This is a genomic window from Pedobacter immunditicola (assembly GCF_037482985.1).
Lineage (GTDB): Bacteria > Bacteroidota > Bacteroidia > Sphingobacteriales > Sphingobacteriaceae > Pedobacter > Pedobacter immunditicola.
Window position 1 is genome coordinate 57,672 of sequence record NZ_JBBHKC010000004.1, and the last position, 115,343, is coordinate 173,014.

Here is a 115,343-nt window from a genome sequence, read left to right on the forward strand (position 1 = left end):
TGCTGGCAAACTTTTTTCGTTATCTCTCCGGTCGCTATATGGAAGATTTAAGGGTACACACCTTACTAAATTTGAGAAGAAAGGTGTTTAGCAACATTATGGATCTGCATGTTGGCTATTTCAGCAATGAGCGTAAAGGAGATATCATCTCAAAAGTAGCATCCGATGTGCAGGTGGTACAATTTACGGTTACAAATACCCTGCAGGTCATCTTTAAAGAACCTGTTCAATTGATATTCTACATCGGTGTTTTGCTTTCCATCTCCATAGAACTCACCTTATTTTCCTTACTGGTGATCCCCGTATCAGGATTTGTCATCAGTAAAATTGTTAAGCGTTTAAGACATCAAGCCACAACGGCCCATGAATCTTTTGCCAAAATGATTGGTTTCCTTGATGAGTCTTTAGGTGGTATTAAAATTATTAAAGCCTTTAATGCTTCTGAACGCATCAAGAATAAATTTGATGAAGAGAATATTTTCTATTCCAATCTGACCAGAAAAATGGTAAGGAGGCAACAATTAGCCTCGCCGGTATCTCAAACACTGGGTGTTTTAGTAGTGGTATGCATTGTATTATATGGTGGCTCCTTGATTTTAACTAATCAAAGCTCACTAACACCAGCTAAGTTCCTCGTTTATATTGCAATATTTTCGCAGGTCATGCAACCCATTAAAGCGATAACAGATTCTTTTAGCGGCATACATTCCGGTATCGCGGCGGGCATCCGTGTACTGGAGTTAATTGATACCAAACCTGAGCTAAAAGAAATACCTTCACCGGTAAATTTAACTAAGTTTGAAAACAGTATTATTTTTGAAAATGTAAGTTTTAGCTACGGCGAGAAACCTATACTGAAAAACATTAGTTTAACCGTCAAAAAGGGTCAGACTGTGGCTTTGGTGGGCCCCTCCGGTGGTGGTAAAAGCACCTTAATGGATTTAATTCCCCGTTTTTATGATCCGGAACAAGGAAGGATCCTAATTGACGGCCACGACTTAAAAGATGTTTCTTTCGAAAGCCTCAGGTCTAAAATGGGTACAGTAAACCAGCAATCTATCCTGTTTAATGATTCCATTGCCAATAATATTGCATTTGCGAAACCTGATGCGACCATGGATGAAATTATAACAGCAGCGAAAATTGCCAACGCACATGACTTTATCGAAAATACCATGAATGGTTATGAAACCAATATTGGCGACGGCGGCAATAAATTATCCGGAGGTCAGAAACAAAGAATCTGTATTGCAAGGGCTGTTTTAGCTAACCCTCCAATTATGTTATTGGATGAGGCGACCTCAGCGCTGGATACTGAATCAGAAAAATTAGTGCAGGATGCACTTTACCGCTTAATGGAAAACAGGACCTCAATCGTCATTGCTCACCGATTAAGTACGATTCAAAATGCTGATCTTATTGTGGTGATCGATAAGGGTGAAATAACTGAAATTGGAACGCACCATGAGCTGATCCATTACAGAGGTTTATACAATAAACTTATCGAACTGCAGACTTTTAATGATTAAGCCTAAATGACATGTCTAAAATTAAACCAATTGCCCTTTATTTACCTCAATATCATACCATTCCGGAAAATGACGAGTGGTGGGAAAAAGGTTTTACAGAATGGACAAATGTAAAAAAGGCAAAATCGTATTTTTCAGGTCATTACCAGCCGCATGTTCCTTTTAATAAAAACTATTACGACTTAAGCGATAACAAAGTTTTAGAAGAGCAGGCTGAGCTGGCCAAAAAATACGGTATTGAAGGTTTTTGCTTCTATCATTACTGGTTTAGTGGTCATTTGTTGCTGGAAAAACCTATCCATAGGATGCTAGATACCGGTAAACCCAATATGCCCTTTTGTTTATGCTGGGCCAATGAAAACTGGACACGCACCTGGGATGGACAAGATAAGGCGGTATTGATCCAACAACATTATTCGGCCGAAGATGACAAGAAGCATATCGACTATTTAATGCCTTTTTTTAAGGATGAACGGTATATCAAGATAGATAACAAGCCTGTATTTTTAATGTACAGGACCGAGTTACATCCTGATATCAATAGCGCCGTTAACCTATGGCGATCTGAAGCTAAAAAGGCAGGTTTTGATGACCTATACCTGATCCGCGTAGAGAACCATTTGAAGGAAGTCAATCCCGCAGTTCATGGATTTGATGCGGGTATGGAATTCGCACCAGATTCAGGATATAAGGGCAGAAAAGTTCAGAAAAATAACTACCCTAAATACCTGGTCAATAAACTATTACACCGAACCGGGATTAAAAGATCCGTTCACCATGAGAACTTCATCTATTCTTATGCATCCATGGTCAATAGTTTAATTCATAAACCTTCAAGGCCATATAAATATTTCAGGTGTGTTTTTCCCTCCTGGGACAATTCAGCACGAAGAAAAATTCAGGCAACCATTTACCTTGGCTCTAATCCATCGTTATTCCAGCATTGGGTAAAGAAAATGGCGGAGTGGACAAGGGAAAAATTCCCGGAAAACGAGCAATTACTTTTTATAAATGCCTGGAACGAATGGGGCGAGGGCTGTCACCTTGAGCCTGATGAGGAATGGGGAACACAATACCTGGATGCATTAAAAGAAGGATTGAAAGAATAAAGACCAGTTTGTAGTTTTAATTATTTAAGAATGAGCACTAAGAAATTCACAAGATGGATTGACATTAACAGCCATGAAACTTGCTTAAAAATAACCCAGAAATATCATATTCGAAAAGAAGCAGGAGCATCTGTAAACCTACTCAAGGGTTCTTTTATAGTACTTTTTCTCAAGAGACTATTTTTTGTGTTCGTCAGCCTTTTCCGTTTCAACAAAAACCCTTATCCAAAATACTGGAAGTCTAAGAACCTGAAAGCGTTTGTTAAAAGGATCCTCGGTTTTTACAAACTAGAAATAGAAAATCTATTGCCATTGCAGTCAGCGTTTCCCCCTTTAAGCTTTAAACCCCAGACAGCCCCTTTGGTGAGCATCATCATAGCTGTACATAACAACTGGGCTTACACTTATAACTGCTTACAATCCATCCTGAAAAATACGGCGCAAACTGACTATGAAATCATCTTAATTAACGACGGCTCAACAGATCAGACCGCAGCGAACATTAAAAATATAAGTAACATTACTTACCTGCAAAACAGTCAGAATCTTGGCTTCTTGAAGTCTTGTAACAAGGCTGCAAAGACCGCGAGAGGAAAATATATTTGTTTTTTGAATAATGACACCCAGGTTAGGCCATTTTGGCTGACTAACATGATTGCTGTCTTTCATCATGATCCCGATACAGGTTTGGTGGGCAGCAAATTAGTGTATCCTTATGGGCTTTTACAAGAAGCAGGGGGACTTGTTGATTCCAACGGAATACCTTCTAATTATGGCAGATTTGAAGATCCTGAAATCTGTAAATTCAATTATTTGAGGGAGACAGATTACTGCTCAGGTGCATGTATTACCTTACTAAAGGAGGATTTCGAAATTTTAAATGGCTTTGATGAGCAGTTTGCACCTGCCTATTATGAAGACACAGATCTATGCTTTACCATTCGCTATCAGTTGCAGAAAAAAGTTTATTACCAGCCACTTTCCCAAGTTGTACATTTTGAAGGTATAAGTTCTGGTAAAGTTATCAAAAAAGGCAGCGTAAAGGAATACCAGCTTTTTAATGCAGATAAATTTAAAAACAAATGGTCTTCTGTATTTGCCTCATTTCCTTCTGGCGAAGAAAAAGCTTCACTTGCTGATAAATTTAATCAAAAAGACACCATACTCTTCATTGATTCTTACTTGCCTGAATATGATAAGACTTCAGGATCGAGGCGCATATTTGAACTCATTAAAATATACAGGAACCTGAACTTTAATATTATGTTTCTTCCTGTTGATGGTGAGCGCAGGGAACCCTATTATACAGAACTCAGCAACATGGGTATTCGTATCATATACACTATATATGATCATTTACAGCCCTTTGAAGAACTCCAGGAATTATTAGGTAAAATTAAAATTGCGTGGATATCAAGGCCTGAGCACAATAGGATCTATGCACCTTATATAAGAAACAATCCAGGTATCACCTGGATCTATGACACCGTTGATCTTCATTTTGTGCGCATGGAAAGAGGACTTAAAATCAACAATTCAGCAACGGCAGATGCCCTTAAAGAAATTGAAAAAATCAAAAAAGAGGAAATTTACTTTGCAAGAGAGGCCGACCTAACTATCTCTATCACTGAGACAGAGCGTGAAATATTAAAACAGGAGGGGGCTAAAAAAATCGAAGTGATCACAAATGTACATGTGCCTTATACCGGCAGTAACAAAACCTTTAAGGAAAAAACAGGTATATGCTTCATTGGCGGATATGGTCATGCCCCAAATGTTGATGCCGTATTATGGCTTGCAAACGAAATAATGCCACTTGTTTGGAAAAAAGACCCTGGCATTAAATTAACTTTATTGGGCAGTGATCCTACCAAAGCCGTATGGGACCTTCAGTCGCCCAATGTAATAGTAACCGGTTACCTGGAAGATGTTTCTGAGCACTTTATATCATCACGCATCTGTGTTGCACCATTGAGATATGGCGCAGGCATGAAAGGTAAAATTGGTCAGAGCTTAGAATTTTCCTTACCAGTAATTACAACAGCTGTTGGAGCCGAAGGTATGGATCTGGTTAATGGTTATAATGCACTTATAGCCAATACAACTGAAGATTTCGCAAATGATATTTTGAATCTTTATCAAAATGAAAGCCTTTGGAATTTAATATCCTCTAATTCATTCCAAACTATTGAAAAATATTCACCCGCATATATACAGAACAAAATAAAGGATATATTTAAGCTGAATAACGTATCCATATAAAAATTTTAGAAGCAGACTCGTTCTTTCCATTATGATCAAAGCACACCGTTTAAATGAATATTTAGTTCTTTTCTATAGAGTATTATTAGGGTACTTATTTTATTTTATCAGTAGAGTTTTGTTTTATCTATTCAATAAACCTCTTTTTGAAATAGATAGCGCCTATGAACTGTTAAAATTATGTTACCATGGATTGGCATTTGACACTACAGCATTGTTATATATCAATGGGCTGTTCATCTTATGCAGTATCCTTCCTTTGACCATCAATACCCACTTTAAGTATCAAAAGTTCTTAATGTGGGTTTACTTCATTTCGAATTTCATAGCCTATTCCACTAATTTCATCGATATCATTTATTATCGTTTTAGCCAGACCAGATCCACACGGGCTACATTAGATGTTTTGGTAAACGAAGACAACAAATCTTCTTTGTTTACCCATTTCATTGGCACTTACTGGTATATTACCCTCTTATTCGTTAGTTGTTGCCTGCTTTGGGTCTGGCTTTATAAAAAAGTCGAAGTCAAACCCGCTAACCCGACAAAAAACCTGCTGTCCTATTTCCCTTTTTCAATTGTAGGGATTTTAGTGATCAGCATCTTAATCGTTGGCGGTGTGAGGGGCGGTTACAGCCACAGTACAAGGCCAATTAACCTTGTTGATGCCTACAGGCATGTAAGTGTTCCCAACCAGGGAGATGTGGTTTTAAACACTCCTTTTTCCATTTTCAGAACATTAAAAGCGGCTACGTTCAAAGTACCAAACTGGAGTACCGAAGCTTACATCAACCAACATATCAAGCCGATCAAACAATATAACCGTACAGTTGATCAACAGCCAAATGTGGTCATCATCATTTTAGAAAGTGTTGCAAGAGAATATTGGGGGAGTATGAACAAGGGCACTTCCATTCCAGACTTTAAATCTTACACCCCCTTTCTGGATTCGCTCTCTGAAAACAGCCTTATTTTCACCAATGCTTATGCTAATGGCAGACAATCAATCCATGCCCTGTCGTCTATATTAGCCGGTATTCCGTCCTTTCAAACAGCCTTCACTTCCTCACCCTATGCCAAACAAAAGATACAATCTCTGGTATCCATATCCGACAGCTTAGGCTACCAGACCTCCTTTTTCCATGGTGCAGCAAATGGTTCCATGGGATTTTTAGGCTTCACCAATATCTTAGGTGTGGAGAATTATTATGGAAGAACAGAATATAACAATGATGATGATTATGACGGGATATGGGGAATATGGGATGAACCCTTTTTTCAATTTATGAATAAAACCCTGGTGAAGCAACGAAAACCCTTTTTGGCTTCTCTATTATCGATTTCTTCGCATGACCCCTTTAAAATTCCTGAAAAGTACCAGCAACAGTTTAAAGGAGGGCCAGTACCTATAGATAAATGTGTAGAATATACCGACTATGCGCTGAAGAAGTTTTTTGAACAAGCTAAGCAAGAGGAATGGTATAAAAACACCATTTTTGTAATTACAGCAGATCATACCAACCAGAGTAACTACGAAGAATACAGCAAACCAATTAACCGTTTTGCAGTACCCATTTTATTTTACAGCCCTAATAAGGCCTATAACCTACAAGGCGTACGAACCGATTTAGCTTCGCAAACAGATATTTATCCATCCATTGTAGATCTTATAGGATATAACAAGCCCTTCAGGTCATGGGGCAGGAGCTTAATTACCAATGACCCCACTGAAACGCCCAGGGTCATCAATTCACCGGGTAACATCTACCAGCTGATGCAGGGCAATTACACCTATATTTTTGATGGAGAAAAATTTACGGGGGTTTTCGATATTGCAGACAAGGGCCTTGAGAAAAACCTGATCAGCAGAAATGATCCGGAGATACCGAAAGGAATGGCAGATTGCAAAGCCTATATACAGGACTATATGTTCCGTATCATTCATAGAAAATTAAATCCTTAATGAATATAATTCAAAGAAGACAGGAGAATGAACTGCCGTGCTTAAGGAAATAAATTACCAATTAATTTTTCAAAATTAACTACTTGTTTTGGTAAAGAGAATGCCAATGCCGCATTTTTCAATTCCTGAAGGTCTTGTCCGGGATGGTCATGTAGCCATTTCATTTCGAGAATGAGATCTTCTATATTCCGGCTATAAATGACCCGTCCCATCCCTTTCTTGACAAAAGTTGAGGCTATACCCGTGTTAAAAGCAACGATTGGTATACCCAGATAAGCCGCTTCAAGCATGACCAAAGAAAAAGACTCCTCCCTTGAAAGCAACAGAAAACCATTACCAATAGCCATATAATTATAATAATCAGCTGCCTGGGGGCCCAAAAAGAATAACTTACCCTTGTATTTCCGCTCCACAACCTCCTTAACATAATATAGCAAACCATCATCCGGAACATAACCCAACCACAAAATCTTCACCTGCTCATCCTTGAAACCTTCAAGAATAGGCAATATATAATCTAGCCCTTTCATATAGGTAGCACCACCAGAAATCACCCACACAAAATCTGATGCAGTAATCCCAAGTTGTTGCTTTAATGCATTGATACGGTCTTTATCAACATTTATAGTTGCATAATCAATGAAGCTGGGTTGCAGTTGAACATTTGGATGTCCCATATGCGTAAGATGGCGACAAACTTCCTCAGAACAACCTATGCACACCGAGGAATAGTTGATAATGGTATCCATTTCTGCTGATTTGATCAAAGAAAAAGCGTTTAATGATTCATGGAAATAGGTCACCACTTTTACGTTTAATAAAGCAGCAATACGATGAGCTTCGGGTATGACCAGTGTATTTACAAACCAAAATTCAGGTTTAAAGCTTTCATTGATATGCTTTAACTGGTGGGTTAATGGATTCGCCTTCACCAACTTTAATAAGGCCCTGCCGATCTTTTTACCCAACTTTCCACTTACTTTATAGGGCAGACTTTTTTGTACATGTTCCGGTAGCTGATCGTATAAATCGCCCTTTTTAATACAAAATACATAAATGGCATATTGTTCTGGATCTAAGTTATTAAGCAGATACCATAAAACCATTTCAGATCCCGTACGATTAAGATTTTGTGTAATAAATAAGATTCGTTTCATTCGCTTGTTAACTTAACCTGAAGAATTTTTTAATTTTCAGGATCTTACTGAAGGCACTTAGTTGCTTGCGGGCAGCTTCCAATTCCTGATACTCCATTAAAAAATTACTGAAATACGTTGTCAACACCAGATTCCGCTCCACCATAATTGCAGGCAAGTTTTTCGGATCAGAACTTATCCCATCTGCCTTGTATTCAGCTAATAATACGTCAATATGGTTGTAACTGCAATTGTATTTATAAGCGGCCAGAAAGGTAAACTTCCAATCTGAAACTATACGCAATCGTTCATCATAATACCCTACGGTGTTGAACAATGTTCTTTTGATGAAAGTGCTGGGATGTGGTAAGCTGGAGTGGTAAAATAAACCAAAAGAAATAGATTCAGGGGGTGTCCAAATGTAACTACGATCCCCGTCTGCAAAGTGCATGTTGGCAGAAACAAGGTCTGCATTTAACCCGGCAGCAACACTTTCCGAAATTACCGATTTGGTGACCAGCACATCACCACTATTTAAGAATAACAGATAATCACCCACTGCAGCCCTTATCCCTTTATTCATGGCCTCATAAATTCCTTTGTCACGTTCAGACACCGAAAAACTTATTTCTCGCTGATATTGCGCTAAAATAGATTTACTGTCATCTGTTGAATCACCATCAATGACAAGATATTGTATATCCGTATAGGTTTGCTTAAGTACCGATTTTATGGTTTGGTGCAGGCCATCGGCATTATTATAGTTAATGGTAATGATGGATATTTTCAATTCCATATGATTTAGGGTAGCTAATATCCATAAAAAAAGGCCTTAATAAAAATTAAGGCCTTATCTATATGGTGTAAGTTGGTTTACAACTTCCTTTTCACTTCTACTTGTTCGTAAGCTTCTACGATATCACCAACCTCAATGTTATTAAAGTTCTGGATATTTAAACCACACTCATAACCGGAGCTCACTTCTTTCACATCATCTTTATAACGTTTCAATGAAGCCAGTTCACCGGTGTAAACAACTACACCATCTCTAACGATACGGATCTTGCTGTTACGGGTGATTTTACCATCCAATACCATACATCCTGCAATGGTACCCACTTTAGTGATTTTAAAGACATCCCTGATTTCAACGTTCGCAGTAATTTTCTCCTGGAACTCAGGCGCCAACATACCTTCCATCGCAGCCTTGATCTCATTGATCGCGTCATAGATGATAGAATAAAGGCGGATATCGATTTGTTCCGCTTCCGCAAGTTTACGTGCTCCAATTGAAGGACGAACCTGGAAACCAATGATAATCGCATCAGATGCCGTAGCTAACAAGACATCAGACTCAGAGATCTGGCCAACAGCCTTGGCAATGATATTAATCTGGATCTCTTCCGTTGAAAGTTTCAATAACGAGTCAGATAGTGCCTCGATAGATCCATCCACATCACCTTTGATGATCAGGTTAAGCTCTTTAAAGTTACCGATAGCCAAACGACGACCGATCTCATCTAAAGTAATATGTTTTTGTGTACGCAAACCTTGCTCACGCATCAGTTGCAGACGTTTATTAGCAATATCTCTAGCCTCAGATTCACTTTCTAATGCATTGAACCTGTCGCCCGCCGTAGGTGCACCCTGCATACCCAATACCTGAACCGGTACAGAAGGACCAGCCTCCGTAACTTTTTGCCCACGTTCGTTAAACAAGGCCTTCACACGTCCGCTGAAACTACCTGCAAGAATCGGATCACCGATCTTCAAAGTACCAGCCTGAACTAAAACAGTAGTAACAATACCACGTCCTTTGTCTAAGGTTGCCTCAATCACACTACCAGTAGCGCGTTTGTTAGGGTTAGCCGTAAGGTCTAAGAATTCAGCTTCCAGTAAAACTTTCTCTAAGAGTAAGTCAACATTTAAACCGCTCTTCCCTGATATTTCCTGCGACTGGAATTTACCACCCCAATCTTCAACCAGGATATTCATTGCAGATAACTGTTCACGGATCTTTTCAGAATTCGCTCCCGGTTTATCAATTTTGGTAAATGCAAATACTAAAGGAACACCAGCAGCCTGCGCATGGTTGATTGCCTCTTTTGTTTGAGGCATCACCGCATCATCAGAAGCAATTACAATAATGGCAATATCTGCTACCTTAGCACCACGTGCACGCATGGCCGTAAAGGCCTCGTGACCTGGTGTATCCAGGAATGTAACTTTTTTGCCTGTCGGGGTAGTTACCATGTAAGCACCAATGTGCTGTGTAATACCACCAGCTTCACCGGCAACTACGTTTGCTTTACGGATATAATCCAGCAATGAAGTCTTACCGTGATCCACGTGACCCATAATGGTCACTACAGGCGCTCTAGGTAGTAAATTCTCTGGTGAATCAACTTCTTCAATTAAGATGACGCTTTCATCATCAGGTTTAACGAATTGAATTTCGTAACCGAACTCATCCGCAACAATAGTCAGGGTTTCCGCATCCAAACGTTGGTTGATGGATACGAACATACCTAAACTCATACAGGTACCAATAATTTTTGTAACAGGTACATCCATCATGGTAGCCAGCTCATTTGCTGTAACAAACTCTGTAACCCTTAGCACTTTAGATTGTGCTTCCTGCTCCATCGCTAATTCATCTGCAGTTAAGGCAACATCATCACGCTTTTGGCGACGAAGTTTTGCTCTTTGTGCAAATTTACCAGATTTACCAGCACCACTTAAACGTGCAAGTGTCGCTTTGATCTGATCTTGTATTTCTTTTTCCGTAGGTTCCTCTTTAGAGCCTCCAGGTGCCCCTGGTTTGCTGTTTCTAAAGTTAGGCCTGTTGGCAGTATTATTAGTGTTATTTCTAAAATCCGGTCTGTTGGTAAATGTTGGCGCAGCCGGTTTTGGCGGATGCTGACCAGCAGGTGTTGTGCTTTGTCCTGCAGCAGGTGCAGCTGTACCCGGTGTATGACCCTGACCTGGATGATGACCTGGCGTTTTTTTACGCTTACGTTTACGTTTCGCACTTTCGCTGTCGTTAGACGAAGCTACCGGTGACGATTTGCGGTCAGGCGTTGTAGGCAATATGATTTTACCGATAATATTCGGTCCTGTCAATTTGACTGATCTCGCTTTGATCACTTCCACTTCATCAGGTTTGGTAACCTTAGGTTGCGGCGTTTCTTTAGGCGGCTCAGGTTTAACAACCGGCGCTGCCTTGGCAACAGGTTTTTCCACTGCAGGTTTCTCTACAGGTTTTTCTGGAGCTTTTACAATCGGTGCAGGTGCTGCCACTTCAGGTTTCGCTTCTGGTTCTGCGACTACAGGCTTTTCTTCTTTCACTGGTTCTTTTGGTATTTCTTTCACTACCTCAGGAGCAGGAGCAGGAGTTGGCGCAGGAGTTTCCGCTTTAACTTCAGCTGCCGGCGCTGGTGCTGCAGGAGTTTCCTCCTTTTTAACCGGACGCGTTTTACTGTTCAAATTATCGAGATCAATTTTCCCAATAACTTTAACACCTGGAAGTGAGCTTTCTTCTGCCTTTTCTGGCGCTTTTTCTACCGGTTTCTCCGCTTGTACTGGAGGCTGTTCTTTTGCAACAACAAGCTCTTCCTTCGGTTTATCAACAGGAGGTGTATGTGATTGAAGGTTTTTTATTAAAACGCCCTCATTCTCAAATTCTACATTTTTCTTAGGAGCTTCTGCAGCTTTCTCTATTACATCAGGCTCATCACGACGTATTTTACCAATGACAATTTGATTAGCCTCTTCTTTTACGATTTTATCTCCCTGAAATTCTTTCAATAATGCATCGTACATATCTTTTGAAAGCTTGGTGGTGGGTTTATTTTCGACAGAAAAGCCTTTCTTTTCCAGGAACTCAACGGCCGTAGCTATTCCTACGTTAAGTTCCTTAACTGCCTTAAATAAAATTATTGGTTTGTCGTCTGACATTGATATTCCTCTTTTTTCTTAATTCTTGTACAAAAGTAATGTTTATTCTTGTTTTATTTCATGTGTATGGAATTTGTTTAAATTTTCTCACATGGTTTACACTTAGTTCTCACTATTTATGCTAAGTTATTCAAATTCTGACTTTAAAATATTAACAACTTCTTTGATCGTTTCTTCTTCTAAGTCAGTACGTTTTACTAATTCATCTACAGAAAGTGACAATACACTTTTTGCAGTGTCGCATCCGATGGCTTTCAGTTCATCGATAATCCAGCTATCGATTTCATCTGAGAATTCTTCGATATCTACATCTTCATCTTCTTCACCTGCTTCACGGTACACGTCTATTTCATAGCCGGTCAATTTACCTGCCAATTTTATGTTATGACCACCACGGCCAATAGCCAGTGACACCTGATCTGGCTTCAGGTAAACCGATGCATGTTTAGTAACATCATCCAGTTTAATAGAACTGATCTTGGCCGGACTTAAAGCCCTGGTGATATATAAGGATACATTGTTTGTAAAGTTGATTACATCAATGTTCTCATTTTTTAATTCTCTTACAATTCCGTGGATACGTGAACCTTTCATTCCCACACATGCACCAACAGGATCGATTCTGTCATCATATGACTCGACTGCCACTTTAGCACGCTCACCTGGTTCACGAACAATTTTCTTAATGGTAATTAAACCATCAAAAATCTCGGGAACTTCGATTTCGAATAAACGTTGCAAAAACTCAGGGGCAATTCTGGAAATAATAATCTTAGGTGAACTGTTCATCATATCAACCTTAGAAATTACCGCACGAACGGTATCTCCTTTTTTGAAATAATCTGCAGGGATCTGTTCCGTTTTCGGCATGATCAGTTCATTGCCTTCATCATCCAGCACAAGGGTTTCTTTTTTCCATACCTGGTAAACCTCACCTGTAACAATTTCACCAACCCTGTCTTTATATTTTTTAAATATTTCGTCTTTTTCAAGCTCAAGCACCTTGGAAACCAAAGTTTGACGAGCCGCTAGAATAGCCCTGCGGCCAAAACTCTCTAAAGTGATCTGTTCAATGTAGTCGTCACCAACTTCCATATCAGGATCAAGCTGTTTAACCTCCGAAATTTCAATTTCCAGTTCATCGTCTTCCGAAAAGCCGTCTTCCATCACCTTCCTCGTTCTCCAGATCTCTAAATCTCCGTTGTCGGGGTTAACAATCACGTCGCAATTCTCATCCGTTCCGTATTTTTTTCGCAACATGCTACGAAACACCTCTTCCAGCACACTAATCACTGTCGGGCGGTCGATGTTCTTGAATTCTTTGAATTCCTGAAACGAATCGATTAAATTAATATTGCTCATTTTTATTTAAATGAAATTAAAACCTTTACTTCTGTTATATTCTCAAACGCTATATGGGTTTCTACCATATAGGCCTTCTTACCTTTTTCTTTGACACTTTCTTCAATCGTGAGGCCCGTATCTGTTACGGCGAGCAGCTTGCCCTCTTTTTTATCGCCTCCCGAAAGCTTAACGCTTATCTCTCTGCCAATGTTTTTAACATATTGCCTTTTCAGCTTCAGGGCCTCACCTACGCCGGGCGAGGAAACCTCTAAATTATAGGCCTGCGCAATGGTGTTTTCTTCTTCAAGATGAAAACCCACATGCCTGCTGATCGCTGCACAGTCTTGTATGCTAATGCCTTCATCGCCATCCACATGAATAATAAGCTTATTGTTCGGAAGCATCCTTACCTCCACTAAAAACAATTCCGGCCTGTCCGAAATCTTTTCTTCAACGAGTTCTCTTACCCTGTTTTCTACCTGCATAACTAATTTGCTAAAACAGAAAAGAGGGGACACCTGTCCCCTCCAATTCTCTATATCAGTGCAAATATAAGAATATTTATTAAAAATAAAAATTGAAACCTTATTGCCTGAATATGTTGCAACTAGCGCTGCCCTATAGTGAGTCCACCATGAGTCCACAGTGAGTCCACGGTCAGTCCACGTATTACCGAACAAAACGTGGACTGACCGTGGTGGCACTGTGCATCCAGTGCGCTCACATCATCAGCCGTCACCTACTTCACTTTAACGCTGCAGTGTTTTTTGCTGTGGCTTTAATTGGTAGCTCACCTTGCCTTTAAGAATTTCTTTTGCTCCTCCGAAAGTTACATTGAGCGGCGTGCTCACAAGGTAAGATTTACCCCTTTGAAAGGGCTTTTCAGGCACAAACAAGATTTTGTCTTCCTGAATATTGACCTTACCGGGCACCTCCTTCCCCTCCATGCTTACACTCACCCAGTTCATCTTTGTTGAATCACTAAAATCATTATTTGTTAGCTGTAACAAACCAACAGGGTTGATGTCCGACAGGACGATAGCATTGCTATCAGCAGAGAATTCGATATGAACTGGTTTATTCTTTGAAGAAGAACAGCCCAGGCAGGAACAAAAAAAGAAAATAACGCCTACTTTAGACAAAAATTTATTCATCTAACTAAATTACGCATTATGGCATTTATTTTGGAAATTTTATTGATGGGGGTGGCGATGTTGATCGGGGCCTACCTTTTACCCGGGGTACATCTGGATGGCTTTGGAAGCGCATTAATTGCGGCTGTGCTCATCGCCCTAGCGAATGCAACCATAGGTTTTATACTAAGGATTTTAACCTTACCGCTTAATTTTCTAACCCTTGGATTAGTTTCCTTCATCATTACCGTGTTAATGATCTTGCTGGTAGACCACTTTATGAGCGGTTTTAATACCACCGGATTCTTTTCAGCAGCACTTCTTGCCATTGTAGTGGCTATCATTCAAATGATTTTTGGCGGCATTGCCAGTTCCAGGGATTAAGCGAAAAGAGGCCCGAAATTAATCAAATAATTAATACCAGGTTGTATCATTTTATGATACAACCTCTATTTTAAAATATCTCTTGAGATAACCATTTTCTGGATTTCAGAGGTACCTTCATAGATTTGGGTAATTTTCGCATCACGCATTAACCTTTCTACATGGTACTCTTTTACAAAACCATAACCACCATGAATCTGTACCGCTTCTATCGTAACATCCATGGCAACTTTGGAGGCGTATAACTTTGCCATAGACCCGGCTAAAGTATAAGATTGACCCTGGTCTTTTAACCAGGCCGCTTTATAGACTAAAAGTCTTGCTGCTTCAATTTGCGTGGCCATGTCTGCAAGCTTAAAGGCTATAGACTGGTGCTCATGAATAGGTTTACCGAAAGTTTTTCGCTCTTTTGAATAGGCCAGTGCCAATTCATAGGCCCCTGCTGCAATACCTAATGCCTGGGCAGCAATACCTATACGCCCGCCTTCCAGGGTTTTCATGGCAAATTTAAAACCAAAGCCATCTTCACCAATTCTGTTTTCTTTAGGGACTTTTACATCATTAAACATCAGGGAATGGGTGTCTGAACCACGGATACCTAATTTATTCTCTTTGGGCCCAACAGTAAAGCCTTCCATACCTTTTTCCAGGATGAAAGCATTAATTCCTTTATGTTTTAATTCTCTGTGTGTTTGGGCAATCACCAGGTAGGTAGAGGCTGTGCCCCCGTTTGTGATCCAGTTTTTGGTGCCGTTCAGCAAATAGTAATCGCCCATGTCAATAGCGGTAGTTTGCTGTGAGGTGGCGTCAGAACCTGCTTCGGGCTCCGACAGGCAAAATGCACCGATTTGTTGTCCGCCAGCCAGGGGTTTCAGGTATTTTTCTTTTTGGGCTTCTGTTCCGAAAGCTTCCAATCCGTAACAGACAAGGGAGTTGTTTACAGAAACAACCACAGAAGCGGATGCATCAATTTTTGACAGCTCTTCCATCACCAGAACATAAGACAGGGCATCTAAGCCACTTCCATTATATTTTTCAGCGACCATCATGCCTAAAAAACCAAGTTCCCCAAGCTTCTTTACTTGTTCTGATGGAAATTTTTGATGCTCATCCCTTTCAATAACACCAGGCTTTAATTCATTTTGTGCAAAATCCTTTGCAGCCTGTTGTATCATTAATTGTTCTTCACTTAGTTGAAATAGCATATCATTATTTTTAATAGAACCCAATATGCCAAATTTAGTTATTCCAAACCAGAATACTATGGTTGCATAATAATTTCTCTAAAAGCTATTTCTGCAAAAAACTATTTAAGCAGGTGGTTATTGTCATCCGGGAAAACAAGTATGGGATGGTATTTTTTTGCTTCTTCTATAGGGAGGGATCCGTAAGACATGATAATCAGGATGTCGCCTACCTGAACTTTTCTGGCAGTTGCCCCGTTTAAACACACCATGCCACTTCCACGCTCGCCTTTAATTACATAAGTCTCGAATCGTTCACCGTTATTATTGTTCACAATCTGTACTTTTTCGTTTGCAATAATCTGGGCAGCATCCATCAGATCTTCGTCTATGGTAATGCTGCCAACATAGTTCAATTCAGCCTGCGTTACTTTAACACGGTGTATTTTAGATTTTAAAATCTCGATGATCATTCTGCAAAGTTAATTAATTTTTATTCCTGCAAGAGCACATTGTCAATTAAACGGGTTTGGCCAACTTTTGCCGCCACCAATGCAACCAGGTGATCGGAGGATTTATCAGCTACCGGCAAAAGTGTCTCCCGGTTAGCGATGGTAAAATAATCAAGCTCCACGCCGGGCACTCCCTGTAACATTGACTTCGCCTTTTCCAGCAGCTGTTCGATGCTTTCTTCTTTAAAATGTGTTTTCACGTATTGAAGCGCCTGGTTAATGACCAATGCATTTTGTCGGTCCTGTTGCGATAAATGTATGTTTCTCGAACTCATGGCCAGGCCATCGGGTTCGCGGATAATCGGACAGCTTACAATTTGGACTGGCATTTTAAAATGCTCCACCATTAACCTGATCATCAGTACCTGCTGAAAATCTTTCTGGCCAAAAAAAGCGATATCAGGATTTACAGCATCGAACAGTTTCTTAACTATCTGTGTAACTCCCTGGTAATGCCCCTTTCTGAATTCTCCTTCCAGTAAAAATTCAACCTCCCCTAAATCTATATGCCAATTTTCAGGTGCAGGGTACATTTCTTTAACTGAGGGCATGAAAACCACATCACAACCTGCCTCTTCCAGCATTTTGATATCATGCGCTAAAGGCCGGGGGTATTTCTCCAGGTCTTTGGGGTCAGTAAATTGGGTAGGGTTTACAAAAATACTGCAAACAACGAGGTCTGCCTGTTGTTTTGCTTCTGTAATCAGCGAAACGTGTCCTTTGTGCAAGGCTCCCATGGTGGGTACTATTGCAATTTTTTGATGAGCCTGTTTGATGGGCGCCAACCGCATTTTTAATGCCGCTATTGTATTTATTATTTTCAAGCCTTAGATAAAAGTTTTCAGCGCCAAAGTTGGTTATTTATCTATTCTTAACAAAACATCTTGGATAAGAACTTGATAAATATTATTATTTTGATTACCTTTGCCCCTTGATTATCTTTTCTTTAACATAATATTATTCACGAATATGGAGATGGCAAAAACGAAGCTACTGATTGTTACACACGAGATGTCGCCTTTCCTCGAACTCACAAAAATTTCAGAAATTACCCGCCAATTACCGCAGGCAATGCAGGAAAAAGGATTTGAAATCCGTATTCTGATGCCGAGGTTTGGTAACATTAATGAAAGACGGAACAGATTACATGAAGTAATCCGTTTATCAGGAATGAACATTGTCATTGATGACAACGACAATCCTTTAATCATTAAGGTGGCATCCATACCCGCGGCGCGGATGCAGGTTTACTTTTTGGACAACGAGGATTATTTTCAACGTAAATATGTTTTCCATGATAAAGAAAACAAATTCTATGCTGACAACGACGAGCGGATGATATTTTTCTGCAAAGGTGCGTTGGAAACTGTAAAAAAATTAGGCTGGGCACCTGACATCGTGCATTGTCACGGGTGGATGACTGCTTTGGTTCCTGCTTACATAAAAACATCGTATAAAAACGATCCTACGTTTAAAAATTCAAAAGTGGTTTATTCAATTTATGAGAACTGCTTCACTGAAACTTTAAATGCTGACTTCCATAAAAAAGCAATAATGAATGCCATGACAGCTGAGGATACGAAAGTATTTGAAAATGCAGATGCAAACACCATGCACATCGGCGCTGTTTCTTATTCGGATGCCGTTGTTTATGCAACCGAGGCTATTGATGACAATGTGTTAAAATTTGTTAAAGATTCTAATAAACCAACTTTAGCTTATAATTTAACCGAAAATTTCGACAACTTCTATAACTTATATGAAGAGATATCGAATGAAGAAATGATTTCACTAGCATAATAAACGGTATACTACTTTGAATATGAAATTCACAAAACTAGACTTATTGACACTGTTAATAAGTCTTTTTATTTTTGCCTCCTGTAATGATAACAATACAATAGGCCTTGACGTAGCCCCGGATGATGCCATTCAGGGAGCACTTGTTGATACGGTGACTGTTACCACCAAAACTGTTGCCGATGAGGTGACCAGGACTTATTTCGGTATAACCAGTGAAGCCAACCCAAACCCTATAAGGGTGCCATTTGGCTACCTTACAGATCCTTTGTTTGGAACAGCTGAGGCCGGTTTAGCGTTAAGTGTTAACCTGCCAACAAATGCCTATAGTTTTGGAAACAATGCCGCGATAGATTCTGCGGTGCTGGTACTTCCTTATGAAGCTAATTTTTATGGTGACACCACTACTTCAGTTTATAGTGTTGATGTGCAGCAGCTTACTAAAGACCTTTCTGTTGAGGGTTCCTTTTTAAGCAACAAGGAATATGAGGCTGCACCTGTAATTGCGGGAAACTTTACCGGAAAAATTAAACCGAAGACAACGGTTAGGATTTCCGAAATTGTTCCGGGTAAAGCAGATACAATGAAAGTTGTTCCGCCTTCTTTAAGGATCAAACTGAACAATAGTTTTGTAACGAGCAATGTCATGAATATAGGCGCTTCCGCTTTATTGAATAACGCTACTTTTAATTCCGCCTTTAAAGGGTTAAAAGTAAGCGTGAACAAGGCTAATTCAAATGGAACCGGTGGTATCATGTTCTTTAACTTTGCTGCCAGTGCAGGCGCCAGATTAGATATTTATTACAAAAAACAAAATGCAACCACAACCACCGCTACTGACACCCTTGCGGTTACTTTTCCGATCTCTCAGAGCGTTAATCCTGTTGCTGCAACCATTAAACACAATTATGCCGGCACTCCGGTGGCTGAGCAGCTTGCTGATGTCAGCAGCAAACAATATGAGGTTACTTACTTACAGGGATTAGCCGGACTAAGAAACAAAGTGAGCTTTCCTCATTTGAAGGAACTTACTAAAAACCTTGGTGCAAAAATCGTGATTAATAAAGCTGAACTGGTCGTTGATATCAGTGCGGGTAATGATGTTGCCCCATTTAATCCAGCACAACGGTTAGCCTTATATCAATATGATATCGCTGGAAAAAGAGCCCTGATCCCCGATCAGAATTCTACTGACTATAGGTTTACAGGTAATTTTGGAACCGGATATAATATCGGAACCAAGAAATATTCCTTTATCGTTACTGGTTTAATCCAGGATTTGATTGATGGTAAAAGTGTGGAGAATGGCCTTTATTTAGCACCTGCTCCCCCTTTGATAGCTGAATATGGTATTAATCCACCTATAACTACCGCAGACCGTTCCGTGATCGGTTCTTTTATCAATAACAACCATAAAGTGAGATTGAATATTTACTACACGAAGATTAACTAGTGTTATTCAAGTCATAAAAAAAACCGGATCGATTGTCGATCCGGTTTTTTTTGTGACTTTGCGCTTTAAAACGGTATGTTTCCAGCATCGCTATCATTGCTGGTAAACTCATCCTCCTCCTGTTTGGCAGCCACATGATTGTTGGTGACCGGAGAGATCTCAAAATCACTCTTCCTGCCTAAAATGGTAAAGTTTTCAGCTACAATTTCGGTAACGTATTTTTTTACTTTTTCACGGTCTTCAAATGATCGGGTGCGCAACTTCCCTTCTATATACACCAGCTTCCCTTTTTGCAGGTATTTAGAGGCTACTTCAGCTAAACCCCTCCACAACACTATATTATGCCACTCTGTTTGTTCAACACGTTTACCATCCTTATTAAAGGTTTCTGAGGTGGCTAAAGGAAAGCTTGCAACGGTTACTCCACCGTCTAAATGACGAACTTCAGGATCCTTGCCTAAATGTCCCACGAGAATTACTTTATTGATACCTGACATGAAATAAAAAATTATAAGTTTAAATAGGCCTTTATAAAATTGGCGATGACTTTAGGTTGCGGCAAGTCGTTTAAATTGTGCTTATCGACCCAAATAACCGCTGCATCTTGCTTAAAGTTAAGGATATAATTAGCTAAAACAAAGAATTGAACGTATATAATCTGGTGAGTTAGTACGTGTTTTTTGGTGACTAAATGCGCAATTTTCACGTCACTTCCATACGTATTTTTAACCTCGAGTATAAATTCAGGATCAGGAAGCTCCACCGGTTCTTGAGTTTCAATTAATGGAAAATCGTACAAGTGTTGCCAAATATCTCCCGCCTGTCTTTTTTTAACCAACACCTGCTCCGGCTGTTGCAATACGAGGTAGTTAAAATAACGGGTCTTCACCACCGTCTTCTTCAGCTTAACAGGCAGCACATCGACCAGTTGCTGCCGCCTCGCCTCACAATTAAGCTGCAGCGGACAAACACTGCAATCCGGAGATTTGGGCTTACACTGCAAGGCGCCGAACTCCATAATTGCCTGGTTATAGATCATTGGGTTTTGCCCTACAATTAATTCGTTTGCCAAAGATTCAAATTGCTTTTTACCCTCGGTACTATTGATGGCAGTAGCGATGCCAAAGTACCTGGCGATGACACGAAAAACATTACCATCAACAACTGCCCTTAACTCGCCTGCAGCGAAGGAAGAAATGGCAGCCGCTGTATAAGTTCCTATTCCTTTTAACTGAATAAGCTGGTCATATTGTACCGGAAAAACACCTGCATGCAAGTCCATCACCTGCCGGGCAGTATGGTGCATGTTTCGGCCACGGGAATAATACCCCAGTCCTTGCCAGAGTTTCAACACCTGCGTTTCGCTAGCTGCAGCAAAATCAGCAACCGTAGGGAATTCGGCCAGGAAACGATTGAAATAGGGTAAACCTTGTTCTACACGGGTTTGCTGCATAATGATTTCAGAAAGCCAGATCACGTAGGCATCCTGAGTATGGCGCCAGGGAAGGTCTCTTTTATAGTGCTGATACCAGCTAACAATTTCTTGCTGAAAATTCATAACTGCAAAAATACGGTGTGAAAACGTACTTTTACTAAATCTTGCAATTCCCTGATCATCATGCAATCAAATAAATCATCTTTTATTTTCCTATCTCATTAAAAAGCAATACTTTTGCACTCCCAAATCACTTATAATATTAACACACAAATAAATTAATAATAGACAATATGACTAAGGCAGATATTATTTCAGAGATATCAACAAAGACAGGAATTGAAAAAGTGGATGTGCAGGAGACCGTTGAGGCATTTTTCAAAGTGATCAAGAATAGCATGATCGGAGGAGAGAATGTATATGTAAGAGGTTTTGGAAGTTTCGTCGTTAAAAAAAGAGCACAAAAAACTGCAAGGAACATTTCTAAAAACACGGCAATTATTATTCCTGAACATTACGTTCCAAGCTTTAAACCGGCAAAAGTATTTGTTGATAAAGTAAAAAATAACACTAAAAAACTTAGCGTAGAGGCTTAAATTATGAATAAAAATATCCAGACTAAGCAAGTAATTATTATTGGGGCAGTTTTGCTGCTGATCGCATTTTTGTTTACAAGGGATATTAAAGGTTTGGTTAAACCGAAAGAAGATACTACAAGTGCTCCAGCTGCCGGAGAACCAGCTCCTAATCAGGTACAGGAGATTAACTTAAAGGAAGTATCTACTATAGGAAAAAACTTAATGAATGCCAACCTGGCTACTGAAATCGAGAACCTGGAGAACGATTACAAAACGGCCCCCGAGAATGATAAAATTAAAGTAGCACAGGAGCTTGCACAGAAATGGGATGACCTTGAGCAGCCTATACCAAGTGCATTATATTTAGAAATAATTGCCAATACGAAGCCAGAATTAAAAAGCTGGTTAAATGCTGGCGAAAGGTTTATGAAAGCCTTTGATTTGACAAGGGATAGTATCATGCAACCTGCTTTACTTCAAAAGGCAAACTTGTCTTATAAGAAAGCATTTGAACTGGATTCAACGAATACCGATGCCAAAACCGGTCTTGGAATAACCATCGTAAATGGAATGGGAGCACCAATGGAAGGTATCGCAATGTTGATGGAAGTAGTTAAAAAAGACCCGAAGAACCTTAAAGCAAATATGAGCTTAGGCACATTTGCAATAAAGTCAGGTCAGTTTGATAAAGCTATTACCAGATTTAATGATATTATTGCACAAAAGCCATCACCAGATGCTTATTTCTATCTGGGAACAGCTTATGAAAACCTAGGTAGAAAAGAAGAAGCTGTTGCAGCCTATTTAAACAGTAAAAAACTTGCGGCAAATCCTACGTTGTCTAAATTCATTGATAAACGTGTGGCTGAGCTCAGTAAATAATTATTAACAGATTTTTTAAAAATATTAATTTCACAATTATGCCAAGTGGTAAAAAAAGAAAGAGACATAAAATGGCTACGCACAAGCGTAAAAAACACTTAAGAAAGAACAGACACAAGAATAAGAAGAAATAACCTCTTATTTTGAATTGTAAACGGTAAAATATACGCTGGAAAACCGGTGTATATTTTACTGTTTACTATGTTTCGTATCAGTCTATGTGTTAACGGGGCATAATATACATATGCCGTAAATTTACAGCTTTTGGTAAAAGAATTAATTATCGATTCAACTCCCTCGGGAGTAACCATAGCTTTAATTGAAGACAAACATCTTGTAGAACTTCATAAAGAACACATCAACAACAACTATGCTGTTGGCGACATTTATTTAGGCCGCATAAAGAAAATTATGCCGGGCTTAAATGCTGCGTTTGTTGATGTGGGTTATGAGAAAGATGCGTTCCTGCATTATTTCGATTTGGGACCGCAAGTGCAATCTTTATTAAAGCTTACAAAAATTAAGCGTAATGGCACCGTTAATGGAACGTTATTGGATAACTTTAAACTGGAGCCTGATATTAATAAGGCCGGTAAAATTTCTGAAGTCGTCGCCAAAAACATTGTCATTCCTGTTCAAATAGCAAAAGAGCCTATTTCAACAAAAGGGCCGCGCTTAAGTTCAGACCTCTCTATAGCAGGCCGCTATATTGTATTGGTCCCTTTCTCTAACGTTATCTCTATATCAAAAAAAATAAAAAGTAATACTGAACGTAATCGTTTAAAAAAGATCATTGAAAGTATTAAACCTAAAAATTTTGGTGTAATTATCAGAACGGTTTCTGAAGGAAAAGGTGTAGCAGAACTACAAAAAGATCTCCTGGATTCTGTAACAAAATGGGAAAACTTCATGAAGAAGTTGCCTGAAGCAGAACCCTCCAAACGTGTATGGGGAGAAATGGATCGTACGTCAACGTTGATCCGTGATATCCTGAGCACAGACTTTACCAATGTTTATGTAAACGATCAAAGTTTATTTGAAGACATTCGTTCTTATGTTCATGAAATTTCTCCGGACATGGAGAAAATAGTGAAGTATTATAAACACAAAGAGCCCATATTTGAGCATTTTGGCTTGGATAAACAGATTAAAAATGGCTTTGGTAAAACAGTAAATCTTGCTGGCGGTGCTTATCTTGTTGTTGAACATACTGAAGCTTTACATGTAATTGATGTAAACAGTGGAAACAGAACAGCAAGCAAGGAAAACCAGGAAGAGAATGCGCTTCAGGTAAATAAAGAGGCAGCAAAAGAAATTGCACGACAGCTTAGGCTTCGTGATATGGGCGGTATTGTGGTGATCGATTTTATTGATATGCACAAACCAGTTAACCGTAAAATGTTATTTGACTATTTACGTGAACTGATGACGCTTGACCGCGCCAAACATACCATTTTGCCTCCAAGTAAATTTGGTCTGGTTCAGATCACCCGTCAGCGGGTAAGGCCTGAAATGAATATTGTTACCAGTGAGAAATGTCCTACTTGTGATGGTACAGGAGAGATTAAAGCCAGCATTGTCCTGATGGATGATATTGAAAATAACCTGACCTACATTTTGCAGGAACAGAATGAAAAGAACGTTACGCTGTGCGTACATCCTTATATTGAAGCTTTCATTAAGAAGGGAATTGTATCCCTGCAATGGAAATGGTTCTTCAAATTCGGACAACGTATAAAAATAAGGGCTGTACCTTCGTACAACCTGACAGAGTTCCATTTCTTGTCTGCTAAAGACGAAGAAATTAAATTGTAACTCCTGTTTAAAGCTTAATGATAAGCCTGGTTTCTTTAACGAAGCCAGGCTTATTCATTTTACAGGCTTTATGTGGTATAAGCTTACGATAGCTTAATGACCGCTTTCTAAACAATCTATTTTTTAAATTGCGCGGATGCTTCAATTTAGCGTTAAATTAGTAGTTCTAAAAACATCATACATTGGCTAAAACTAAATCAGCTTATTTTTGTCAGAGCTGTGGATATGAATCCGCAAAATGGCTAGGCAAATGTCCTTCCTGTAATTCCTGGAATACTTTCGTAGAAGAGATCATTGAAAAGGCGGCATCAAAAATACCTGCATGGAAATCCAGCAATAATGGCTCCCGCGTTCATAAACCCAGCAGAGTTGAGCACATTATATCATCCACTGAAAAAAGAATTTTAACAGGTGACCAGGAGCTCGACCGGGTGTTGGGTGGAGGATTAGTGACGGGTTCGGTTACATTAATTGGTGGTGAACCTGGTATTGGAAAATCTACCTTAATGCTGCAGTTGGCTTTAAATATCAACAATAAACGGATTTTGTATATCTCTGGCGAGGAAAGTGAGCAGCAGATTAAAATGCGTGCAGAACGGATCACCAGCGCCCCCACTGCCGATTGTTATATCCTGACGGAAACAAATACACAAAATATTTTCAAGCAAATAGAGGAACTGGAACCCGAGATTGTCATCGTAGACTCTATTCAAACGCTGCATTCAGCACACATCGAATCTACGCCGGGAAGTGTTTCCCAGGTGAGGGAATGTACGGCGGAACTGCTGAGGTTTGCAAAGGAAACGGATACACCGGTATTCTTAATTGGACACATCACCAAGGATGGTGCTATTGCCGGGCCCAAGATCCTGGAACATATGGTAGACACGGTTTTACAATTTGAAGGCGACAGGCACCATATTTACAGGATTTTGCGCTCTATTAAAAACAGATTTGGGGCTGCTGCTGAATTGGGTATCTATGCCATGAACAGCAGCGGATTAAGGGAAGTAACCAACCCGTCAGAGATTTTATTGTCGCAACGGGATGAAGAGCTAAGTGGAATTGCCATCTCAGCTACTTTAGAAGGCGCCAGACCGATGTTAATAGAAACGCAGGCGCTAGTGAGTGTTGCTGCTTATGGAACGCCGCAACGGTCAGCTACGGGCTTCGACACCAAACGCATGAATATGCTTTTGGCGGTGCTGGAAAAAAGATGTGGTTTCAGACTAAGCGCCAGGGACGTGTTTTTAAATCTTGCGGGTGGCATCCGTGTAGAAGATCCTGCTATTGACCTTGCTATTATGGTGGCTATCATTTCCTCGCATGAGGATATTTCAATCCCTTCTAAATATTGTTTTGCAGGGGAAGTGGGTTTATCAGGTGAAATCAGGGCGGTGAACCGCATTGATCAACGCATATCAGAAGCAGATAAATTAGGGTTCGAAAAGATATACATTTCTACCTATAACATGAAAGGCCTCGTTAAGGAAAAATACGGCATAGAGGTCATCGGCGTGAGTAAAATCGAGGACGTGTTCAGCGCTTTGTTTGGCTAATTTTTTTGCTGCATTTCTTTGTAATTTGAAATGCAGCACTTATATTCGTACTGTAATAATTTTAATTACAGTATGAATAATTCAAGATTTGCCATATCATTACATATTCTTACCCTGCTGGAGAAGAGCATAGATGAATATACATCGTCAGAATATCTTGCCGGGAGTATCAACATCAATCCAGTCCTGGTTAGAAAAGAACTGATCAACCTCCGGAACCATGGCTTTTTAAATAGTAAGGAAGGCAAAAATGGCGGCAGTTACCTTGCAAAATCAGCCGATAACATCACACTGGGTGAAATTTACAACGCAGTAAAGCAAAGTAATTTATTAGGTATTTCAAAAAATGACCCTAACCCCCTTTGCCCTGTCGGCAAGCAAATCAACAAACATTTAAATACTGTATATGAATCAACCGAACAAGCGCTGATTAAAGAATTATCCCGTGAAACACTGGCTGATTTCAGCAGGAAATTCAATTGATTTCTTATTAATCAATACTGTAACAATTTTAATTACAATTAAAGATAAGCTCAATGAAACCATCATAAGCTTATGATAGCTTCATCACCATTAAAAAACAAATAAAAAAAAGATGAAAACAACACTAATTGGAGCCAGTGGCTTTGTAGGATCACAAGTTTTAGAAGAATTGCTGAATCGCGGACATGAAGTGACCGCTATTGTACGCCATCCTGAAAATGTAACGATTAAAAATGAGCGCTTAACTGTTAAAGCGGTTGATGTATTAGATACCACTGCGTTAAGTGAGGCGGTTAAAGATACAGATGCGGTGATCAGTGCATATAATGCAGGCTGGACTAACCCTAATCTTTATGATGACTTCCTGGCTGGTTCTCAAGCCATTCAAAAAGCAGTAAAGGAAGCTGGGGTAAAGCGCCTGATCGTGATCGGCGGAGCTGGTAGTTTAGAGATTGAGGGGAAACAATTGGTAGACGGACCTGAGTTTCCTGCAGATTATAAACCCGGAGCCACAGCAGCAAGGGATTACCTGAATATCATTAAACAGGAAAAAGATTTGCAATGGAGCTTTATTAGTCCCGCGATAGAAATGCATCCAGGTATCACGACTGGCCGTACCGGCAAATACCGTTTAGGCACAGACAGCCCGGTGTTTAATGAAGAAGGCCAGAGTATTTTATCAGCTCAGGATCTGGCTGTTGTCATAGTTGATGAGCTGGAAAACAATAAACATCCTCAACAACGCTTTACTGCTGCGTATTAATTTCGTTTTAATAAATCCCGGGACGCAACGCGGGATGACAACGGTACGAACATTTCAGCATGGATATCAAATAAAAAAGTCCCTTTCGGGACTTTTTTATTGCTTTCTATTTCGATAAATACATTGATTTGTCTTTATATAACTTTCTGAAATAAGGATCTTCCAGGTCTTTGATGAAGCGGATAGATTCTCCGGTTGATTTCATCTCAGGGCCTAATTCTTTGGTTATTTCAGGGAATTTCTCATAAGAGAAAACCGGTTCTTTAATGGCATAACCATTTAACTTGCGTTCAATCGTGAAATCTTTCAGTTTATTAACACCAAGCATGATTTTTGCAGCGATGTTGATATACGGAACATCGTAAGCTTTAGCGATGAAAGGCACGGTACGGGAAGCTCTTGGATTCGCTTCAATCACATATACCTTTTCATCTTTCACAGCAAACTGGATATTCAGCAGACCAATTACATTCAATGCCCTTGCAATCTTTTTGGAATACTTTTCCATATCATCCATCACTTTTTGAGATAGACTGAATGGAGGTAATACGGCAAATGAATCTCCGGAATGTATTCCTGCAGGCTCAATATGTTCCATTAAACCAATGATATGAACATCTTCGCCATCACAGATCGAGTCAGACTCCGTTTCTTCAGCCCTGTCAAGGAAATGGTCAATCAGCACCCTGTTACCAGGCAGATCGCCTAATAATTTCACTACTGCCTTCTCAAGATCCTCATCGTTGATCACAATGCTCATCCCTTGTCCGCCTAAAACATAACTCGGACGAACCAATACCGGGTAGCCTACCTTATTGGCCACAACAATAGCCTCTTCCGCATTTTCGGCCACACCATAATTAGGGTACGGAATGTCAAGTTCTTTCAGTAAGTCAGAGAAACGTCCACGATCTTCGGCAATATCCATATTATTGAAAGAAGTACCAATAATTTTGACGCCCATTTCATGAAGCTTTTCAGCCATTTTCAAGGCCGTTTGTCCGCCAAGCTGAACAATTACCCCTACCGGGTTTTCCAGCTCTATGATTTCACGCACATGTTCCCAGAAAACAGGCTCAAAGTATAGCTTATCAGCCATATTGAAATCTGTGGAAACTGTTTCCGGATTACAATTGATCATGATCGCTTCAAAGCCGGTTTCTTTGGCTGCAAGTAAACCATGCACACAAGAGTAATCAAACTCTATACCCTGACCGATACGGTTTGGACCTGAGCCCAACACGATCACTTTTTTCTTATCGGAAGGAATTGATTCATTCTCCTCTTCAAAAGTAGAGTAATAATATGGTGTTTGTGCAGCAAACTCTGCAGCACAAGTATCCACCATTTTATAAACGCGGTTAATCCCTAAGGCTTTTCTGCGTTCGTAAACCTCATCTTCTGTTACATTACCCAACATATAAGAAATCTGAATATCAGAATAACCTTTTTGTTTTAGGGTCATGAAGAAGTCCTTCGGTACATTATTTAAAGAATATCTTTTTAATTCTGTTTCCAGGTGCACCAGCTCCTGAATTTGTGACAAGAACCATTTGTCAATACGAGTTACCTTACGGATTGATTCCAAAGGAACACCCATGCTCATGGCATCTTTAATCAGGAACAACCTGTTCCAGCTGGCATGCTCCAGGCCATACATGATTTCATCAATACTGCGGCTGTGTTTTCCATCGGCGCCTAATCCGGCTCTGCCAATTTCTAAACTCTGACAAGCTTTTTGCAGCGCTTCAATAAAGGTACGACCAATGGCCATCACCTCACCTACAGATTTCATTTGAAGACCGAGTTCCATATTGGCACCTTTGAATTTATCAAAGTTCCAGCGTGGAATCTTTACAATCACATAGTCTAAAGTAGGCTCGAAGTAAGCTGAAGTAGTTTTGGTAATCTGGTTTTCTATCTCATCAAGGTTATAACCTATCGCTAGTTTAGAAGCGATTTTTGCAATTGGATAACCTGTAGCCTTACTGGCTAGTGCAGAAGAGCGGGAAACTCTAGGATTGATTTCAATTGCAATGATTTCGTCGTTTGCAGGATTCACAGAAAACTGAACATTACAACCACCGGCAAAGTTACCGATCGCACGCATCATTTTAATCGCCTGGTTACGCATATCCTGGTAACAACGATCAGAAAGCGTCATTGCAGGAGCTACTGTAATCGAATCTCCGGTATGGATACCCATAGGATCGAAGTTTTCGATAGAACAAATAATGATGACATTATCATTGCTGTCTCTCAACAATTCAAGTTCATATTCTTTCCATCCCAGCACAGCTTGCTCTACCAACACCTCATGGGTTGGAGAAGCTTCCAATCCGCGTTTGAGGGCCTGATCGAATTCTTCTTTTCTGTGAACAAAGCCACCACCAGAACCACCTAAGGTGTATGAAGGGCGAATTACCAATGGATAACCGATTTCTTGTGCAGCTTCCTTACCTTCAAGGAAAGAGTTGGCAATTCTCGAATTGGCAACGCCAATACCGATATCAACCATTAATTGTCTGAAGGCTTCTCTGTTTTCTGTTTTCTCAATAGCGGCAACATCTACCCCTATAACCCGTACATTGTGTTTTTCCCAAACACCACGTTCTTCGGCTTCTTTACAAAGATTCAGCGCTGTTTGTCCGCCCATTGTAGGCAACACAGCATCAATCCTTCTTTCAATTAAAATTTCCTCAATGGAATCTACTGTTAACGGACGAAGGTAAACATGGTCTGCGATCACCTTATCTGTCATAATTGTTGCAGGATTGGAGTTAATGATAGAAACTTCAATTCCTTCTTCTTTTAAGGATAGGGCTGCCTGGGATCCTGAATAATCAAATTCACAGGCTTGACCGATAATAATAGGTCCGGATCCGATGATCAATACGGAGCGTATGGAAGTGTCTTTTGGCATATGGCTTTAAAAGTTTTGCTCGCGAGATTTTCTATACGAAGAGAAATATCCCGACTACTTGTCGGGGTGCAAAGCTACGCTTTTAGAGCTTATAAATTATAGGTTTTTATAAAAAACGTTTAAAATGATAAGGTTACTGTTGTAACAGTTTAATCTGCCCTATATCTGTGGTTGCACTATCGATCACAGCAACATCGTTCAGGGTATAATCCAGGTAGGGAGGAATAGCTTTAACCATTAGGGTATAAGTCTTTGGCGGAAGGTTTTTTAGCAGGAAAGCACCATTGGCATGCGTTACTTTAATGGTATCTGGACCGGCAATGACCATAATTTCCTGAATTCCTTCCAGTGGTAAAATGGTTCCCTGCATGGCGCCGGTGTATTGGGTTTTAAAGGCCAGCATAACCACCGACATAAAAATTAGCGCAACTATTTGAAAATGCTTCATGGTGTATGATGTTTAATTGATAATGATATCCCGGGCAATACAATGCTGTATTAAAGATACGCAAACTAAAAAACAATGTAAATGAATTCTTCACAGAAGTTGACAGTAGTTGATCACTTGGAACAGAATTTGTTCATTAGCAAAACATGAAACCATCAATAGCTTACAGCTCACGAGTAGCAAAGAAGAAGCGATTGATAGCTGCATCAACATTTAAAAACAATTATATACAATGAAAAAACTTATTATAGCCCTATTAACGATCACTATAGGAGTCAGTGGATGTGCAACGGTGCAATCCATTATCAAATCGAGCTTCCCATATACAGCAACCCTGGTCATCCCAGCATCTTCAAAAGCGAATGCCACCATTTCGGCTACGAGCGCTGCAAGTAGCTTCGATGAAGTCTTTGGCAATCAAAGTGGAAGTGATTATATTAAAGAAGTTAGAATCGCTTCTGCAAAGATAACCGCGGCCAATCCGAACACGCAAAGCATGGGAATGTTTAAATCTGTAAAAGTATACATCTCCAACGGAAACAGCGGAGAGGTCATGGTAGCGTCACGAAATGATATCGCAGAGAATATCGGTTCCTCCCTTGTACTAGATATTGATAATTCACGTTTCTTAGATAAATACATCAAAGGAAACAGTCTGCGCATTAGGGCAGAATATGTTTTAAGAAATGGTTTAACCACTGATGTAAGCGTTAAGGCGGCTTTAACTTTCAGTTCATCACCTAACGCTAGTATTTAATCAAAGCATTCTCCTTCGGGAGGATATTCTTCATAAATAGTTTGTTTGGTTTATTATCCGGTAAGAAAAATTTCTCTTACCGGATTTTTTTTTGAAAAATCGTTCCCGATCACTTAATTTGCCAAATGGAATTGTTATTCACACAAACCGGCATGCTCGAGTGGTGTGGCGTGTTTACCGGAATTTTGTGTGTATGGTTGGCCGCAAAAAACAACATCTTTAACTGGCCGATCGCCATTGTAAGTGTCCTGATTTACATCTTCATCTTTTATGAAAGTAAGTTGTATGCAGATATGGGCTTGCAGTTTTATTTCCTCATCATGAGTATTTATGGCTGGTATTTCTGGCATCAACACCAAAACAATAAAGAAGCAGGCAGGCCTGTTAGCGTGATCACTAAAAAAGAAATCATTTTATCAATTGCCGGAATCATTGTATTCACTTTAGTACTGGGCTTTCTTCTTTTTAAAAATACCGATGCTTCTTTCCCCTTTATAGACAGCTTTTGTACGGCCTGCAGCTTAATTGCACAAATTTTTCTTGCAAGGAAGGTATTGGAGAACTGGCTGATCTGGATTTTTGTGGACATCATTTACATAGGTATCTACATTTCTAAAGGGTTATATGCCACTGCTTTTATGTATGCGCTGTATATTTACATCGCAACTGTTGGCTATCTGGCCTGGAGAAAATTATATCGTGAACAAGAGAATTAAGAAAATCGCCATTGTAGGGCCTGAAAGTACCGGAAAATCAACCATGACCCAAGAACTGGCGCGACATTACCAAACCCATTGGGTGGCAGAATATGCGCGTTATTATTGTGCTGCGTTAACAGGTCCATGTACTTTGCAGGATGAAAAGAATATGTTCTTCGGCCAGCTGGCATTAGAAGATGCTGTTTTGGCAATGGCTGAGAAGGATTTTATATTTTGTGACACCACCTTTTTAACGGTAAAGATCTGGAGCGATGAGATGCTCGGTGAAACTCCACAGGTTGTGCTGGACGCCTTGCCTCAACATCAGTATGATTTGTACCTGCTGATGGACATAGACTTGCCTTGGCAAGATGACCCTTTACGGGATTTTCCCGACAAGCGGGAATATTTCATGGAGGTATGGCACAGGGAATTAATGGCTTTGCAGGCCAATTATGTGGTGGTCGGCGGTACCGAAGATCGTTTCGAAAATGCCGTACAAGCCGTTGATGCTTTTTTAGGAAAAAAGCCTTAAAGGAGCGTATTTTTGCAATTGTTAATAAATTTGATACATTTGCAACATCAAAAGGGGTGCCTTGTTTTGTAAAAGAAACACAAAAACAGGCTGAGATCATACCCATTACATCTGACCAATAAAAGTCAGGATGTATGAACCTGATCCGGATAATGCCGGCGTAGGGATTGGAGTTATGGAGTTTAACTAAACTGTAAGTGCCCCTGCTTACAGCGTGTTTAACTAAAAAAACAATTTAAATTGAAAAAATTACTGATCACAGCATTCGCTGTGTTACTGTTTCCGTTGTTAACGAAAGCACAATTTATCATTTCAGGAACGGTTTCTGAAAAAGATCATCGTCTGACCGGAGCAACCGTACGCATAAAAAATGCGGGAACGGGGACAAAAACCAACCGTGATGGTTATTATCAATTAAAAAATCTAAAAGCTGGTACTTATACATTAGAAGTAAGTTATATGGGTTACCATACCCAGGAAAAAAACATCAGCATCAATGCCGACCTCAGGTTGGATTTTAACCTGCTTGCTGCTGCTTACATGGCCGAGGAGGTAATTGTGCGCGGTACACGTGCCAATGAGAAATCTGCCACCACTTACAAGAACCTGAGCAAGGAGGATATTGATGCCAATAACTTTGGCCAGGACCTCCCTTTCCTATTGAATAACACGCCCGGTGTGGTCGTGTCTTCGGATGCAGGAACAGGCATTGGTTATACCGGAATCAGAATTCGTGGTAGTGATGGCAGTCGTACAAACGTAACCGTGAACGGTATTCCTTATAACGACAGTGAAAGCCAGGGCAGCTTCTGGGTGAATATGCCTGATTTTGCCTCTTCCGTAGAAAACATCCAGATTCAGCGTGGCGTAGGCACCTCTACTAACGGTGCCGGTGCTTTTGGTGCCAGTATCAATATACAAACGAGCGCAATTAATGCAGATCCTTATGCAGAAGTAAATAACACATTCGGTTCCTACAATACATTAAAAAACACCGTAAAGGTGGGTACCGGATTGATTGATAATAAATTCAGCTTTGACGGAAGGCTTTCCCGAATCAAATCAGATGGCTTTATTGACCGCGCAGCCTCAGATTTGAAGTCTTATTTTTTATCAGGCGCCTACCAGGGCAAAAAAGACTTGCTGCGGGTAAATGTCTTTGCAGGTACTGAAACTACCTACCAGGCCTGGAATGGTATTCCTGAAGCAAGGTTAAACGGGGATGTTGCGGGCATGGAGGCTTACATTGCCAGAAATGGGCTGAATGATGCTGATGCAGAACTTTTGCGAAATTCGAACAGCAGAACCTATAACTCCTTTACTTATAAAGACCAGACCGATAATTACTGGCAAAACCATTACCAGTTATTATATGCCCGCCAGTTTAATGAGCAATTCTCTTTTAACGGAGCACTTCATTATACCGATGGCAGGGGTTATTATGAGGAGTACAAACCTGGCCAAAGCCTTGGTAATTATGGATTGGAAAATGTGGGTACAGGTGCTGACGCGATAGAAAGCACAGACTTAATTCGCAGGCGGTGGTTAGATAATGACTTTTATGGCGTTACTTATAATTTCAATTACCAGCCGACGTCCACGCTTACTTTTACTTTAGGCGGTGCTTATAATGAATATAAAGGGAAGCACTTCGGTGAAATTATCTGGGCACAATATGCCTCAAATGGGGCTTATGGCGATCATTATTATGATAACCAGGGCGATAAATCAGATTTTAATGTTTTCGGAAAGGTTTTCTATAGTCCATCTGAACAGTTAAGTCTTTTCGCGGATCTCCAATACCGTAACATTAACTATGCAGTGAATGGGACAGAGAATGAGCTGAATAACGTGAATCTGCAAGACAAGATGAATTTCTTTAACCCTAAAGTGGGTGCTACTTATTTCGTGAACGAGAAAAGTAATGTGTATTTATCATGGAGTGTGGCCAATAAAGAACCGAGCAGGAATGATTACGTGGACGCTAATCCAGGGCTTTTTCCAAAGTCTGAGCGTTTATACAATACTGAACTTGGTTATCGCTTAAAAAGCGGCAAGTTGAACGCTGGGGTTAATGCCTATGGGATGTTTTATAAAGACCAGCTGGTGGTTACAGGCAAAATCAATGATGTGGGTTCAGCCATACGCCAAAACGTATCCAGCAGCTACAGAGCCGGGATTGAACTAGATGCATCTTACATTTTAAGCAGGAAGTTTGTACTGAACGCCAATGCGGCATTCAGCAAAAATAAGATTCGCAATTTCGTAGACTATCTTTATGAATATGATGACAACTGGAATATTGTCAATACGGTAACCACCGATTATGAGTCTCCGGATATTTCCTTCTCTCCTGCTGCCGTATTATTTGGAGAATTGGCTTACAAACCTTGGGAAGGCTTTGCCATCGCTTTGCAGAACAAATATGTGAGCAAACAATATTTAGACAATACTCAAAATGAAACCAGGATGTTAAAGGCTTATTTTGTAAGCAATTTACGTGCGGGCTATGATTTCAGCGCTTTCGGGATCAAGAAAGTAAACCTGGGTTTAATGGTGAACAATTTATTTGACAAAAAATACGAAAGCAATGGCTATACTTACGGTTCGATTTACCAGGGTGTAACGACAAGGGAAAACTTTTACTTCCCTCAGGCAGGTACTAACTTTTTACTCTCTTTGAATTTGAAATTTTAAATTAGAGGGCTAAGGTGATCGCTTCATTGAGAACTTCAGCGCCATTAAATAATAAAACTAGACACTGATGAAAAAATACATAGAAAAATTACATTTTATTACCCATGACTTACCACAAAAAAGTCATGTTGAACAAGCGCAATTGGCTTGTGAGGCGGGGGCAAAATGGATACAATACCGGTGTCTGACTAAAACAGAAGCTGAATTGCTGGTTGACATCAATCAAATTGCAACAATTTGTGACGATTGGGGGGCTACCCTGATTGTCACAGATCATGTGCATTTAAAAGGAAAGGCTGATATCCAGGGCTTTCACATGGAAGATATGGATGCTGATTTTCTGGCTTTACGCAACCAGCTTGGCGAGGAAACAACCATTGGTGGATCGTCAAATACGGTTGAAGGGCTGATCCGCCTGTGGCAGGAGGGTGTGGACTATGCAGGTTTCGGGCCATTTGGCCAGACCAGCACTAAACCGAACACCTTTCCCTTAATAGGTATGGAAGCATATGCAGCGGCTATGGCCGCTTTAAAAGAAGTAAATGCAGACCTTCCTGTACTTGCCGTCGGTGGTGTAACTTTAAATGACGTGGATGCCCTGATGGAAACTGGAATTTTTGGTATTGCTGTCTCTGCCGCCATCAACCAGGCAGATGATTTGCGGGATGCTTATGAAGCATTCTACATAAGAATACGTTAAGTTTTTCTTGAACTTTAGCATTAATTTCGAGATTATCGTAAAAAAGTCAATACCCTCATCGTTTTTCTAAAGAAGTCAAAATACCATACAAAAAACACCTTAAGTAATATTTAAGGTGTTTTTGAATTCTAAAACATGCTGACGGCACAACTATACCCTAAACGTTAACACGCTCACCAACCTGTTGACGCCACATCGCGTAGTAAAGGCCCTTTTCTTCCAGCAGGTCATCATGTTTACCCTGCTCGATGATTTGACCTTTCTCTAAAACATAGATCCGGTCGGCATGACGGATGGTCGACAAACGGTGCGCAATTAAAATAGTGATATGACTGGTTTGTTCTGAAATTTCTCGAATGGTGCCGGTAATTTCCTCTTCGGTTAAAGAATCCAGGGAAGAAGTTGCCTCATCAAATACGAGGATATCCGGTTTACGCAACAAGGCCCTGGCAATTGATAAGCGTTGTTTCTCGCCACCAGAAACCTTTACACCACCTTCGCCAATCACCGTATCAAGCCCTTTATCTGCGCGTGCCATTAAATTTTGACAAGCCGCTTGCTTCAACACATGTAAACATTCTTCATCACTGGCGCCAGGCCTTACAAACTGCAGGTTCTCACGGATGGAGCCTGAAAACAACTGTGTGTCCTGCGTTACGAAACCAATTTTTTCACGAAGCTGATCTAAGTCAATCTCTTTGCTGGAGATATCATTATACACTACACTGCCTTGCATCGGCTGGTAAAGACCAACCAGCAATTTAACCAGCGTGGTTTTTCCGGACCCCGAAGGGCCTACAAAAGCAATGGTCTCCCCTTTGCGGGAATGGAAATTGATGTCATTTAGCGCATTGGTTTTCCCCGTTAAATGACGGAAACTCACTCCTTCAAAAGAAAGACGTGATATTTTTTCCAGCTTAACAGGATTAACTGGTTTCTTGTCGATCGGCATGCTCAATATCCGCTTGAAATTACCCAATGATACCTCTGCTTCCCGCCATGATAAAATAACATTGCCGAGCTCCTGCAAGGGACCGAACAAAAAGAACGAGTAAAATAGAAAAGAGAAATACTCACCCGGGGATATGGTATCATCGAAAATCAGGATGAGCAGCACGACTACCATCGCACTGCGCACAAAGTTAACGGTAGTACCCTGCAAAAAGCTCATGCTTCTAACGTATTTTACCTTCTTCAGTTCGAGTGCTAAAATCTGGTAGGTCGTTTTATTGAGCCTATCAATCTCCTGGTTAACCAGTCCGAGGCTTTTTACAAGTTCAATATTCCGCAAAGATTCAGTTGTGGAACCCGCCAAGGCGGTCGTTTCACCGATGATGATCCTTTGAATGGTTTTGATTTTACGGCTCAACAACCAGCTGATAATGCTGATGATGGGTATGGCTGAGAAGTAGATAAGTGTTACCTGGTAACTTACTGACAGGGAATAAATGATTACAAAAACCATCCCGATTAAGCTTACAAAGACCACGCTGATAAAAGAAGTAATGAACTTTTCGCAATCCAGACGGACTTTCTGTAAAATACCGAGTGTTTCGCCACTTCGCTGGTCTTCGAATACCTGGTAAGGAAGTTCCAGGGAATGTTTTAAACCATCTGCATACATGCGCGCACCAACTTTCTGGACAATGATACTGGTAAAATAATCCTGAAAGTTCTTAGCGATCCGGGATACCATGGCAGCACCAACCCCTAGTCCTACAAGGCCCAGAACTCCCCAGATGTATTCGTCACGGGTATAATCATCTTTCCTTTCAATAAACCGGTCTACGATCTTCCCTACAATGTAGGGATCAAGTAAGGAAAAGCCTATGTTAACGGCAGCAAGTACGAGTGCCAGCACAACCACCCACTGGTGCCTTTTTAGGTATGTAAACAGTAAATTCATGAAATGCAAAAATAAAGAAAGGGAATATAGCTTTTGCCATATCCCCTTTTTATTATATCCAGATTATAAACGGAAATATTAAACCGTCATAATGTCTTTTTCTTTGGCTTCGATATGTTTGTCGACCTTTACAATGTAAGTATCGGTTATTTTCTGAACCTCGGCTTCACCGGTTTTAATTTCATCATCAGAAACAGCATCGCCTTTTAATCTTTTGATCTTTTCGTTAGCATCTTTTCTGATGTTACGGATAGCTATTTTACCTCTTTCAGCTTCCTCTCTGGCCTTTTTAACCAGATCTTTTCTGCGTTCCTCGGTTAAAGGAGGTACAACAAGACGAATGATCACACCGTCGTTCTGAGGGTTAATACCAATATTGGCTTCCATGATGGCACGCTCAATTGGAGTCAATAGTTGTTTCTCCCAGGGTTGAATCAGCAATGTACGGGCGTCAGGGGTATTGATACTGGCTACCTGGCTCAAAGGCGTTGGGTTTCCATAGTAATCTACCATGATGCCATCCAACATACCTGCAGAAGCCTTACCAGCACGAAGCTTAGTCAACTCAGACTCGCAATGAAGAATAGCCTTATCCATAGTTGCCTGTGCTTCTTGTAATTGTTTCTTTATGAGGTCATTCATAATCAGTGTTGTTTGTGCAATTTAATAATTATTATAAAATTAGACGGTTACAAGGGTTCCGATTTCTTCACCCTCTGCAATTTTCATGAAATTACCGGGTTTATTCATATCAAAAACAATAATCGGTAGTTCATTTTCCTCGCAAAGTGTAAAAGCCGTCATATCCATAACGTTTAGGCCTTTCGCATAAACCTCTTTGAAGGAGATTTCAGAATAGCGCGTGGCCAAAGGATCTTTTTCAGGATCAGCGGTATAAATGCCATCCACACGAGTACCTTTTAATACGGCGTCGGCTTTGATTTCTATAGCCCTTAATGCAGCTGCAGAATCAGTTGTGAAGTAAGGATTACCTGTACCAGCACCAAAAATAACAATACGGCCTTTTTCAAGGTGTCTGACAGCTCTTCTGCGAATAAAGGGTTCACAGATTTGCTCCATTTTGATGGCGGTAAGTAAGCGGGTTTTTAAGCCTACTTTTTCAAGTGCGTCTTGTAGGGCCATACTATTGATAACGGTTGCCAGCATTCCCATATAATCAGCCTGTGCACGGTCCATCCCAGACTTTTCTGCGCTCAAACCTCTGAATATGTTGCCTCCGCCAATTACGATTGCAATTTCAAGCCCGCGGGCGTGAACTGCTTTAATATCCTCTGCATACTGCCTAACACGCTCATTGTCAATACCGTATTGCTTATCGCCCATCAGCGATTCGCCGCTTAACTTTAAAAGGATCCTTTTATACTTCATGACTCCAAAAATAGCTATTTGTTTTAATTATTAGTGATCAAATGTTCAACTCCGGCAACAAATGCCTGCTGTAAAATTAAGTCATCGTTTAAAAGCAACAGATCAGCGCTTTTACCCACGCTTACAGATCCGTAGATTGTTGATTTATCAATGGCCTTTGCCGGATGTAGGGATGCCATATTTAAGGCTGAAGATAGTGGTATACCACAATGCTCAACACAGTTTCTCACCGCATCCAGCAAGGTGATATTGGAACCCGAAAGGGTACCTTCTTCGGTTATAAATTTATCACCACTCAACTGGTGCTGGTACGGGCCAACCTGGCACTCGGTAACGGCATCTGTAATCAGGAACAATCGCTCCTTCATCAGCTGATAGCTCATCCTTACCACTTCAAAATTTACATGCTGGCCATCGGCAATGATGCTGGCCATGGCTGTGGGATGATTAAGGACCGCTACGGGTAAATTTGGTGACCTGTGGTGTATTGAAGGCATCGCATTGAACAAATGGGTGGTTGTACTAAACCCCTTGTTGTAGGCGTCCATAGCCTGTTCAAAAGTTGCATCACTATGACCCAGCGACAAGACCACCCCTTGGTCAAGTAAGTATTGGATGACATCATCATCCTGTAGCTCCGCAGCCATGGTCATGATTTTTACAGTGCCATCCGCATATTCGATTAACTTCTTCACTTCATCAAGACTGGCTTTGCAGATCAGTGATTCAATATGAGCCCCCCTTCTTTTGGGATTTAAATAAGGTCCTTCTAAATGTAAACCCATAAAAGCTTTAGCTTCATTTCTGTAAGCTTTAGCCGCGTCAATGGCCTTGTAAAACACCTCCAGGGTATTTGTAGCTAAACAGGCCATAAAGCCAGTGGTGCCCTTGCTGATTAAATCAGCATCCATTTGCCGCAGGGTTTCAACCGTTGGAAAAGCAGAAAACAAATTACCGCCGCTGCCATAAATCTGCAATTCCAAAAAACCCGACGTTAAATACTGGCCTTTTGCATCAATTACATGGTAGCCGGCTGGTATTTCATCGGTTGTTAAAGCCTTGATCTTTCCTTCAGCAATTAATACGTGGTGATTGCTGATTAACTGGTGGTCCTGAAAATATTTACAATTCTTGATCGCTATCATAAAAAAAGGCATAAAAAAAGTCCCCAAAGGGACTTTTAATTAATATTATCTATTTTCAACCAGATTAAGCACCTAATTGAACACGTTTAAATGAAGTAACAGTTAAACCGTTAGCAGTATCATTTAAGAATTTACGAACATCTTTGGATGAATCTTTAACAAATTCCTGGTTCAACAAAGTATTGTCTTTGTAGAACTTGTTCAATTTACCAGCAGCGATTTTCTCAATCATAGCTTCTGGTTTACCTTCAGCACGGATTTGCTCTTTAGCGATTTCAGTTTCACGCTCAATGGTAGTTGAATCAACACCATCTTTATCCAAAGCAACAGGGTTCATTGCTGCAATTTGCATAGCAACATCTTTACCTGCTTCATCAACACCTTCAACAGCCTGGTTTAAAGCAACCAATACACCTAAACGGTAGTTACCGTGGATATAAGGAACAACTTTTTCACCTGTAACTGTTTCATATTTAGAAATGCCAATTTTCTCACCAATTTTACCAGTGTTCTCAACAATGATATCAGCAACGTTTGAACCATCAATTTCCAAAGCCAACAACTCTTCTAAAGTAGCAGGATTTTTCTCAATCGCTAAATCAGCAAATTTATTACCAAGAGCAACGAAATCAGTATTCTTTGCAACAAAATCAGTTTCACAGTTCAATTCAATTACAACACCACGTTTTCCGTCTGCTGTAGCTTTAGCGATTACAACACCTTCGTTAGAATCACGATCCTGACGACTAGCGGCAACTTTAGCACCTTTTTTACGTAAGTAATCAACGGCTGCATCAAAATCGCCGTTTGCTTCTGTTAAAGCCTTTTTGCAATCCATCATACCGGCACCGGTTTGTTGGCGTAATTTGTTTACATCTGCAGCAGTAATTTGTACTGACATTTTTGTTTCGTTTTTAAGTTTTTAATCAAAAAATGAAGGGTTGCATATTGATAGTTGTCAGAAAATTCCACAACACACAATACACAACCCCTCATATATTATTTACGCTTCGCTAGTACCTTCTTCAGTATCAGCATTCACTTTTCTTTTTCTTTCTCCTGGTTCTTTAACTTCTGGAGCATCAGCAGCAGCTTTAGCAGCTACAGCTTCTTTTTCAGCTTCATCGTCTTTCTCACGTTTGCGCTCATCTAAACCTTCTTCAATTGCTTTGATAATAATATCAGTAATTAAAGAGATAGATTTAGTTGCATCATCATTCGCTGGAATAGGGAAGTCAATGTTAGAAGGATCAGAGTTGGTATCAACCATTGCAAAAGTTGGAATGTTTAATTTCAACGCTTCGCTAACAGCGATATGCTCTTTTTTAACGTCAATTAAAAAGATAGCAGCTGGTAAACGGTTTAAATCCGCGATACCACCTAATAAGCTTTCTAATTTAATACGCTCACGTTGGATCATTAAACGCTCTTTCTTAGAAAGAATCGAATAAGTACCATCTTTAGTCATCTTGTCGATGTTAGACATCTTTTTGATGGACTTGCGTACAGTCTGGAAGTTAGTTAACATACCACCTAACCAACGCTCGGTTACGAAAGGCATGTTTACTTTTTTCGCTTGTTCAGAAACAATTTCTTTAGCTTGTTTTTTAGTTGCTACGAATAAGATCTTACGACCAGATTTAACGATTTGTTTAATCGCAGAAGCAGCTTCTTCAGTTTTAGTTAAAGTCTTGTTTAAATCTATAATGTGGATACCATTGCGCTCCATGAAAATGTAGGGCGCCATCTTAGGGTTCCATTTACGGGTGAGGTGACCAAAATGTACACCTGCATCCAATAAGTCTTGATATGTTGTTCTTGCCATTGTGTTGTCTCCTTAAGATTAACGTTTACTGAATTGGAATTTTTTACGAGCTTTCTTACGTCCTGGTTTCTTACGTTCAACCATACGCATATCACGGGTCATTAACCCTTTAGCACGTAATGCTGGTTTTTTCTCAGCATCTAATTCAACAATAGCTTTAGCGATAGCCAAACGAATTGCTTCTGCCTGGCCTTTAATACCTCCGCCTGCTACGTTAACATTGATATCATATTGACCAACCAGCTCAGATACTTCTAATGACTGGTTAACAATGTATTGCAATGGTAATGTAGGGAAATATACTTTGTGGTCTTTACCGTTAACGGTAATGGCGCCGTTGCCATCTTTTAAATAGATACGTGCAACAGCAGTCTTTCTTCTTCCTGAAGTGTTAGTAACTGACATTTCTTTCTTCCTTTAATTAAAGTGTAATGGTTGTTGGTGATTGTGCCTGGTGAGGATGCTCAGAACCTGCATAAACAAAAAGATTGGTGTACAATTTAGCACCCAATTTTGTTTTAGGTAACATACCACGAACGGCTTTCTCGATAACACGCGTAGGGTGTTTCGCCATTAACTCTTTAGGAGAGATGAAACGTTGACCACCTGGATATCCAGTGTAAGAAACATATTGTTTTTCACTGAATTTTTTTCCGGTCAATTTAACCTTGTCTGCATTAATAACAATGACGTTATCACCGCAGTCTACGTGTGGGGTGTAATCAGGCTTGTTTTTTCCACGGATGATCATTGCGATCTTCGATGACAAGCGCCCCAAAATCTCGCCTTGAGCATCAACAACAACCCACTGTTTGTTAACAGTTTTAGCATTGGCTGAGACAGTTTTGTAACTTAACGTATTCACTTGCTTGTATTTAATTTGTTAATAATTATTTATTACCCCTCAAATTTAGGGACTGCAAAGATAGATAGAAATCTTTTAATAATCAAACGCTTAGGAGAAAAGATATTTAAAATATCGTAAAATAGAGGCGTCTTGTTCGGCAAAACACAAAGATAAGAAAACTAAAAGCGACTTAACTTGTTATAATCATATTGATAATCACAAAAATTAAGAAGATGACAAAAGAAACTAAAATTATTGCTGGAATATTGGCAGGAGCTGCCTTAGGAGCTGCTGTAGCCTTAATATTATCAACAGACAAAGGAGACGACATTAAAGGAAGTGTAGCTGACTGGCTTGCAGACATCGTTGATGCTTCCAAAGATAAAATTGCTGGTGTAACCAGCTCTGTTAAAGATACGGTTTCTGAAACAGTTTCCAGAGTAGGCGCTAAAGTAAACGCGTAGACTATAAATGAAGATAGCCTTTCACGGAGCAGCAAGGGTCGTAACGGGAACAAAACACCTGATTACATTAAACAACGACACTCAAATATTACTGGACTGCGGAATGTTCCAGGGCATGGCTGAAGTAACTGATGAATTAAACGGTTACTTCGGCTTTAAGCCAGCTGCTGTAAATCACGTGATATTATCACATGCTCACATTGACCATTGCGGCCTATTGCCACGTCTGGTTGCCGAAGGTTTTGAAGGCCATATTTATGCCACCCCGGGAACAATGGACCTGGCAAGAATCCTGCTGATGGACTCTGCAAAAATTCAGGAGCAGGATGCCGAATACACGAACCGCCATCTTCGTGAAGGCGAAAAAGCCGTTCAGCCGCTATACAGAGAAGAAGATGTCATCCACACCATCAGTCGGTTTAAGATTGTGGAGTACAATGAGCCTTTTGAAATTGAACCCAGGATAAGCCTGCTGCTCACAGATGCCGGACATATTCTTGGCAGTGCGGCTGTTCATTTGACCCTCCTGGACGAGGGAAAAGAAACCATCATCACCTTTAGCGGAGATGTGGGCCGTTATGAAGATCCCTTGTTAAAAAACCCTCAAACTTTCCCACAGGCAGATTATATCCTGCTGGAATCTACCTACGGCGATTCCCTGCACAAAAACCTTGATCCTATTGAAGACCTCCTGCTGGAAATCATCAACCATACCTGTCTGATTAAAAAAGGAAAAGTCATTATCCCTGCCTTCAGTGTTGGCCGTACACAGGAGTTGCTTTATGCATTAAATGGATTGGCATTAGAAAACAGGTTGCCAGATATTCCTTTTTACGTCGACAGTCCGCTATCGCTCCAGGCTACTCAAGTTTTACAAAATCACACGGAAGTTTTAAACACTGAAGTGCAAAAGGTACTTCGGGTAGACCATGACGTCTTTAGCTTTCAAGGCTTAAAATTTATTGAAAGCATTGAAGAATCCAAAGCTTTAAATAATGATCCAAGGCCCTGTGTCATTATCTCTGCCTCTGGCATGGCTGAAGGCGGTAGGGTAAAACACCATATCCGGAACAATATCAGCAACCAGAAGAACACCATCTTAATGGTTGGCTATTGTGAACCCAACTCATTGGGTGGAAGATTAATCGCAGGCGATAAAGTTGTGGAGCTATTCAGAGAAGAATATGATGTTATTGCTGAAGTAAAGTCCATAAAATCCATGAGTGCACACGGTGATTATGAAGATTTGCTGCATTTTCTTGCCTGCCAGGATCCAGGGGCAGTACAGCGTGTTTTCCTGGTGCATGGCGAATATGAAGTCCAGCAGCGCTTTGCACAACGCCTTGTAGACACGGGATTCAAGCGTGTGGCCATCCCGGAGCAACACCAGGAATACGAATTATGATATGTTATACTTTAATCAATTTTCAGGCTTTTCAACTTCCCAATTCATCACTAATGTAGTCATCGGATTAGCAGCTATTGCATTGGGTTTAGTGATAAAATATATGCTGAAAAGGCTGTTTCTCCTTTTTTGCAAGTATTGGGCTACATTTGTCATCAGTTCAGTGATCAGGCGACTGAGCAGGCCCGTGGGTTTTTTCATCCCCCTGCTGCTCTTCAATATTTCGCTGGGCTTTATGGAAATGGATGCCCCCTATAGAAAGCAAATCATCAGGGTACTGGAAATTGCACTAACGATTAATTTCTGTGTGCTGCTCATTCAATTGATTAAAGTATTTGAGGACTACTTTTTCTACAAGTACGATTCCACCAAGGAAGACAATCTAAAGGAACGGAAGCTGAGGACGCAGTTCCAGTTTATCAGGAAATTTACGGTTGCTTTAATTATTGTGATCAGCGCTGCCATCATTTTATTAAGTTTTGAAAGCATGCGTAAAATCGGTACAGGACTGCTCACCGGGGTTGGTATCGGTGGCATCATCATCGGTTTTGCAGCACAAAAATCCTTGGGAAACCTGCTCGCTGGTTTTCAAATCGCCTTTACCCAACCCATCCGCATCGACGATGTTGTCATTGTAGAAGGTGAATGGGGCAGGGTAGAAGAAATCACCCTAACCTATGTAGTGGTCAATATCTGGGACCAGCGCAGGCTCATCCTTCCCATCACTTATTTCATTGAAAAGCCTTTCCAAAACTGGACCAGGGTATCTGCCCAACTCTTGGGTACGGTATTTCTATATTTCGATTATAACATCCCTATTCCTCCGTTAAGAGAAGAATTAACAAAGGTTTTAACTGCGCACAAATTATGGGATAAAAGGGTGAATGTGGTGCAGGTAACAGACAATAAACAATCGACCATTGAAGTTCGGTTTTTAATGAGTGCCCGCAATTCATCAGATGCTTTTGACCTCCGTTGTGATGTCCGCGAACATATGATTGCCTTTGTACGTGACCATTACCCTGATAGTTTACCAAAAACCAGGTTGGAATACAAAGAAAATTCATAAGATCGTTAACTTTGCCCCATGGATATTTTGGGCGCAGCCTTGCAGGATTATTATTTAAACGGTACAGCTGAGACCCTATGGGTACATAATTCTTATGGCGAAGAAGAAGTAATGCCGGTAGATCTTTTCTTTAGAAACGAGAAAGAAATGCCGGAACTGGAGTTGAAAGCACTAGAACTTTGCAAAGGCCATGTCCTTGATGTAGGCGCCGGTGCCGGCAGCCACGCCCTGGTTTTGCAGGAAAGAAAGTTTAAAGTAACGGCTTTAGATATTTCTGCCACAGCTGTTACTATTATGAAACAAAGAGGTGTTAAAGATGCCATAGAAAAAAACATCTTTGATTTAAAAACAGCAAGCTATGATACCTTGCTGTTTATGATGAACGGCATCGGCGTAACCGGCTCCCTCAGTGGCTTTAAGGATTTTCTGAAAAAGGCCAAAACCTATTTAAAGCCCGGCGGACAATTAATATTCGACAGTTCAGATATCTCCTACCTCTACCAGGAAATTCAATTCCCTTTAAATGCTTATTACGGCGAAGTTGCCTTCAGCTATGCTTATAAGCAGCAGCGTGGGAAATGGTTCAAATGGGTATACATCGACCAGCTAACCTTACAAAATATCGCTAAAGCTGAAGGCTGGCAGTGTGAAATCATCATGACAGATGAGAACGATCAATACCTGGCGCAATTTAGGCTTGTTTAATTCTACTGTGAGTCTACGGTGTACCTACGTTTTTTGTGGAAAAAGGTAGATACAACGTAGATCCATGGTAGATCCACCCTAGATCCATTATCACTTTACTATGGCGAGAGAAATAACAGCTGCAAATTAATTTCCACAGCAAGAAAATCAATAAGTTAAGCCTGTTCCTCCCAAATTACAGCAATGTTGACGATAGTTTGCACTGCTTTTTCCATGTCCTGAACAGATACCCACTCTTGTTTTCCATGGAAAGCATGTTCACCAGCGAAGATATTAGGACATGGCAGGCCCATCAAAGATAAACGTGAACCATCGGTTCCGCCCCTGATACTTTGCCGCTTTGGCGTTAATCCTGCTCTTTCAATCGCTTTAATACCAATTTCGATAACCTGCGGATATTGATCCAGTACTTTCTTCATGTTGCGGTACTGTTCTGTAATTTTTAAATTGAAAGTAGCATTTGGATAAGCCTTCATCACCTCCTCCACCACTGCCTTCAAAGTTTCGCCATGCTGCACCAGCAGATCATCATCAAAATCACGCAGGATAAAGTGAGCCTGTGCCTGCTCTACATTCCCATGAATGGTTACCGGATGTATAAAGCCTTCTTTATCGCCTGTGGCCTCAGGTGTGAGCTTATCCTTAGGTAAGGCATCGATCACTGCACTCAGGATCTTTATGGCACTTTCCATTTTCCCTTTGGCAAAACCCGGGTGAGAACTTACCCCATTGATGGTTAAAACAGCACCATCGGCAGAGAAGGTTTCGTCTTCAATAGAACCCAATGTCTCCCCATCAACGGTGTAGGCAAAGTCTGCACCCAGTTTTTGAAGGTCTGCCTTATCTACGCCCCTGCCAATCTCCTCATCAGGTGTAAAAAGGATCTTTATCGTGCCATGCTTAATTTCCGGATGCGCCATCAAAAATGCAGCAGCTTCCATAATTTCTGCCAGGCCGGCCTTATTGTCGGCCCCCAGCAAAGTAGTGCCACTGGCCGTAATGATGTCATTGCCAATCTGGTTTTGTAAATCCCTATGCTCACTTTGCCTCAGCACCACGGTGTGATCATCCGGTAATACCAGATCCTGGCCCTGGTAATTACAGTGTACAATTGGCTGCACATTTAACCCGCTGCAATCCGGAGAGGTATCCATATGAGAGCAAAAACAAATTACCGGGACTGTTTTAACGGTTGTTGAAGGAATCGTAGCATACACATAACCATAGTCGTCCAGGTGTGCATCGTTAATGCCTATGGCCAGTAATTCCTCTACAAGCACCCTTCCCAGATTCTTTTGTTTTTCTGTAGAAGGGACGCTGGCTGACTCCGGATCTGATTGGGTATCAATCTGAACATACTTCTTAAAGCGTTCTTCCAAAGTTTTTGTTATATCTTGATAATTTAGCATAAATTTAAAAAACCTAAAGGTAAAGAAATTGAAAATAATTCTCACCAGTCTCCTCCTCGCATTTTCCATAAGTGTAGCTGCACAGTCTAATTTCTATAAACTCAGTATTGGTGGGGGCGCAGGATTTACAAGGTCTTATACCGATCTACAGGAACATAATTATGGTGAAGCCTTTTATGGAACTGCCGACTTTTTCTTTACCCCTTTTTTAAGTTTAGGCTTTGAAGCCCAAAACGGGACTGTAAAAGGCGGACAAAGCAACTTGGAGCCATCGGGACTCCGTTTTAAAAACAGCTACAGGTCAGCTACAGCAAATGGCAAAGTATATCTTGGTGCTATTATCGATTACCAGCACAGTACATTTCTTGAACAAATAAAAGGCTTATACCTTGGTGCAGGTGTCGGCCTTATTCAAAACAGAAATTTCGATCTTAAACGCAGTAACCGGGATGAGCCCGATCGCGTTTACAAAGCGTTTTCCAAGGAGGCAATTATCCCCCTTAACCTTGGCCTTAACTACTATTTGCACAATAAAAATGGGCATTACAGATATGTCCTGAATGCAAATTACCAGACTAACATTACCCTTGGGGAAGGATTGGATGGCTATGATCCCTCTACCATACGTTTTGAAAACGGTAAGCCGGACGTATATACCTATTTAACACTAGGGATGAAATACAATTTCGGACCGGTCGGCATAGCTAAGAAAACTTTTAAAAGGTATTAGATGAAATCCCTGCTCCTATTCCTGTTCTTATTTGCTACAAGCAGTTTTTATGCAAGCAGAAAATCCTTTGCGCAGGAAACCCCTACCTATCCAGCGGTAATTAAACATTATGAGGCGCTTGCTGCGAAACACCCGCAAGCAAAACTCCTCTCTTATGGAATGACGGATTTTGGAAAGCCTTTGCACCTGCTGGTCTTATCGAAAGACAAGGACTTTGACCCTGTAAAGCTGAGGGAAAGCAACAAAAGAATTTTGCTGATCAATAACGGTATCCATCCCGGAGAACCTGAAGGGATAGATGCGAGTATGATGCTGGCCAGTAATCTCCTTAAACACAATAAATTACCAGCTAATGTGGTACTCTGCATTATCCCCGTGTACAATATCGGCGGTGCACATAACCGCAGCAGCACCTCCAGAGCCAATCAAAATGGGCCATTGGAATACGGTTTCCGGGGAAACAGTAAAAATTACGATTTAAACAGGGATTTCATCAAAACAGACTCCAAAAATTCAGCAGCCTTCCAGGAGATTTTTAATACCTGGCAGCCGGAGATCTTCGTGGACACCCATACCAGCAATGGGGCAGATTACCAGTATACCATGACCCTGATCCCCACGCAGAAAGATAAACTGAATCCTATTTTAGCTACCTATTTAACAAAAACCATGCTGCCGGCGTTATATAGCAAAATGGCAAAAAAAGGCACTGAACTTATCCCTTATATCAATTCTGTGGAAGAAACACCCGATGGGGGCATCGAGGGCTTTTTGGAAAGTGCACGTTTTTCGACTGGTTATAGCACCCTCCACAATGCCATCGGCTTTATGCCAGAGACACATATGCTTAAAGCATATGACGAAAGAGTAAAGGCGACTTATCAGCTTCTGGAAACATATCTTGAAATCATGGTGAGAGATGCACAGGTAATTGGCGACAATAAAAGGAAAGCTGATCAGGCCGTAGCCGAACAAACAACATTCCCGCTGGTTTGGAAACTCGACAAACAACATAATGAGAAGTTGAGTTTTAAAGGCTACGCCGCCAAGTATAAACCGAGCCTCGTCAGTGGTGAAAAGCGGCTTTATTACGACAGGAACGAACCGTATACAAAAACCATTAAGGAATGGAACAATTTTGTACCGGCAGTTACCGTGGATAAACCTGTAGCTTATATCATTCCAAAAGCATGGGACAAGGTCATTGCCTTGTTAAAATTAAACCGGGTGGAGGTAAAGGAATTAAAGGATGACATGGAATTGCCTGTAGAGTTTTACTACATCAGGGATTATAAAACGGTGTCCAAACCTTATGAGGGCCATTACCTGCACAGTGATGTGCAAATAGACACCGTGAAGCAACCTATGCAATACTATGCCGGCGATTACGTTGTTTATGTAAACCAGCGGCAAAACAGGTATATCGTAGAAACCCTGGAACCTCAGGCAACTGATTCTTTCTTTAACTGGAATTTCTTTGATTCAGTGCTCAGCCAGAAGGAGCATTATTCTGCGTATGTCTTTGAAGATACCGCAGCAGAATTAATTAAAAAAGACCCCGGTCTACTTGAAAAACTCAACAAGAAACGTGCTGAAAATAAGGAATTTGCAAATAATGGCGCTGCCCAGCTTGCATTCATTTATAAAAATTCGCCATATTACGAGAAAACACACCTGCGCTATCCTATTGCCAGGTTAATAACAGACATAAACCTTAGTTTAAAATAACATGATTGAATATTTCACCCATACCCCGGTAGCCTCTTTAATTTTTATCTTCACTATAGTCACCAGTATTTATGCCTTTAATGACAGTGTATTATATGGCAAATTCATGATGCACCCCTACAGTGTATACCGCAAAAACAAAGTTTACACTCTCATCACCAGTGGCTTGATTCATGCCAATTGGATGCACCTGATTTTTAACATGTTTACTTTCTTCTTTTTTGCCTTTAAGCTCGAAGCAACCATCGGCCACTGGCAATTTGCCCTGATTTATTTCCTTGGGATGATTTTGAGTGACCTGCCTTCGGTGATGAAGCATAAAGGTGATTTCTGGTACAATAGCCTGGGTGCTTCAGGGGCAATATCAGCCGTTTTGTTCAGTTACATCCTTTTCTACCCATTTTCGACCCTAATGATCTTCCCCTTACCGATCCCTATCTGGGCTTGTGTATTTGGCATACTTTACCTGATTTACTGTGCCTACATGTCGAAAAATTCAAGAGACAATATCAATCACGATGCACACTTTTTCGGCGCAATAGCCGGCGTACTGATTACGGCAATTTTAGAACCAAGAATCGTCCCACACTTTTTCGGCACTTTGATGAGTGCGATGAATTAAGCTTCCGGCAAATGAGGCGGCTCAAAAAAGCTGATCGGGGCTGTTGGATCTTTGATGATTTCGAACAGGGTTTGTCCCCAGGGTTTCCAGAAATTTTCTAGAACCTGTGCATAGGTTTTATGTTGCCATACATCAAACAAGGGTTTATTAAAAACACCTTTCAACGGCATGGCCTCTATATAAACACTCCCCTCAACAGGCATGATGGTATATTCAGGCAGGCGGTTAAATAAATAAGCAGAGTAAAAGAAGCGGGCACAAAGTTCCTCATACTGCTGTTCTGTTAGCGCCTTGCCTTCTATCGAATCAAGCAACTCCTGGTGATACTTTTTATTGGTGCCATTGTCCTGCAAACAGGCAATGATGCCAAAATCTTTCAGTTTCAAAGAGAAAGTAAGGGTATTGATCTCATCGCGGAAGCTGAAGTAATGATTTGTTTCAGCTAAAGGAACCACCACAATAGACCATGGCGTAAAGTCCTCAAAAACCACATCCCGGTATACACCCTGGATCATGGTGTTCAGGTTTCCAAATTTATGCATCAGTCCCTGCGACATGTTTAGTCCATCGCCACTTAATTGCTGCAGCTTAATCGCCGCATTCATCTCAATATAAATTAAGCTATACATAAACTTGCCGATCCATTTAAAAAGATCCTCCTCCGGAAGTTGAGCTACAGCTTGATACCCAATACCAAAAGCATGGGCAATTTTATCCTCCAATGGCTGAATGAAATTCTCCAGCACTTCAGCGCTGCAGGGTACTTTAAGGGTGTTGTAAGAACGCACACTCTCATCAAGCAGTTTGATTTGCTCATCACCTGTATAATTTGCTACAGCAAGTAACCAATCGGGAAGCACATTGCTTTCAACCAATGGTGCCGGAAAGGCATCACCGCTTAAAAAGCAATTTTTATACTTGAAATCAAAGTTCTTAAAAGGTTGGTATATGGGACTATTCATAGAAATGGCAATATTAGGTATATTATTTTTACATTCGCTGTGGCACAACTTATTTTAACTTTGATATTACCAAACCGCTTTAAACACATGCAATCATCCTTTACTTCCTATAACCTCGAACTAAAACATCCCTTTGCTATCGCAAAATTTTCAAGAACCAGCACACCGATATTACTTCTAAAACTGCGCTATGAAAATGATGAAGGTTACGGTGAAGCTTCGATGGTACCTTATATGGGAGAAAGCCATGAATCTGCAGCAAATTTCCTGCAGCAAGTAGAATGGAACAGGTTTAAAGCACCATTTGATTTTCAAGAAATCCTCGCCTACCTTGACAGCATCGCTCCTGGGCATCCCGCTGTCAAAGCCGCCATAGACATTGCCTTGAACGACCTGAACGGAAAGATATTAAATAAGTCCTGCGCACAAATCTATGGTGCGGATCCTTTAAAGATGCCTGTTACCTCTTATACCATTGGCATCGACACCCCTGAAGTGACCAGGGAAAAAATTGCTGATGCAACAGACTTTAAAGTGCTTAAAATTAAATTAGGCAGGGATAATGATAAAGAGCTGATTAACACCATCAGAAGTATGACAGACCTCCCTTTATATGTCGATGCCAACCAAGGCTGGTCTGACCGTAAAAAAGCGATTGAGACTATTTACTGGCTGCACGACCAGGGAGTGGTGTTGATAGAACAGCCGATGGATAAAGCCGATCGTGAAGGCAATGCATGGCTTACCGGCAGAAGCCCTATTCCAATTCTTGCAGATGAGGCCGTACAACGCCTTGCTGATATGGATCAATTAGAAGGTGCATACCACGGCATCAACATTAAACTGATGAAAAGCGCCGGCATGTATGAGGCACATCAGATGATCTTAAAAGCGAGGAGTTTCGGTATGAAAATCCTGATCGGCTGTATGAGTGAAACCTCATGTGCCACAATGGCTGCTGCTGCGCTCGCTCCATTGTGCGATTGGGCAGATTTGGATGGCCCATGGCTCACCAAAAACAATCCTTTTGATACTCCCGAACTGAAGGACGGAAAGTTGGTGTTAAAAAATCTTCCAGGCCTGGGCCTGGAAGGAATTAATGCTGATTTGCTTTATCTTTAAGTGACTGGCGGAAACTCTTGGTCAGCTTTACTTTCAAATAAATGAAAAACACCATGGTAACGATGAAAAAACCAAGAGCCAGGTAATTATCTTGTTCGTAACCCCATTTAATGCCTAAAAAAGAAGCGATGACACCAAGGGTGTAAAAAACATTTAATGCAATTTGTTTCTTCATATTAATAAACAGGCATATTGGGGTCAAACGTTTCTTGCCAGGCTATAATACCGCCTTTTAAGTTATATAGATTGGTATAACCCTGTGCTTCCAATTGCATTACTGCAGCGGCGCTTCTTTTACCACTTCTGCATTGCATGATAACTGGTTTATCCTTTGAAACTTTATCAGCTTCAATCAATAAGCCGCCCAATGGAATATTTAATCCATTAAGGTTTGAAGTTTCATATTCGAAAGTTTCTCTGACATCGATTAATTGAAAATCTTCTTTGTTATCTATTTTCTGTTTAAGTTCCTGTACGCTAATTTCTTTCATTGGGATATAATTTGATTTTAATGTGATGGACTATCATGATTATGAAGCAGTTAGAAGATATAACTCTTTCATCATTTAAATTTTAACAAATATACGATATTAAAATAAATGAAACATAGTTCTAGAAAATGTGGCGATAACCAATTAATTTTAAGTCCTTTATAGTAACAATTAAGTTTCTCAGGAGTTTAATGTAAAGTCTTTATTAATTTTGACATCATATGAATTCAATATCCCGCTTTTTCTGTTTTTGCTCGGGAGTACACATTGACACCCTCCAGAAGCACCCCACCGAGCACAACAAGTACATAGGCATCGGTGCCACCATCTTTTTTACAGGTTTATTTGCTGCACTTTCGGGTGGCTACGCCATGTACTTTGTATTCAAGGGAGATAGCGGAGCGGTTTTATTCGCCCTGTTCTTTGGCCTTTTATGGGGCCTGGCTATTTTTAACATGGACCGCTACATCGTTTCCAGCATTGACAAAAATGCCTCTACCTGGAAACAGATTGCACAGGCCACACCCAGAATTCTCCTGGCTATCATGATTGGGATTGTCATTTCCCGTCCGCTGGAGCTCAAGATATTCGATAAAGAAATCAAGGAGCGTTTAAAGATCAGCTATATCAACAGCCAGCGCACCAGAATAGACACCTTGAACAATTCCTTCAACAGAAAATACACCATTGAGCTCAATAAGCTCCAGGAATCAAAAACACAAAGAGACTCCCTGGCCAGTGGCATTGAAACAGACCGCCAAAAGCTAAACTATGAGATCTTCGGAAATAAAACTACCGAGACCTCTGGCATCATGGGATATGGTCCCTATGCCAAAAGGAAAGAAGTAGAACTGCAACAGAGAACCCAGAACCTGGATACCTTAAATGCTGAAATAAGGCGCATGGAAGGTTTTGTTGCCAACAGGAAGGAGTTTGATGGCTTATTGTCTGAACGCCTATATACCGGCAGGCAATTAGACAGCCTGACCAGTGTTGCTGGTTTTGCCGACCGCAACTGGGCATTAGGCCAGCTGAGTTTCAATCCTGATGGCACTAAGGATGTAACGACCGCCCTGGCGGTAACCTTTATCGGATTGCTGTTTATTTTCTTTGAATGTTTACCGGTGTTTGTAAAAATGATGAGCAGCAGGGGGCCTTATGACCATGCGGTTGCTAACATCGAAACTACACAGGAATATACCTCAGACAAAGACAAAGATTTTGAGGTCACCGTAACCGATAATGTTCAGGAAACCCGGATCCATACTGAAACGGAAAAACGAAAAGAAATCATCAAGGGTAAGGCCGAGCGGGATTTACAAAACTACGACTGGAATAGTTAGTTCAGCATACATGATCACAACTGTAGTCGCCATTGTAATCAAAACTGTAATATTGCATCATAAAAGAATTATATTAAAGACAAAATAAAAACTAAAATGCTTAAAAAACTACTTTCCCCCTTTTTGCTGTTGCTGTTTGTGGTGCAGGTTTCTGCCCAGGATATTAATAAAATCATCAATAAAGCCTATGTGGATGATATGATTAAAACATTGAGCAGTGATGCCATGGAAGGCCGGGCAACTTTTACGCCGGGAATTGACCGTGCTGCAACTTTTATAGAAGGTGAATTTAAGAAAATAGGCTTGCAGCCTTTAACCAGCCTCAAGGGCTTCAGACAAACCTTTTATAAGTACCAGGTGAAGCCGGTTTCCGCAACGGTTTCAATAGACGGTAAAAATATAGCGCCAGAAAACGTCCTTGTGATGGGCAATACAGCCACAACCTTGTCTTTTGACCAAACCAACAGCGCCGGATGGGTAAAGTTAGATCCAGAAAAGCCTTTTCCAGCACAGTTCCGTGCCCTGATCGAAAGCAATAAGCAACAGCTGGTATTGGTTGATCATAAGTTTGCCAACTTCTTTAAACAATTAAAAAACCGTTCTAAAAATGGCAGTTATGTAGACGAAAAGGACCTTAAAAAAGCTGATGCAGGCGGGCTGGTATTCATATTAACACGGGATACAGTTGCCAAAGATTTTAAAGTAGCGGTTAAAAATACGGTAAATAAAATGCCTTTATTCAATGTTGCCGGCGTTATTCCTGGCAAATCAAAGGCAAAAGAAATCGTGGTATTCTCAGGTCATTATGATCACATTGGCATCTTGCCAGCTGTTAATGGAGACAGCATCGCAAACGGTGCAGATGATAACGCCACAGGCACCTCAGCCGTGATTGCACTGGCTAAATACTATAAGAAATTAAACAACAACGAGCGCACCCTGATATTTGTAGCTTTTACAGCAGAAGAGATGGGCGGCTATGGGGCGAAATACTTCTCTGAGCAATTAAACCCTGAGGAAGTTATTGCCATGTTCAACATTGAAATGATAGGAAAGGAAAGTAAGTTTGGTAAGAACGCTGCTTTTATAACTGGGTTTGAAAGATCCGATTTCGGCAAGATCTTACAGAAAAACCTACAAGGCAGCCCTTTTACCTTTCACCCTGATCCTTACCCGGAGCAAAACCTTTTTTACAGAAGCGACAATGCAACGCTGGCCGCTTTAGGTGTACCGGCACATACCATTAGTACCGATCAGATTGATACAGACAAACTTTACCACACTGTTGATGATGAATACGATACTTTAGCCGCAGAAAATGTCCTAATGACCATTAAGGCAATCGCCAAGAGCGCCATCAGTATCATTAAAGGAGAGGATACGCCAATGCGGATTCAAAAGCTGGAGCTATAACCTGGAAATAGGCATTTCCATGATATAATCATTCATATAAAAACCGTTGCCAATATCAATGTCAACGGTTTTTTTAATGTTAAAGCCCATTCTTTCATAAAACTCTTTAGCATCATTGGCACGGTTCACGTTCAGCTGCAGGTTTTTGCCCCCCGCTTCACGCACTTTATTGATCACTTCGTTGATCAGTAATTTCCCCAGTCCTTCACCATGTTTTTCAGGAAGCACATAAAGTTTATGCAGTTTATAAACATGATCCTCATGCTCCTCTACCGAATAAGATGCAAAGGCGACATCCTTTCCGTTCATGGTGGCAATCAAAAAAATATCACCCTTCATTAATTGTCCAAGCAAAGCTGCCCTGCTGTACATCTTGTCCAGCATATAATCTACCTGCTCGCGCCCAATGATCGGCACATAGGTAGGCTCCCAGGTGCTGGCAGCAATTTTTTGTATCACCGGAAGATCTTGTTCTTTTGCCTTTCTAAGTAAGATCATAACTTTCAGAGGTGTTTTTATAACTTTTCACCGACAATCAAATAGGAAGTATTAAAAATGAATTCAACAAACCCATCATTGATCACTTCAAATTCCTCCCCCTCATTTTGCTTTAAATTACTGGTTTCAAAATAAGAAATCACATCAATATAATAAATGCTTCCTTTTGGTCGCCACACTTTAAAACCCGAAGTAATGGCATATGTTTTCCTGGTGGCAGTAAATAATACCAAATCAATCAATGGAATGTAATAACTCAGGTCGATGAGTTTATTTTCTGTTCCTATGATGTTTACCGAAGGGTATTTTTCTGAAATTAAGTAGTTAAGGACTGTATTGAAGTCATCTCCCGGGCCCATGATGGTCTTCGTATTTTCCTGGAAAACATCAGGGTTTTCAACAGGGTTCAATACGATATCAATCTTGAGGCCCAGGCTGTTTATTTTCTCATATTCAGTTGTATTGACAATTAAAGTAGGGCTCCATTCCAATAACTGCCCTAAATATTCTTCATTAAAATCACCTAACTGGTGTATATATAATGCTGGCTCTTGCTTTTCCTTTACGATATGGTGTGATGACATGAAGCTAAAGTATCAATAATTATGATTAATCCAGCTTTTGAATTCGCTTTACTGGTGTTGCAGGCGGCTCTACGCTGGTCTTGTTCAATACGGAAGTGATGCTGGAGATTACCCCGGCAATATCAGACAGGTCAGCAGGAACAATCATCGTGTTATTGGTTTTTGCCAGTTTACCAAACTCACCCAGGTACTGCTCGGCAATGCGCAGGTTAACAGCGTTCATGCCCCCATCCTCATTGATGGATTTAGCAATTTCCCTGATACCGATAGCTGTGGCCACGGCTACCATCTCGATTTCTGAAGCTTTACCACTGGCTTCGTTGATTTTACGTTGCTTTTCACCCTCAGAGCGGGCAATCATTTCTTGCTTATCACCTTCTGCACGGTTAATTTTCGCTTGTTTATCACCTTCAGACTCCGCAATCAGGGCACGTTTTTCCCTTTCAGCACGCATTTGTTTTTCCATCGCATCCCTGATACTTTGTGGCGGAGAGATGTTTTTCACTTCGTAACGGGAAACTTTAATTCCCCAAGGATCGCTGGCCTTATCAACAGCGGCAACAATGGTTCCGTTCACCGTTTCCCTTTCTTCAAAAGTTTTGTCCAGTTCCATTTTACCGATCACACTTCTCATGGTGGTTTGCGAAATTTGTATGACGGCAAACTTATAATTGTCTATTCCATAAGAGGCTTTTTGAGGATCCATTACCTGGAGGTAAAGAATACCATCTACTTCTACTGCAATGTTATCTTTGGTGATACAAATTTGTGGCGCCACATCAATGGCTTGCTCTTTTAGATTTTGCTTGTAGGCAATTTTGTCAATGAAAGGTATTAAAATGTGAAATCCGGCTTCCAGGGTTCGGCTGTACTTACCTAATCTTTCAACAATGAAGGCGGAGCGCTGTGGAACTACTTTAAAAGTAGAAAGAAAGGCGACAAGAAGGAATAACGCTAATAAAATGAGGATAATAGTTGAGGCTGTCATATTCGTTTAGTTGATTTTACAATTAATAAGATGCTGCGTGTCTCTGTAATGATCACGTCTTCTCCAGGTTCAATACTGTCATTAGAAGAAGCATCCCAGGATGCACCTTTAAATTCCACCTTGCCATTCATACCTGGCTCTATGGCTGTTTCTGCCTTTGCAGTTTTGCCAATATATTCATCCTCGAGGATCTGTGGCGCTTTACTATCGACGCCCAATTTACTTTTCAGCCAGTTTCTGAAAAGGAGAACCGTCAGGACAGAGCTGGCTAAAAATACAGCCAGTTGTACATTAAGTGAGATATCCGTGAATAGGGTGAGGATGGCAACAATCCATGCCCCAAGTCCGAAAAAGAACAAAATGAAGCCCGGAAGTATAAATTCGAGCAAGAAAAATAGCAAACCTATGCCAAACCACAGGACTGCACTATTTAAAAGGTCTTCCATTGAAAAAATAAGTTTTGATTTGATGAGCGATTATAATATCTGGTTAAAATAGTAGGTTTATTATATAATAACGTCGTCAATATAAACAATTTACCTGTAAAAACATATTCAATATGTATTACAACCATTATTCAGCGTTAAGTATGTAGAATTTATTTAAAAATCAAAAAGTGATGACTAGCTTTGGGTTTGTCAACAAAATTTAAAACAAAATTGATAATGAAATTTACAAAAACTCTTTTATTACCTGCCCTAATGGGAGTGATGTCTTTAACGATGTATTCGTGCAAAACAAAAAAAGTTGTGGCTAAACCAGCAGCGCCTGTAGCACAAACGCCGGCACCAGCTCCAGCACCTGCACCGGCACCAGCCCCTGTACAGCCAGCTGCACCTGCCCCGGTTGCAAAACCAGATTATAACTTCAGCAATGTGTTGTTTGAATTTAACTCTGCGGTGTTGAAAACAGAATCATTTGCTACTTTAGAAAAAGCAGCAGCTGAGATGAAAAAAGATGAAAGTGTAAAATTCATTTTAAACGGTCACTCTTCAGCAGAAGGAACACCAGAACATAATATGTCTTTATCTATTGACCGTGCAAATTCAGTGAAATCATTTTTAGTGAACGCTGGAATTGATGCCTCCAACTTTGACATCAAAGGTTTTGGCGTGAAGGTACCAGCAGCGTCAAATGATACCGAAGAAGGAAAAGCCCTGAACAGAAGGGTAGAAATTAAAGTTAAAAACTAATGAAATCAGGCTGTATCAAATTAATGATACAGCCTGTATTTTATTTATCAGCAACTTTATAAACGTTAAACTTACTATTTCTAATGGGCTGTCCTTTAATTAAAAGGCGCTCACCTTTATTGTCCCGTGTATGTTTGATGTTAAAAGGCGTTTCACTTTTCTCAAATGCATCAAAAGCAATTTTCAAACGGTCTATAAAAGTATCTGCATCAACTCTCCATTTTTTATCCTGGTACCAAAAGTAAGCGGTAACATTTCGCGTAGATCCAGCTAATTTACCGTCTAACCGACGGAAAGCAGGATTTTCTTGTTTAAGTGGGAGAACCGCTTTAAGGTAAAATTCCTTAAAATCTTTATATTCAGGGATCGTATTTATTTCACTCATATTAAATTTTTGCGCAATTTAATGAATTTCGGTTGGGAAAAACTTCAAAAGAAAGCTTTTTCATCATTATATATAACTAATATTTCAGCTGCTGACAGCGGCTGTTCATATATCTTAACTTTATCGATTTTACCGTGAAAGACTCTTTCAGAGGGAAATTCCTCATTTCTACCAATCTGCCATTGGCTAGCTACAGAGAGATTAACGACACCATCAACAATGGAACTCCCAGCGAGCTGCCCATTGATGTAAACAGATAGCACATTGCCTTTGCAGACACCCGTGATGTGGTGCCATTTCTTTTTCCAATCTGCAGGAAGGTCCACAGTACAATCGCCTCTTCCCCAGCCACCGGCAAAGAAAGTGAGTGTTTTATTATTTCCGGTTTGTAAAACATGGCTATCCCCTTTAGTGAATAGATCTATTAATCCGGTTTCATCAGCATCTGGATTAACCCAGGCCATCATGGTTATATTTTCTTCCATCTTGTCCAAGCTCGCTGATTTAGGAATTTCAATGTAACAACTGTCACCTAATAAGATTTCTTTTCCAGTAGCCATCCTTGACACTGCACCTTTAATCATACCATGATTTCCAAAACCAGAGCGGTCAGTAATTCGCATCCCATCTATCGCCCCTGTAAAGTCAAGATCCATCAATAATGATTCTGTTGCGGCACCGTAAACTTTATATTTCATTTGAAGGTGATCAACTTTTATCGTCTTCAAACCAGTTTTACCTGCATTAAAGGTTTTACTAACCGCTTTTTGTTCTCCTGGCAATAAGCTAATGATGGTGGTGAAGATAACGGTATCATTAACGGCTACTGGAATGCTAAATTCCTGGGTTTTCCCCGTCACATTTTTAATATTAAAGACTATCTGCTGCTTGTTATTGATGAGTACAACAGGTTTTACCATCAATCCAGTTATGTGAAAAGGTTGCGCAACTGGCTTTGAAGATGGGCTGACCTTCACTTTAGTGCCTACTGAAGCATTGATACCAATAGTAACTTCCCCAAGATGATATAACCGGGAGCTGATGGAATCGGTGAGGGTAGAACCTTCCTGCACAAGGAAACTCCTGGAAAGCCATGGTCTTCCGTTTGCGAATACCGTAACTTTTTTTGTTCCCAGGCTACCGGTATTTTTCAACTTAAAACGCACCCAAAATTCTTCATTGGGCTCAACCTTATTTTTGCTAATCGCATATTCAAGAATTTCTGTGTGAACTGTTGATTTAGTTTCAGATAAGGCTAACGGATCTCTGTCCTTCGGCCAAGTCTGCAATGAATCCTTACTTAACGTATATTCCATGATTCCACCCTTCATTAACAATTCATGAGAGATAGCTAACTGCTCAAATGGTTGGTTATTTACCGTTAATGATTTTATGTATTTATTCTCTGGAGATTGATTCTGCGCCTTAATGGTAAGGGTTTTTTGATTGCCCAGGTGAAGCTTAACAGATGAAAATAAGGGTGCACTTATAGCATAAAACGGATTCCCGGGACTAACCGGAAAAATACCCATTGCGTTAAATAAATATGCGCTGGACATAGACCCTAAATCATCATTACCAGGTAGGCCCCCAGGGCTGTCTGCGTATCTGTTGAGCATAATCTCCCTATTCCACTTTTGTGTAAGGTGGGGATAACCAGCTGCATTGAAAAGGTAGGGTAAATGGATCACTGTTTCGTTATCATATAAGATAACATTATTTGTCATTGCAGCATCCAGCCTGCTTGAAAAGGCTGTATTGCCACCTAGAAGATTAACCAGATCCTTAGCATTATGAGGTACAAAATATGTATAAATCCATTTATCACCTTCTTTGTAGCCGTTCATTTCCGGATTTAACTTAAATTCCTTGTCTTTTCTTGGCAGCATGAACAGTTCCTCTGCATGAAACAGGTTCCGGTAATTTAACCCTCGTTTTTGGAGAAGCTGGTAATCCTGTTCATTTTTCATGACCAGTTTAGCATACCGGGATAAAGCCCAGTCGTTATAGGCATACTCCATTGTTCTGGTTACTGATTCTGAGTTGGAAAATGGAACATAGCCCAGCTGATGGTAGACTTCTAAATCATGCTGCACAAATGGTCTTTCCATGATGTTCTTCTTCATCGCTGTATAGGCCAATACAGAATCATAACCTGTAATTCCTTTAAGGTAGGCATCTACAATAATGGCAACAGCATGATTACCTGTCATAGACTCCGTAGGCAAATGGCCGGTTTGCTGATAAACATTCAGCATGGAAACTATTACATCTTTTTGCTTTTCCGGATATAGTATACTCAGCAGGGGGTGCAGGGAACGAAAAGTATCCCAAGGCGAAAATGCACCATATTCATATTTTCCGGTGGCTTGATAGATGATCCCATCAGCACCTTTATACTTGCCGTCAACATCAGAAACCACCCAGGGCACCAACAGAGAATGGTATAAAGCAGTATAAAAAACCGTTTTGTTGTCATCCGCAAAATCTGCAACTTCAATAACAGCGAGCTCTTTGCTCCAGCTTTCCAGACTTCGTTTCCTGTAGAGTTCAAAATTTAGCTTTTCAAATGCAGCATCAATATTACGTTGTGCGCCAGAAAAACTTACGGTCGATGTACTTATTTTAAGTTCTATAATCTTCGCTTCATTTTCTCCAGGCCTGAAAGTTAACAGATATCCACCTTTAACCATTTTTTTCTCGAGGAAATCATCGCTGATATTAATCACCGTATTGGCCTTAGTGCCATGTAACACATGCTTACCGATAATAGTTATCTCCCCCATATCCCCCACAAAAATCTGAGGTGTTACTTTTGCTGGAAAAGTAAATTTTAGTATGCCGGAACGCACATCCGCACTAGCCTCAGCAATCGTCATATCATCTTTAAAGATGACCCTATAATACCCTGGCTCTGCCTTTTCATCCTGATGTGAAAATTGTCTTTTATATTTCCCGGCTTCAAAGGCTTGTCCGTGTTTCACCGGCATGATAAATACATGTCCGGCGGAACCTTCCGGAAAACCACTCATGTGTTTGATACAGCTAAAATAATAAATCGCATTATCCGTGTAATCATAGCCCTTAGCACCCGTTGTACGTGTTTCCGGACTGATCTGTATATTTCCTGAAGGCGCTACCGCACCCGGATAAGTCCCCCCGTTACCGCCCCACCTCGTGATCACACTACTTTTCGTTGTCCCTATGAAAGGGTTGACATACTGAACATTCGATTTTAACTGTGCAAATAGAGAAGTTCCGCAGCTGAGGAGTAAAATACAGGTAATAAATCTTCTAATTCGGTTGTTATTTTGATCCCTCATTTTTTAAATCTTGATATAGATTTTTCTTTTATCCATCATATAACCCACAACCCAACAAAGCATCATAAAACTAACTGCAAAAACGAGTGTTCCAAAGGCTCCTGGAAAAATATGCTGATACAATATCTGGTTAATCCAGTGATGAAAGCTTAATTGCGGTTTTACCCAAATTAACTGGATAGTTACAAAAAACAATTCAGACAAAAGATAGATAGCGATTGAATTCTTGCCGAAAACAAGGAAAAAGTTATTACCCCATTTAACATTTTTTAGTTCGATGCTATACAATAGCATTCCCAATATCATCAGATCCAGTCCAATCGTCAGCAAGGCAAATGGACTAGTCCATAATTTCTTGGATATGGGAAAGAATTGTCCCCAGAATAAAGCTATTGCAATCAGTATTGCCCCAAACATCAGAAGTTTGGCTACAGCTTCATAATTCTTACCTTTCTTTTGAATAAAGACTCCGGCAAGATAACCACCGATTACATTCACCATACCAGTTAAAGTACTTAAAAGTCCTTCCGGGTCAAAAGCAATAAGGCCGCCACGATCATGATACAAATGAGCATCACCAAAGACTAAAAGATCAAGCTTTGTACCAGCATTACCCAGCATGGTATACTCTAATCCCTTCTCTCCAAACAGCAAAAGCAATGCCCAGTAACCCAATAAAAGAACTACGGAAATAAGTACAGTTACTTTCCAGGAACAGTAGTGAACAATTAGCGAAACAAAAAAGTAACATAAAGCTATGCGCTGTAAAACACCCATGATTCGTGTATTGCTGATCGCATTAAAAACCCAGGCACCTTGCTCTCTGTGCATGAAAGGAAACCAGTACATCAAATAGCCTAGGAGAAAGATTATAATAGTTCGCTTAAAGACTTTCAATAAAAAGGAATTACTTGTCTCGAATTTTTCCTTTGAAAAACTCAATGCATTGCCCACAGCAAAAAGAAAGGATGGGAATACAAGGTCTGTGGGCGTAAAACCAAACCATGCCGCATGATCCAATGGTGCCCATTGGACAGCTCCGGAACCTGGAGAATTGACAATAATCATGAAACAGATCGTCATACCCCTGAAGATGTCAAGTGTAGTGAACCTGCTGTTGGATAATTGATTATTTATGTTGAATACCTTAACCGGATTATTTTGCATGTTTCCCCTTTATAATTAGGCCATTAATATTTTATATGATTGAAGCAATATTCAAATGTCTCGCCTTGACTCATCATGGCTTTCATTCGTTTGATTAAACCGCGGAAATCTTAAAAGAATTTAATCAGGCTGTATCCTGATAGAGATACAGCCTGATTAAGAGATCAAACTCTTAAAAGTTTGGGTTTTGAACCAATACACCACCAGATTTATCAATTTCAACCTGAGGAATTGGATAATAATAATGTTTAGGCCTGATGAAAGTCACATTTTTTGACTGGTCCACCGGAGCCTTAGATACCGAAAGGTTATAGATCATCGCAATGTCTACAATCTTTGCTTTATCCCAGCGCATTAAGTCCTGGTGCCTTTCACCTTCACCAGCAAGTTCTACACGTCTTTCATGAATGAGCTCTTTCATACCCGCATTCACTACTGGAGGTAACAAAGTTGATGCCCGGCGACGAACCTGATTGATCAAATTATCTCCAGCACCTGCACCCAGGGTACGAATTTTTGCTTCTGCAACCAATAAATAGATATCTGAAGAACGCATCAATGGAACAGCATAATTGCGATCAACACCATTACCTTCGCTTGAGCCAAATGGGTAGAAAACTGCATATTTACGAAAAGCAAAACCTGTGGAAGACAAATCAGAAGTGAATGTTTGATCTGCAACACCATCTCCTATATTGATCTTATCGCCTATGCTTAAAAGCGTAGCAGCCTTACGCGGGTCATTTGCTTCAAATTCATTAGCTAATCCTCGTAAAGGCTGACTGAACCCATAACCGCCCCATGCTCTTGGAATGTAATAAATAGTGTAATCATTCTCCAGCACGTTCTGTAAACCCTGAACAGAGAATAATACCTCTGTGCTGGTTTCGTTAGCACGGGTAAAATTTTGCTGGTAAGTAGCCGCCAGTGCATAATTGCTATTATTAATCAATTGTTCACCCGTTGCAATTGCCTCAGGTAGTTTCTCCCAATACATGTATAACTTAGTCAATAACCCTAATGCAGTACCTTTACTTACGCGGCCCCGATCTGAAGAACCATAAGATTCAGGCAACATCGCTACTGCTTTTAACAAATCTGCTTCAATTTGTTTACGCACTTCCTCTATGGTAGCTTTTGGTTTGTTAAAATTGTTACCCGCAAAATCTTCATCGGTAATAATGGGCACATCCCCATAAATCAACATTAAACGCCAGTAACCAAAGGCCCTAAAAAAATGTGCCTCACCCATGCTGCGTGTTTTTATTGTTGCGGTAATATCGGTGATGTTTGGAATATTAATAATGGCATTGGTTGCCCGGTTTACGGTTTCATATTTATAGGTCCAGCTAAACCTTACCTGAGCATTGGAAGCATCGTAAGTTAAATTTTCGATCGATTCATCTTCTGAATGATCCCCTGAACGCCAATAATCATCTGATGCCACATCAAATGTGGTTTCAGCATGACTGATATAGTCTTCCTGCTCAAGTAAACTATAAATCCCTGAAACAGCATTTACAGCATCTGTTTCATTTTTAAAATAATTGTCTGAATTGTAAACACCTTTCTGATCAAGATCAAGGTTCTTGGTGCATGCAGTAGTTAACAGCACAGCAAGCAAGAGTATATGTAAAGTTATTTTCGATTTCATCGTATTATAATTTAAGGGTTAAACCAAACGTGAATGTTCGTACAGAAGGATACTGGGCCACATCAACACCTCTTTGTCGGTTGCCATTTGTATACCCTAATTCTGGTGTATAACCAGAGTAATCAGTGAGCATAAAAACATTTTGGCCAGTCATATAGATTCTAAGACTACTAAAAGTCGCTTTATTGATCAGTGAAGCTGGCAAAGTATAACCCAATGTAACATTCTTCAAATTCAAATAATTGCCACTTTCCACAAACAAGTCAGATGTACGATAATTATCGTTTGCACGATCTAAAGACATTCTAGGAATAGAATTACTGGTACCTTGTCCGGTCCACCTGTCGAGTGTTTCTGCGTATAAGTTGAATGAATAGGTTGGGTCTATACCTTGCATCCTGTCTGCATTATACAAGCTTACGCCAAACACGCCTGTTAAATTCGCTGAAAGGTCAAAATTTTGGTAAGACAAACTCCCTTGTAAACCTACAGTAGCCTTAGGATTTGGATTTCCAAGATATGTCCTGTCTTTGCCGTCAATTAAACCATCTCCGTTAACATCTAGAAAACGTACATCACCTGGCTTGATAGCGCTTTTACGAGAATCATTAGCCAGGGCTGGGTCGCTATCAATTTCCGATTGTACCTGATACAATCCATTTGTTTTCCATCCATAGAAAGAAGCAATAGGCTGACCTTCGTAAGTTCTTGAAATTTCCTGACTTGAGCGACCGTAAACAGTAGATGGAATGTATGCATTTTCTCCATAAAGCTTAGTAACTTCATTCTTAATGAAAGAGGCATTCGCCCCAAATGAATACTTAATTTTATCGCCAGACTGGTAATTAACTTCAGCTTCGATACCATGATTGTTCATGTTGCCAACATTTATATCAGCAGGAAGAAGTAAGCCTGCAGTTCCAACTTGCACAGATGGAACAAGCATATCTTTGGTATTTTTATCAAAATAGGTAATTGTTGTATTCAGTTTGTTATCAAGGAAACCTGCTTCTACACTGATATTGGTCATGGCAGCTCTTTCCCAGGTAATGTCTGGATTGGAAGTTTTTGTAATCGCTGCTCCGTTATAACCAGCACCACCAAAGGTATAACCATTTGTACGGTAAGTATTACCCACAACGATCGAACTTACATATTGAAAAGGATTCACGTTCTGGTTACCCAATTCTCCCCATCCACCACTCACCTTCAGGTTACTAATCCATTTGATGTCTTTCATGAAACTCTCATTAGACAATCTCCAACCTAGAGAGAAAGCGGGAAAATAACCCCATTGATTTCCTTTAGCAAATCTAGATGATCCGTCGGCCCTAAAAGTTAGTGTAGCCAGAAACCTTCCGTCATAGTCGTAAAACCCCCTGGCAAAAACAGATTCTAATGCAGTAGGATCGTCATCAGTACCTGCAGCGGTTAGCAGTGAATTACCCTGATTCAACACACGCTGATCGAAGGCGGTATTATCAAAACCAATCCTTGCTGCAGCGAAATTACTGCCCTGAAAATTTTGTTTAGAGTATCCCCCAGTTAGTGTCACATGACTTTTGCTAAACACTTTATCATAAGTAAGAAACAAGTCAAGTAAATTGGAATAGCCTTCAGCTTCCGATTGGGTTAACCTGGAATTGTTGTTTTGCCTTGCCTGGTTTACATCTAATGCATTAAATGAATAACCCCTGGTGATCGTTCCGTCAAATCCATAGTTGGCACGAAACTTCAAGTCCTTGAAAATATTTACTTCAGCAAATACATTGGCAATAACCCTGTATTTACGGTTAAAGGCATCTGCCTGCTCTATGGTCGAAAATGGATTATTGATGTCTCCGAGCTGATTTGCAAAAGCCCTGGAAGTTCCAAATGTACCATCATCATTCACCGTAGGAATAGCCGGATTAAAACGTAACGCGGAAAAGATCAACCCTGCCTGAGAATCATTGTTATTGAATCCATTGCTTTCACTAAATGTGCCCTGAACATTCTCGCCAACTTTTAACCAGCTTTTGATTTTATGTTCTGAATTGATCCGCGAACTGAAACGTTTGAATTTTGTTTTATCAATAACACCTTTTTCATCATACATTGATGTTGAGAAGTAAAAGGATGACGCCTCGTTTCCTCCCTGAATATTGACATCACCACTAGTTACATTACCTGTACCCATAATGGCTTTTTGCCAATCAGTGCGCTGTGTAGCATAATATGAATCGTCCCATGGTGCCTCGATGTCAGATCCATCGTTTGTATATCTTTCTCTTTTAAGGGTATATAAAGAAGGTGCAGACAGTAGGTCAAGGTAACGTGTGGTGTTGGAAAAACCAGAATACGCATTAACAGAGGTAGAAAGCTTCTGACTGAAAGTCCCTTTTTTGGTTGTTATCAAAACTACGCCGTTAGCTGCACGTGTACCATAAATTGCACTTGAAGAAGCGTCTTTTAATATCTCAACAGAAGCGATATCATTAGGGTTTACATCATTCAACGCATCTGGATTACTTGATGGAACCCCATCAATAACCACAAGGGGATTGGCATCATTAATAGTACCTGTACCACGGATCCTGATGCTTGGAGCAGCACCTGGAGAGCCGTCATTACGAACAATATTTACACCACTTGCACGACCATCCAAAGCCTGGGCGACAGTGCTGACTGGTAAATTTTGAATATCAGCTCCTTTCACGCTAGCAATGGAACCGGTAACGTCAATCTTTTTAGTCGTTCCATAACCCACTACTACAACTTCATTCAAATTCGCATTCGTTTCGATCAGGGTTACAGTAATATTTTGCTGGCCGTTAATTGGAACCAGTTTCTTCTCGTAGCCTACATAACTTAGTTCTAGTGTACCATTTGCCGGGGCATTAATGGCAAACTCTCCATCAACATTTGTAACGGAACCAATATTAGTGCCCTGGAGTTTAACACTTACGCCAATAAGTGTTTCGCCTTTTGCATCAATGACTTTACCTTTTACAATGGACTGGGCAACCTTAGCCCGAGAAGAAACATTTGCAGATACTTGCAAGCAGGTTGCCATGGTTAATAAAAGCGCTGCTTTCATAACCAAAAGGATTTTTAACGACGGGAGCGCATGGAGAAATGCAAAAGCCTTCCTTTTATTTTTCATTAGTTTATGATTTGGTTTTTAGGTGATGAAGCTATCACGAGTAGCGTGCTGCTTCTATAATTTGAATCCGTATTAAATAAGTGTCAACTTATTCATTATCAAGCAGGATTCAGGAATCTGAAAAGTAAATTTTTTCCATGGGTTCATGTTTAGGTTAAATGGTCGTAAATTTTAGTTGATTGCTTAAAAAATTGATGAGTAGCGTTTATAATTTTTAACTTTTTTATATAGGAAGGTTATGGTATAAATCACAACCATCATCGGCTGATTGAACTTATAAAATACGCATAATGGACCTTTGAGCAGGAGATCTGATATTATTTAAAGAAAACATCGAACATGGAATCTATTTGATAGTATTTCACTCCTGCGGCTTTTAGCTGTTTAGCAAGGATACCTGCTTTTCCCAAAACATCTTTTGTTTTGATCCCCCATGCGTTGATGGTCCCAACAGCCAAAATCTTGTGTTTACTGGCCCAATCGGCGTCATGGTTAGTGATGTTGCCTGCAAACAATAAATAATGATCTGGATTAAAACCTGGCTGTAACATATTTACTTCAAGTTGTTCCCTGGTGCAGGTCAGTTTTACTTTTCCTGTAAAGAAGGCGGTAGACTCATCCGTTCCAATCATCATGGCATGTTTTAACCGGTCATATCTTTTTAAAAGATCAACTACTTTCGTAAACAATACAGTATCATTTCCTTGAATTTTATTATCAACCATCACTTCAATACCGTTCTTTTCACTTAGCCGTAATGCATCTTCAAAGGTCAGGACTTTATTACCAAGACTTCCTTCCAGCTTCTTAATATCAGCCCAGTTCATTGCCGTTACGGCCGAATCAACTCCATAATACCGTTTAAAATTACGATCATGATGTATGATTAATACGCTGTCCCGTGTTAATCGCAAATCAATTTCTACCATCCAATACCTCCTTTGTGCCGCCTTTGTTAATGCTAAAGCGCTGTTTTCAGCAGTCACACTATCCACAACTCCTCCACGGTGTGCGATTAAAAAATATTCCTTTTTTATCTCACGGTCCATTTGCTGACCATAAAGGGGTTCAGTAGAGCATAACACCAACAAAACCAATACTTTTTCAAAAAATTTCTTCATTAATCAATGATCTAAAAATTTTAATTATTCTATTGTTATTTAAGCTACAAGGGTATTGGTTAATAATAAATCGATTTAGTAAAAATTACTCAAAATATCTTATGCTACATTAATGCCTATAAACCAACAAAATACTTTGGGAGGATCTTAGAGATTGATTTTAAAGTTATATAATTATTATCCAATAGTAAAGATAATTTATTAAAATCTCTTAAAATTCTGCGCCTAAATTTAATTAAGGTTAATAAATAGTGTGTATTTTATAAAAAACATGAAAAATGTTAGATAACACAAGTGTAATTCAACTGAGCATAAACCTCAAATTAATGGATATAACAGCAATTATGACCTATTTAAGGCAAGTAGTTTTTTATCGGAAGGAGGATACCGACAGATTAAGAAATTTAATAAACTTATAATAATTACTTAATAAACCGCAGCTTTAACAACAACGTCTTTAACAGCCCAGGCTTCTTTCAGTTTAGGCCTGATATTGGCTAAAGCCATCTTGTTATTCGTATTTAAATAAGCTTGTTTTAACCCAGTTAAGGACCAGCCGTTATTCGCAGTAACCGCCAAATCTTCTTTAAATACAGCGATAGCCTTTTCATTTTCTCCGGCCTTAAGGAGCGCGTTACCCAAATATTGTCTTGAAGGCAATAACCAGGAACGAGGTTCAATATAAATCAGACTATCCTCAGCTCCAACAGCCTGGCTATACAAATTTATAGCTTCATCATATCGCTGCTGGTCCTCCGCCATAGCCCCTTTAAGTATGAAGCTGGCCACGACAAGCACATCATAGGGAGCACTGAAATTATCAAGGTTAAGTGTTAAAGTTTGGTCCTTCATTTTCTCTTCCAGTGCTTGTAGTTCCAATGCCGCTGCTGCTGGGTTATTCAGTCTGCTATAAGCCATCCCTCGGGCAAAAAGCTGCAATGCATTTACATACGGAAGTGTATCAATTACAGGCATTTTCAAAATAGCGCCCCACTTTCCAAACCGCACCTTGGTTATAATAGGCTGTGCATACAATTCCTGCATATAATTGCCATCTCCACTTTTCATCGCTAAAAACGCTGGCGGTATCAGACTTTGAATGGTATCAGCCGTTGCCGCAGCAATTCTGTAATTACCCGCCATTTGCGCACAGTTGTTTTTTAGGTGAATATTGTGAACCTGGTATAAGCCAAAGCCATCCATTACCGGTGCATAGGCTTTCAGGTATTGTTTAAATCCGGCAACAGCCAGATTATTTACCCGCATACCTTTTTGAAAATTACCGGTGCGGACATAAATATGTGACGGCATATGGGTAATATGTGACACCAGTGGCATCAATGTATCCAGCACACGGGCACTAGGCAAAGCGGCTTCAGGATTTAAAGAAGCCTCCATCGTATGTATATAGTAGTGGTTTGCACCAGGATGTGAAGGTGCTATAGCCAAAACCTGTTCCAGCACAGAGCGGATTTCCGGTGTCCATGGTTTCGGCTCATGGTCCTGAGTGTATAAATCCCAAGGATGCATCAATAACAAGGCATCCGCATACAGCGCCATCACATCGGCATTATCCTGGTGGCGGTCGTAGGCCATTTTCATGGCATCAGCATAATTCGACCTTAATTGAGGAAGACTAAGAGTGCTGTCTGGCCGGTAACGGTATTCCATTGCCATGATCAAATCTTTCTCTACTTCGGTACAGCCGCCCATTAAGTCACGGCTTTTGACGGCCGCTTCCAATGCCTCGGCAGGGGCTTGATAACTATTGCTATGGTTAATTGTTGGTCCTAAAGCCAGGGCCTTGCCATACCAGGCCATGGCACATTGTGGATCAAAACGCGTTGCTTTTGCGAAGGAGGCAATTGCCTCTATATTATGGAACGCATAATACATGCTTAAACCCTGGTCAAAATAATATTGAGCACTATCTGACTCGGTTGAAATCTTAAAATGGTAATCACCCCAGCCTTTTAAAGCCGGAATTTCCAGAGCGGAATCAGCCGGATTATAAATAGCAGCACAAAATGATGCAGTGCCAGGAAAAGGTATATAATTAGTCGGCGCTTTGTTGCTTTGCTTAGCGTCATTTAAGTAAAACGATGATACCATCACCAGGAGGAACACCGAAATCAGCGCCATTTGTAATTTAAATGGTTTCATTTCTATAATGAATTAAGCCTAAGAAAGTTACGAAATTTTAAGCGAATATTAAATGCTAATTTTCATCTAGGTAATGTTTGTTTATTAGTGGTGATGAAACCACCACAAAGTCCGTTGGTACAACATTTGCGTCAGGTGGGTGTATGGATAATTACATCCTGATCATTACGCTTATTGGTTTTGCGGCATTCGGTATGGTCTGGATGCCCGCTTTCACTAAGCATACAGGCATCTCCTATTCCACCGTTTATACTTTGGCCGGTGTAATTATTTATAGTTTGTTTCCAACGGTATTGCCAGATCCAGATCCCGCCTCAAAAGGTGAGTTAATTTTGCGCTTTAGCGAGATGGTGGTCATTATTTCCTTAATGGGAACAGGAATCAAGATTGATAGGGCTTTTTCTTTTAAAAATTGGACCTCCCCCATCAGATTGATTATGATTGGAATGGTCCTGACCATTGCAGGGACTGCCTTTCTGGGTTATACACTTCTGGGTTTAAGTCTTGCCGCTACATTTTTATTAGGTGCTGCATTGGCACCAACAGATCCGGTGCTGGCAGCAGATGTACAGGTGGAACCTCCAAATGTAGGCTTAAAATCAGAAACCAGGTTTGCACTTACCGCAGAAGCGGGATTAAATGATGGCATGGCTTTCCCCTTTACCTGGCTCGCCATTATCCTTGCTCTAATTGCATCAGGAAGTCATGAAAGCTTACTGACCTGGTTTGCTTATGATTTAGTATATAAAATACTTGCCGGCATTGCCATGGGCTATTTAGCCGGAAGAGCGGTCGGTTATTTAATTTTCAGCGTTTCCAGGAAATACAAATTTTTAAAAACAAGGGATGGTTTCCTCGCCATCTCCCTCACCTTATTGGTTTATGGTTTAACAGAAATCATCCATGGCTACGGTTTTGTCGCCGTCTTTATTTGTGCCATCACACTAAGGCATTTTGAAAAAAAAGCAGAATTTCATGACTACCTGCACTCTTTTACAGATCAGGTCGAGCGTCTGTTGCTCGGTGTGTTGCTGATCCTGTTTGGAGGTGCATTGGTGAATGGAATTCTGAATCCCCTGACCTGGAAAATGGTGCTCTTTACGCTGCTCTTTATATTATTGATCAGACCTCTTGCTGCCTATACCAGCCTTATTTCCTGTAATATCCATAAGAAGGAAAAACTGGCCATCAGTTTTTTCGGCATCCGTGGTATTGGATCGATTTTCTACCTCGCGTTCGCCTTTAAAGAGGCTAAATTCGCTGAAGAAAAAGAACTGTGGGCAATTGTCGCCTTCACCATCCTGGTTTCTGTGGTGATCCACGGACTTACTGCTACTCCGGTCATGAAATACCTAAAACACCATATCCCTGAAGAACAAGTCCCCGAGTAGAGTCATTAAAGGCTAAGATTAATTGCTGATACTGCAATTATTTACGAAAAACACTAAATTGGGTGTAAATTGCGTGTTGATGGAATTAAATGATGTAAATATAGCGCTTAAAAAGCCAATATTCCGGGTATCAACGGCTTTGCAGAAATACCTCAGGGCTTATGAGCGGGAATCAAAACTTCCGATTAGCTATGATGATTTGCTGCAGTTTGACGAATCATTTCCCATCATGGATAAAAACGGGAAAGATTCTTTATGGCAAGGACCGATTTATTCTAACAGTCAAATTGAAGAATTACACAATGGCTTAAAGGTCGTCTATGCCAATTTAAAAGCTTCCGGTAATTTACGTATCGTTGAGCATAAATATATAGACCGAATTGAATATTGCAGTTTCGGCAATACCCATCCCTTCAGGATTAGGATTGTGAATCGCTTAAACGATGTTCATGACTATTTCTATGTAAAAAGAGCAGATGCCTCCAGAATTTATGGTCTAGAAATGGAAGAGATCCTGTCTCCAAACCAGGTTAATTATATTGTTGACCGCGAGACATTGATCGAGGAACATATTGCTGGGATACCAGGGGATGTTTTTGCCAAAACTTATTTACACAGGCCTGAATACAATCGAACCCGGATCGCCAAGGAGTTTGTGAAGTTTAATGAACGTTGCTTAGTCATGTTGCTCGGTGACATGAGGGCGTATAACTTTGTAGTGCAAATTACACCTGATTTTGATGACATCCAGTTCAGGATCAGATCCATAGATTTTGACCAGCAATGTTATGAGGGGAACATTAAGGTTTACCTGCCCCAATTTTTCAAAGAGAATTTCCCCTATGTGAAATTGGGTATGGAACAACTCACCGATAAAACTTATCTCCAATACCAACAGGAAGAAAAGTCTTCCATTCTACACCGGGTACGTAGTGAACGGCATCGTTTAGCCGATCTGCGGGATGCCTCCAAAGATGAGCTCCTTTCTTCCCTTGAGAATATCGAAATGTTAAAAAAAGGAATGACAGCCTATTTTGCTGATAAAAATTACATGGAGTGCAAATCCATGACTGACATTATCGAGCTAAATATCAAAAATATCATCAGGCAAGTAAAGTTGTAATAAGACGAGTTAATAACTCATGCTAATTGTGCCCACCTTTAACAAACGAATCAAAGGAGTCAGCTGTTTCGCCAGATTCAGAATACTTTGTTATACCATGTTGTTTAACAATTTTACGAAATTTCATGTATGTTCCGTCGTTAAACGCTAATCTTGGGAACCGTTTACATTTTAAATATAAAACTGGTAATGATGCCAACTGCACCCTGCTTAATATCTCATCATCATTTGCAACCTTTTTAGCTTTTTCAAAAATAACTAGAGATTGATTTATAAATTCTATTGAAAAGATAGAATCTTGAGCTTTTAATCCGATATGGATATGTGATTCAGCTGTTATCTGGCTATGTAAGAACTTGAAATATTGCAGTATATACTGACTTGATTTCCCATAATAATTACTCGTAAAATCATTAACAATACTGTCAACATCACTATCCGGATCCCATAATAAACGTGATAAAAGATATGTCCGTAATTCTGCAAATTCCCCACCTGGACTTTGATAATTCCCTTGCTCCATAATGCCAATGGAGTTATACTTTTGAAATGTTTGGATATTAGATTTTAAGACGTTAAAATTGGGATAAGGTAAAATATAAGCTTCAAAATTTGTTACGTAATCCCAAATAAAAAGGTGTGGGGCAATAGAAGACCAGCCTTTTAAATCTTTCATAAAAGATTGGTTTTGAGGGCAAGAAGCCAAATCATGCGCAACACAAGCTTCAATTGGACATAAACGAATTACAACATTCTTATGAGGGCTTATATTTACAGGAGGATTTCGAGTATATCGATAAGCAAGTGTTCCAATGAATTTATTTGGAAATTCATTTTTTACTTCGGCAGCTATTTGATTTACGAACCAAATCATTAATCCAGACTCGCCACCATATTCAGCACTTTTACTAAGGCATTTGTTGCATTCACAATGATTACCCCAGATATCATTATGTGACACATCATACACTAAATATTCAGGATTCTTTCGCATTCGTTCCTTTACTCGTTCAGTTACAATTCTGACAACATCTTCATTACTTAGACATAATTGACCAGGCTCATGCTTAGTGTTCGCGAAGTAAATACGTTTCCCTTTAACTAGGCTATAGTATTCAGGATGTTTATCAAAGAACTCAGCAGGTGGTAATAACTGGTAAAATGTATGAACGCCCCAATAAGCTTGAACGCCACCAGGCTGATCAACATATTGCTGTCTGCCATTCATTTTGTTTCGGGCAGCCCAAACAGGATCTGATGCTCCCCAGTAATTGTTATGTCGAATTCTTATTTTCGGGGAGTCAGAGAATTGGTAGACAGAAAATCTATAATGATTCATTTTCGGTATCACTGAAACCGTCGGTGTATACCACCGGCAACCGAATTCATTTTCTAAAAATGCCGTTACACCATACATCGTTCCCCGTAGCTTTCCACCGTATATATAAATATCCTTCCCATCATTAAAGTAACGAAATGATTCATCAACCTCATCAGGCGCCTTTAAACTTGTCAACAATTTAACGCGTTCATTAAACCCAATTATGATTTGAGGCCCCTTATATGGTGTATTAATGGAGTCAATCGGAAAATATGCTCCACTAATTTCCTTTAGCCAATGTTGAAGTTCCAGTGCAGCCCATCGTTCAGAAACTGAGGCATTCGAATCAAGCATTAGCCTGTAACTCGTCTTTTTATTTGAAAAAAGCTGGTACGTAATTTTATGGTTCTTTTTAAGCTCTTTTTTAAATGAGAAATCCTGAGTGTAAGCAGATGAAACCATTAGGCCCCAAGCAATTAACACTGAAAATATATTTTCAAACTTAATACAACATCTATTCATTGTGATATAATAAGTAAGGGAAGCCTACCCTTCCCTTTTAGTTTTAAAAATTGTTTTACCGATCCCTATTGTTTGTATAGTTGTATATGTAGATCATACAGCGTTTTTTCAGGAATCTTCACTTCCTTACGGTCATAGGTAATCAAACCATTAGTTTCTATTTCCACATCCGTTATCTGTGTATAAACTGCCGCCGATAAACCAAGAGGAATAAGGGGCTTTAAGTCTTTCATCAATTGTTCATATCTAACCAGCAAATCGGCTTTACTTTTAAAACTCTGATACCCCCAATTACCCTTATCCAGCCAGGTATGCCCTTCTAATGGCAGCCCAAGGCCACCAAACTCTCCAAGAACAAGCACTTGCTTATCTCCAAATACCATTGGCGCAGGCATCATAGGGTCAGGGTAGTTATGTAAGTCTGCAACATGTCCTACTGGAAAATAATTACCACCACTGGCACTATTAACCAATCTGGACGGATCCCTGTCTAATGTCAGTTTAGTCACCTCCATCGTTTTAAACTGACCCCATGCTTCATTAAAAGGCACCCACATTACAATTGAAGGGAAGTGGTGCAGGGCACTCATGATATTATTCCATTCCGTTCTGTAGGACTCTTCTGACAAAGCAGATCGTTCTTTATCCAATGGCTTACCAGAAACCTGTCCTGGCTTTTGATCCCAGTAAAAAGGATAAATGTCACCACTAGGCATATCCTGCCATACCAGCATCCCTAGTTGATCACAATGGTAATACCAGCGTGCTGATTCCACTTTAATGTGCTTTCTAATCATATTAAAGCCCATTTCTTTAGTTTTAACCACATCAAATGCGAGCGCTTCATCAGTAGGAGCAGTGTATAAACCATCTGGCCACCAGCCCTGGTCTAAAGTGCCATACTGAAAAACAAATTCATTATTGAGCATCATACGCTGGATTCCATTAGCATCTTTCTTCATACTGATCTTACGCATAGCAAAATAAGAAGTAACCTCATCGACCACTTTTCCCTTTCTCCACACGGAAACTTTTAAATCGTATAAAAAAGGATTTTTTGGACTCCATAATTTGGGATCTTTAATACTTAAGCTAATCGCTGATTCAACATCTTGGTATGTTTCAGCAATTAACTTTAAGCCATCCCAAGCAGAAACACGAATTCTATCCCCTAAACGCCTTTGATCAAGATCTACATTAACATTCAGCACCTGTTGATCAATATCCGGAGTGGCCTTTATTGCTGAAATATAAGATTGAGGAACCGCTTCTAGCCACACGGTTTGCCAGATGCCTGTTACAGGTGTGTACCAAATGCCTTGAGGGTTTTTAGTTTGCTTACCCACAGGCTGAGGTCCATCATCTGTAGGGTCAAAAACCCGAACAGCTATTTCTTGCTTGTTGCCCTTTTTCAGGTAAGGAGTAATGTCAAAGCTGAATGGATCAAAACCACCTTTATGCATGCCAATATTTTTACCATTAACAAAAACTGTACATTCCCAGTCTACTGCACCAAAATGAAGGAGAAGACGTTTATTGAGTAGCTTTTTAGAAATTTCTAAAGTTTTTTTGTACCATAACAACTGGTCCTTGCCTACTCGTTTACCTACACCAGAAAGTGAAGATTCTATGGCAAAAGGAACTAAAAGTTGGCCTTCAAATTTAGTTGGAATATCGACTTTTTCCTTTGCTGTAAGTTGATATTGCCAAAGTCCATTCAAATTTTGCCAATTATCCGTACGGACCAACTGTGGACGTGGATATTCAGGATGAGGTTTTTCAGGGCTTACCTTTGTAGCCCAGGGTGTCAATATTGTACCCTCCACCGGCTTCCATGCTAGCTGAGCAAAGAGGAAATAGGGGAGAAATAATAATAAGAAAAAATAATACTTTTTGTACATAAATTAGGTGTGAATTATCTATTTGGACGTTAACTAATGAATTGTATTACCCCGGCGTTACCAACCTGGATTTTGCACCATGTTAGGGTTTTTATCAATTTCTATCTGAGGTATCGGAAACAAATAGTGCTTGTTTTTATCAAAAACCCGGGTTTGGACCACCGGGTATGAAAAATTTAGATTGGCATCAGTAACCACTCTGTGAACAGGTCCATTATCCACTATTTCAGCAATTTTCCATCTCCTCACATCCCAGAAACGAGATCCCTCAAAGGCTAGCTCCACTTTTCTTTCATTACGTATTCGGCTACGCATTGCAGCTTGCGATAACCCAGCAGGCAAATTTGGCATCCCCACCCTTGATCTAATCGCATTAACGGCATCATATACCGATTGATCAGGCCCTACAGCTTCATTTTGAGCTTCAGCAAAGTTCAAATATAATTCTGCTACTCTAAAAATAGTGAATCTTCGAGGGGCATTTCCAGAACCCGTGTAAAGGTTGTGAGATTCTAGGGTATATTTTTTAACCCAATAATTAGCACGTACTACACCGTTTGAAATATCCTCCTTGCCGCCCGGTCGAATGTCCATGGTATTACCTTTCCATCCTGAAAATGGAAAAATCACACTCTGATAAAAACGGGGGTCTCTGTTAGCATAAGGATTATTCGGATTATAATTTGCAGCCGGATTGATAATTTGGTTGTTATTCTCATCATATCCTAAAACGGCGATTTCTCCGTTTGTCATTTCATAAGAATCTACCATTTCTTGAAGCACACCATTGGCATACCATCCATTTGTCCCTTGAGTACCATTATAAAAATCAAGAAGGTGACTTTCTGTCCCTCCTGGATCCTGCCTGGCCCAAATCACTTCAGAATTTGTCATTTCCAAAAATATTCTTTCATATCCCTGCTTGCCACTTACCGTTCCCTTTGATAAAATATGTCCGCTGCTTATTGCTAAATCCAATGCCTCTTTAGCATCTTTAGCTGCTACTTGCCATCGTGTATTATCGCTTGCTTGATTCCACAATGGACTTGCAAAAAAAAGAGACACTTCAGAAAGCAATGCCCTGCATCCATTTGCTGTAACCCTGCCATAATTAGAATCATCTTCATGTTTCTCAGGAAGTATGGCAACAGCCTTAGCGATATCACTTTTAATGAATGCAATGACTTCTTCTTCAGTATTTCTTTTTAATAGAAACTCTTCCCCACTGTTGGGATCTAACAACTCGTCCACAATCGGAACGCCGCCCCACATTTTAAACAATTGGAAATAATAATAAGCTCTCAATCCATAAGCTTCTCCTTCCATTCTCTTTTTACGTTCGGAAGAACTTCCACTATTCACTTCTTCAGGAATAGAATTGAAATTGGCTAGGAACATGTTCAACCTTCTGATTGTACCGTAAAAATCTGCCCACTTTTGTTGCATGGGAAAGGAAACTGCATTCCAGTTACCATTATTAAAGTCATACGGAGTTCTCGCATTATAACCATGAAAGCGCATTTCGTCAGTCCCGCCTCCTAAATTGTACCTTCCTCCATAATCTGTGAACTCCTGAAAATTAGGTAAAGTGTTGTACGCATTATTAAGAAATGCTTCTGCGTTATTAATGTTATTAAATACTTCGTCGACACTTATAAAGTCGCTCGGGGTTCTTTCCAGGTAATCTTTCTTACATGATACGAGCAAAAAAAGCGATATACAGATCAGTATGATGAAGTTCTTTCTAAGCACTGTCGTTTTCATAAAAATTGTTTTTATATACATGAAATTAGAATTTTACGTTTACACCAAAATTTGTAATTCTTAAAATAGGATACTTTAAAGCTCCGCTTGGTGCCTCAGGATCTCTATCCTTTAACCATAGGGTATCCCATGTATGAAGATTTTGTCCGTTAACATAAAATCGTGCATATTTAACTTTAATACCGCTTAACAACTTTTTAGGCAATTCAAAACCTACTTCGGCATTCCTGATCTTCAAATAATCTGTTTTTTGTATAAACTTATCATTTAAAACACTAAGGTTGTTCACGGAATTATTTGCAACAGGTACTCTTGCGTCTTGATTATTTGGGGTCCATCGATCAAGGAAAAGAGGGCTACCAGGATACATACTTACATAGCTGGTTCCACCCTTTGCACCATTAAATAAAACACTAAAATCAAAACCTTTATAAGATCCCCCTACAGATACTCCCCCAACATAAGTGGGCATATTTTGAATTTGAATTGGCACTCGGTCTGCAGTATTAATTACCCCGTCTTTGTTGTAATCAAGGTATTTTATGTCTCCTGGAATTACTTTGTCGCTAAAGGTTTGTTTTGGGCTATTTGCAATATCATCCAAATCCCTAAAATATCCACTGGTTTTATAACCTAGCACATATCCTACACTATAGCCGTTTAAATCTTGATAGTCAAAAGCTGGTTTTGGCTGATCATTCTGCAATACTTTATTTTTTGCATAGGTAAGTTGTATGTTAGTAAACAACCTTAATTTTCCGATGTGATGATTCAGCTTTAATTCCGCCTCAAATCCCTCATTTTGTACAACACCAGAGTTTCTGGCTGCCAGGTTCCATATACCTACATATGCAGGCACATTACCTGGAGGCGTTAAAATGTTCTCGCGTTTTTCTCTGAAAACATCTACAGTCAGTTGCACTGCATTGTTTTTGAATAATTCCATATCAAAACCAAAATTGGTTTTTTCCGAGCGCTCCCAGGTTACAAAAGCATTGCCCACCCGATTTTCATTATAGCCAGGTACGCCTGAAGGTGTAATTCCAAATACATGGCCACCCCCAGTTGCAAAATCACTAATGTAAAGCCATCTGGCTCCACCAATTTTATCATTTCCCACCAGTCCGTATGAACCTCTTATCTTTAACAAACCTAACCAGGCTGCATCCTTAAGAAGGGTCTCTTCATTCAAAATCCAACCTGCTGAAAAAGCAGGAAAAAATCCATAGCGCCTACCTTTAGGGAAATTTTCAGATCCATTGTAACCCAGGTTAACCTCAGCATAATACTTCGATTTATAACCATAAGTAAAATGCCCGCTCACACCCTGATAGGCGTAAGGAAGTTCATCATTGATCAATTTCAAAGTACGATTACCTAATACTTGGGCCGCTACAGAATGGTCACCGATATTCCGATCGTACTTTAACCTGAAGTCAAGGTAATTGTGGCGCTCAATGGATGCACCTCCAGCGGTGCTCAAAAACGATTTGATTCCAATTTGCTGATATTTAACATCTCCCGAGTTGTCTTCTCCCTGATACCAAAAGCTATCAAAATTCTGCGTACGGCTCGTATGTTTATAGTTTGAATTCAAGAAACTGAAATACATTTGAGCATTTAAGCCCTTAGTAATGAAATCAAGGTCGTGCTTTGCAGATATTGTTCCATTCATCGTATTTGAATAACCAGTAAAATAACCATTACGCGTAACCATTCCATAAGGATTAGCACGGAAAGGAATTTCAAGGTTACTACCAGCGCCGATTGATCCATCAGGATTAAAAACTGGCTGAGCAGAAGGCGATCTACCAGAAATTTCATTAAAAATAGTATTGAATCCAGAACTAGGATAAATTTGATTTTCGAGGCGTCCCGCTAAGTCAACCCTAATTTGAAGCCGCTTAGTAGCATCAAGATCAACGTTAGAACGGAAATTATACCTGTCAAATTTTGTGTTCATGCCATAATTATCACTGAACTCTTCTCCATGTTTGAGAAGCGTTCCCTGACTATAATAACTTCCGGAAATAAAATAGCGGACATTTTTAGCACTTCCTGAAATATTAGCATTATACTGGCTTTGGATAGAAGATTCTTTTAAAATGGCATCAAACCAGTTCACGTTAGGATATAAAAAAGGCTCACTGCCATCTTTTATGATTTGCATCACATTGTCACTATATCGTTCTGGTTGTCCGGTATTCCGATCCAGTTCTTTATAAAGTTCTGCCTGTTGAAAAGCACTTAACATTTTCGGCAGTCTAACAGGCTCCTGAATGGCATATTGTGCATTAAAATTAATAAGCGGTTCCTGGTTAGCTCCACCTCTTTTCGTCGTTACCACAATTACCCCGTTGGCACCTTGTATACCGTACAATGCTGAAGAAGCCGCATCTTTTAAAATCGTTACGGATTCAATTTCATTTGCGTCAATTTGATTAAAGTCATGCGATGACCTTGGCAACCCATCTAGTACCACTAATGGGCCCGTATTACCATAAGTACCAATTCCTCGGATAAATAAGGCTGCCGCATCATTACCTGGTTCACCTGACGTTTGAACACTTATCAATCCAGGCAAACGACCTGCAAGTGCATTACTTAAATTTGCAACCGGGCTTTGTTTCAATTCTTTGGTTTGTATGGTCGCAACAGCACCGGTAATTGACCTTTTAGTTTGTTGGTTACCCATGGCAACAATCACCACTTCTCCCAGTTCTCCGGATTCCTTGACGAGCAAGACTTCAATGTGATTATCATTATCAATTAAAATCTCTTGCTGCTTAAAACCTATATAACTAAACATCAGAACGTCACCTTTTCTCGCGTTGATTTGAAAAGCGCCATCTTTATTAGTAACTGTACCTTGTCGGGTACCTTTAATTTGTACCGACACACCAACCAATGTTTCCCCGTTTTCTTCAACAACCCTCCCGGTAATTGATTGTTGTTTCACTATTTGAAATGGATTAGCTTTCTTTTGTTTAATTACAATAGTCTTATCCTTATTGAAATAAAATTCTTTGGGATATTCTGCAAAGCACTTATCCAACGCTTCCTTTAAAGAAACTTTATTGAGATTTAAAGTAACAGGGGCCAGCTCATTCAGCAATTTAGCATCGTAGATAAAGTCGTACCCACTTTGCTGTGAAAGGCTGTAAAGCACCTGCTTTACAGGAGTATTCTTCACACGAATACTTACTTGTTGGCCATTTGTGGCAATCGCCGACTGTAAAAAACATACAGTTAGCAAGAACATGATCATCTTCATTATCATCAAAAATTTTAACGAACAGGAGTTAGGCTTCCTGCAAATTAATACAGTAAAATTTTTATACATTTGAATGTTTGGTTTAATTAGTTATTGGTTCCTAGATCAATTAATTAGCTACCTGACATGTTCATCACTTGAACAGAAACCGGATGCGCGCCAACGCTCCGGTTTTTTGGCAACTATTTTAGCGTATTATTTAACTATAACAATTACCCTCCTTCCCTCAATCTTAAAGTCAATAATTCCCGTCTGTTTAAAGCTGTCAAGCAACTGTGTTAAACTTTTTGAACGTTGAAAAACGCCACCAAATTTTTTGTCACTTACATCACCCTTATATACCACATCCACATCATACCAACGGCCAACCTTCTGCATAATACTTTGAATACCCTCATTAGTGAATAAAAAATAACCATTGTGCCATGCAAGCGATTCATCCAGATCTGCAGTCTCTACAGAAAAATGCTGAACATGGATGTCATTTATAGCTACCTGTCCCGGACGAATGAGCACCGACTGACCTGAAGGTTTGGTCACTTTCACTGAACCTTTTACCAGCATAGTTTTAAATATAGCAGCATCCCGGTAAGCACTTATAGTAAATTCAGTACCTAAAACTTTGGTAACCTGATGAGCGGTTTTCACATAAAAGGGCTGTTTTTCGTTGTGAGCCACCTGAAAATAAGCTTCCCCAATCAATTCTACGTTTCTAACATCCATTTTAAATTTTGAAGGATATTTTAATGAAGATTCCGAATTTAAGTGAACTTTTGTGCCGTCCGGCAAAGTCAGGTTATAATGTGCCCCCCTGGGTATGACGATGGAATTGTAAGTTAATGCCTCAGATTTTGCTGCCGTATGTCCGGTTTCATAGCTAATGGATCCATCGGCCGATTTATGAATTTCAACATCAGCTTCCTGGGCTACCACCCCTTGTTGTGTACTATCCAGAACCAATTGATGTCCATTACCTAAGGTAAGTATTGCCTTTTTAGTTCCAGGAATGATGTTGTTTTCTACTACAGCTTCTGCTAGTGATAAATTTTGCGAACGATGGCTTTGAATATAAAAATAGATGGCAATGCCAGAAATTAAGACAATCGCTGCCGCAGCCATAAAATTAGAAAACCATCCAAACCTATATTTAATTTCTTGTGAGGTTGCAGCTTCATATAAATTGTCATTTAATATATGCTGAAGCAATACCTTTTGCTTCTCTTTTGAAGACTCCTGGCTAACTGGAATAAAATTTACCCAAGCCTCAGCGAATAAAGTTTCAACCTGGTCTTTAAGCTTAGGATCAGACATTAAATCATTCAATTCGATCCTTTCTTGAGAACTGATTGATTTTTCTATTGCCAGATTAAATAATTTAGTAAGTCTAAGATTTTCCATATTCAGCTATTGGCTTTACAGCAATCATATATGAGGCTTATAGTTGGTTTATTATAAAGACACAAACTTTCTGAAAAGTGGATATGGAAAAGAGAATTATTTTGTAAAATGTGATGCCGCACAGAAAATAACGACAACCATAGCATGGTTTTTTACAAATTCACTGACAAACTTCATAGCCAGCTGCTGATACTTTTTAACAGAATCAGGGGAAAGGTTCATAATCTGAGCGATTTCAGGGTTTTTAAGTCCCTTCTGTCTTAATAAAAAAACTTTGTGTTGTTGGCTTGGTAATAAATTTACCGCACGATCTACTAATCCATGGTAGTCCCGTTCGTCGTGATTTTCTGTAAAAAGAGGTTCCCAATGCAGATTCATTGTTTTTAGATAAACTTCCTGTTTTTTCCGTTCCGCATTTTCTTTACGAATACAGTTTAGTGTATGGTTACGCACAAGGATGAACAAATAAGAATTGAATTTATCAATCTTGTTCAAAGATTTCCGGTTTACCCAAATTTTTGTAAAAATATCTAACAATATTTCCTCTGTTAACTCATCTGAATTCGTTAAAGTGTTAACAAATTGCGAAACCTGGTCATAATAACCATTAAATAACGCTGCAAAAGCAATTTGATTTCCAACCGAAATTTCATACAGCAATTTATTTTCTCCATTTAATTGATGTAACGCCATGTAAATATTTCGGTTTATTTAAGAAATTAAGCTGAAACTAATTAAAATATTTAATATAATACTGTACTCTCTTTTCAAAATGTTAAACACCCTATCAATCCCAGTCCGAATAACTTTTTACATGGAGTGCAAATCCATGACTGACATTATCGAGCTAAATATCAAAAATATCATCAGGCAAGTCAAATTATAAACCTCATTTACAGCAACTTAACAATTGTAACATATATTTCTTAATTAAAGTCTACTAATTCAGTAGATATTATTATATTTGCTTAGTCTTCAGGAGAAGATAAAGATAAAGTCATGTGGCCGAGCGGTTAGGTATGGGTCTGCAAAACCCTCTACGGCGGTTCGAATCCGCCCTTGACGTCATAGCTGAAAGAAGGAGCCGAAGAGAATAGATGTTTGGTTAGATCTATGTTGTGGTTGATAAGCCAGGTCAGATGACCTGGCTTTTTTTTTGCAAAACCACGCACAGCAACCACCTTAAGAAAATATTGAATTTAATGAACCCTGAAAATTAACTTTTTCCGGGAACGATTGCATCGATTTTTAACTTCAAAGGTGCTTTAAGCCATCCAATTTTAGCAAAAGATCATTAGCTTGGATATCAATCCTAACCAAATATTTAGCGCCATCCCAGGGTGCTTTTTCTTTTAACCAAATAACCATGAAAAAAATTCTACTATTTTTTGCGTTTTTTCTATTGTTGAAACCGGCTTTAATGGCACAAAATCAACCCATTTCCGGTACAGTTGTAGATGAAAAAGGCGAGACGCTCGTTGGAGTGTCTGTAAAAGTTAAAGGTGCCGCCATCGGCGCAGTGACTAATGTTGATGGTGCGTTTTCACTTACAGTCCCTTCAAAATCCACCTTGGTATTTAGCTACATTGGATTTACGCCAAAAGAAGTCTTACTGGCGGGCCAAAGCACCATTAAGGTCACCCTAAACCCAAGTGCAAGTCAACTGAACGAATTGGTGGTTGTGGGGTATGGTAGTCAGCGGAAATCTCAAGTAGCCACGGCTGTCGGCAGTGTTCAGGGTGAAGCCATTGCCGAAAGAGGCACGGTTAGTCCTATGCAGGCCGTACAGGGACAACTTGCCGGCGTAGACATCTCTGCAGGATCCGGTCGTGCAGGCGCCAGCTTCAATGTGCAGATTCGCGGTCAGAATTCACTTGCCGGCGGCCAACCGTTATATGTTGTAGATGGGGTGATTGTATCGGATATCAACTTTTTAAATCCACAGGATATAGGCAAAATGGACGTATTGAAAGATGCGGCTTCCACAGCTATTTATGGCTCCAGAGGTTCCAATGGAGTTATTCTAGTGACCACAAAAAATGGCTCCAGTGTTAAAGGTGGCGGTGCAACCATATCATATGATGGTTATGTAGGTATCCGTAAAGTAGCACGCATGCCAGATTTCATGACTGGCGAAGAATGGTGGGAATACAGACAAAATACTTATATCTCACCTGAATTAAATGCAGGAAGACCATTTACCAATACCATCGGAAGTTTCGACAATCCAACCGTATTAGGCAGGATAGCTAATCATGACTATACGGACTGGAGAAGTCTGGTGCTGCAGGATGGTCAGCAAGCGAATCATTGGATTACTGCATCTGGCAGAACTCAAAGCAATGACATTCAATATTTATTAGGCGCAGGTTATCAAAGTGAAAAAGGAAACCTGGTTAACGACAACTTAGAGCGTTACAACATGAAACTTAATCTTGATGGTAAAATCAATCAATATTTCTCTGCAGGAATGAGTGTGAATTTTTCACTTACAGAAACAGAACGTGGTAGTGATGACGCTGTTCGTAATGGATTCAACATGGCTCCTATCTTTAAACCATATGATGATAATGGGGACCTTATATTCAGACCAGGACAAATTCCAGTACCGGGAACAACGACAGTGACCAGTTTTACCAGTACTGTAAACCCCTTGCTTGAAAACACCAATACAGAAAACAATACCCGCCGTATTTATGGTGTTGGAAATGCCTACCTGCAATATTCTCCTGTAAGCTGGATTGATATTCGTTCTACTTTTTCTCCGAGCATCAATTCTGTACGTAATGGACGTTATTGGGGTTCATTGACAGGTGTTGGTGACGGCCTGTTACCAGATGCACAAAGGGCGAACGAACAAACTTTATCTTATATCTTTGATAATGTCTTAACCGTTCGCAAAGCGATCAATGAGCATAACTTTACTTTCACAGGTCTTTACAGTATGCAACAAGACCGCTTTGAAAGTGACCTTATCAAGGTGAACGACTTGCCTTATAATTCTTCTTATCATAATTTGGGTTCTTCAAATAACAGACAGGTTTCATCCAGTAATTTCAGTCAATTTTCAATGATCTCTTACCTGGCAAGATTAAATTACGCGTTTAAAAACAAGTACTTTATTACGCTTGCCAATCGTTGGGATGGTTCTTCCAAATTAGCTGAAGGTCATAAGTGGTCTTCATTTCCATCCGCTGCAGTGGCCTGGCAAATTTCACAAGAGTCTTTCTTAAACGAGGCAGAATTCTTGTCTGATTTAAAACTTCGTTTTAGTGCAGGTGTTGCTGGGAACAACAACAACATCCGACCGTATGAAACACAAATGAATTTAAGTGCCCCCACCTATTACGATTTCGGCGGCATCCCTGCCTTGGGGTATTCACCAAGCAGGTTGCCCAATTCTTCTTTAACCTGGGAAAGAACCAGGGAGTTTGACTTAGGTCTTGATTTCGGCTTCTTTAATAATAGGATTACAGGTTCGGTAGATGTTTACGATAAATTGTCAGATGGCTTGCTTTTGAGCAGAGATCTGCCGCTGGAAACAGGCTATACTTCTATAAAAGACAATGTAGGGTCGGTAAGCAATAGAGGGGTAGAGGTGTCTTTCAGAACCATTAATATTTCTACAAAAGACTTCTCCTGGACAACCTCCTTCAATTTTGCCAGAAATAAAAATTCCATCATAGATTTATTGGATAAAAAAGAAGACCTCGTAGGAAACTGGTGGTTTATCGGTCAACCAATCAATGTAAACTACATTTATGTGTTCGATGGCATCTGGCAAGAAAACCAACGTGCAGAGGCGTTAAAGTATGGCCAATTACCTGGTCAGGCAAGGGTGAAAGATTTAAATAATGATGGTAAAATAAGCAGTACAGACGATCGCTCCATTGTTGGACAAAAAGATCCAAAATGGACAGGTGGTTTCTCTACACAAGTTACCTATAAAGCTTTCGACCTTTCGGCGTCCGTATTCGCCAGACAGGGAATGCAGGTTTACAGTGCCTTCCACAGCATTTTCACCCGTTATAATGACCGTGGAACAAACAAAATTTACAACGATTATTATATGCCTGAAAATGGTGTTACTCCTGCAAGAAGCTCTAATTTGTATCCTCAGCCCAACAACATTGGTCCTTATTGGGACGGTTCTACCGGAGTAGGTTATTTTAAAGACATCTCTTTTGTTAAAGTTCAAAACATCTCCCTGGGATACACTATTCCAACAACAGCACTGGAGAAAATTAAAATCAAAAGTTTAAGGATCTACGCGAATGTATTGAATCCTTTTGTATGGACAGACTACGATGGTTTCGACCCTGAAAGTGCCAGTGGGATTGATACCTCTATAAATTCCGACGTGACGAATACCACCACAGGAAGCATCAACAACACCGGTCCGAGTACAATTACTTACCAGTTTGGCCTAAATCTTAAATTTTAAATAAAGACATCATGAAAAACCAACTCATATTACTCCTATTTGTTCTCCTGGCATCGTTAACAGGTTGTAAAAAATTCCTGGAGGAAGACAACAAATCCAACATCATTGCTGATGAATATTATTTAACAACGGAAGGCTATGAAAAACTTGTCAATTCTGCTTATGGATCTTTAAGGTCTGTTTACAGTTCACCCTATTTATTTACTGCAGGGACAGATATGTACGTTGAAGGGAGAACTGCCCAGCCTGCCGGTGTCAGCGAGTATCAAAACTTAAATCCGGATGATCCTGAAGTGCAGAATTTTTACACAGAACTGTACAAAGCGGTTCAACTGTGTAATACGGCCTTACATTTTAACGACCTTACCGCTAGTAACGCTAATACCCCCATCCGTAAGGGTGAGATTAAATTCATCAGGGCTTATTACTATTTCTTAATGGTCCAGACTTTTGGGGGCGTATCGATCGTTACAGACCGTATCACAGAACCTGTCGAACAATTTAAAAGAAACACAGCAGAGGAAACCTATGCTTTCGTTATCAGCGAAATGACCGAAGCCTTAGGCCTGGTTCCTGAGACCACCACTGATTTTGGTCGTGTTACCAAAAGAGCCGTGAGACACTTTCTGGCTAAAGTTCATTTAACACGTGGTTATGAGACTTTTGGAACGACAGCTGATTTTTCCACTGCAGCAACTTTCGCTGACGCAGCGATTGCTGGAAAAACTTTAACTACTTCCTTCGAAAACTTGTTCTATCCTGGCAATGAGAAGGATCCTGAAATTATTTTCTCCATTCAGTTCGACCTGGCCACGCTCCCTTCTGCAACCACTGGTGGAAATACACAAGCCGCTTTCTTTGGTCCATACGGAGGTGGGTCCGGCGCTACACAGGGCTATCCATACCGTGCTTATGTACTAGTACCGTCAATGTACACTTTTGATACTTTTACAGAAAATGATGCGCGTTTTGATGCCACTTTTATGGTCAACTTATACCAGCGCTATTATGATTATTATGACAAAAGTGCTGACAGGGCTAATTTAAACATTCGTTTTTATTACAAGCCTAAATGGGATTTGACCACAGATGCGGCTTGGCGTGCACAAGATCCTGCACGGAGAGCTACCACGACTATTATTCCTTATTCGAAGGTATGGGAGGCATCCAGAAATACCGTTGCTGACAACGCAACCCCTGCTGTTAAGAAATTTGATGATCCAAAAGCACAGTTTGGCGGTGCGACAAGTACACGCGATCTTTTCCTTGCCCGTTTGGGTGAAACTTATTTAATTGCTGCGGAGGCTAACTTTAAAGCAGGCAACGCTGCTATTGCTGCCCAACGAATAAATGAAGTGAGACGAAGAGCTGCAAAGCCCGGTAAAGTTGCCGAGATGACAATTGCAGCCGGCAATGTATCCATCGATTTTATCCTGGATGAAAGAGCAAGGGAACTGGTTGGAGAATATCACCGCTGGTTTGACCTAAAAAGAACCGGTACTTTAATGACAAGAACGAAATTGTACAACCGTGATATCAAAACCAATTGGTTTGATAAGGGAATCAATCCTTTTTTAGGAGCCGGTGGCGGGTTTAAAGTCCTGAGACCAATTCCAAGTAAAGCAATAGATTTAAACGCCGGATCATTTAGCCAGAACCCAGGCTACTAAACCGCTAACCACTCATTCTTTAATATGGAGCTATCCACATCAAGGATAGCTCCATAGCTTTAAGCTTGTTGTAACGTCTCTGCGGACAACAAGGAGGCGGAAGCTTCATCAAGATAAAAACTGCAGTCGGGATGTTGCTGAAGAATACTTGCGGGATATAAGTTACTCACCGGTTGCTCCAGGCTATCCTTTACACCTTGCGCCTTTCTTTGGTCGGGTACGGAACATATAATCCGCGAAGATTTGCAGATTTGTTTAATCGACATACTGATCGCTTGTGCCGGCACCTCTTCAAGACCAGCAAACCATCCTTCTGACAATTGTTGATTTCTGCATTTTTCATCAAGTGTTACGGCAATGTACGGATCTTCAACTTCAAAATCTGCCGGCGGATCATTAAAAGCAAGGTGGCCATTTTCTCCAATACCTACTAAAGCAACGTCAATGGGGTGCTGCCTGATGATCTCATTTAATCGGGCACATTCTTCTTCAACAACAGCCTCACCATTGATCAGATAGACCGCATTTAGCGGAGGCACTTTATCAAGAAATCTTTCTTTAAGGTATTTCCTGAAACTCGCGGGGTGCGCCAAGGGCAGGCCAATATATTCGTCAAGGTGAAACATGTTTACTTTGCTCCAGTCAATCTCCTTGCTTTCCATAAGCTCCCGAATGGTTTCAAACTGGCTTGTTCCGGTTGCCAGAATGATATTGGCATATCCTTTTTCTTCAATAGCTTTCACGATCAGTTCAGCTGCAGCTTTACCTGCAGCAGCACCTAATTCAAAATGATCTTTTGTTCGGATAATTTTCATCGGCATGTAGTTTGTTATTTAACGGTATTTACGCTTGTGATGATGCTTTTCTGACACCCGTGGTGCCACCTTTCTTTAATTCTATATCTACTGGTTGATTACTTTTCCAGGAACCGGAAGTAAAATCCGGAACATCGATGGTTCCTGATCGGTTGGCTACAGACCACTCGCTCAAAGGACCGATTACACTCCAGGCCGCAGCGTCATAAACATCCATGTCCATGGGCAGGCCATTCCTCAAACAATCAATGAGCCGCCAATCCATCAGAAAGTCCATCCCGCCGTGTCCACCGATTTCCTTTGCCATTTCACCGAGCCTTTTGGTAATTTCAGGCGTGTATTGCACTTCCAATTTTTTAAATGCGGCATCATCAAGCCAGCCTTCATGACTTGTAGCGATTTTCGCAGGCAGCGGATATTTCTGTGCGGTGGCTTTAGTGCCACTCACCAGGTGTATCCGCGAATAGGGGCGTGGAGAAGTCACATCGTGCTGCAGCATAATCGTACGCCCTTTAACCGTTCGGATGGTCGTTGTATTCATGTTTCCACGAAAAGGCCTGTCTAGGTAAGGTTGATAGAAATTATCCGTTGCGGCCAACTTCTCGGCCATGGCCCCCATCATAAAATCATTGGAAGAAACCGACACAAGGTAATCCATACGGTCCCCCCGATTAATATTCATGACCTGGCAAACGGGCCCAAGCCCATGCGTTGGATATAAGTTTCCGTTCCGTTTTGAATTCTCTTTTAGCCGCCACAGATCATAGCGTTTTTCTTTAGCAAACATACTCTCCAGAATATCATGAATATAGGCACCTTCACAATGAACGATCTCTCCAAAAAAACCATTCCTGGCCATATTAAGGGTAAGCAATTCAAAGAAATCATAACAACAATTTTCCAGGATTACACAATGACGTTTCGTTTTCTCTGAAGTTTGCACTAATTTCCAGCAGTCTTCTACGGTGGTCGCTGCCGGAATTTCTACCGCCACATGTTTACCATGCTCCATCGCATACAAAGCCATGGGCGCATGCAACTCCCAATGGGTGGCAATATAAATCAAATCTATATCTTTGCGCTCACATAATAATTTCCAGCTATCCTGATTTTTAGTGTACATATCCGGCTGATGTCCGGGAGTTTTTATTCTTTTTTTTGCAAGCGCTGCTTGTTCCGGCCTCACATCACATAAACCATTGATCAGCACCCCTTCTAACCGGCTGATTCGCTCCACCGCAGCAGAGCCCCGGTTTCCAAGGCCTACAAATCCAATGCGGACGGTATCAATTTTGGGTGCCGCATAACCAGACATATTGAAATGCTGAATAGGAGATTTTCCTGCAATAATCTCCTGCTCCAGGACATTGCACACGGCGATGGCAGGTGCGCCAACAACACCCAGACCTAAAATACCGGTATGTTTTAAAAAGTTTCTACGGTTACTGTTCATCGGAATCTGATTTGCTTTCTATAAACTGGACAAATTCTACTTTTTTTGATTACTTGCTGATGCAATACTTATAGCAAATCACTCATAAACCAACCGTATTAACAAACATATACGGATAAAAATGTATCATATTTGTGATCCTGTATTTGAACTCAACTATTTACAACATTTTTAATGATGTTTACCTAAACAAGTATTTATGACGCTAAAATTCTACTTAAAACCCATGAAAAGATATTACCTGAGTCTGTTGCTGATCGGCGGACTCAGCATCGCCAGTTATGCGCAAAGCAACACCTACAAACTGCCTCCCAAAAGCATTGCTGACCTGGTGGATGCACCAAGCACTCCGACAGTCCGCTTCAATAAAAATGGCAATTTAATGCTGTTGTTGCAGGCACCGGGTTTCGCTTCTATTGAACAGGTAGCGCAACCTGTGATCGGAATTGCCGGCATTAAAGTAAACCCGGCGAACAACTCCACCGAGGGTGAAGCTTCGCCGCTCTTTTACAGCCTGACTTTGAAAGATGTAAAAAGTGGCAAAGAATTAAAACTCAGCGGCCTACCAGAAAACCCAAGGCTCACCAATATCACCTGGAGCCCTGAAGGAGATTATTTTGCCTTTACCAATAACACTTTTCAAAGTGTTGAATTGTGGTTGGCAGATGTCAAAAACCTGAATGCGAAGAAATTAACAGAAAGCGCGTTGAATGATGCTTTTGGCAAAACCCTGCAATGGCATCCGAACGGAAAACACCTCCTTGTGCAAACTGTACATGCAGAACGCGGCAATAAACCCGTTGAAAATATTGTTCCAACCGGACCAGTGATCCAGGAAAACCTGGGTGTGATTACACCATCCAGGACCTATCAGAATTTATTGCAGAATGCTTATGATGAGCAGGTGATGGAACATTTCCTGACTTCACAACTAGTGGAGGTTTCCATTGAAGGGCAAGAAAGGAAAATTGGTGCCCCTGCTATTTACCGTAGTGCCGCTTATTCTCCTGATGGCAGCTACCTGATGGTGCAGACGGTAGAAAAACCATATTCTTACCTGGTTCCCATCTACTATTTCCCTTATACAACCACCATTTTAGATGCAAAAGGTGTATTGGTAAAGCAATTATACAGCGCACCGCTTGCCGATAAATTACCTACAGGCTTTGATGCCGTGTTAACCGGTCCGCGGAGTTTTGAATGGCGGGCAGATGCCCCGGCAACCATCGTTTGGGCAGAGGCGCAGGACAAAGGCGATCCAAATATTCAATCTACCGTTCGTGATGCTGTTTTTACCTTGAAAGCACCCTTTACCAGTAGCGCTACAAAACTATTTTCGATGCCTTTGAGGTACCGCGATATCACCTGGGGCAATAAAGACTATGCCATCGTTACCGAAAACTGGAGAAAAGACCGCAGGTCGATCTTAACTTTAATCAACCCGGAAACAGGAAAAGTGGTGAAACAAATTGCAGACCGGTCATCTGAAGATACCTATACAGACCACGGAGATTTCGTTTACGGCAAAGGGAGAACCTTGCTTTTTGATAAAGGCACTCTACCTGTCGTATTTACCCAGGGTGCAGGCGCATCCCCACAGGGAGATCGTCCTTTTATCATGAAGTGGAATCTGCTGACCAACAAAAAAGATACGCTGTTTAAGTCGAAAGCCCCTTTTTACGAGGAGCCGGTTTTCTTTAACAATACCGGACTGGTTTATATTTCAAGGGAATCCACCGAAGCCGCACCGAATATATTTTCCGTTAACCTGAAAAGTAAAAAAGCACAGGCCCTGACTCATTTCGCTGATCCTTACCCGGGTATGAAAGGTGTACGGAAAACCTTGTTATCTTATCCAAGAAAAGACGGCATTAAATTATCGGCAACCTTATATGTGCCTATAGACTTCAACAAAGGAGATGCTCCGCTACCTGTATTGGTTTGGGCATACCCCAGAGAATTTAAAACCCTTGCCGCAGCAGGACAAGTGAAGGGATCTCCTTACCGTTTTACCCGCTTAGCTTTCCGTTCCCCTGTTTTCTGGGTAACCAGAGGATATGCTGTATTAGACCAGGCTGACATGCCTATTGTCGGCGAAGGAAAAGAAGAACCCAATGACACTTTCTTAAAGCAGATTGAAGATAATGCAACAGCTTTGATCGATCATGTAGTGGATATGGGTGTTGCCGACCGCAACAGGATTGCCGTTGGAGGCCATTCTTATGGTGCATTTATGACGGCGAATTTATTGGCGCATACCAAATTATTTGCTGCAGGGATAGCAAGGAGCGGAGCCTATAACAGAACTTTAACTCCTTTTGGGTTTCAGGCTGAGGCACGTACCTATTGGCAGGCGATGGATGTTTACCATAAAATGTCCCCTTTCAATTATGCTGATAAAATCAAAACGCCATTATTGATCACACATGGTATTGACGATGACAACTCAGGCACTTTTCCTATTCAAAGCGAAAGGCTGTACAGTGCCATCAAAGGCCATGGTGGAACGGTAAGACTGGTGATGTTGCCAAAAGAATTTCATGGCTACCGAAGCCGTGAATCGGTGATGCATACCTTTTACGAGCAGGACGCCTGGTTAGAGAAATATGTGAAAAACAAAAAATAAATCTAAAAGATGGAAAGACCTTGACCTTAAAACAGGCCCGGTCTTTCCATCATTAATACCTGGTCAATCCTGACCCCATCCATATCCACCACTTCAAAACGGTAGTTATTGTAGTCAACAACGGCCCCGGTAAAGGGCATCGCTTTCAGTTGATCGATGATAAAACCGGAGATGGTAGCGTAATTTTTAATGTTATCCTCTATAATTTCTGTCCCAAAATAATCGTTGATTTCAAAGATTAAGGTCCTGCCATTAAGGATATAACTGCCATCCTCTCTTCTAATGATATTTTGTTCTTCAGACTCCCCTTCGTCAGGCAGGTCGCCAACAATAGCCTCAATCAGGTCGTGCAGCGTGATCAAACCCCTTACACTGCCAAACTCATCTACCACAATGCCTAAATACTGCTTTCTGTCCTTGAATAAGCTCAGGATCTTAAATGCCGGGGTATTGATTAAGATATATATGGGCTTGGAAATGATCTGGTCGAGGTGGAAATCCGGCCGGTTAAAGTTTTCAAGAAGATCTTTGATGTAAATGATCCCTTTTGGATGATCAACTGAGCCATCGCCAACGAGGAACCGGGAATGCGACCGCTCCTTTATTTTATCGAAAATGGTCTTTTTATCCCAGTTATAGTCTATCCATTCAATCTCCGACCGATGGGTCATGAGTGATTTTGCCATCCGGTCTGTAAAAGAGAACAGGTTTTGCATGGCCTGGCTTTCCTCATTTTCCAAAACCCCCTGAATGCTGGCCGTTTTGAGCATAAACCGCAGCTCATCCTCACTCATTCTCTCCTCTTCATTCTCCTTTACGCCAAAGAGTTTAAGAATTAAGTTTGTGGATACCGATAGCAGTTTTACAAAAGGGTAGGTCACTAGGGTAAAAGCCCTGACAATAGGAACCGTGATTAAAGCAATGTCTTCAGCATTATTCATGGCAATGGTCTTGGGAACAAGTTCACCGACAACGATAGTGAAATAAGTAATACCCCCGATCACCAAAATCAAAGAGACCGTTTCTACTGAATCGCCAAGAAAAGCAAACTGGGAAAGCAGGCCAACCATGTCATCAGTGAGTGCCGCACCACCGTAAGCACCAGAAACAATACCAATGAGGGTGATCCCCACCTGTACGGAAGACAAAAAGTTTTCCGGTTTTTCTAAAAGGATAAGGATGGATTTTGCACTCTTATTACCTTCTGCGGCAAGCAATTCTATCCTGCTTTTTTTAACCGATACCAGGGCAATTTCTGATAAAGCAAAAAAACCATTTAATAAGGTAAGTATGAATATGATCAGAATTTCCAAAGGTCAATATTGTTGATTTATTCAAAGATAACAAAAGGCAAGGCCATTTGTTATCTTGGTTTATATCGTTACATTGGATACTGACGTCACTTCTTACAACAAGCTTCGCAAATACTTGATACTTGCTGTTACTTCAGGCACACTGTTACGCCAGTTGTATTCGTATTCGGCAGAGATCATGCCTTTGAAATTTTGTCTTTTAAGTTCGGCTGCCACCCCGCTGATATTAGACTGCCCTTGTCCCCAGATCAAGTCATGCGCTTTCTTATTGCCTTTTTCAGTAAGGTCTTTCATGTGCATCGCCATCACACGACCTTCCAGTTTCTTAAGGGATTCTACAGGATCTAAACCCGAGCGCACCCAATGACCAATATCTGCACAGGCGCCCATTCTTTTACTCTGTCCTTTAATGGTATTTAACACCACATCAGGGTTCCAATAAAAGGACGGATCCGGATGGTTATGGATAGCCACATTGATTTTAAACTTGTCGCATAATTTAGAAATATAGGCAATGAGTTTGGTATCTGGCTCAGCGGTGAAGGTTTCTATACCCATGTCTTTAGCAAATTCAAATACCTTTAGCCACTCCGCTTCAGTTTTGTAACTCACTACACCATAATTCACGATTTTAAGACCTTTGTCTTTCAACCAGGACTTAACGAGCTTCCTCTCGGCTGCAGACATGTTATAATCCATCTTTCCTTCAGCACCACCACCCAAAGATTGACCAGGAAAACTTTCAATAAACCTGGCGCCGCAGCTGTCGATTTTATCTATCGCTTCCTTAAAAGTGAATAGCCTGAAAGTATAGCTTTGAACACCGATCTTCCAGCCCAATTTACTCTCGGGAAGGTCTTTAACTGATTGTGCCTGAACAGCAAAGCCGCAAACCAGCATTAATAACACCGTAATTAATTTCTTCATATTTGGTTAGGTTTATTTTCATCAGTAATGAAGCTATCATCACCTTAGAATGGTTTCGTTAATATACAAAAACAATTGAAAACATCAAAAGCTTTTGATACCCTCATGAGAAATACGTTAGTGATACGTTATGGTGAATGCACCATGAATGCAAGGCAACCTGTCGATAAGGTCACACTAAAATCCGGGTCAGTTAGAATATGCCAATAAATGCTGTTCCGGCACTTGAAGTAATGGAAGCGCCTTTGGTATAAGCTGTAGGAGCAGTAGATTTATAATCGAACATATAGATGTTACCTGTGCCAGATTCTGGGGCAATAGCCATATAAAACTTACCATAACGGGTGATGCTGTACTGGTATTGTTGTAACCACAGGTTATCAGGTAAATCCATCACCACTGCCGACTTATTGTAAAGGTCAACACGGGCAACTTCCCACACCGGTTCGCTGGTTAATCCCTTATCGGAGTTAGCATAAGGCACATAACCCACGCCACCTTCTACATAAAACCAACCGTTGCTGATGGTATTCGAACCTACCAGGTCAGATAGATTGAAATCATAACTTTCGTCATAAGCTCCATTTCTGATTCTCAGGATATGTGTATCGTAAGTTTTATCAGACACAGTGATGATCTGGTAAATATCACCCTTTTCGTCAATGTGGCTTACCGGTGTTCTGTAACCTAAGGTTCCACCTTTGGCACCATTCACACTGGTTTTAATCACTTTTGGGTTTTCCAACGAAGGGTAATCAAGCACTAAAGTTGCCACATCCTTATATTTCATATCCACCCTTGCGGCAGTAGCGGGATCATATTTTTGTTTACCCATACCATAATACACTTTACCATTAGCCACAACCGGGGCATCCATTCTGAATACATAAATCCCCTCGGCAGCTTCAGCGGCATCAAAAGGAATTTCAAACTCCACAGATTTGGTGATTTCCAATCCGTCAAATTTTACGTTTGCAATCTTAGCCGTTGATGAATGCCTTACATATGCACCGGTACCATCCGCATTTTGCGTAATTATTTTTGTGGTTACATTATGCAGCAAACCATTTTCCTCGTTTACTTTCGTCCACCGTGGATTTTTAGTACCCATGGCCAATTCTACATTGGTCACATCAGTCTGCGCATAATTTTGTCCGCCATTATAGGCAAGTGTAGTCACCGTACCGCCGCCATAGTCCAGGTTATATATGGATTTGCCATCTTTAGAAGCATAAAAGCGGGCCGTTCTGGTGGAAGGCACAGCGAAGCCAAAACCATCGAAAGTAATTTTGCCACTGTTCAGGTTATTAAAACCCTGAACATAGGTCTGTGAGCTTCCTTCCGGATCAACAGCAAATGCCACGTGGAAAGGGATAGAATCTGTCAGCTCCGTGCCATCGGGGCCATCGCTGCTTTTAGTGCAACTTGCGGCAGTTACTGCCATTGCTGCTAATAAGGCAAATTTAAAGGTGCTGATCAAGTTATGTTTCATCATGATGCGATTAAATGTGAAGTGTTTATAATTGTTATTTTAAGATATAATTGATTTTTACGTAGAATGCCCTGCCGGCTTTTTGCAATGCCCAATTGTCGAATACCTGGGCGTTGGAAATATTCTTGGCATCGAAACTCAATACAAACCTGCGGCTGGGGAAAGTATGCGCTATACCGGCATCGTGCAGCTGTTGTGTCGGGATATCTGCCTTGTTGTTACCACCATAGGCTTCCCAATCGCGGTAAAAATGATGAACGTAGGCAAAGTTATAATAGACAGCGGTCCTGCTTTCCTTTTGAAGGACGTTCTTAAAGTCGTAGCGCACATTGCTGTTATGGGTAAAGTAAGGCTCGTTGCGCAGCCTGCTGCCGTAGTACATGTACGCTGCTCCATTTTGGTTGAATTGCGTGTTAAAACGGGCATTAAATACCGAAGCATTAAGGGTAACATGCAAATTGTGTTTGAATCCATATTTCAATTCGGCATCAAAACCTTTACTGGTTACACTTTCCAGGTTTTCGAAAGAATAAGTTTCCGACTGCTGACTAGGAACACCCTGTCTGATCATGTCCTTTACATCGCGCATAAAAACATTTACATTGGCACTTAGTTTATGCTGGTTGAAATGAAAGGGCCCAATGTTAAGCCCCAGATTGGTATTGAGGCTGTTTTCAGGTTTTAAGTTGTAGGCGGCATTCACATTTTCTGCGTTATTACCCAACAACTCACCACTGGAAGGAAGCCGGATGGCCTGTTCTGCAGAGGCTGTAAGCATCAGCGCAGGCAACAACTGGTATGATAAGGCTAGACCATAACCCTGATCGTTTAAATTCCGATCTATAATTAATTGCTCATAGCTGGGCGTTGTGCCGGGCCTTGTAGAAGTACTCACAGGGTCTTTAAGCCTTACATTCAGGTGGTAGTATTTGTAAAACAAGTTTGCTTTAAACTTTTCATCAAAGGCATCCAGCTCATAGGAGAAGCTGAGGATATTCTTGTTCAGGTAGCGTGTATCAGTGAGCTCCCTTTGAAAAGTGGCCAATAATGGATCATCCTGATCACGCGTATAATGATCATAAAGATAGGTAGCTGTCAATTTATGGTGATCATTGATGGCGTAAGCAAGGTTAGCCCTGGTCATGTATTTTTGCTCTTTATCTTCCTGCAAGGTTTTATTTCCTGCCTGTGCACCCGTTGAATGATAGAAATACTTGCCGTTGAAGTTGACTCTCTCGCCGTTCCAGTTATAAATATTGGCAACCGTATCCCTGAGGTTTCTTTTAAGATTCGAAAAGGAAGCAAATACCGAAAGGTCCAGGCCTTTTACAAACAGATTCTTTTTGCTATAAGTTAAATTAAACAAATTGGTGTTTTGCTGATACGAACGATCACCATACACCACTTCCATGGTGGCACCATGCTGTACTTGCTTCTCCATTTCAGAATAAACCACCCCGAACATCAGCTGATCGGCCCATTTCAGGTCCGTAAATCCGAAATCCAACTTTCCACTCATGGAAGTATAGGCATCATTGAAGCGTTCTGCAGTGACAGGGTTTGTTTTGCCGTTGACATCAGTGATATAAACTTTTGGCCCCCAAACCTTATAATTGTTATCGGTGTCGTTGTAAAAAGCTGAAGCCCTGGCCGTAAACTTAGATTTAACATCACGGTAGTTCCCCGTCATGTTCCATTGGTGGGTATTAAAAGAACCCATGGAATAAGAGGTGGTCAATGCGTTTTGCAGTGACTCTTTGAGGATAATATTGATTGCCCCACCTAGCGCATCATCAGCAAGATAGGCCGGAACAACACCTTTATAAACTTCAATGCGCTCGATCAGTGCCGCGGGAATACTGTTCAGCGAGAACGATTCCCCGTAATTAGCGATGGGTACACCATCAATTAATATCCGGATCGAGTTCCCAGACAATCCGTTGATATTATATTGAATTGCTGACCCCAGCCCACCGCTTTGTCGGATTCTCACACCCGCGCTCCGGTCTAACAATTCGTTGGTTTGTATAGACTGAAGATCCAGTCCTTTTGTTTCAATGACGTTGACAGCAAAACCTTTCTCCTCAATCTGGCGTTTTTCGGACTTGCCGATCACGAAGATTTCACTCAGCTCTCTTTTGTCTTTTTCCTTTACAGTGATGTTGAAAGCACGGTTGCTGCCATCAACCTTGATGTTTAATGTTTTAGTCGCATGAACTAGAGAACTGATTTCAAGCGTATAGTTTCCATAACTGATATTTTGCAACGCAAAGAAACCATTATCGTCGGTTGCTGCGCGATGGTTTAACCCTTTAACGGTAACCGTTGCGCCCCGAACAGGCTCAGCATTTAAATCCGTTACTCGTCCGGAAATCTGGCTGAGCTGTGCATAAGCCGCAGCATGCAGTAATAATGTTAATGTGAGTAATAACCAGTATCTCATTTGTATAGTTGTTTCCTTTTTATACCTTTACTTCTTTAGAACAAGTCTAAATAAATACAGCGCTGACAAAAGTAGCGGCTCCATACACTCGCAGATGATGACAAAGGAAATATTAATAGCAAAAAAAGAAAAAAGTGAACTTGTAAGGTTTAAGCAGGCATCACTGCTATGTTAATATCCAATTTGGAGCAGGTGAGCGTGACCAGAGATGCTGATACTTTATATCAGGTGGTCCGCATTAACGATGGACAAGGCCTGATAGAATTTTCATTCTCAGATGCCGTACAGGTCTTATTTTATGTAATTGAGGGAAGTTGTTTGTTAGCATCAGCCGTTACAGATCAATCTTTTAACCTTAAAAAGGGTGAATACAATTTGCTGGCCTTTCCCGCTGCATGTTATAAGATTAAAACAAAATCAACGTCGAATGCCCTTGTCGCCATTGTAATGAAAGCGGAATTCATTGAAAAATACCTTTCCCCCTTAAATCTAAAATGTGCTGACCCCGCTGAATTTGCTCCAGTATGCAGCTGCAACCTGCTGATTGATGTAAAGAGCAGTGGCGTATTACATGACATTGTAAACTGTGCCTTTGAGAACTACCTCAGGTCCTTATATTTAAAAGCCAAGGTGATTGAATTATTCAGTCTTTATGTGGTTCAGCGCAGTGTAAACGAAAAAGATGATGTTCATTCTTTAAAGGCAGCGGAAGTCGAAAAAATTGCTTTTGTTAAAAAGTATATTGACGAGCATCCCGAATCGCCGGTTAATCTCGATCAATTGGCAAAAATGGCGGGCACTAATGTTCAATATTTAAAAAAGCATTTCAAGCTTTTGAATGACACCACTGTATTAAGTTATATCATTTCAAAAAGAATGGCCTATGCAAAAAAGCTATTGGAAACCGGCGACTATAAAATCGCTGAGGTGGCTTACAAGAGCGGGTATAAACAGGCTTCCTATTTCTCGAGCGCTTTCAAGAAACATTTCGGCTATCTTCCACAGCGGATCAAGAGCCTGGCAGAAGAGAACGATAAAACTTAAAGCCAGCGTCTGACGCTGTTTTTATAAGACTCGTAGCTAGCTTCATGCTGTCTGGTTAAAAATTCCTCCTCCAATCTTACCTGTATCTGAATTACAAAGTAAGCCAGGAGCAGGATACAGAAAGTGAGCATATTGGGGATAATTAAAAATATGCCTAAAATGCAGCACATCATGCCCAAAAAGATGGGGTTCCGCGACAAAGAAAAAATCCCGGTGGTGACTAACTGCGTCTTATGCTCCGTATCAATGCCTATCCGCCAGGATTTTCCCATGCTCAATTGCGCATATACGATCCACACTAAAGAAATATGCAGCAGAATTAAACCGGTGACCGTCAGGGCCGGAAATGCTAAATACCATATGGGTATTAAATACTCATAGTTCCAGTCAAAGGCATACAGAAACACTGCAATAAACAAAAGGGCGATGATAACTTTCATGACCTTCCCGATATAGTTATGGGCATTATCCTCCTTACCAAATCGCATCGGATTGATGCCCGTCTGCTTGTAAACACGTACAGAACTCCAGATAAAGCTTAATCCGAAGATCAATAGGGTAATGATGGGTAAATAAATTCTCATGGTGATAAATATTATTTTTGCAAGCGGTACTTACTCATGCACCCGTTAATCTAGGTATTCTTTAGGTAATTACATTCATTCACAAATCATTTTTGGTTGAAATTCAAGGGCGGTATAGCTGCAGTGGTTGCAGGCATTTGCATATTTCAATTTTAAGTTCTAATTTTCAAGAGGTATGAATGATGTTCTCTCCATAAAAAACGGCAGCGTTAAGGCTTTTGAATTGGCGTATCACTTCTGGAGCGGCAAGATTTATACTTTCATTTTTAAGCAATGTTACTCCGCGGAAATTGCGGAAGAAGTTGTTCAGCTGGTTTTTATACGCTTGTGGGAGAAAAAAGACAAGCTTTCTGTAGAACATAGCCTGAGCACCCAGCTTTTTCGTATGTCGAAAACCATATTTATTGATGAGTTGAGGAAAACAGCCAACTCCCGCAAATATCAGGAACGCATACAGCACATTGAAAATTCTTTCACTGAAAACACCCTGGAGCACAAAGAAGCACTTGAAATTGTGTACCAGGCCATTGACCAGATGCCTCCGGTAAGAAAGCAAATTTTCATCATGAGCAGGATGGAGCACCTTTCACATCAGGAAATTGCGGCAAAACTCTCCATCTCCCCTAAAACGGTAGAAAATCATATAGCCCTGGCTTTAAAGTACCTGCGTAGTGTTAGTCCCCTGCTGATTATATTGCACTTCCTGTAAAAGGATAAATATATTTCTTCATCCCTTAGGGGTAAGCTCCATTTCAAACGTATGGTAAGCAATGGAGATAACGAAGGAACTGATCTTGAAGTTTTTTAAAAATAAATGTACAGCTGAAGAAGCCGTAGCCGTAGCTCATTATTTGAAACTTCAGCCTGAGCTGCTGGAAGATTTTCTTCCGGAACAAACATGGAATGAGTTAAAGGAAGAAGAAGAATCCTTGTTAGCTCAGGACAAAAAAGAAGCCCTATTGATGCAGGTAAAGCATAAACTTGGCCTCCCCATGGCTAAAACTCCTAGCCTATGGTGGATGAGTGCAGCAGCATCTTTACTGATCATATTTGGTTTAACCCTGTGGCTTTATCAAAAACCAGCAGCACTACAGTCACCGGTAAAAGATGTTGTGCATAACCTTGTCAAAATGAATTATGGGAAGGAAGAGCTTGTGCTGAAGATCAGTGATGGCTCTACCGTGCTGCTCAAACCAGGAAGTGAACTCCGTTACCCTGAAAAATTTAAAGGGAATGAGCGCAACTTTTACCTGAATGGGGCAGCAAGGTTCAAGGTAGCAAAAGATGTCAGTCGTCCTTTTAAGGTACATGCCGGGGAAACCATCACCACGGCTTTAGGAACAGACTTCACCATCATCAACCACAAAGATGATGACCATATCCTGATCAACCTGCACGAAGGACTTGTGGTAATTGGCCCTGGAGACATCAAAAAAGCAGGAGAAATGAAGCCCATTTACCTGAAGCCGGGTGAACAGCTGACGGTTAATAAAAATACCCTGACCAGTAGGTTAGCAAATACCAACATAGGAAATATCAAGAAGATCATCAAAGTGCAGCGAAGCACAACTTTTAGCGCAAGCACCATTTCCTTTAAAAACCAAAGCCTTGAAAACATTTTCAATTCATTGAATCAGGAACTTTCTACGAACATTCATTTCAAAGCCATTGACCTATCAGGCAGGTATTTCACCGGAAATTTTAAACGGGATAGCCTGGCTGCGGAAAAGATCTTAAAAGAAATTGCGCTATTAAATAACCTAACCATCGACAAAAATGACCAACACTATTACCTGAGCCTAAAAACCAACACCAAAGAAAACCAACCCACCATTTCAAATCAACCGTAAACAACTTAATGAAAACACTATGAAACAAACTTTACCCAAAATTTTAAAAAAGCGGATGCAGGGTCTGTGGCTTACCGGCCTGCTCCTCATGCTCCTAACGGGTGCAGCACATGCCCAAAACGGGGCCTCAGTTACAGGAGTGGTGAAAGATGCTACCGGCGGAGGCCTTCCTGGCGTATCAGTAAAAATCGAAAACAAAGGCAAAAATTACAGCAGTACCATTGCCACGAATAACCAGGGTATGTTTGCTGCAACGGGTATTCCTCCTGGTGGAGGATACACTTTTACGTTTACTTCCATTGGCTATAAGACAAAGGTATTGGAAGGTTATACGATCAACCTGTTGGATAAACTGTCGATTGCAGTAGACCTGGAAGAGGATGCCACAAGGCTGGATGATGTGGTGATTACTGCACTCGGAATCAAACGAAATAAAAAAGCAATTGGCTATAGTATCGCTGAACTGAAAGGCAATGAACTGACCCAGGGGGCCGAGGTAAATGTGGCCAATTCCCTTTCTGGAAAAGTTTCTGGCGTACAGGTAAGCCGTGCATCCTCAGGATCCGGCGGTTCCTCCAAAGTTGTCATCAGGGGCAATAACTCCTTAATCGGTAATAGTCAGCCGCTATATGTGGTGGATGGTGTACCGATCGACAATCAGAACATTGGTGCAGCAAGCAGTACCGGAGGAACGGATTATGGCGATGGAGTTTCCAACCTCAATCCGGATGATATAGAAACCATGTCTGTACTTAAAGGCCCCAATGCGGCCGCATTATATGGACAGCGTGGAAGCAATGGCGTCATCCTGATTACCACTAAAGCTGGTAAGGCAGGTAAAGGGATGAATATCCAGTTCAATTCAGACTTTTCCATAGGCAATGCACTGGTAGCTCCAGATTTTCAGAATATCTACGGACAAGGCTTAAATGGCGATTTCACCCATTTTAGAAAGTCGGATGGTACCCTAGTGACCATGCAACAAGCGATAGCTGGAGGTTTCACCGGAACGCCAAAATTGGGCGGGGGCCGCGACCGTTTAACCAGATCAAGCTGGGGGCCAAAAATGGAAGGCCAGGCTTACGAAGACCCATGGGGAAATATGCTTTCTTTCAGCCCGCAATCAGATACCTATACTGGTTTTTTTGAACCGGAAAAACAATTTATCAATAACCTGAGTGTAGAGGGAGGCAATGAGAAAGTTAACTACCGCCTTTCTTATGCCAATACTTATGTGGATGGTTATGTGCCCAGCAATACGATAAAGAAAAACAACTTTAACCTGCGGACGCAAGCATCCATCACCGATAAGTTCAAAGTGGACGCTAAGTTAAACTACATTATCCAGGACGCCGTCAACAGGCCTACTTTGTCGGACGCCTCTGATAACCCGGCATATTTGCTGATCAGTCAGCCAAGAAGCATACCCATGGATATATTAGGACAGTATAAATGGACCGCCGAAGATGTGTCAAAGCAGCTGGGTTATTCTAATCCTGTACCCGGACTGGAGAAAACTTATGCCACCAACAGTTCTACGGCCAACCCTTTCTGGACCATTAATGAAACCAATAATACAGACCGCAGGGACCGCGTCATCGGATTCCTGAGATTGTCTTATGATATTGAACCCTGGTTAAAGTTAAGCACTACGGGAGGAACTGATTTTTATACGGATCAACGATTAAGGTACCGCTCAATAAACACGTATCAAAGTTTAAACCGTAAAGGCGACATGAGTGAAAACGTGATTAGGGTGCGTGAGGACAATTTTGATGCCTTACTGAACAGTAATTTTAAGCTGAATAATGATTTCAGCGTTACTTTGAACCTTGGTGCCAGTCACCTGAGCCGTTATTTACGCCAGACTGGAAACACCGGTAACCAGTTTGTGGTACCTAACCTTTATGCCATTAACAATACGCTTACCAATTCCTACGTGTTTAACCTGGTGGAATCGAAAATCAATTCGGTTTATAGTTCCGGACAAGTGGGTTACAAAGACTATTTGTACCTGGATTTATCCGCAAGAAACGACTGGTCTTCGACACTTAACAGCGACAATAACTCTTTCTTTTATCCTTCTGCCAGTGCCAGCTTTATTGCTTCAGACGCCTTTGGTTTTGCAGGCAATACGGTTCGTTACCTTAAATTTAGGGGTTCATGGGCACAAGCAGGGAGTTCCGGCAACCCTTACCAGCTAACAGGAACTTACAGCCTTGACCAATTTTCGCATGGTGGTGTGCCACTGGCCTCTTTTACTTCGGTTATCCCTGATAACAACCTCAAGAATGAGCTGACTACTTCCATTGAGTTCGGTTCTGACCTGGAGCTGTGGGGAGGGCGATTAGGTTTAAGCTTCACGCTTTACCAGGCCTCCACGGAAGATCAAATCCTGGATGTGCCCATTGCACCGTCAAGCTTGTTCAATGTGATGCGGATCAACGCCGGAGAAATCAGAAACCGTGGAATTGAGTTTTCCTTAAATGCAACGCCTATAAAAACCGCTTCTGGCTTTACCTGGAAAACGACTTTCAACTTCAATAAAAATGAAAACAAGGTATTGTCGTTAGCGCCGGGTGTAGAAACCTTCTTAATGGGATCTGACCGCGGAATCAATGTGGTAGCACAGGTTGGACGCCCTTTCGGCGAGCTGATTGGAACACAATTTGCCTGGTTGAAAGATGAAAATGGCAATCGCCTGATTGACCCTGTTACCGGTCTTCCGTTGCGCAGTACCGGAAGGGTTGTGGAAAGAATAGGTAATGCACAACCGACCTGGTTGGGTGGCTTTTTCAACACTTTCACTTATAAAGGTCTAAGCTTACATGCCCTGGTCGACATCAGGCAAGGCGGAATGATCTTCTCGCAAAGCAACAGAGAGCAAATTATTTATGGAACGACCAATAAAACGGTAGAAGGCAGGGATGGCAGTTATGTGGCTTCAGGGATAGTCGGCAAGAAAAATGCAGATGGCAGCTGGTCTGGGACCGGCGTAGAAAACACCATAGCTGTGAAAGCACAGGACTACTGGAACATGGTAGCCAGCGATAAGGAGGTGATGGTTTCTGAAGAAATGCTGAATGATGGAAGTTATATTGCCATGCGTGAGTTGAGTCTTCGTTACCAGCTGCCGACAAAGTACCTTCCTACCTCAAAAATAAAAAATGTAGCCCTTGGCCTTTATGGCAGGAACCTATTCTATTTCCAACGCAAAACAGATGGATTTTCACCGGAAGCATCGGCATTTAATACCGCCAACTCTTCTATCGGTATAGAATCTACTTCTTTACCGATGCTGAGAAATATAGGATTTAATTTAAGTATAGGCTTTTAACGGAATAACAACTTGCTGATGAAATATATTAATAAGATAGTACTATACAGTTTTACTGTTGTTTTAGGACTAAGTTCCTGTACTAAAGATTTTGAAAAACTAAATACACCCCCTACTTCTGTAGTTACCATAGATCCGGCACTGGTATTTTCGAGGGTTTTGAAAGACGGAACCTTTGCTGAAGGTGGCGAATTGCCAAATAATAAATTCGGGTCATGGATCCAACATTGGGCAGGTGGCCCAGTCGTACCTGTTTCCAGGTACCTGGAGTCTGCTGAAGATGTCATCTGGGAACAACATTATTCATTGATCAGAGATTTAACCCAAATTACTTTAGAGCTAAAAGGCAAGGAAGGCGATCCATCTGGCCGCTCAAAACTGGCCATTGCCAAGATTTATGAGATCAGCATCTGGCAACGTCTGACCGATCTTTTTGGAGATATTCCTTATTCCCAGATCACAAAAAATCCTGTTGAAGTTCAGGTCATAGCCCCTTTTGACACTCAGGAGGCTATTTATGCTGCGCTTATCTCAGATTTGAACAACGCTTTGGCTCAATTAACTGATAATGATGAAAGTTATGGTACCGCAGATTTCTTCTATAAAGGAAGTATTCCGCAATGGCGCAAATTTGGCAATTCCTTGAAACTGCGTTTAGGCATGCGCCTTCGTTATGCAAACCCTGCGCTGGCCAAGGCGACCGTAGAGGCTGCAATGGCAAACCCCGCTTTACTTTTCACAGCAAATACAGATAATGCAGCGGTGCCTACGTTTAACAATGCACAACCTATAAATACAAACCCTACACTTAGGCAATTCCAGACTGGAAGTTCGGATTTAAGGTATCTTGCAGCGCCATTGATTGATAAATTAAAAGAATACAATGACCCGCGACTGCCACTTTTAGCCCAGCCCACCGTGAACAGTGTTAAAGCAGGGGCACCCAATCATGTAGGTTTAGGGGCTGCCTTAACGGATGCCCAGTTATCACAGGTGATCAGGGATAATTACTCCACTCCATCTTTAAACACCTGGTTCAGTGCAGCCTTTGCACCAATTCCTGTATATGCATTGACCTATGCTGAGGTCAGCTTTTTCAAAGCTGAAGCGGCCTTACTGGGTTGGGGTTTAACAAACGCAGCTGCGGAAGGTTTCTTTAAAGCTGGCGTAGCCGCAGCGTTACAGCTACCACCTTATGCCATCAATACGGTGCCTCCGGCATACAACACCTCCGTACTATCATTTACAGGGTTAACAGATGACCAGAAACTGGAAAAAATCATGACACAGAAGTGGATCCACTTGTTTGGAAGAAACTATGAAGCTTTTGCAGAATGGCGCAGAAACGGTTATCCGGTATTAACGCCTGGCAGCAACCCAGGTTCTACAGGAGGCAAAATTCCGCGCAGGGCCATCTATTCAACCAGGGAGGCGCAGCTTAACAATGCCAATTACAAGGAAGCAGTTGGCAGACTGAGTAATGGCGACTCCTTTCTTTCGAAGGTATGGTGGGATAAAAAGTAAAATAGTTAATGTAATTTGAAAACAGCAAATTTGTCCCTGTAAAATCAATTCATATGAAAGCAGTAAAATTATTTTCAATGCTATGTTTGTTCATGGCTTTTTCAACGCTGGTTCAAGCGCAAAGCAAGAAACAAGATCTGATTAAAGACTGGGAAAGAGCAAAAGCATACACTAAAGAATACTTAGATGCCATGCCAGAAACGGGCTATGCTTTGAAACCAACGCCGGAGATGCGCTCATTTGCGGGACAACTGCTCCACCTTTCGGATGGAAATTATGGCTTCATCGCTGCCGCTTTTGGTGTAAAAAGTCCGGTTGCCCCGGGTGAGCTTGAAAAAGCAACAGATCAGTCTAAAGCTGCTGTGACTAAAGCCGTTCTTGACAGCTATGACTTTGTGATCAGCAACATTCAGAAAGCTACCCCTGAACAATATAAGGGAAATATCAAACTTTTTGGGCGGTTCGAATTAACCAAAGAAGATGCGGTAAACAAAAGCTTCGAACACCAGACACACCACAGGGGTCAAACCACCGTTTACCTTCGTTTGGCTGGCGTAAAACCTCCTGCTGAAAAACTATTTTAAGTTATTTAAAGGTACAATCATTTACCGCCGCTATTGCCCTCATGAATTTAGCAATGCGGTTTCAACACTTCAATCCCTGGGAATCAATATTTCCAGGGATTTTTTTTCGGAATCAAAAAACAGCTGCGCTTAAGATGCCTGAGAAGCTTGTTAAGCAAGGTTTTATTTTGATTCATTTGGATGAAGGTCATGTTGCCGAGGCATAAATTTGCGAGAAACTTTATAATTCAGTAACCTTGCGACCTTAATAAAGGCAAGAAATCAAGCTAGCCTGATATAAACAGCACCAATGGAGACCACAAATCTGAGCACCGAACTATTACAACCCAAGCAAGAACTTTTAAAAAGTAAACAGCATTTTGAAATCCTGGATGGATTAAGAGGAGTAGCAGCGCTGGCCATCGTGGTTTTTCATTTTATGGAAATGGCTATTCCTGTCAACAAGAATTTTATTGCACATGGCTTCCTGGCAGTAGATTTTTTCTTCTGTTTATCAGGTTTTGTCATTGGTTACGCTTATGATGACCGCATTAAAAAAATGGGCGTTATGGAGTTTTTTAAATCCAGGCTCATCAGGCTCCAGCCCCTGGTGATCTTAGGTACGCTATTAGGCTTGTTGGCTTTTCTCTTTGACCCCTTTAGTGGTCAGGCAGAAACCTATAGTGCCGGAAAAATCTTTTTAATATTTTTGAGTTCCATCCTGCTGATCCCCTTTCCGGTCATGGAAGAGCGGGCATTTAATAATTTCGGTTTAAACGCGCCTGCCTGGTCCTTGTATTGGGAATACGTGGCAAATATTGTTTATGCTTTTGGTCTTTACAAAATTGGCAAGTACCTTTTGGTTTCTTTAACGATTATATCAGCCGTACTGCTTTGTTATATTGGTTATCGTGCAGGCGGAACCACGGGCGGCTGGGCTGGTGAAAACTTCTGGGAGGGCGGTGTTCGTATATTATACTCGTTTTTAGCGGGCCTGCTGATTTATCGAGCTAATTTAATCATTAAATCAAAATTGGGTTTTGCTGGTCTGTCCGTATTGCTGGTCATTGCCTTTTTGGTTCCATATAATGAGTCGAGCTGGGTGACTCAATTGTTGACCGTGCTCTTTTACTTTCCTTTATTGGTAGCCTTGGGCGCCGGAGCCAGGGTATCACAAGGATTGAAGAAGCTTTGTGAATTTTCCGGCAGGATATCTTATCCCCTTTACATGACACACTACATGGCCATCTGGGTGTTTTACAACTATTACAACACTTATAAGCCAGAAACTCCCCTGCTTACTTTGATCATCATCATCGGGACATTGTTATTGTTAGGTTTTGCTTACCTGGTGATGGTGTTTTATGATGAGCCGATCAGGAAGTATTTGAATGACAAAAGGAAGAAGGGATAGCAAAGCTATAATGCCCAGCCACAAATGCAGCCAGGCAGAAAAGGCCCTCATTTATTTTAACCTGGCAATACCACCGATAAAACTTCCTTCTACTTCTGCACCTTTTATTGTGGTTGCAGTTGCAATATCTGTCTGGTAAATATGAGTTACACCGTTAACAGTAATAGCAGAATATACCTTTCCTTCATCTAATAAAGCAGCAAAGCTTCTTCCGCCATCACCTTTATAAATTGGAGAGTTAGCAACCGGCTTAATGGTTTTCGCATTTAAATCAACAATCGCTAACCTTAAATTATTATCCGCCCACCTATCCGCAATAGTTGGAGGCACCGTACTGACTGCAGCAAACAATTTTCCATTACCAATATAGATGGCATGCGCAATTTTACCGCCATTGGTAGCTGTATCCGTACCGAAATAATAATCTTTATCAAACTCTGTTGTACCCGCTTTAATTTTTAGTACTGCCGCTGGTTTGGTGGATTGGCTATAACCGTTTGCATAACTGGTGGTAGAAACGGTATAAAGATCACCGGCTTCCGTTTTAAACAATCCAGATCTTGTATTAAAAGCACCTGCAGGGCCTGTACGGGTATCTGTAATCACTTTCTCTAATTTAAAGCCTGGATAACTGTAAATGGCTACATACACTGCATCTGTGTTTTTTGTTGCATAAGTTGTATAATCAGCGGGGTAAAATGTATGAAAGATTTGTGGACCCCTGACCTGCAGGCCAGAGTGGAAAAGCCAATCCTGGTTACTTGGATAAATGTCATTCATGGGTACATCGCCTCTGCCACTGATCGTATTCGCTGCAATGTCTACAGTATAAAACTTCGCATTTAAGCCTTCTGCAGGGCTCACCGGTATTGATATCCCGAGCATGGTTTTTCCTGTACCATCTACATCAATGAAGTCGTTATTAGCCAATTCAAAGGTAAGGCCAGTTTTAGTCGCTAATTTGCCTGCATCAAGTGTGATAGCGTTCACATCTGTAACCCCTAACCCACCAATGCTGTAAAAAGTGTTACCACCAAAACCATAGTCGCGATATCCCTCCTGGAGGATTCCGTTATTGGTTAAGGTAATTTTTCCTTGCATCAGGTCGCTTGTCTGCACCACATAGTTGGTGGTTGCGGTGGCCGTAGTTACACCTACACCCAAGATATAAACTTTTGATCCATCGGGTACTACAGGTGTAGTGTCGTTATTGTCATCTTTGCTACAAGAGACAGCCACGGTGGCCAGTGCGGCGAAAAGCGTGGCTTTGATTAGTCCTTTTATTGAATACATTTTTTCTGATTTAAGTTAATGACTGGTAAAAATTTGAGTTAATTACTGATAAAATACCTGAGTTTAAGGAAAACCGACCGTCCCGGTTTTTGAAGTTTGTAGTTATCGAATAAGTTATTGTCTGCGAGGTTTCGGCATTCAAGAGAAATATTATATTTTCCGTTTTTCACCGTGTAATTAGCCATCACGTTATGGGCGAACTGACTTGGAATTACATCCTGATTGCCTGTGCCAAGATGCTGCGGTGTCAAATAATACTTCTCTACATAATTGAGGCTGTAATTGATGCTTAGGTTGTTATTACTTGTTCCAATCTTGTTAAAAGTGTAACCCACATCAGCATTCCCAAAAAGGTAGGGCATATTTGGAATGCGATAGCCATAACCACGATTTGGCGTTGTGGTCGTGCCCGTTAAATTAGTACTGCTCAGGAACCGCTCTTTGTCGATGATATTTTGATAGGTGACATTAAGACTTGCCTGGAACTTGTTTTCCCAGGAATACCTGATTTCACCTTCCACCCCATTGGTCCTTACATCGCCAATATTAACATATTGCCTGTCGATCGGTTGCGTTTGTGCCTGATCCAGGCGGATGTAATCTTGGGCATTTCTAAAAATGTAGTTGGCTTCCAGGTTAACGCTATGATCCGTAGTGAAATCAAAGGCATACAAAACACCAAGGTTGATATTGTCGCTGCTTTCAGGTTTCAGCGCAGCATTTCTTCTCGTATATAAACCATCACCTAAAAGCTCCACAGCCTCGGGCAGACGGTACGTATGTTCAAAAGATGCCTTAGCCTGCAATTTTGGTAATAAGAAATAAGCCATTGCGGCACCATACCCTATTTCATTTGTTTTGGTGGTTGACTCCTGATAGCTGGCCACGCCCGTACCATTAGCCACCTGCTCAAAGGAATTTGCATCCAAAAGATAGAGCTTCGAGAATGCCGTAGCTGTGAATTTATCGTAATTTGCCTGCCAGGCAAGTCCCATGATTTGCTTATTCAGCTCTTGAGGATA

Annotated in this window: 92 protein-coding genes (2 of these 92 cut by a window edge); 41 read left to right on the forward strand and 51 right to left on the reverse strand. The window is 40.7% G+C overall.

The window, feature by feature from the left end; translation table 11 throughout:
• The 4 genes from WG905_RS07750 to WG905_RS07765 form a co-directional block, all read left to right on the forward strand.
• On the forward strand, positions 1 to 1,529 hold the 3' portion of the coding sequence (locus tag WG905_RS07750; protein WP_339591144.1) for an ABC transporter ATP-binding protein. The gene continues 301 nt to the left of window position 1, outside the view; the window shows 1,529 of its 1,830 coding nt (coding positions 302–1,830); the start codon falls outside the window, past its left edge; it ends in the stop codon at positions 1,527 to 1,529.
• Between the two features lie 11 nt (positions 1,530 to 1,540).
• Complete coding sequence (locus tag WG905_RS07755) at positions 1,541 to 2,638, forward strand: glycosyltransferase WbsX family protein (RefSeq protein WP_339591145.1); 1,098 nt, start codon at positions 1,541 to 1,543, stop codon at positions 2,636 to 2,638.
• A 30-nt stretch (positions 2,639 to 2,668) separates the two neighbouring features.
• Positions 2,669 to 4,900 (forward strand): glycosyltransferase, encoded by a 2,232-nt coding sequence (locus tag WG905_RS07760; RefSeq protein ID WP_339591146.1) that lies wholly within the window; start codon positions 2,669 to 2,671, stop codon positions 4,898 to 4,900.
• 193 nt (positions 4,901 to 5,093) lie between these two features.
• Positions 5,094 to 6,863, forward strand: a complete 1,770-nt coding sequence (locus WG905_RS07765; protein WP_339591147.1) for an LTA synthase family protein — start codon at positions 5,094 to 5,096, stop codon at positions 6,861 to 6,863.
• Between the two features lie 41 nt (positions 6,864 to 6,904).
• Here WG905_RS07765 and WG905_RS07770 read toward each other — a convergent pair whose 3' ends face one another.
• The 6 genes from WG905_RS07770 to WG905_RS07795 all read right to left on the reverse strand — a co-directional run bounded on the left by WG905_RS07770 (position 6,905) and on the right by WG905_RS07795 (position 14,454).
• Complete coding sequence (locus WG905_RS07770) at positions 6,905 to 8,020, reverse strand: glycosyltransferase family 4 protein (RefSeq protein ID WP_339591148.1); 1,116 nt, start codon at positions 8,018 to 8,020, stop codon at positions 6,905 to 6,907.
• Between the two features lie 7 nt (positions 8,021 to 8,027).
• Positions 8,028 to 8,795: a glycosyltransferase family 2 protein gene (locus WG905_RS07775; protein ID WP_339591149.1), complete on the reverse strand. Its 768-nt coding sequence runs from the start codon at positions 8,793 to 8,795 to the stop codon at positions 8,028 to 8,030.
• A gap of 77 nt (positions 8,796 to 8,872) precedes the next feature.
• Positions 8,873 to 11,956: a translation initiation factor IF-2 gene (infB, locus tag WG905_RS07780; RefSeq protein ID WP_339591150.1), complete on the reverse strand. Its 3,084-nt coding sequence runs from the start codon at positions 11,954 to 11,956 to the stop codon at positions 8,873 to 8,875.
• Positions 11,957 to 12,082: 126 nt separating this feature from the next.
• Positions 12,083 to 13,318: a transcription termination factor NusA gene (gene nusA / locus WG905_RS07785; protein WP_339591151.1), complete on the reverse strand. Its 1,236-nt coding sequence runs from the start codon at positions 13,316 to 13,318 to the stop codon at positions 12,083 to 12,085.
• Positions 13,319 to 13,320: 2 nt separating this feature from the next.
• Positions 13,321 to 13,785 carry a ribosome assembly cofactor RimP gene (rimP, locus tag WG905_RS07790; RefSeq protein ID WP_339591152.1) on the reverse strand — a complete coding sequence of 155 codons (465 nt, stop codon included), beginning with the start codon at positions 13,783 to 13,785 and terminating at the stop codon, positions 13,321 to 13,323.
• Between the two features lie 264 nt (positions 13,786 to 14,049).
• Complete coding sequence (locus WG905_RS07795; RefSeq protein WP_339591153.1) at positions 14,050 to 14,454, reverse strand: hypothetical protein; 405 nt, start codon at positions 14,452 to 14,454, stop codon at positions 14,050 to 14,052.
• Positions 14,455 to 14,472: 18 nt separating this feature from the next.
• Here WG905_RS07795 and WG905_RS07800 point away from each other — a divergent pair, with 18 nt between their 5' ends.
• Positions 14,473 to 14,817, forward strand: a complete 345-nt coding sequence (locus tag WG905_RS07800) for a phage holin family protein (protein WP_339591154.1) — start codon at positions 14,473 to 14,475, stop codon at positions 14,815 to 14,817.
• A 65-nt stretch (positions 14,818 to 14,882) separates the two neighbouring features.
• Here the strand turns inward: WG905_RS07800 and WG905_RS07805 are convergent, their stop codons facing one another.
• From WG905_RS07805 to panC, 3 genes are all read right to left on the reverse strand, one after another.
• Positions 14,883 to 16,022: an acyl-CoA dehydrogenase gene (locus tag WG905_RS07805; protein ID WP_339591155.1), complete on the reverse strand. Its 1,140-nt coding sequence runs from the start codon at positions 16,020 to 16,022 to the stop codon at positions 14,883 to 14,885.
• A 101-nt stretch (positions 16,023 to 16,123) separates the two neighbouring features.
• Positions 16,124 to 16,474 carry an aspartate 1-decarboxylase gene (gene panD / locus WG905_RS07810; protein ID WP_339591156.1) on the reverse strand — a complete coding sequence of 117 codons (351 nt, stop codon included), beginning with the start codon at positions 16,472 to 16,474 and terminating at the stop codon, positions 16,124 to 16,126.
• Positions 16,475 to 16,494: 20 nt separating this feature from the next.
• Positions 16,495 to 17,337 carry a pantoate--beta-alanine ligase gene (gene panC, locus WG905_RS07815; RefSeq protein ID WP_339591157.1) on the reverse strand — a complete coding sequence of 281 codons (843 nt, stop codon included), beginning with the start codon at positions 17,335 to 17,337 and terminating at the stop codon, positions 16,495 to 16,497.
• A gap of 151 nt (positions 17,338 to 17,488) precedes the next feature.
• Between panC and WG905_RS07820 the strand changes: the two genes are divergently transcribed.
• Positions 17,489 to 18,313 carry a glycogen/starch synthase gene (locus WG905_RS07820; protein ID WP_339591158.1) on the forward strand — a complete coding sequence of 275 codons (825 nt, stop codon included), beginning with the start codon at positions 17,489 to 17,491 and terminating at the stop codon, positions 18,311 to 18,313.
• A 22-nt stretch (positions 18,314 to 18,335) separates the two neighbouring features.
• Entirely contained in the window at positions 18,336 to 19,766 is a 1,431-nt protein-coding gene (locus tag WG905_RS07825; protein WP_339591159.1) for a DUF4270 family protein, read from the forward strand.
• A gap of 65 nt (positions 19,767 to 19,831) precedes the next feature.
• On the opposite strand, the gene WG905_RS07830 is transcribed toward WG905_RS07825, so the two are convergent.
• Both WG905_RS07830 and mutY read right to left on the reverse strand, forming a co-directional pair.
• The gene (locus WG905_RS07830; RefSeq protein WP_339591160.1) at positions 19,832 to 20,263 is read right to left on the reverse strand and encodes a single-stranded DNA-binding protein; all 432 of its coding nucleotides are present in this window, start codon (positions 20,261 to 20,263) and stop codon (positions 19,832 to 19,834) included.
• 11 nt (positions 20,264 to 20,274) lie between these two features.
• Positions 20,275 to 21,324, reverse strand: coding sequence for an A/G-specific adenine glycosylase (gene mutY, locus WG905_RS07835; protein ID WP_339591161.1), 1,050 nt, complete (start codon positions 21,322 to 21,324; stop codon positions 20,275 to 20,277).
• Positions 21,325 to 21,494: 170 nt separating this feature from the next.
• On the opposite strand from mutY, the gene WG905_RS07840 reads away from it, so the two are divergent.
• The 6 genes from WG905_RS07840 to WG905_RS07865 all read left to right on the forward strand — a co-directional run bounded on the left by WG905_RS07840 (position 21,495) and on the right by WG905_RS07865 (position 27,281).
• Positions 21,495 to 21,797 (forward strand): HU family DNA-binding protein, encoded by a 303-nt coding sequence (locus tag WG905_RS07840; protein ID WP_339591162.1) that lies wholly within the window; start codon positions 21,495 to 21,497, stop codon positions 21,795 to 21,797.
• 3 nt (positions 21,798 to 21,800) lie between these two features.
• Positions 21,801 to 22,661, forward strand: coding sequence for a tetratricopeptide repeat protein (locus WG905_RS07845; protein ID WP_339591163.1), 861 nt, complete (start codon positions 21,801 to 21,803; stop codon positions 22,659 to 22,661).
• A gap of 264 nt (positions 22,662 to 22,925) precedes the next feature.
• Positions 22,926 to 24,476 carry an Rne/Rng family ribonuclease gene (locus tag WG905_RS07850; protein ID WP_339591164.1) on the forward strand — a complete coding sequence of 517 codons (1,551 nt, stop codon included), beginning with the start codon at positions 22,926 to 22,928 and terminating at the stop codon, positions 24,474 to 24,476.
• A gap of 182 nt (positions 24,477 to 24,658) precedes the next feature.
• Entirely contained in the window at positions 24,659 to 26,035 is a 1,377-nt protein-coding gene (radA, locus tag WG905_RS07855) for a DNA repair protein RadA (protein WP_339591165.1), read from the forward strand.
• Positions 26,036 to 26,107: 72 nt separating this feature from the next.
• A complete protein-coding gene (locus WG905_RS07860; RefSeq protein WP_339591166.1) occupies positions 26,108 to 26,518 on the forward strand; it encodes an RrF2 family transcriptional regulator in 411 nt (136 codons plus the stop codon).
• Positions 26,519 to 26,630: 112 nt separating this feature from the next.
• Positions 26,631 to 27,281, forward strand: a complete 651-nt coding sequence (locus WG905_RS07865; protein WP_339591167.1) for an NAD(P)-dependent oxidoreductase — start codon at positions 26,631 to 26,633, stop codon at positions 27,279 to 27,281.
• A 106-nt stretch (positions 27,282 to 27,387) separates the two neighbouring features.
• On the opposite strand, the gene carB is transcribed toward WG905_RS07865, so the two are convergent.
• Positions 27,388 to 30,204, reverse strand: coding sequence for a carbamoyl-phosphate synthase large subunit (carB, locus tag WG905_RS07870; protein ID WP_339591168.1), 2,817 nt, complete (start codon positions 30,202 to 30,204; stop codon positions 27,388 to 27,390).
• 133 nt (positions 30,205 to 30,337) lie between these two features.
• Complete coding sequence (locus WG905_RS07875; protein WP_339591169.1) at positions 30,338 to 30,652, reverse strand: peptidase associated/transthyretin-like domain-containing protein; 315 nt, start codon at positions 30,650 to 30,652, stop codon at positions 30,338 to 30,340.
• Positions 30,653 to 30,884: 232 nt separating this feature from the next.
• Here WG905_RS07875 and WG905_RS07880 point away from each other — a divergent pair, with 232 nt between their 5' ends.
• From WG905_RS07880 to WG905_RS07900, 5 genes are all read left to right on the forward strand, one after another.
• On the forward strand, positions 30,885 to 31,409 hold the full coding sequence (locus WG905_RS07880; RefSeq protein ID WP_339591170.1) for a hypothetical protein: 525 nt from the start codon (positions 30,885 to 30,887) through the stop codon (positions 31,407 to 31,409).
• Between the two features lie 125 nt (positions 31,410 to 31,534).
• Positions 31,535 to 32,125 (forward strand): nicotinamide riboside transporter PnuC, encoded by a 591-nt coding sequence (pnuC, locus tag WG905_RS07885; protein ID WP_339591171.1) that lies wholly within the window; start codon positions 31,535 to 31,537, stop codon positions 32,123 to 32,125.
• Entirely contained in the window at positions 32,109 to 32,642 is a 534-nt protein-coding gene (locus tag WG905_RS07890; RefSeq protein WP_339591172.1) for an AAA family ATPase, read from the forward strand. The genes pnuC and WG905_RS07890 overlap by 17 nt, the downstream gene beginning before the upstream one ends.
• Positions 32,643 to 32,882: 240 nt before the next feature.
• Positions 32,883 to 35,339: a TonB-dependent receptor gene (locus WG905_RS07895; protein ID WP_339591173.1), complete on the forward strand. Its 2,457-nt coding sequence runs from the start codon at positions 32,883 to 32,885 to the stop codon at positions 35,337 to 35,339.
• Between the two features lie 67 nt (positions 35,340 to 35,406).
• Positions 35,407 to 36,039: a thiamine phosphate synthase gene (locus WG905_RS07900; RefSeq protein ID WP_339591174.1), complete on the forward strand. Its 633-nt coding sequence runs from the start codon at positions 35,407 to 35,409 to the stop codon at positions 36,037 to 36,039.
• 157 nt (positions 36,040 to 36,196) lie between these two features.
• On the opposite strand, the gene WG905_RS07905 is transcribed toward WG905_RS07900, so the two are convergent.
• The 8 genes from WG905_RS07905 to rplM form a co-directional block, all read right to left on the reverse strand.
• Entirely contained in the window at positions 36,197 to 37,945 is a 1,749-nt protein-coding gene (locus WG905_RS07905) for an ABC transporter ATP-binding protein (protein ID WP_339591175.1), read from the reverse strand.
• Between the two features lie 78 nt (positions 37,946 to 38,023).
• Positions 38,024 to 38,587, reverse strand: a complete 564-nt coding sequence (frr, locus tag WG905_RS07910; RefSeq protein WP_339591176.1) for a ribosome recycling factor — start codon at positions 38,585 to 38,587, stop codon at positions 38,024 to 38,026.
• Positions 38,588 to 38,626: 39 nt separating this feature from the next.
• Complete coding sequence (gene pyrH / locus WG905_RS07915) at positions 38,627 to 39,334, reverse strand: UMP kinase (protein ID WP_339591177.1); 708 nt, start codon at positions 39,332 to 39,334, stop codon at positions 38,627 to 38,629.
• A gap of 23 nt (positions 39,335 to 39,357) precedes the next feature.
• On the reverse strand, positions 39,358 to 40,479 hold the full coding sequence (nagA, locus tag WG905_RS07920; RefSeq protein WP_339591178.1) for an N-acetylglucosamine-6-phosphate deacetylase: 1,122 nt from the start codon (positions 40,477 to 40,479) through the stop codon (positions 39,358 to 39,360).
• 64 nt (positions 40,480 to 40,543) lie between these two features.
• Positions 40,544 to 41,380 (reverse strand): translation elongation factor Ts, encoded by an 837-nt coding sequence (tsf, locus tag WG905_RS07925; protein WP_339591179.1) that lies wholly within the window; start codon positions 41,378 to 41,380, stop codon positions 40,544 to 40,546.
• Between the two features lie 102 nt (positions 41,381 to 41,482).
• A complete protein-coding gene (gene rpsB, locus WG905_RS07930; protein ID WP_339591180.1) occupies positions 41,483 to 42,304 on the reverse strand; it encodes a 30S ribosomal protein S2 in 822 nt (273 codons plus the stop codon).
• A gap of 18 nt (positions 42,305 to 42,322) precedes the next feature.
• The gene (gene rpsI / locus WG905_RS07935; protein ID WP_196859369.1) at positions 42,323 to 42,709 is read right to left on the reverse strand and encodes a 30S ribosomal protein S9; all 387 of its coding nucleotides are present in this window, start codon (positions 42,707 to 42,709) and stop codon (positions 42,323 to 42,325) included.
• 16 nt (positions 42,710 to 42,725) lie between these two features.
• The gene (gene rplM, locus WG905_RS07940) at positions 42,726 to 43,169 is read right to left on the reverse strand and encodes a 50S ribosomal protein L13 (RefSeq protein ID WP_339591181.1); all 444 of its coding nucleotides are present in this window, start codon (positions 43,167 to 43,169) and stop codon (positions 42,726 to 42,728) included.
• 215 nt (positions 43,170 to 43,384) lie between these two features.
• Here rplM and WG905_RS07945 point away from each other — a divergent pair, with 215 nt between their 5' ends.
• The 4 genes from WG905_RS07945 to WG905_RS07960 are packed head-to-tail and all read left to right on the forward strand — an operon-like array spanning position 43,385 to position 46,794.
• The gene (locus WG905_RS07945; RefSeq protein WP_339591182.1) at positions 43,385 to 43,615 is read left to right on the forward strand and encodes a YtxH domain-containing protein; all 231 of its coding nucleotides are present in this window, start codon (positions 43,385 to 43,387) and stop codon (positions 43,613 to 43,615) included.
• Positions 43,616 to 43,622: 7 nt separating this feature from the next.
• Complete coding sequence (locus tag WG905_RS07950) at positions 43,623 to 45,020, forward strand: MBL fold metallo-hydrolase RNA specificity domain-containing protein (RefSeq protein WP_339591183.1); 1,398 nt, start codon at positions 43,623 to 43,625, stop codon at positions 45,018 to 45,020.
• 1 nt (position 45,021) lies between these two features.
• Positions 45,022 to 46,089: a mechanosensitive ion channel family protein gene (locus tag WG905_RS07955; protein WP_339591184.1), complete on the forward strand. Its 1,068-nt coding sequence runs from the start codon at positions 45,022 to 45,024 to the stop codon at positions 46,087 to 46,089.
• 18 nt (positions 46,090 to 46,107) lie between these two features.
• The gene (locus WG905_RS07960) at positions 46,108 to 46,794 is read left to right on the forward strand and encodes a class I SAM-dependent methyltransferase (protein WP_339591185.1); all 687 of its coding nucleotides are present in this window, start codon (positions 46,108 to 46,110) and stop codon (positions 46,792 to 46,794) included.
• 155 nt (positions 46,795 to 46,949) lie between these two features.
• Here the strand turns inward: WG905_RS07960 and pepT are convergent, their stop codons facing one another.
• Positions 46,950 to 48,203, reverse strand: coding sequence for a peptidase T (gene pepT, locus WG905_RS07965; protein ID WP_339591186.1), 1,254 nt, complete (start codon positions 48,201 to 48,203; stop codon positions 46,950 to 46,952).
• A 28-nt stretch (positions 48,204 to 48,231) separates the two neighbouring features.
• Between pepT and WG905_RS07970 the strand changes: the two genes are divergently transcribed.
• From WG905_RS07970 to WG905_RS07980, 3 genes are read left to right on the forward strand one after another with little or no spacing between them, the layout of a single operon-like run.
• Positions 48,232 to 48,933 (forward strand): hypothetical protein, encoded by a 702-nt coding sequence (locus tag WG905_RS07970; protein ID WP_339591187.1) that lies wholly within the window; start codon positions 48,232 to 48,234, stop codon positions 48,931 to 48,933.
• Positions 48,934 to 50,661, forward strand: coding sequence for a M14 family metallopeptidase (locus WG905_RS07975; protein WP_339591188.1), 1,728 nt, complete (start codon positions 48,934 to 48,936; stop codon positions 50,659 to 50,661). It abuts the gene before it with no gap.
• Position 50,662: 1 nt separating this feature from the next.
• The gene (locus WG905_RS07980; RefSeq protein ID WP_339591189.1) at positions 50,663 to 51,283 is read left to right on the forward strand and encodes a rhomboid family intramembrane serine protease; all 621 of its coding nucleotides are present in this window, start codon (positions 50,663 to 50,665) and stop codon (positions 51,281 to 51,283) included.
• Here the strand turns inward: WG905_RS07980 and WG905_RS07985 are convergent.
• Complete coding sequence (locus WG905_RS07985; RefSeq protein WP_339591190.1) at positions 51,280 to 52,245, reverse strand: hypothetical protein; 966 nt, start codon at positions 52,243 to 52,245, stop codon at positions 51,280 to 51,282. The genes WG905_RS07980 and WG905_RS07985 overlap by 4 nt on opposite strands.
• An 87-nt stretch (positions 52,246 to 52,332) precedes the next feature.
• Here WG905_RS07985 and WG905_RS07990 point away from each other — a divergent pair, with 87 nt between their 5' ends.
• Positions 52,333 to 53,367: a dipeptide epimerase gene (locus WG905_RS07990; RefSeq protein ID WP_339591191.1), complete on the forward strand. Its 1,035-nt coding sequence runs from the start codon at positions 52,333 to 52,335 to the stop codon at positions 53,365 to 53,367.
• On the opposite strand, the gene WG905_RS07995 is transcribed toward WG905_RS07990, so the two are convergent.
• Entirely contained in the window at positions 53,342 to 53,542 is a 201-nt protein-coding gene (locus tag WG905_RS07995) for a DUF6358 family protein (RefSeq protein ID WP_339591192.1), read from the reverse strand. The two genes, WG905_RS07990 and WG905_RS07995, sit on opposite strands and share 26 nt — an antisense overlap.
• A gap of 1 nt (position 53,543) precedes the next feature.
• Positions 53,544 to 53,858 (reverse strand): rhodanese-like domain-containing protein, encoded by a 315-nt coding sequence (locus tag WG905_RS08000; RefSeq protein WP_339591193.1) that lies wholly within the window; start codon positions 53,856 to 53,858, stop codon positions 53,544 to 53,546.
• A 221-nt stretch (positions 53,859 to 54,079) separates the two neighbouring features.
• Here WG905_RS08000 and WG905_RS08005 point away from each other — a divergent pair, with 221 nt between their 5' ends.
• Together WG905_RS08005 and WG905_RS08010 are read left to right on the forward strand one after the other, a co-directional pair.
• Positions 54,080 to 55,201 carry a DUF4407 domain-containing protein gene (locus WG905_RS08005; protein WP_339591194.1) on the forward strand — a complete coding sequence of 374 codons (1,122 nt, stop codon included), beginning with the start codon at positions 54,080 to 54,082 and terminating at the stop codon, positions 55,199 to 55,201.
• Between the two features lie 96 nt (positions 55,202 to 55,297).
• On the forward strand, positions 55,298 to 56,614 hold the full coding sequence (locus WG905_RS08010; RefSeq protein WP_339591195.1) for a M20/M25/M40 family metallo-hydrolase: 1,317 nt from the start codon (positions 55,298 to 55,300) through the stop codon (positions 56,612 to 56,614).
• Here WG905_RS08010 and WG905_RS08015 read toward each other — a convergent pair.
• Genes WG905_RS08015 through WG905_RS08030 form a run of 4 tightly spaced genes read right to left on the reverse strand, consistent with a single transcriptional unit; the run spans position 56,609 to position 59,130 of the window.
• Positions 56,609 to 57,112, reverse strand: coding sequence for a GNAT family N-acetyltransferase (locus tag WG905_RS08015; protein WP_339591196.1), 504 nt, complete (start codon positions 57,110 to 57,112; stop codon positions 56,609 to 56,611). The genes WG905_RS08010 and WG905_RS08015 overlap by 6 nt on opposite strands.
• A gap of 17 nt (positions 57,113 to 57,129) precedes the next feature.
• On the reverse strand, positions 57,130 to 57,696 hold the full coding sequence (locus WG905_RS08020; RefSeq protein WP_339591197.1) for a thiamine pyrophosphokinase: 567 nt from the start codon (positions 57,694 to 57,696) through the stop codon (positions 57,130 to 57,132).
• A gap of 25 nt (positions 57,697 to 57,721) precedes the next feature.
• Positions 57,722 to 58,684: an SPFH domain-containing protein gene (locus WG905_RS08025; RefSeq protein ID WP_339591198.1), complete on the reverse strand. Its 963-nt coding sequence runs from the start codon at positions 58,682 to 58,684 to the stop codon at positions 57,722 to 57,724.
• A complete protein-coding gene (locus tag WG905_RS08030) occupies positions 58,681 to 59,130 on the reverse strand; it encodes an NfeD family protein (protein WP_339591199.1) in 450 nt (149 codons plus the stop codon). The genes WG905_RS08025 and WG905_RS08030 overlap by 4 nt, the downstream gene beginning before the upstream one ends.
• A gap of 219 nt (positions 59,131 to 59,349) precedes the next feature.
• Between WG905_RS08030 and WG905_RS08035 the strand changes: the two genes are divergently transcribed.
• A complete protein-coding gene (locus tag WG905_RS08035; protein ID WP_339591200.1) occupies positions 59,350 to 59,877 on the forward strand; it encodes an OmpA family protein in 528 nt (175 codons plus the stop codon).
• 40 nt (positions 59,878 to 59,917) lie between these two features.
• On the opposite strand, the gene WG905_RS08040 is transcribed toward WG905_RS08035, so the two are convergent.
• From WG905_RS08040 to WG905_RS08070, 7 genes are all read right to left on the reverse strand, one after another.
• Positions 59,918 to 60,262, reverse strand: coding sequence for a hypothetical protein (locus tag WG905_RS08040; RefSeq protein ID WP_339591201.1), 345 nt, complete (start codon positions 60,260 to 60,262; stop codon positions 59,918 to 59,920).
• Between the two features lie 44 nt (positions 60,263 to 60,306).
• Positions 60,307 to 63,585, reverse strand: a complete 3,279-nt coding sequence (locus WG905_RS08045; RefSeq protein WP_339591202.1) for a GH92 family glycosyl hydrolase — start codon at positions 63,583 to 63,585, stop codon at positions 60,307 to 60,309.
• Between the two features lie 3 nt (positions 63,586 to 63,588).
• Entirely contained in the window at positions 63,589 to 64,752 is a 1,164-nt protein-coding gene (locus WG905_RS08050) for an acyltransferase family protein (protein ID WP_339591203.1), read from the reverse strand.
• A gap of 172 nt (positions 64,753 to 64,924) precedes the next feature.
• Positions 64,925 to 66,406: a RagB/SusD family nutrient uptake outer membrane protein gene (locus WG905_RS08055; RefSeq protein ID WP_339591204.1), complete on the reverse strand. Its 1,482-nt coding sequence runs from the start codon at positions 66,404 to 66,406 to the stop codon at positions 64,925 to 64,927.
• A 4-nt stretch (positions 66,407 to 66,410) separates the two neighbouring features.
• Complete coding sequence (locus WG905_RS08060; RefSeq protein ID WP_339591205.1) at positions 66,411 to 69,551, reverse strand: SusC/RagA family TonB-linked outer membrane protein; 3,141 nt, start codon at positions 69,549 to 69,551, stop codon at positions 66,411 to 66,413.
• A gap of 317 nt (positions 69,552 to 69,868) precedes the next feature.
• Positions 69,869 to 70,672, reverse strand: a complete 804-nt coding sequence (locus WG905_RS08065; RefSeq protein ID WP_339591206.1) for a glycerophosphodiester phosphodiesterase — start codon at positions 70,670 to 70,672, stop codon at positions 69,869 to 69,871.
• 426 nt (positions 70,673 to 71,098) lie between these two features.
• Entirely contained in the window at positions 71,099 to 72,835 is a 1,737-nt protein-coding gene (locus WG905_RS08070) for a tetratricopeptide repeat protein (RefSeq protein WP_339591207.1), read from the reverse strand.
• A 143-nt stretch (positions 72,836 to 72,978) separates the two neighbouring features.
• On the opposite strand from WG905_RS08070, the gene WG905_RS08075 reads away from it, so the two are divergent.
• Positions 72,979 to 74,226 carry a cation:proton antiporter gene (locus tag WG905_RS08075; RefSeq protein ID WP_339591208.1) on the forward strand — a complete coding sequence of 416 codons (1,248 nt, stop codon included), beginning with the start codon at positions 72,979 to 72,981 and terminating at the stop codon, positions 74,224 to 74,226.
• 79 nt (positions 74,227 to 74,305) lie between these two features.
• Positions 74,306 to 75,349, forward strand: coding sequence for a hypothetical protein (locus WG905_RS08080; RefSeq protein ID WP_339591209.1), 1,044 nt, complete (start codon positions 74,306 to 74,308; stop codon positions 75,347 to 75,349).
• Between the two features lie 22 nt (positions 75,350 to 75,371).
• Here WG905_RS08080 and WG905_RS08085 read toward each other — a convergent pair whose 3' ends face one another.
• From WG905_RS08085 to WG905_RS08110, 6 genes are all read right to left on the reverse strand, one after another.
• Positions 75,372 to 77,132, reverse strand: coding sequence for a glycoside hydrolase family 20 protein (locus WG905_RS08085; protein ID WP_339591210.1), 1,761 nt, complete (start codon positions 77,130 to 77,132; stop codon positions 75,372 to 75,374).
• Positions 77,133 to 77,257: 125 nt separating this feature from the next.
• Positions 77,258 to 79,093, reverse strand: coding sequence for a glycoside hydrolase family 2 protein (locus WG905_RS08090; protein ID WP_339591211.1), 1,836 nt, complete (start codon positions 79,091 to 79,093; stop codon positions 77,258 to 77,260).
• 57 nt (positions 79,094 to 79,150) lie between these two features.
• Complete coding sequence (locus WG905_RS08095) at positions 79,151 to 80,857, reverse strand: RagB/SusD family nutrient uptake outer membrane protein (protein ID WP_339591212.1); 1,707 nt, start codon at positions 80,855 to 80,857, stop codon at positions 79,151 to 79,153.
• Between the two features lie 25 nt (positions 80,858 to 80,882).
• Positions 80,883 to 84,131 carry a TonB-dependent receptor gene (locus WG905_RS08100; protein WP_339591213.1) on the reverse strand — a complete coding sequence of 1,083 codons (3,249 nt, stop codon included), beginning with the start codon at positions 84,129 to 84,131 and terminating at the stop codon, positions 80,883 to 80,885.
• A 195-nt stretch (positions 84,132 to 84,326) separates the two neighbouring features.
• Positions 84,327 to 85,529, reverse strand: coding sequence for a FecR family protein (locus tag WG905_RS08105; protein ID WP_339591214.1), 1,203 nt, complete (start codon positions 85,527 to 85,529; stop codon positions 84,327 to 84,329).
• 96 nt (positions 85,530 to 85,625) lie between these two features.
• Positions 85,626 to 86,222, reverse strand: coding sequence for a sigma-70 family RNA polymerase sigma factor (locus WG905_RS08110; RefSeq protein ID WP_339591215.1), 597 nt, complete (start codon positions 86,220 to 86,222; stop codon positions 85,626 to 85,628).
• Positions 86,223 to 86,895: 673 nt separating this feature from the next.
• Here WG905_RS08110 and WG905_RS08115 point away from each other — a divergent pair.
• Positions 86,896 to 89,973 carry a SusC/RagA family TonB-linked outer membrane protein gene (locus WG905_RS08115; protein WP_339591216.1) on the forward strand — a complete coding sequence of 1,026 codons (3,078 nt, stop codon included), beginning with the start codon at positions 86,896 to 86,898 and terminating at the stop codon, positions 89,971 to 89,973.
• Positions 89,974 to 89,984: 11 nt separating this feature from the next.
• The gene (locus tag WG905_RS08120) at positions 89,985 to 91,643 is read left to right on the forward strand and encodes a RagB/SusD family nutrient uptake outer membrane protein (RefSeq protein ID WP_339591217.1); all 1,659 of its coding nucleotides are present in this window, start codon (positions 89,985 to 89,987) and stop codon (positions 91,641 to 91,643) included.
• Between the two features lie 59 nt (positions 91,644 to 91,702).
• Here WG905_RS08120 and WG905_RS08125 read toward each other — a convergent pair whose 3' ends face one another.
• Both WG905_RS08125 and WG905_RS08130 read right to left on the reverse strand, forming a co-directional pair.
• Positions 91,703 to 92,458, reverse strand: coding sequence for a glucosamine-6-phosphate deaminase (locus WG905_RS08125; RefSeq protein ID WP_339591218.1), 756 nt, complete (start codon positions 92,456 to 92,458; stop codon positions 91,703 to 91,705).
• Positions 92,459 to 92,486: 28 nt separating this feature from the next.
• The gene (locus tag WG905_RS08130) at positions 92,487 to 93,911 is read right to left on the reverse strand and encodes a Gfo/Idh/MocA family protein (RefSeq protein ID WP_339591219.1); all 1,425 of its coding nucleotides are present in this window, start codon (positions 93,909 to 93,911) and stop codon (positions 92,487 to 92,489) included.
• A 199-nt stretch (positions 93,912 to 94,110) separates the two neighbouring features.
• On the opposite strand from WG905_RS08130, the gene WG905_RS08135 reads away from it, so the two are divergent.
• Complete coding sequence (locus WG905_RS08135) at positions 94,111 to 96,537, forward strand: alpha/beta hydrolase family protein (protein ID WP_339591220.1); 2,427 nt, start codon at positions 94,111 to 94,113, stop codon at positions 96,535 to 96,537.
• 26 nt (positions 96,538 to 96,563) lie between these two features.
• On the opposite strand, the gene WG905_RS08140 is transcribed toward WG905_RS08135, so the two are convergent.
• The 4 genes from WG905_RS08140 to WG905_RS08155 form a co-directional block, all read right to left on the reverse strand.
• The gene (locus tag WG905_RS08140; protein WP_339591221.1) at positions 96,564 to 97,850 is read right to left on the reverse strand and encodes a hemolysin family protein; all 1,287 of its coding nucleotides are present in this window, start codon (positions 97,848 to 97,850) and stop codon (positions 96,564 to 96,566) included.
• 93 nt (positions 97,851 to 97,943) lie between these two features.
• Complete coding sequence (locus WG905_RS08145) at positions 97,944 to 98,777, reverse strand: sugar phosphate isomerase/epimerase family protein (RefSeq protein WP_339591222.1); 834 nt, start codon at positions 98,775 to 98,777, stop codon at positions 97,944 to 97,946.
• A gap of 193 nt (positions 98,778 to 98,970) precedes the next feature.
• Complete coding sequence (locus WG905_RS08150; RefSeq protein WP_339591223.1) at positions 98,971 to 100,272, reverse strand: DUF4374 domain-containing protein; 1,302 nt, start codon at positions 100,270 to 100,272, stop codon at positions 98,971 to 98,973.
• Positions 100,273 to 100,303: 31 nt separating this feature from the next.
• A complete protein-coding gene (locus tag WG905_RS08155; RefSeq protein WP_339591224.1) occupies positions 100,304 to 102,712 on the reverse strand; it encodes a TonB-dependent receptor in 2,409 nt (802 codons plus the stop codon).
• Between the two features lie 168 nt (positions 102,713 to 102,880).
• On the opposite strand from WG905_RS08155, the gene WG905_RS08160 reads away from it, so the two are divergent.
• Entirely contained in the window at positions 102,881 to 103,756 is an 876-nt protein-coding gene (locus tag WG905_RS08160) for a helix-turn-helix transcriptional regulator (RefSeq protein ID WP_339591225.1), read from the forward strand.
• Here WG905_RS08160 and WG905_RS08165 read toward each other — a convergent pair.
• Positions 103,753 to 104,340 carry a methyltransferase family protein gene (locus WG905_RS08165; protein WP_339591226.1) on the reverse strand — a complete coding sequence of 196 codons (588 nt, stop codon included), beginning with the start codon at positions 104,338 to 104,340 and terminating at the stop codon, positions 103,753 to 103,755. The two genes, WG905_RS08160 and WG905_RS08165, sit on opposite strands and share 4 nt — an antisense overlap.
• 175 nt (positions 104,341 to 104,515) lie before the next feature.
• Here WG905_RS08165 and WG905_RS08170 point away from each other — a divergent pair, with 175 nt between their 5' ends.
• The 6 genes from WG905_RS08170 (at position 104,516) to WG905_RS08195 (ending at position 113,028) form a co-directional block, all read left to right on the forward strand.
• Positions 104,516 to 105,049, forward strand: a complete 534-nt coding sequence (locus tag WG905_RS08170) for an RNA polymerase sigma-70 factor (RefSeq protein ID WP_339591227.1) — start codon at positions 104,516 to 104,518, stop codon at positions 105,047 to 105,049.
• Positions 105,050 to 105,110: 61 nt separating this feature from the next.
• Positions 105,111 to 106,190, forward strand: coding sequence for a FecR family protein (locus WG905_RS08175; RefSeq protein ID WP_339591228.1), 1,080 nt, complete (start codon positions 105,111 to 105,113; stop codon positions 106,188 to 106,190).
• Between the two features lie 19 nt (positions 106,191 to 106,209).
• Entirely contained in the window at positions 106,210 to 109,527 is a 3,318-nt protein-coding gene (locus WG905_RS08180) for a SusC/RagA family TonB-linked outer membrane protein (RefSeq protein ID WP_339591229.1), read from the forward strand.
• 18 nt (positions 109,528 to 109,545) lie between these two features.
• Positions 109,546 to 111,051, forward strand: a complete 1,506-nt coding sequence (locus WG905_RS08185; protein WP_339591230.1) for a SusD/RagB family nutrient-binding outer membrane lipoprotein — start codon at positions 109,546 to 109,548, stop codon at positions 111,049 to 111,051.
• Positions 111,052 to 111,104: 53 nt separating this feature from the next.
• Positions 111,105 to 111,635 (forward strand): DinB family protein, encoded by a 531-nt coding sequence (locus WG905_RS08190; protein WP_339591231.1) that lies wholly within the window; start codon positions 111,105 to 111,107, stop codon positions 111,633 to 111,635.
• A gap of 289 nt (positions 111,636 to 111,924) precedes the next feature.
• The gene (locus WG905_RS08195) at positions 111,925 to 113,028 is read left to right on the forward strand and encodes an acyltransferase family protein (protein ID WP_339591232.1); all 1,104 of its coding nucleotides are present in this window, start codon (positions 111,925 to 111,927) and stop codon (positions 113,026 to 113,028) included.
• Positions 113,029 to 113,079: 51 nt separating this feature from the next.
• On the opposite strand, the gene WG905_RS08200 is transcribed toward WG905_RS08195, so the two are convergent.
• Both WG905_RS08200 and WG905_RS08205 read right to left on the reverse strand, forming a co-directional pair.
• Positions 113,080 to 114,321 (reverse strand): DUF4374 domain-containing protein, encoded by a 1,242-nt coding sequence (locus tag WG905_RS08200; protein WP_339591233.1) that lies wholly within the window; start codon positions 114,319 to 114,321, stop codon positions 113,080 to 113,082.
• 38 nt (positions 114,322 to 114,359) lie between these two features.
• Positions 114,360 to 115,343: the 3' end of a TonB-dependent receptor gene (locus WG905_RS08205; protein WP_339591234.1), read on the reverse strand. Its footprint extends 1,413 nt past the window's final position; the window shows 984 of its 2,397 coding nt (coding positions 1,414–2,397); its start codon lies beyond the right edge, outside the window; its stop codon occupies positions 114,360 to 114,362.

Excerpts from the sequence above, each read along its gene's own strand:
- WG905_RS07980 (WP_339591189.1), top strand. The coding sequence starts at position 50,663 with ATGATTGAATATTTCACCCATACCCCGGTAGCCTCTTTAATTTTTATC.
- WG905_RS08100 (WP_339591213.1), bottom strand. The coding sequence starts at position 84,131 with ATGAAGATGATCATGTTCTTGCTAACTGTATGTTTTTTACAGTCGGCG.
- WG905_RS07955 (WP_339591184.1), top strand. The coding sequence starts at position 45,022 with ATGTTATACTTTAATCAATTTTCAGGCTTTTCAACTTCCCAATTCATC.
- WG905_RS07990 (WP_339591191.1), top strand. The coding sequence starts at position 52,333 with ATGCAATCATCCTTTACTTCCTATAACCTCGAACTAAAACATCCCTTT.
- WG905_RS07840 (WP_339591162.1), top strand. The coding sequence starts at position 21,495 with ATGACTAAGGCAGATATTATTTCAGAGATATCAACAAAGACAGGAATT.
- WG905_RS07860 (WP_339591166.1), top strand. The coding sequence starts at position 26,108 with ATGAATAATTCAAGATTTGCCATATCATTACATATTCTTACCCTGCTG.
- rpsI (WP_196859369.1), bottom strand. The coding sequence starts at position 42,709 with ATGTCAGTTACTAACACTTCAGGAAGAAGAAAGACTGCTGTTGCACGT.
- WG905_RS08070 (WP_339591207.1), bottom strand. The coding sequence starts at position 72,835 with ATGAAACCATTTAAATTACAAATGGCGCTGATTTCGGTGTTCCTCCTG.
- WG905_RS08035 (WP_339591200.1), top strand. The coding sequence starts at position 59,350 with ATGAAATTTACAAAAACTCTTTTATTACCTGCCCTAATGGGAGTGATG.
- WG905_RS08110 (WP_339591215.1), bottom strand. The coding sequence starts at position 86,222 with ATGGCGTTACATCAATTAAATGGAGAAAATAAATTGCTGTATGAAATT.
- WG905_RS08155 (WP_339591224.1), bottom strand. The coding sequence starts at position 102,712 with ATGAGATACTGGTTATTACTCACATTAACATTATTACTGCATGCTGCG.
- WG905_RS08170 (WP_339591227.1), top strand. The coding sequence starts at position 104,516 with ATGAATGATGTTCTCTCCATAAAAAACGGCAGCGTTAAGGCTTTTGAA.
- pepT (WP_339591186.1), bottom strand. The coding sequence starts at position 48,203 with ATGCTAAATTATCAAGATATAACAAAAACTTTGGAAGAACGCTTTAAG.
- WG905_RS07825 (WP_339591159.1), top strand. The coding sequence starts at position 18,336 with ATGAAATTCACAAAACTAGACTTATTGACACTGTTAATAAGTCTTTTT.
- WG905_RS08180 (WP_339591229.1), top strand. The coding sequence starts at position 106,210 with ATGAAACAAACTTTACCCAAAATTTTAAAAAAGCGGATGCAGGGTCTG.
- WG905_RS08160 (WP_339591225.1), top strand. The coding sequence starts at position 102,881 with ATGTTAATATCCAATTTGGAGCAGGTGAGCGTGACCAGAGATGCTGAT.
- WG905_RS08025 (WP_339591198.1), bottom strand. The coding sequence starts at position 58,684 with ATGACAGCCTCAACTATTATCCTCATTTTATTAGCGTTATTCCTTCTT.
- mutY (WP_339591161.1), bottom strand. The coding sequence starts at position 21,324 with ATGAATTTTCAGCAAGAAATTGTTAGCTGGTATCAGCACTATAAAAGA.
- WG905_RS07775 (WP_339591149.1), bottom strand. The coding sequence starts at position 8,795 with ATGGAATTGAAAATATCCATCATTACCATTAACTATAATAATGCCGAT.
- WG905_RS08060 (WP_339591205.1), bottom strand. The coding sequence starts at position 69,551 with ATGAAAAATAAAAGGAAGGCTTTTGCATTTCTCCATGCGCTCCCGTCG.
- WG905_RS08005 (WP_339591194.1), top strand. The coding sequence starts at position 54,080 with ATGAATTCAATATCCCGCTTTTTCTGTTTTTGCTCGGGAGTACACATT.
- WG905_RS08175 (WP_339591228.1), top strand. The coding sequence starts at position 105,111 with ATGGAGATAACGAAGGAACTGATCTTGAAGTTTTTTAAAAATAAATGT.
- WG905_RS08010 (WP_339591195.1), top strand. The coding sequence starts at position 55,298 with ATGCTTAAAAAACTACTTTCCCCCTTTTTGCTGTTGCTGTTTGTGGTG.
- frr (WP_339591176.1), bottom strand. The coding sequence starts at position 38,587 with ATGAATGACCTCATAAAGAAACAATTACAAGAAGCACAGGCAACTATG.
- WG905_RS08165 (WP_339591226.1), bottom strand. The coding sequence starts at position 104,340 with ATGAGAATTTATTTACCCATCATTACCCTATTGATCTTCGGATTAAGC.
- WG905_RS07800 (WP_339591154.1), top strand. The coding sequence starts at position 14,473 with ATGGCATTTATTTTGGAAATTTTATTGATGGGGGTGGCGATGTTGATC.
- WG905_RS08120 (WP_339591217.1), top strand. The coding sequence starts at position 89,985 with ATGAAAAACCAACTCATATTACTCCTATTTGTTCTCCTGGCATCGTTA.
- carB (WP_339591168.1), bottom strand. The coding sequence starts at position 30,204 with ATGCCAAAAGACACTTCCATACGCTCCGTATTGATCATCGGATCCGGA.
- WG905_RS08135 (WP_339591220.1), top strand. The coding sequence starts at position 94,111 with ATGACGCTAAAATTCTACTTAAAACCCATGAAAAGATATTACCTGAGT.
- WG905_RS08075 (WP_339591208.1), top strand. The coding sequence starts at position 72,979 with ATGGATAATTACATCCTGATCATTACGCTTATTGGTTTTGCGGCATTC.
- WG905_RS08125 (WP_339591218.1), bottom strand. The coding sequence starts at position 92,458 with ATGAAAATTATCCGAACAAAAGATCATTTTGAATTAGGTGCTGCTGCA.
- WG905_RS08015 (WP_339591196.1), bottom strand. The coding sequence starts at position 57,112 with ATGATCTTACTTAGAAAGGCAAAAGAACAAGATCTTCCGGTGATACAA.
- WG905_RS07830 (WP_339591160.1), bottom strand. The coding sequence starts at position 20,263 with ATGTCAGGTATCAATAAAGTAATTCTCGTGGGACATTTAGGCAAGGAT.
- infB (WP_339591150.1), bottom strand. The coding sequence starts at position 11,956 with ATGTCAGACGACAAACCAATAATTTTATTTAAGGCAGTTAAGGAACTT.
- WG905_RS08030 (WP_339591199.1), bottom strand. The coding sequence starts at position 59,130 with ATGGAAGACCTTTTAAATAGTGCAGTCCTGTGGTTTGGCATAGGTTTG.
- WG905_RS08190 (WP_339591231.1), top strand. The coding sequence starts at position 111,105 with ATGAAAGCAGTAAAATTATTTTCAATGCTATGTTTGTTCATGGCTTTT.
- rpsB (WP_339591180.1), bottom strand. The coding sequence starts at position 42,304 with ATGGCAAGAACAACATATCAAGACTTATTGGATGCAGGTGTACATTTT.
- WG905_RS07975 (WP_339591188.1), top strand. The coding sequence starts at position 48,934 with ATGAAATCCCTGCTCCTATTCCTGTTCTTATTTGCTACAAGCAGTTTT.
- WG905_RS08130 (WP_339591219.1), bottom strand. The coding sequence starts at position 93,911 with ATGAACAGTAACCGTAGAAACTTTTTAAAACATACCGGTATTTTAGGT.
- WG905_RS08000 (WP_339591193.1), bottom strand. The coding sequence starts at position 53,858 with ATGAAAGAAATTAGCGTACAGGAACTTAAACAGAAAATAGATAACAAA.
- WG905_RS08090 (WP_339591211.1), bottom strand. The coding sequence starts at position 79,093 with ATGTACAAAAAGTATTATTTTTTCTTATTATTATTTCTCCCCTATTTC.
- WG905_RS08105 (WP_339591214.1), bottom strand. The coding sequence starts at position 85,529 with ATGGAAAATCTTAGACTTACTAAATTATTTAATCTGGCAATAGAAAAA.
- WG905_RS07875 (WP_339591169.1), bottom strand. The coding sequence starts at position 30,652 with ATGAAGCATTTTCAAATAGTTGCGCTAATTTTTATGTCGGTGGTTATG.
- WG905_RS07805 (WP_339591155.1), bottom strand. The coding sequence starts at position 16,022 with ATGCTATTTCAACTAAGTGAAGAACAATTAATGATACAACAGGCTGCA.
- WG905_RS08050 (WP_339591203.1), bottom strand. The coding sequence starts at position 64,752 with ATGCAAAATAATCCGGTTAAGGTATTCAACATAAATAATCAATTATCC.
- WG905_RS07795 (WP_339591153.1), bottom strand. The coding sequence starts at position 14,454 with ATGAATAAATTTTTGTCTAAAGTAGGCGTTATTTTCTTTTTTTGTTCC.
- WG905_RS07865 (WP_339591167.1), top strand. The coding sequence starts at position 26,631 with ATGAAAACAACACTAATTGGAGCCAGTGGCTTTGTAGGATCACAAGTT.
- WG905_RS07760 (WP_339591146.1), top strand. The coding sequence starts at position 2,669 with ATGAGCACTAAGAAATTCACAAGATGGATTGACATTAACAGCCATGAA.
- WG905_RS08055 (WP_339591204.1), bottom strand. The coding sequence starts at position 66,406 with ATGAAATCGAAAATAACTTTACATATACTCTTGCTTGCTGTGCTGTTA.
- WG905_RS07905 (WP_339591175.1), bottom strand. The coding sequence starts at position 37,945 with ATGAATTTACTGTTTACATACCTAAAAAGGCACCAGTGGGTGGTTGTG.
- WG905_RS08040 (WP_339591201.1), bottom strand. The coding sequence starts at position 60,262 with ATGAGTGAAATAAATACGATCCCTGAATATAAAGATTTTAAGGAATTT.
- WG905_RS08200 (WP_339591233.1), bottom strand. The coding sequence starts at position 114,321 with ATGTATTCAATAAAAGGACTAATCAAAGCCACGCTTTTCGCCGCACTG.
- WG905_RS08150 (WP_339591223.1), bottom strand. The coding sequence starts at position 100,272 with ATGATGAAACATAACTTGATCAGCACCTTTAAATTTGCCTTATTAGCA.
- WG905_RS07770 (WP_339591148.1), bottom strand. The coding sequence starts at position 8,020 with ATGAAACGAATCTTATTTATTACACAAAATCTTAATCGTACGGGATCT.
- tsf (WP_339591179.1), bottom strand. The coding sequence starts at position 41,380 with ATGTCAGTACAAATTACTGCTGCAGATGTAAACAAATTACGCCAACAA.
- WG905_RS08020 (WP_339591197.1), bottom strand. The coding sequence starts at position 57,696 with ATGTCATCACACCATATCGTAAAGGAAAAGCAAGAGCCAGCATTATAT.
- WG905_RS07755 (WP_339591145.1), top strand. The coding sequence starts at position 1,541 with ATGTCTAAAATTAAACCAATTGCCCTTTATTTACCTCAATATCATACC.
- WG905_RS08195 (WP_339591232.1), top strand. The coding sequence starts at position 111,925 with ATGGAGACCACAAATCTGAGCACCGAACTATTACAACCCAAGCAAGAA.
- pnuC (WP_339591171.1), top strand. The coding sequence starts at position 31,535 with ATGGAATTGTTATTCACACAAACCGGCATGCTCGAGTGGTGTGGCGTG.
- WG905_RS07900 (WP_339591174.1), top strand. The coding sequence starts at position 35,407 with ATGAAAAAATACATAGAAAAATTACATTTTATTACCCATGACTTACCA.
- nusA (WP_339591151.1), bottom strand. The coding sequence starts at position 13,318 with ATGAGCAATATTAATTTAATCGATTCGTTTCAGGAATTCAAAGAATTC.
- WG905_RS07820 (WP_339591158.1), top strand. The coding sequence starts at position 17,489 with ATGGCAAAAACGAAGCTACTGATTGTTACACACGAGATGTCGCCTTTC.
- WG905_RS07995 (WP_339591192.1), bottom strand. The coding sequence starts at position 53,542 with ATGAAGAAACAAATTGCATTAAATGTTTTTTACACCCTTGGTGTCATC.
- WG905_RS08185 (WP_339591230.1), top strand. The coding sequence starts at position 109,546 with ATGAAATATATTAATAAGATAGTACTATACAGTTTTACTGTTGTTTTA.
- WG905_RS07960 (WP_339591185.1), top strand. The coding sequence starts at position 46,108 with ATGGATATTTTGGGCGCAGCCTTGCAGGATTATTATTTAAACGGTACA.
- WG905_RS08080 (WP_339591209.1), top strand. The coding sequence starts at position 74,306 with ATGGAATTAAATGATGTAAATATAGCGCTTAAAAAGCCAATATTCCGG.
- WG905_RS08145 (WP_339591222.1), bottom strand. The coding sequence starts at position 98,777 with ATGAAGAAATTAATTACGGTGTTATTAATGCTGGTTTGCGGCTTTGCT.
- WG905_RS08115 (WP_339591216.1), top strand. The coding sequence starts at position 86,896 with ATGAAAAAAATTCTACTATTTTTTGCGTTTTTTCTATTGTTGAAACCG.
- WG905_RS07845 (WP_339591163.1), top strand. The coding sequence starts at position 21,801 with ATGAATAAAAATATCCAGACTAAGCAAGTAATTATTATTGGGGCAGTT.
- WG905_RS08065 (WP_339591206.1), bottom strand. The coding sequence starts at position 70,672 with ATGAAGAAATTTTTTGAAAAAGTATTGGTTTTGTTGGTGTTATGCTCT.
- WG905_RS07880 (WP_339591170.1), top strand. The coding sequence starts at position 30,885 with ATGAAAAAACTTATTATAGCCCTATTAACGATCACTATAGGAGTCAGT.
- pyrH (WP_339591177.1), bottom strand. The coding sequence starts at position 39,334 with ATGAAGTATAAAAGGATCCTTTTAAAGTTAAGCGGCGAATCGCTGATG.
- panD (WP_339591156.1), bottom strand. The coding sequence starts at position 16,474 with ATGATCATCGAGATTTTAAAATCTAAAATACACCGTGTTAAAGTAACG.
- WG905_RS08085 (WP_339591210.1), bottom strand. The coding sequence starts at position 77,132 with ATGGTTTCATCTGCTTACACTCAGGATTTCTCATTTAAAAAAGAGCTT.
- rimP (WP_339591152.1), bottom strand. The coding sequence starts at position 13,785 with ATGCAGGTAGAAAACAGGGTAAGAGAACTCGTTGAAGAAAAGATTTCG.
- WG905_RS08045 (WP_339591202.1), bottom strand. The coding sequence starts at position 63,585 with ATGAGGGATCAAAATAACAACCGAATTAGAAGATTTATTACCTGTATT.
- WG905_RS07985 (WP_339591190.1), bottom strand. The coding sequence starts at position 52,245 with ATGAATAGTCCCATATACCAACCTTTTAAGAACTTTGATTTCAAGTAT.
- nagA (WP_339591178.1), bottom strand. The coding sequence starts at position 40,479 with ATGATAGCGATCAAGAATTGTAAATATTTTCAGGACCACCAGTTAATC.
- WG905_RS08095 (WP_339591212.1), bottom strand. The coding sequence starts at position 80,857 with ATGAAAACGACAGTGCTTAGAAAGAACTTCATCATACTGATCTGTATA.
- WG905_RS07950 (WP_339591183.1), top strand. The coding sequence starts at position 43,623 with ATGAAGATAGCCTTTCACGGAGCAGCAAGGGTCGTAACGGGAACAAAA.
- WG905_RS07945 (WP_339591182.1), top strand. The coding sequence starts at position 43,385 with ATGACAAAAGAAACTAAAATTATTGCTGGAATATTGGCAGGAGCTGCC.